Source organism: Chitinophagaceae bacterium (genome assembly GCA_016713085.1).
Taxonomy (GTDB): domain Bacteria; phylum Bacteroidota; class Bacteroidia; order Chitinophagales; family Chitinophagaceae; genus Lacibacter.
Genome location: JADJPV010000002.1, coordinates 922743 through 1038085, shown reverse-complemented (window position 1 = coordinate 1038085; position 115343 = coordinate 922743). Strand labels below are relative to the sequence as shown.

The window sequence follows — 115343 nt, the reverse complement described above, 5'->3', positions numbered from 1 at the left end:
CACCCAGTTGCGTTTCTGCAGTTGTCTTTTCAAGTATATTACTTTCTCCTTTTTGCAAACGCAGTTCTGTTAACTTATAAAATGCAGTATAAAGACTGTCAGCATAATTCAGTAACTGCAGCTTTCGCTGCAGGTATAACAGTTGATAAAAAACTGATGCAACCTGTTTTCGCAATTCTGCTTCTTTTACGGCCACCTGCAGCGTGCTGCTTTTCCATTCTTCTGTTAACAATTGTTTTTGTGTGGAATAAACTTTCGGAAAATTGAATGACTGTGATATGCCAAATCTTGTATCATTATAAATACTGTTTATTTGACCAAGATCAGCAACCACATTCGTTTGCGGTACAATGGCTGAACTGCCAATCAGCAATTTCCTGTATTCACCCATCAGTTTTTCGTTCTTTACCAGCAGATTATTTTTCAGGGCAGTATCGATGGATGCCTGTAATGTAATAGAAGTTTGTGCAGTTGCCATGTTACAGGAAAGCAGTATCAGTATAACAGTTGCAATTGTATTTTTCTTTTTCATAGTAATCCCTTTTTCAAATACCATATATAATACGGGTAACACAACCAATGTAAGGAAAGTGGCAATCAATAAACCACCAATTACAACGGTTGCTAATGGACGCTGCACTTCAGCACCTGCTCCATTACTTAAAGCCATAGGCAAAAAGCCAAGCGATGCAACTGCGGCAGTCATCAGCACCGGGCGCAAACGGATTTTTGTTCCCATCAGCACAATTCGTTTTACATCATGCATACCTTCATTTTTCAGGCGGTTAAATTCTGCTATCAGTACAATGCCGTTCAATACAGCTACACCAAACAACGCAATAAAACCAACCCCAGCGCTGATACTGAAAGGCATACCACGCAATGCAAGAAATAAAATTCCTCCAATTGCTGACAGTGGAATAGCAGAATAAATCAGCAGCCCCTGTTTTATTGAATTGAAGGCAAAGTACAGCAGCATAAAAATCAAGAGTAATGAAACCGGTACTGCAATGGTCAATCGTTTCTTTGCTTCATTTAAATTTTCGAAAGCTCCTCCATAGGTAATATAATAACCGGGAGGAAGTTTCAATTGAGCTTCTGTTTTTTTCTGAAGTTCAGTCACTATACTTTGCACATCTCTGCCCCGAACGTTAAACCCAACAACAATTCTGCGTTTGGCATCTTCACGCTGAATCTGGTTAGGGCCTTCTTTAATTTCTACATTCGCTAACTGGTAGAGAGGAACCTGGCTGCCACCAGGAGTTGGAATCAATAAATGCTGAATATCTGTTACGTCTTTTTTCTTTTCTCCTTTCAACTTTACAACTATATCAAACCGTTTTTCTCCTTCAAATAACATTCCGCTGCTTTGCCCTGCAAGTGCTGTATTTACAATACGGTTGATATCTGCAATACTTAAGTTGTATTGAGCGATTGCGCTACGGTTATAATTGATAATGATCTGTGGTAAACCATTCACAGATTCAACATATAAATTTTTTGCACCATCAACTGTTGTAATAATCTTCCCAAGCTTTTGGCTGTAATAAGCCAGTGTATCCAGGTCTTCTCCAAAAATTTTACAAACAACATCCTGTCTTGCACCCGTCATCAATTCATTGAAACGCATTTGAACAGGAAACTGAAAACCTGCTGTAATACCCGGCACATCCTTTAATGCTTCACCCATTTTCTCTGCCAGTTCATTAAAGCTTTTAGCGGATGTCCATTCTTCTTTGTCTTTTAAAATGACCATCATATCACTTGCTTCCATTGGCATCGGATCAGTTGGCACTTCACCACTGCCAATTTTAGTGACTACTTTTTCTACTTCAGGAAATCTTGTTTTAAGAATGTGTGCAGCTTTCTGTGTATTCTCAATAGTTGTTTGCAGATTGCTGCCGGTGAGTACTCTTGTATCTACAGCAAAGTCTCCTTCTTCCAGTGCAGGAATAAATTCGCCACCTAACGAGCGGAGAACAATGATTGCAGCAATAAACAAGGTGAACACTGAAGCAAGAATTGTTTTTGGATAATTCAGCATCGTCGACAAATTCGACTGGTAGAGTTTTTCCATCCATACCATAAACTTATCAGATAAGTTTTGTTTGTGTTTGAGCTTCTTACTTAAAAAGATTGAACTCATCATCGGAATATATGTGAGCGACAAAATGAATGCACCAAGTAATGCAAAGGCAACTGTTTGTGCCATTGGTTTAAACATCTTTCCTTCAATACCCTGTAAAGTAAATATGGGTAAGTACACAACAAGGATAATGATCTGCCCGAATACAGCACTGTTCATCATTCTGCCGGCAGAATAATTTACTTCAGCGTCCATCTGATCCTGTGTAAGGCGATAAAAATTATTAAACTTTTTACTGTGCGACAACTGATGCATTACCGCTTCCACAATGATTACTGCACCATCTACAATCAACCCAAAATCCAATGCACCCAAACTCATGAGGTTACCACTTACACCAAACCAGTTCATCATGGTTATGGCAAAGAGCATGGCCAATGGAATAACGGATGCAACTAAAATTCCTGCTCTGAAATTTCCGAGAAACAATACCAGAACAAACACAACGATCAATGCACCTTCCAATAAATTCTTCTCAACAGTACCAATAGCATTGTTCACCATCTTGGTTCTGTCGAGGAAAGGTTCAATTGTTACACCCTCAGGCAATGTTTTCTGAATTTGTGCAATGCGTTCTTTTACATTTTTTATTACTTCACTGCTGTTGGCTCCTTTCAGCATCATCACAATTGCTCCTGATACTTCGCCCTGGTCATTATAACACATGGCTCCATATCTTGTGGCAAAGCCAACCTTTACTTCTGCTACATCACGAATAAAAAGCGGGGATCCTCCGTTGATCGTTTTGATGGAAATATTCTGAATGTCTTCCATACTGCCAGCTAATCCTTCTGTACGTATATACAGAACTGTGGATGCTTTTTCAATGTATGCCCCCCCCGTATTCTGATTGTTTTTTTCCAACGCCTGGAAAACATCGTTGATGTTAATATTATAGGAGTGGAGTTTAGACGGATCAATTTCAATACTGTATTGTTTCAACTTGCCGCCAAAACTGCTTACTTCTGCAACTCCCTTTACACCTAACAACTGCCGGCGTACAATCCAGTCCTGGATAGTTCTTAACTCTGTTTCATCGAATGTTGTTTCATACCCTTTTTTTGGGCGAACAACATACTGATATATTTCACCAAGCCCTGTGGATACAGGTCCTAATTCAGGAATGCCAATTCCCGGAGGAATAATGGCCTGCACTTTTTGCAGCCGCTCTGTTACCTGTTGCCTGGCCCAGTAGATATCAGTAGCATCATCAAAAACAATGGTTACCAGTGAAAGGCCAAAGCGTGAAAAACTCCTGATCTCTTTCAACCCGGAGATATTATTATTTGCCTGCTCAATTGGAAAAGTTACAAGCCGTTCAATGTCTGTAGCACCAAAAGAAGGAGCAATGGTAATAACCTGCACCTGGTTATCTGTAATATCCGGAACCGCATCAATGGGAAGTTTGGTAACCTGGTAACTTCCATACCCAATCAGGACTACAATAAATAGTCCGATGATCAGCTTATTTTTTACTGAAAACCTAATTATAGCATTTAGCATAATGACGTCTGTTTATCAAATAATAGTACATACTGCTGCAATAGCAGGAATACGCAGATAAGTAAAGAAAAAGATATCCTTTACTGCTCAGAAAAAATTAAAACAAGACTATGCTTTTGGAGGCTGCCAGATAGAGGAGAGGTAAACAGAGGAAATAAGATACTCGTTAGATATAATATATGTTACTGATTCCTCCTTACATGTTTTTTCAACAAGAGAATAGAAAGCAGTTGGCATAAAAGAACCTAAACCCGAGCCTGCACAACCATCATGGGATTTAAAAGGAAGCTGCTGATCTTTGTCGTAGTCGATGTCAATTACAGTTGCTTCTTCGTAATGAATAGAGAGGAATTTCCAGACGGTAATATTCTTATCCTGTTCTTTATGTTCAATGTAATGCTGAATTAGTAACGGGAACTTCAACAACTGACGAAGTTCAGTTGAAGAGAACAGGTAAACCCCAAGGAATAATATGCAGATTGCTTTTTGCAACAGAACAAATATAAATAAAATAAACCAGCATCCTTAGAGGTTATGCTTTTACAAACTTCTCCCTGCAGTAGGCGTTCATCTCATCCATCTGCAGTTCACTTAATACAGCACCTGTTTCGTATTGAATAAAATGATTCTGTACCGTGTTGATAGAAACAAAATCATTTTTAATGAGCATCAGTTCAATGTCCTTCCATTCAATCAGCCGGTCGCCCATATTATGGGGTGTGTAAACTCCTTTTTCCTCAATGCGGATATGACAAACAGAGAATATTTTCCGTTCAGTAAAAAACAAAACAAGGAGACCGATTGCACCAATCATCTGCAGTGTACCCATCAAAGTAAGATTCATTCGCATAAAATACCAAGCGGAATAAAATAAGATAGCAGCTTCAAGCAGCCGGAAAATGCTGTTCATCACGGAAATATTACCGAACAGCCGTTTGCCCGTTAATGCAAATAAAACAGCAAAGATTGCACCGGCAATCTGAACAACAACAAAAAAGAGATCCGGGCTTGGTTGTTTAAAGTCGCCCCATGCATTAGCTACCATCAGGAAACCGGCGAGTAAATGTAAAAGTCGTGCTGCTTTTTTTTGCTTCTCGAAGGGCTCGAAAAAGATGGGGATTTTGTAAGATGCCATAGTGCAATAAAGATACAAACTAAATAAACCTGACAACAAAACTGAAATAAGAAAGTAAACAAAGAAACATCAACCGGAATTCACAAGTTCTTCATGCAATTGCTGATGGGTATCAGTTCTTATTTTGGATTACTTGCAAGCAACAGGTTTGAAAGTTTGTACAATAATCTTGCACCAACATTCTCGTCCCATTCTTTACTGCTGATTCCCACTTCAACCAAATCAAAACCGATAAACCTGCGTCCGGTTTTAAGAATTTTCCGCAGAATATAAAAAGCCTGTTCGCTTTCCAGGCCACCCATTACAGGTGTGCCGGTATTGGGGCAAAGTTTTGGATCCAGTCCATCAACATCAAAACTGATAAATACGAGCTGGGGCAAATGCTCTACTATCTCATCAGCAATTGTCTGCCAGTTTTCTCCTTCGTATTGACGGTTTTTTAAATCCCTGTCAAAAAAAGAAATGATTCTTGATTCACTGTCAGCAACGATTTGCAATTCATTATCACCATAATCCCTGATACCCACCTGCACCAGCTTTTTCAACTGAGGTATTTCAGTCAAGGCATTGTACATGATGGAAGCATGTGAATATTTAAATCCTTCGTAAGACTGCCGAAGATCAAGGTGGGCATCAAACTGAAGAATGCCAAAGTCGCCATATTTTTCTGCAATAGCTTTATAATAACCAAGAGGAGTGCTGTGATCGCCACCAAGAAGCCCAACAAGCTTTCCTTTTCCAAGCAGCTCTTTCGTTTGTTCATACACCCAGTTATTCATGAAAAGACCTCCTTCATTAACTTCTTTCAGCGTTTTGCACATGAACTTATTGTCGTTCACATTTTCATCCTGAGCTATATAATTAATGTAGAGTTCAGCTTCCTTACGGAGATAGTCGCTTTTCAGCAACATTTTCCGATCCGTGTCCCGCATATAAATTCCTCTGCGCCAGGCATTGTTTGTATCATTATCATACAGCTCAACCTGCAAACTTGCTTTAAAAATATGTTCAGGGGCACGGGCAGTACCGGCTTTGTAGCTTACGGTTACTTCCCAGGGAACTGGAAGTATAATTAAGTCAGCATCCTCTTCAGAAAACGGAAGACCGAAAATGTTGTTGTTAGGGTTAGCGGCATCATTATGGTCGAACAGGGATAGATCAATCATGTTTTTTCATTTACAGAAAACTTTGCAAAGGTAATAGACAGTTGAACATGATTAATCGGTTGCATGGGAAGTTTTGCACAGAAATAGCCTGAAAGTGGCTAAATGACTGAAGATTGCCATTTGGGTAACCCGTATAAGAGGTCTGTAACCGGCCTACCTGAAGTCAACAATTTCGTTTTGCCTTCTGTAATTTAGAAGAAGACACAACTTGTTTTTGAGTTAACTTTGCGCAGCATAAAAGAGAAAAAATGAAAACCTCGCATATCCTTATTTTAGTTGTTATTGCAGTGGCTATTGGTATTTTGATCAGTACCATGAGTGATTTATCAACTTATGATACAATTAATTCGGCAAAAGCCAAGCCCGGGAAGTTTTTACACCTCATTGGCAAGCTCGATACTGCAAATGGCAAAAAGATTGAATATGATGCATTGAAAAACCCCAACTATTTGAGTTTTCATATCGTTGACTCATTAGGCGGATCTACAAGAGTGGTTTACATGAAAGGAAAACCGCCAACCGATATGCAAAAAAGCGAGCGTATGGTTTTGAAAGGAAAAATGACCGATAGTGCTTTTCTGTGCGAAGATATCCTGATCAAATGCCCCAGCAAATATGTTGACGATAAAGCAAAGATCAGCGCAGTTTCAAAATAATTACCCGGTTTAATTTCAGTTTAGCCATTTTCAGCAAGGCGAAAAACGACAACTATTAAAAGCTTTATACTAACTTTTTATCTATGCCATTTATAGGAGAACAGCAATTGCCGGGTCAGATAGGAACTTTTCTGGCTATTTTATCATTCGTTTCTTCCTTATTAGCAACCATCGCTTATTTCAGGGCCACGCAATCCAAAAACCCTATTGAACAGCAGAACTGGAAAAGGATTGCACGTTCAGCTTTTCTGGCTGAGATCATTTCTGTAATCGGCATTTTTGTCAGCCTTTATCTGATTATTTCCAATCATCGTTTTGAGTACAAATATGCATGGCAGCACAGTAATTTACAACTGCCCATGCAATATATTCTTGCCTGTTTTTGGGAAGGACAGGAGGGTAGTTTTTTACTCTGGAGCTTTTGGCATTGCGTTTTGGGCGGCATTATCATTCTGCGTGAAAAAGAATGGGAAGCACCTGTAATGACTACCATTAGTTTTGCTCAGGTTGCACTGGCAACCATGGTATTAGGTATTTATTTCTTCGATTTTAAAATGGGCAGCAACCCATTTGTGCTGATGCGGGATGAAGGAATGCTGAGTCCTGAGCAGTTCCCGATTGGCTTTAATCCTGATGGAAGTTTACGGAGTGATTATCTCAGTTTTATCCGTGATGGAAATGGATTAAATCCTTTGTTGCAGAACTACTGGATGACGATTCATCCGCCCGTTTTATTCCTCGGCTTTGCCAGTACCATTGTTCCCTTTGCATTTGCAATTGCCGGGCTTTGGAAAAAAGATTACGGCGGATGGATTCATGCAGCAAGACCATGGGCTTTATTTACATCGGGTATTCTTGGCTTGGGTATTATGATGGGAGCTGCTTGGGCTTATGAAAGCTTAACCTTTGGCGGTTACTGGGCTTGGGATCCTGTTGAGAACGCTTCTCTTGTTCCCTGGCTAATCGGTATTTGCGGGGTTCATACATTGATTGCATTTAAACATACAGGTCATTCACTCAGAGCAACATTCCTGTTTTTATACTTCAGTTTCTGTTTATTAATTATTCCACTTTTTTAACAAGGAGTGGAATATTAGGCGATACCAGTGTGCATGCATTTACTGACCTGGGAATGAATACTCAGTTGCTGGGATTCCTGCTGATCTTTGTTATCCCTGCCTTTGTTTTATTTGGCATCCGCTACAAACAAATTCCTACAGTTGCAAAAGAAGAAAGCATCAGCTCAAGAGAGTTTTGGCTGTTTGTTGGTTCTTTACTGTTCTTTATATCCTCCCTGTTTATCATTGGCAAAACTTCCATGCCAGTTATCAATAAACTCTTCGGTACCAAGTTTGCTCCCGGACAGGATATTGAATATTCTTATAATAAAGTGCTGATTCTTTTTGTATTTGTTATTGGCATATTAACAGCCATCGGTCAGTATCTGAAATATAAGCAAACCAGCAAGGCAGCATTTCTTAAAAGCATCTGGTTGCCTACATTTATTGCAGCCATTGCTTCATTGAGTATCACTGTATTCGGGGCAATCAATTACAATAAATACGGTATCGGTTTTCTTGCCGCTATTCACCTGGCAATTTTTGCAGCAGTGTATTCAGTTGTGGCAAATGCCATGTATATCGTTACCGGCATCAAAGGAAAAATGATTAAAGCAGGAGCATCCATAGCACATGTGGGCTTTGGTTTAAGTCTGCTTGGTATCCTTGTTTCATCTTCCAAAAAAGAAGTGCTGAGCTGGAACACAAGTGGCATCATGGTTAATTTTGGAGAACAAAGCACTGAAAAAACGGCTGAGAACTTAACCTTATTAAAAGGGGTTGCTACCGATATGGGTAAATATATGGTTACTTACCTCGGTGATTCAACAGCAGCTTTAGACCCAAAGACATACTTTAAAATACATTTTCAGTATAAGAATTCAAAAGACGGGTTTACACTTTACCCTGATGCATTTGTGAACTTCAAAGGAAATCAGCAGCTGATGGCAAACCCTGCCAGTAAACATTATATTCATAAAGATGTGTTTACGTACATTACTTCTCTTCCAAATCCTGAAAGTAATAAAGACACTGCATCGTTTAAGGAACATAAAATAAAACCGGGTGATACTGTTTTTTATAGTCAGGGTTTTATGATTCTGGAAGGTTTAGGCAGATCCAATACAAGAAAAAATATTCCTTCAAATTCAACAGACTCTGTATTTGCAGCAAACATTACGGTTTATGCCAAAGACAGCAGTAAGTATAAGGCTGAACCACTGTTGATTTTAAGTGGTGATAAAGTACAGGTAGTTGCTGATACGGTTCTTTCACAAAGCCTGGTGCTGGCCTTTACAGGTGCAGAACAGGATGGAATCAAACTGGGCGTAAAAGAAAGCAATGCTGTTCTTCAATACCTTACATTGAAGGCATATCAATTTCCAGCAATCAATGTATTATGGCTGGGTATTATTGTGATGACGATTGGTTTTCTACTAGCCTCTCTCAATCATATTCTGAAGAACAGGAAAGCAACATTGAAAGTGGTATAACATCATTCAGTTTCCGGGAAGGAGAGTGTGTTTAATATTGTGAAAACCTTCACAAGGCAGCGTTGGTTACCTTTCGTCTGTCTTTTGTATTAATCTGGTGGAATGATTAATTTACACAATCAATGAAATTCCGGAAAAGCACATATATCTTATTCGTACTCATCACAACCATCTTTACGGTGAGCCTGCAAACTGTTTACGCACAGGAACAGCCATTGCCACCACATCCAGATTCAACTTCTCCTAAACAAATCATTAAAACAGAGTACGGACCCAATGACACTGTTTTTGTAAAGGCAATGATCATTAATGGTGAGGTATTGGGTGGGAAAGAATTAGGTGAAGTATTTGTGTGGGGTGGTGATCCGAAACAGGCTGCAAAATACTGGGCAGAATGGACAAGGTTGCGTAATGCTGTTTATCTCACCTACCCCTATGCACGGTCTGCCGGTGTAGTTATGGTTGATGTAAACAAACATCTTGAATCAATCAGTGGCAGGGCAGAGCGAAAGAAATACATTAAGAGCAGGGAAAAGGAATTAAGAGCCGCTTTTACTGATAAAGTAACTGATATGTCTATTTATCAGGGTAAGGTTTTAATGAAACTGATTAACCGTCAAACCGGGAATAACTGTTTTGAAATTATCCGTGAAATGAAAAACGGTTTTACTGCAGGTTTTTATCAAACACTAATGTTTCTTGTGGGGAGCAGTTTAAAACAGGAATGGAACCCGCAGGAAGATAAATTCGACCGCCAGATAGAATCCATTGTACAGGAAATTGACCGCATGTATTCCGGAACTCCTGGCTACAGTTCATCCCCATCTGCAGCACGTTAACAGCTCATCTTTTCTTCTTACTTTCACCGCTCAATTTTAATTTATATATGATACCGATAACAGCTATCGGTACTATGTGGCCAACAATTAAACAAAATGAACACATGAAATTAGATATACTCGCTTTTGGTGTACATCCTGATGATGTTGAATTAAGCTGCAGCGGTACAATAATGGTTGAAATTGCCAATGGCAAACAGGTAGGAGTCATTGATCTTACAAGAGGTGAACTGGGAACAAGAGGTACTGCTGAAACAAGAAAGGAAGAAGCAACTGTTGCTGCAAAAATTATGGGCGTACATGTAAGAGAGAATCTTGGTATGCGTGATGGTTTTTTTACAAATGATGAAGCACATCAGTTAAAGATTATTCAAAAGATCAGACAATACCAGCCCGAGATTGTTTTATGCAATGCAATTGTTGACCGGCATCCGGATCATGGCCGTTCATCAAAACTTACAGCGGATGCCTGCTTTTTATCGGGACTGCGTAAAATTGAAACAGAACTAAATGGACAGAAACAGGAAGCATGGCGGCCAAAGTATGTTTTTCATTATATACAGGACAGGTATGCAGAGCCTGATTTTATCTTTGATATCTCATCTGTCTTCGACAGGAAAGTTGAAAGCATCAAAGCTTATGCAACCCAATTTAACAGCCCCGGTTTAGACGAACCTCAAACATATATTTCCACACCTGCTTATTTTGATACTCTGATCTCACGCCACAAAATGTTTGGAAAACGGATTGGTGTTGAATACGGGGAAGGATATATTACAGAAAAACGTATTGGCATCAGGAGTTTTGATGCAATTATCCAGGTAACAACCTGATAGCCGGTTGATGTTAAAGAAGGGTCATAATTCCTGAGATTGAGCTATTAAGAGCATTTAAGCGTTATATTTGCGGCAATTTTCAAGATCATTATGGCTACTCCAAAATTCGCCGTTAAGGCACAATCATTTCACTCTGAATTAAAAAGAAGAGTGAATGCATACTTCGAAGAAGCAGGTAAAACAACCACCGGTAATTTTTCATTATACTTTAAAGCCATTGCATTTGGTGTGGCATTGGTAGCAGTATATGTTCACCTTGTTTTCTTTACACCAGGTATTTTACTGGGAATTTTTGAAAGCATCCTGTTAGGTGGTTTAATTGCAGCTATCGGATTTAATGTAATGCACGATGGGGCTCATGGCAGTTTCAGCAAATACAAACCTGTAAACATCATGGCTGCTTTTTCATTGAATTTTTTAGGTGGAAGCAGTTTTATGTGGAATGTAAAACATAATATTATTCACCATGCCTATACGAATATTGATGGCATTGATGATGATATTGATATTCAGCCATGGATGCGGATGAGCAGTACACAAAAGAAATATGCTCTGCATAAATATCAGCACCGTTATTTCTGGTTCCTGTATGCTGTACTTTATATTCTCTGGATTTTTGTAATGGATTACCAGAAATATTTTAAACAAAAGATCGGCGATATGCCGTTAAAGACAATGCGATTGAATGATCATATCGTTTTCTGGGCATTTAAACTGATTCACCTGTTTATTTTTGTCGGCTTACCAATATATGTGGCTGGCTTTCTGCCATGGCTTCTTGGTTTTGGAGTAGCAACTGTTTTTGCAGGATTAGTGATCAGTATTGTATTTCAGCTGGCACATACAGTTGAGCATACATCATTCCCTGTTCCCAATGAAGAAGATGGCCGTTTAAGTGATGAGTGGGCTGTGCATCAGTTAAAAACAACAGCAAACTTTGCAACAAGAAATAAGCTCATCTCAACATTAGTTGGTGGTTTAAATTTCCAGATCGAGCATCACCTGTTCCCGAGAATATCACATGTGCATTATCCTGCCATCAGCAAAATCATTAAAGCAACCTGTGAGGAGTATAACGTTCCTTATATCGAATATCCAAAAATGCGTCTGGCAGTTGCATCGCATGTAGCTTTCCTGAAACAGATGGGAAGAGGTTAATTTACTTTTCAGCAATATCAATAAAAAATAATTCAGTGCCACTGCGTGGTTGAATGGAGTTGTAACACAGCTCCATTTTTTTGTCTGATGAAATGTCCTCTAAAAAAAGCGCCGGTTATGAAACCGGCGCTGATATGAAATGTAAATTACTTACTGTTTACACTGGTAATAGAAATCTTTTGTGATATTACTGTTTGCTTCCGGTACCTGTACTTTATTTGATTTGGCTTTTACTTCCTTGGCGACACGTTTAAAAATATCTTCAATCTTAATATCCTGGCACATGTATTTCAGATATTTCACCAGCTCACCTGTATAAATTCCATTGGTGCCGGGAATACCATCAGAAGCCGGAGTACCGTCGGAGGTTGCAAAGTAAATGCCTGTTTCATCAGGCCTTGATTTACTGTTCAAACTTGGAGCAGGATCAAATTCTTCTGATGAACCTTTTCCTTCCTTAAATGGTGTGCGGCATGCATCTACAATTACCAGGTTAAGCTTTGTTCCTGCTTTCGCCATTCTAGTTAATACATTCGACAACCCAAGACAACTCAATGGAACATCTTCGGGATTCTTCATGTTGGCATCTGTTGGTACCATATAGTTTTCAGAACCATTCTTAACACCATGACCTGAATAGTAAAAAACGCCCACCTCATAATCTTTTAAACGCTCGGCAAATTCACGGAGTTTATCAACCATCTTCACCCTGTCTCCATCATACAGTACAATCACATCAAACCCGCTTGATCGCAAAGCATTGGAAACTGATACCACATCATTAGAAGGATTACTAAGCTTTCCGAAATAACTGTATTTAGAATTCCCAATAATCAATGCCAGACCCTTCTTCAAACTTACCTTATCAAGAAAATCAGTGCCAAAACCAGTATTCGTGTTATTTGGTTTGGTAGTATTAGTTGGTGTTGTGGGATTGGTATTATTGGGTTTAGTAGTATTGTTTGGCTTCGTATTATTTGTTACAGGGTTATTATTCGGTTTCGTATTATTCGTAACCGGTTGAGTTTTGGGCTTTGTATTTGTATTATTTGCAGGAGGATTGTTATTTGGCCACTGTATTTGTATTACCCGCATTGTAATTACTTTTTACCCATGCATCATAACCGGGAGGAGGAGTGGTTTTATCTTCATACTTGCCCTCGTTCCAGTAACCGAGTTTTAACTCACCATCAAACTGCACCAATTCACCTTTACCATGCAGGCGCTGGTCTTTCCATTCTCCGTTATACCGTTCACCATTGGTATAATAGTAAATTCCTTTTCCATTGAATTTATTGTCTTTGAAATTACCAATGTAAAAATCGCCGATATCAAAGTAATACGACCCCTCTCCATTACGGTAACCATTTTTAAAATTTCCTACATAATAGCCGTTATTGTAAACATATTTACCGAAACCGTTTTTACAATCACCACTAAGGCAACCGGCAGAGTTGCCGTCTTTCAAAAGTGAATTTTTGGGCGTAACCAGGTTATTGTTTTCCCAGAAACCAATTTTTTTAATTCCTGTCTGCGGATCATAGTTAATACCCCAGCCATTGCGCTTACTATCTATAAATTCCCCAACATATTTTTCACCGGTAATAAAGAAGTAAGTACCATAACCGGTTAACAGATTTTGTTGAAACTGTCCAACCCAACGGGTACCATCATCCCAGTAATAAGCACCATAACCATCCCTTTTAGTGTTTTTAAAATACCCAAAATAACGGTCGTTTCCAGTGTAGTATTTCATTCCGTAACCGTTATCACAATCACCGTTCAGGCAACCCGTGGTACCTACCGGCTTACTGTAATAAGAAATCTTACCGAGGTATTTACCTTTCCCGAAAAGCCCGGTTTTCTTAGTACCGTCGGGATAGGTCTTTTCTCCTTCGCCTTCAAATTCACCTGCTTTAAATTCACCGATATACTTGGTGCCATCCTTAAATTCCATCACACCAAAACCATAAAAGACATCGGCAATACTTTCACCAAAGAATTTTTCACCCGTACTCCATTTGTAAACGCCATAGCCTTCCCGTTTGTCATCAGAGAATTCGCCTTCATAAATATCGCCGTTCGCATATTTGAATTTGCCAAAGCCCGAGCTGCAGTTTCCGGATAAACAGCTTTGTGCAGTAGAAGCGGTTGAAACAGAAAGAAATAGAATGAGGAAAAAGCCAATTGCTTTCATCTTGGGTTAATTTTGGCTAAGTTAACAAGGTTTCAACACTTATTCAATACCGTCTAAGAGGTATTAACAATTGTAAGTTTATTTCAAAACTACAGGAATCGTCCCCTTATCTTTGTCCATAAAAGTTTTTGCCCATGGAGTTTCAATTTTCTGAAGAGCAACTGATGATTCAGCAGGCTGCACGAGATTTTGCAAAAAACGAGTGCCTGCCAGGAGTTATTGAAAGAGATGAACTGCAGAAGTTTCCAAAAGAACAGATCAGCAAACTGGCCGATCTTGGTTTTATGGGAATGATGGTTGATCCAAAATATGGCGGTTCAGGGATGGATACTGTCAGTTATGTACTTGCAATGGAAGAAATCAGTAAGATTGATGCAAGTGTAAGCGTTTGCATGAGTGTAAACAATAGTTTGGTTTGTTATGGTTTGCAAGAGTACGGAACCGAGGAACAGAAAGTAAAGTATTTAACTCCACTGGCACAGGGAAAGAAAGACGGCGAATTATACATCGGTGCGTTTTTGCTGAGCGAACCTGAAGCGGGGAGTGATGCAACCTCACAGCGAACCACAGCCGAAGACAAAGGCGATCATTATCTCATCAATGGTATCAAGAACTGGATCACCAACGGATCATCTGCTTCTGTATACCTGGTGATTGCACAAACTGATGCATCAAAAGGAAGCAAAGGAATCAATGCATTTATCGTAGAAAAGAAATGGCCCGGTGTAACTGTTGGAGCCAAAGAAAATAAACTCGGCATTCGTGGAAGCGATACCCACAGCATTTCTTTCCAGGATGTAAAAGTGCCCAAAGAAAACAGGATAGGAACTGATGGTTTTGGTTTTTCCTTTGCAATGAAAACATTGGCAGGCGGTCGTATTGGTATTGCAGCCCAGGCTTTGGGTATTGCCAGCGGTGCGTATGAACTGGCATTGAACTATTCCAAACAACGCAAGGCATTTGGTAAGGAAATTATGCATCATCAGGCAATTCAGTTTAAACTGGCTGATATGGCTACCAGAATTGAAGCCTCCCGTTTACTCTGTCTGAAAGCAGCCTGCGATAAGGATGAAAAGAAAGATTATACAGTTAGCTCTTCCATGGCCAAAGTATTTTCAAGCGAAACTGCTATGTGGACAGCAACAGAAGCAGTTCAGATTCATGGCGGTTATGGTTTTGTGAAAGAATTTCATGTAGAGCGTTTAATGCGTGATGCCAAGATTACGCAGATTTATGAAGGCACCAGTGAAGTACAGCGCATTGTGATCAGCAGAAGTATATTCAAATAGAATCCGGAATAAATAACCTTTTTCTAAATGTGCAAACGATCAAATGTTTGCACATTTTTATTTAAACTCTTTAAGTATTTTGTGCGCTCTTAACCTCAACTAAAAAATTAACCGTGAGCATCATTGAAATTTCGTCGCTAAAGAAGCAGTACAACAGTAACTATGTTTTAAAAGGGATCAATCTTTCCATTGATGCCGGTCAAATTGTAGGTTATATTGGTCCTAACGGAGCCGGGAAGAGTACCACGATTAAAATCCTCACCGGTATTATTGGCGATTTTGAAGGTGATGCAACTTTAATGGGGCTTGATGTAAGAAAGAATCCCATTGAAATAAAACAGAAAATTGGTTACATACCCGAACAGGCAGCCTTGTATGACGTACTTACTCCTATCGAATACCTTCGTTTTGTTGGAAAGCTATACCAGATGGAAGACACGGTGATTGAAAAAAAATCAATGGATTTACTGCACCTGTTTGAGTTAAGCGACAAAGCAAAATCAAGAATGAATGGTTACAGTAAGGGGATGAAACAAAAAGTATTACTCATCAGCGGCTTAATACATAATCCTGAAATCATATTCTTAGATGAACCATTAAGCGGGCTAGATGCCAATGCTGTGATTTTAGTAAAAGAGATATTGGCTCAGTTGAAACAAAGCGGTAAAACCATTTTCTATTCTTCCCATATTATGGATGTGGTGGAGAAAATCAGCGACCGCATCATTATCATTGATAAAGGTGAAGTGATTGCCGATGGCAGTTTTGAAACACTGAAAGATAATGCGCATGCAGGATCACTTGAAAAAATATTCACTTCTCTTACGGGCGGATCAGAGTTACATCAGAATACAGCTGGCCAATTCATCGATATTTTAAAAAGCTAAGCATGGACAAACTGATTCTGAAATTCGTTTTATTCTGTTCCAAAATTTTAATCAGGCAGGGCGTTGATTTTGAACGGCTGAAAATAATTGCTGAAACAAAAGTGCTGATGGATCGCCGCAGGGTTTACATGAACTGGAAACAAAATCAGCAAAAGGAAAACAGCAATCCATTATTGATGACGCTGATCATCTATGCATTTTTTGGTTTGTTCATCGGCATCATGGTCTTTACATTAGATTCATTGGTACTCAACATGGTGTTTGTTCATGGCTATGTGTTGTTCATGATGGCCATGACGATGATCACTGATTTCAGCTCCGTATTACTTGACACTACCGATAACCAGATAATACTGCCTAAGCCGGTTAACAGCAAAACCTTATTTGTCGCAAGACTGGTTCACATTTTAGTATACCTGCTTCAGTTTACCATTGCCTTAGCTATTTTCCCCATCATTTTTATTTTCATCAAGTTTGGAATACTGACTGGCATTGCCTGTATTGGAACTATTTTGCTCACAGTTGCTTTCGCAGTGTTTATTACTTTTCTTTTATACGCTTTGATCTTACGGTTCAGCAATGAACAGAAAATAAAAGATATCGTTGGTTACTTTCAAATTTTCATGACGATCTTCTTTGCTGTAGGTTTCCAGGTAATTCCACGACTCATTAATTTAGATCAGCTTACTGCCAACTTTCAACTGCATTGGTATTCTTACTTTTTTACCACCTGTATGGATGGCTCTTACATTGGAAGCAGTCAATCAATTTAATTTTGATTCTATTCATTTAATAATGATTTTCTGTGCAGTGGTTCTGCCTGTCTTTACATTTTGGCTGATGATTAAATACCTTGCACCCTCATTTGCGGGTAAGCTGGCATCCATGAATTCAGATAGTGGCGACAAAAAAAATGTATCAGATACAACTCCTCAGTCAGCAAGTATTTCTGAAAAGCTTTCACCTGTATTCTGCAGTTCAAAAACAGAGCGGGGAAGTTTTGAAACCGTATGGAAAATAACCGGGAGAGACAAAGGTTTTAAAATGCAGTTTTATCCCAGCCTTGCTTATATCTTTATTTTCATTTTCATTTTTGTATTCAAGAGTGGAAAGAATGCTATGACTTTGTGGAATAATCTGTCCACTACAAAGATGTTCCTGTTTTTTATCTATATGCCGATGTTCAGTATTGCAGGCAGCATGGCCTTTATTACAACGAATGAAAATTTCCAGGCTTCATGGATTTACCAGTCAACACCGGTAGCAAAGCCGGGCCATTTAATCAGCGGGGGATTAAAAACAATCGTCGTAAAGTTTTTTATGATCATCTATCTCATCATGTTTGCTTTTGCACTCTTTGTATGGGGTATTTCAATCGTAGATGATTTTATACTCGGCTTTTTCAACAATATGCTGCTTTTCTTATTAATGACAAACCTCTCTGATCATTACCTGCCTTTTTCAAGGCAACTGAATACAAAGCAGCAAACCGGGAAGTTTGTACAGACATTATTGCAAATGTTGTTGATTGGAGCTCTTGTTGGCTTACATTATTTAGTAACCGGGAACAACTGGCTTCCATTAGTGATCCTTCCATTTTCTGCTGCTGGCTGTTACCTCTTGCTGAAACGAATTCAAAACTTAGACTGGCTGAAAATTTCTTTCTGATATGTCTGTAAATATTACCACATACAACGAAATAAAAACTGAACTCGATCAACATGCTGTGAGCTTAGTTGCTGTAAGTAAAACAAAACCTGTTGAAGATATTCTTGAACTGTATAACCTTGGTCAAAGGGATTTTGGCGAAAACTATGTACAGGAGTTGGTGGATAAGCAGGCATTACTTCCGAAGGATATCCGCTGGCATTTCATAGGTCACCTGCAAAGCAACAAAGTGAAATACATTGCTCCATTTGTTCATTTGATTCACGGAGTGGATAGTTTGAAACTGCTGAAAGAGATCAACAAAGAAGCAGGAAAAAACAACCGTGTAATAGATGTATTGCTGCAAGTTTATATTGCACAGGAAGAGACCAAATTTGGATTGGATGAAGAGGAATTGAAAATTTATAATAAGCAATTTGACGGATTGCAGAATTGAGAAACGTTCGAATTTATGGTTTTATGGGAATGGCATCATTCAGCGATGATTTAAAAAAGGTAAGAGGAGAGTTTCGTTATTTGAAATCATTGTTTGACTGGTATGCTGATTTGCCAATTGCCAATTGCCAATTGTCTATTCTCTCCATGGGCATGAGCAGTGATTATAAAATAGCTGTTGAAGAAGGAAGTACAATGGTACGGATCGGCAGTTTGCTGTTTGGTGCAAGAAGCTGATTACTTCTTTTTTCTGAAAACAAAGTAGAGCAGTACTAAAATTCCCACTACAAGCAGCAGCGGAATCATGTATAACTGAAACGCATTTTCTTTTACAATCCCTTTCCGCTCTGCTGCACTGATCTTATTCACCCTCACTTCATTTTTATCGTTGTATTCCATCACCCAGAAATCGCCGTTAGGTGCTACCAATCCGCTGACCGGCTTCCAGTTACCAACTGATTTATAAACGGTGATGATGAACTTACTCTTTTCAATCTTTTTAATCACACTGCCTGTTGCGACATATAGATTCTTTTTGTTATCGCTCCAGATGTTCATGATCGAATGTGCATCTGCTTTGCCGCTTGTATCTGCAATGTCTTTTATATAAAGTTCTATTGAATCTGTTTCCGGAAACCAGTAGAGATCAGCACCGTTATTAAAATACAGATCGCCTTTCTCTGTTAAATGCAACCGGCCGATAGATTGAAAAAATCTGGAGCCCATTAATGTTTTCTTACCGGTTGTATCAATCTTCCAGAAATAGGAGGGAATACTTTTTTCAATATAATACATGTTACCCGCTGCATCTCTTGTAAAACTGTTCCATTCAGGAAAACCGGAAGTGCTGTCTTTTACTTTTACGATTTCTCCATTTGCTGAGCGGCGCCAGAGATAATGCCCCCATGTATTTGTCTGTTCACCATTGAACCATAAATGTTCGCCCCACAGCTGATCATTTTTATCCATGTACAGTTCATGCGAATGCACATTAGGCACAGCAATGGATTTACTGCCATCAGGTTTGATCATCCATATTTGTGAAAGATCCGTATAAAAAGATTGCCTTTGCTGTCCATCACAATGCCAACACCGGGATCAGCCATCAGGTTGAGTGAAACCAGTGCAAAGAATACAAGAAGTATTGATGTACGCATAAGGATCTTTTTTTTGCAAAAGTAAAAGAGCTGTCCGTATAAGGAACAGCTCTTCAAAAAATATTCGCTTTTTACTTATTTCTTTGCCTTTCCGTAATCGAATATAAGATTACAGAATGCTTTTACACCAACATCCAGCATGCTGTCATCAATAACAAAATCGGGGGTATGATGTCCTGTTGGCTTTGCGCCTTTTGGCATCCCGCCTAAATTGAAAAAGAAAGCAGGAGCTTTCTCTCCAAAGAAAGAAAAATCTTCAGCACCAGTTGTCCATGTGCCTTCACTTACGTTCTCTGCACCGGCAGCTGTTTGCAGGGATGGAATCATGGAGCTGACAAGTGAAGGAGTATTATAGGTAACTAATGTTTTATTTTCAATGATCACTTCAGCAGTTGCACCATAAGCTTCGGCAATATTCATTGCAGTGCGGCGGATTTTATCATGTACATCTTTCTGCATATTTCCATCGAGTGTACGGATAGTGCCGCTGAAACTTACTTCTTCAGGAATAATATTTTCTCTTACGCCACCAATGAACTTACCAACAGTAATTACAACTGGTGCCTTGGTTAAATCTTCTGAACGGCTTACAATCGTCTGCAATCCACTGATGATTTGTGACGAAACCATGATGGGATCAATGCCGTTCCATGGTGCAGAACCATGAGCACCTTTTCCTTTTACCTTAATCGTAAACCAGTCGCTGCTGGCCATGAATGAACCGCTTTTGTATTTGATCTTTCCTATTTCTAACCCAGAAGAAATATGCAAACCAAAGATTGCATCCACTTTCGGGTTATCCATTACACCTTCTTTCACCATTAAAGGAGCACCACCTTCTTCCGTTCCGGGAGGTCCTTCTTCAGCAGGTTGAAAAATAAATTTCACTGTACCGGGAATATCTTTTTTCATGGAGGCAAGTACTTCAGCTGTTCCCATTAAAATAGCAGTATGCGTATCATGTCCGCAGGCATGCATTACCGGAACCTGCTGTCCCAGATAATCTGCAATTACATTTGATTTGTAAGGAATGTCCACCCGTTCTTTAATCGGTAATCCATCAATGTCGGCACGCAAAGCAACAACAGGGCCGGGTTTGCCGCCTTTTAATAAAGCAACAACACCGGTTTTTGCAACACCTGTCTGTACTTCAAAACCAAGACTTTTCAAATGATTGGCGATGTATTCCATCGTCTTAAATTCCCGGTTACCCAGCTCAGGGTTTTGATGCAGGTGTCTCCGCCATTCAATCACTTTTGGAAGAATGGCTTTTGCTTTCTGGTCGATGAGCTGCTGGATAGTTTGTGCAGACGCAGCATAACCCGACATCATTACTAAAAAAAGAGTGATCAGTTTTCTCATGTTATCAGTTGATAGTTATAAAAGTTCAATTTAATTCTTTTTTACAAAGAAGGGAGCTGGCAGAAAAGAAAAACCGGAACATGTCCGGCATTTCTTTTATTCTAATCTTTATCAGGTGAAACGTAAGTGTGATTTATCTTTCCCACAGAATCTTTTTACCGAATACAAGTGTATTGTCGGTAAACTTAACCCTGCTTAATTCTATTACCCAAATGGTACCACGGAAAAGTCCGGCAACAGGGAATTTAGACAGGTAAGCTTTCTTTGCTTTATCAGCATATTCACCATCAGCTGGTTTAAACGTACCGGAAAACTGGATGCCTTTGATCTTTGCTGTAATGATCTTATCAGGAAGAACAGTACCGGCAACATTATTATTTTTTAATGCATCTTCAATATGCTTTGTATCAGTATCAGATTTAAACACCAGCAGTTCTTCACCGGGAACATAAGCATAGTAGCAGGATGCACAGTAGGGAATATCTTTAACAGATGTTGCAAAATTAACCACGCTCTGTTCTTTCAGAAAAGTTGCAATGCGTTCATCCATTTTTAAAGTAAGATCATTGTTGTCCTGTGCCATCGTTGAAAGTATTAATATGTAAATATTGTTTTGTATCTCTTACAGATGAATGATTCTCATCAGTAGGTAGAATGATTCTTATAGAAGTATAAAATTAAGGCATCTGTACTTTCATCAACCATTAATTTATGGTCTCCTTACCTGTATTCACCATACACAGCTCTCAATTCATCAGCCACTTCACCAAGTGTACATTTATTCTCCACTGCTTCAATAACAGCAGGCATCAGGTTTTCGCCACTGGAAGCTCTGTCGTTCACCGCCTGCAGGCACTGATCCACTTTTGCATGATTGCGGTTTGACTTTAACCGGTTCAGCTTTTCCGTTTGTATCGTCCTGATGCTGTCATCAATCCTGAAGCCTGGGATCTTATTTTCTTCTTTTACCTGGAATTTGTTTACACCCACAATTATTTTGGAACCGTTTTCAATATTCCGCTGGTATTCGTATGCACTTCGTGCAATTTCATCCTGTATAAAACCCTGTTCAATAGCACTTACACTTCCGCCCATTACATCAATCTTTGCAATCAGTTCCCATGCTTTCTGTTCTATTTCATTGGTCAACGCCTCAACATAGTAACTACCTGCCAGTGGATCAACCGTATCTGTTGCACCACTTTCAAAGGCAACAATCTGTTGTGTACGCAAGGCAATTCTTGCTGCTTCTTCAGTTGGTAAACTCAATGCTTCATCATAACCATTTGTATGCAAAGATTGTGTTCCGCCAAGCACCGCTGCCAGTGATTGAATGGTTACCCTTGAAATATTATTGAGCGGTTGCTGAGCTGTTAATGTACTTCCTCCTGTTTGTGTATGAAAGCGGAGCATCATGGCTTTGGGATCTTTTGCCCCAAGTTCTTTCATCATTTGTGCCCACATTTTTCTTGCTGCCCTGAACTTGGCTGCTTCTTCAAATAAATTATTATGTGCGTTAAAGAAGAAGGAGAGACGTTTACCAAACACATCAATATTCAATCCTTTTTCCAAGGCTGCCTTTACATAGGCTTTACCATTCGCTAATGTAAACGCAATTTCCTGTACAGCTGTACTTCCTGCTTCACGGATATGATAACCGCTGATGGAAATTGTATTCCACTTTGGTAAGTCGGAAGCGCACCATTCAAAAATATCAGTGATGATCCGCATGCTTGGTTTGGGCGGATAGATATAAGTTCCTCTTGCTGCGTATTCTTTTAAAATATCATTCTGAATGGTTCCGGTAATTTTTTTGAGATCAGCTCCCTGCTGTTTGGCCAATGCCACATAGAAAGCGAGCAGAATAAAACCGGTTGCATTAATGGTCATGGAAGTAGACACATCTTCCAGTTTAATTCCTTTGAACAGAGTTTGAATATCTTCAATACTGTCGATGGCAACACCTACTTTTCCAACCTCACCTTCGCTTAATGCATGATCACTGTCGTAACCAATCTGTGTGGGAAGATCAAAGGCAACACTTAAACCCATTACTCCCTGACTCAGTAAATAATGATAACGTTTATTGCTTTCTTCGGCAGTAGAGAAACCGGCATACTGTCGCATCGTCCACATTTTACCACGATACATATCAGGCTGCACACCACGGGTAAAGGGAAACTCACCCGGTTGCTCCAGCGGTGGCAGAGAAGAGAGATCATCAGCAGTGTAAAGCGTTTTTACTTCAATACCTGAATCGGTGTACAGTTTCTTTTCTTCCATAAACGAAAGTTCGGTTTTACAATCTTAACTCATGAGTTGCCTGGCTTCTTTGTTGATCAGGGTTGCAACAATATTCTGAAGGGAAACATTTTCTTCCTGCGATAACAGTTCAACAACTTTTTTACTCAGATCCATTCCATTTGCATTGGGAGGCAGCATGGCATGTAACTGGTTAATGATATAAATATTCTGATCTTTTAAATTCTTAATGCCATCCCAGGCAGCGGGTGAAACATATAACTGCTGGCTCACATTGTATTCAAATTCTGTTTTGATGGTTTGCACCATGGCCGATTGCAGTTGCATAGCCGACATTTCATTTACAGGAAACTTGCCGATCAAATTGGTTAAGCCGATCCGTTCGCATAAAATCGTAAGACGTTCATAAGCCTGCAACTGTAAACGAACCATATCAGGATTCGCTGTTGCAGCAGGACGTACAGGCTGACGAAGCACCTGCTGCTGTAATTCCACCTGTTCTTCTGCCAGTTCTTTTTTGCCTTTGATGCGCAGGTAAATGGCCAGACCAATAAACAATACGGCAGCGCCGCCAAACAAATAATAATAGATTGGATCCATGGTTGTTGTGTTAGGGCAAAAATAGGTGATTGTGCCTGAAAAGGTACGGATGAAACGAAGAGGCTGAAAGAACCCTGATTGTTTGTAAATTTGCAGTATAAAGATTTGAAGCATGGAAACAATCAACGCAACCCCTGTAAGTTTTACAGAATCGGCCATCACTGAAATTAAACGGTTATATACCCAGCAGCCTCAAGGTAAATACCTGCGGGTGGGAGCAAAGGGTGGTGGCTGTTCAGGACTTACGTATGTACTCGACTTTGATACGAAAGATGTGAATGATGAGCTGTTTGAAACAGGAGGTGTTCAATGCATCATGGATAAAGGACAGGGCATGTATTTACTGGGAATGGAAATTAACTGGGACAATGGTTTAAATAACAGAGGCTTTACGTTCAGCAATCCCAACGCAAGCAAGACCTGCGGATGCGGAACAAGTTTTGCAGTGTAAATTTATGTTGAAATAATTTGAAAGCCTCTGCATGTGCGGGGGCTTTTTTGTTTTTTGCCATTAGCAATCGGCCAGTGTAGATAAACTTAATTCTTAGCTTCGTAGTACACAGCGTCCCTAGGCAGAGACTTTGCTTGGAAAAAGATGCGTACGAAGAAAGTAAAAGGCAAATCAAAAAAATTATTAGCGATATTACAAACCTAGAGTCGAGTTTAAGAAACGGCTCTTTTTTTCGCTGGCATCAATAATTGAAAACAAACAAAATGTTACGATTTTTTGATTTTTTATTTTTAAGAATTTATAAGTTTTACGACAGTTTTAATGAAAAAGGTGCTCAATCATCTGCTGCTGGCGCTGTTGGATTTTCATGGCTGCAAATATCCTAACTGCTTTAATGCTTCTCTCGTCAATTTTTAATGTTAATGTTTTTATTTCAAATAAACTATATATACTAGTCATAGCAATTTTCTTTCAGGTCATCTTTCACATAAGGTATGTTTCACAAGACACTAAAAATCTTCCCTTAATCAAGGAAAAATGGGGGAAATTAACTGAAAATCAAAAAAATTACCAAAGGTATTATGCACTTGCTTATATGATAGCAAGTGCAATGGGGTTAATAATTCTTACAATTTTATAGACGGCTATTAGTGCTGTTGTTGGCGTCCCGCCAACATGCAGTTAGTGACATACAAAAAGTTATTTGGCGGGGACCTTTAGATTTGCTTCTTTGAAATAAAAGAGAAGAAAAATACAAATAAATTTGAGAAGAAGAGAGGTGCACTAAGAGCGGGGACTGAAGTCACGTTCCATTTGGCGTAATAGACCTCCCTTCTTTTCTGTTACCTGTACCAATTAGAATTTTAGTCATGAAGGACTATTAAAGGTCTTAGTACAAGGGTAACACTTTTTATTTTCTAAAATTAAAGTTATGAAAATTACAAACATCATGGGTAGATGTATCCAAGCATACCTTGGATTGTCACCTGTTTGTTCAGCAACAGAGCCTGTCATCTGTAAGTAATGACAGTAAAGGGTTTAAGTCAATTAGCCGATGGCTGCACAAAGAACTGAAGAATACGGAAGGCTTACTGGTAGTAATGGAATACACAGGTATTTACACCTATGGTATTGAACCTATTTAGAACAGCAGCAGATAAAGTTTGAAAACGACCTGCATTGGATATAAAACGTTCTTTAGGAATGGTGAGGGCAAAAGTGATAAAGTTGATGCCCGATTTATCAGTAAGTATGGCTTGATGAGGAGAGAAGAATTGCAACCAATGACTCCATTAAGTGATGCTCAGCTTGAGTTACAGCAGATCATGAATCACCGTGACAAACTCGTAACAGACAAGGCATCTATCAATGTAAGCTACATGAGCTTGTGTCACAAATGGGGAAAAAGTAAATGAAAAAAGGTTGCCTCTATGAAGTATGTAATAGAAGTTTTGACACAAGAGGTTAAAGAAGCAGAAACTGCTATTAAAGAGGCGATGGTTTGGATCAATCATTACAAACCAACTATGAGTTAGCCAGCAGCGTAACAGGTATTGGTTTGCTAAGCGTTCACCTGCTGAAGCAACAGAAAATTTTTACACGGTTCAGTGATGTAAGGAAACTCATTTGCTATTGTAGTGTTGCACCTTTTGAACATAGTTCAGGAATAAGTATCAGAGGTAAAACAAAGAGTTAGTCACCTGGCAAAAAAAAATTAAAATCATTATTAACCATGGCGCGCTAAGTGCTAACAGCACGACCCAACTAAAAGGGACCAAAGGCAGGGAAAGCCTAAAATGAGTGTACTCAATATCATCAGGGCCAAATGATTGAAAGAGTCTACGCTGTTATTAAAAAAAAAAGTGTATGAAGTAAAATTAGCTGCATATATTATTTGGTAATATCTTAGAATACGCCAACAACAGCTAAAAAATTAGAAACATTAGTTCGGCTGTTTATTTACCAATTTTTTCAGGTTTATTTTAAAAGTCCGAAAAGATGGAGCTTCCTTTCTTACATGAGTTTTGTTTGATATAAGCCCACTTGTGATCTTATTGTTTTTGTGACGATGTTTTTGGAGCTAAGAGTAAAAAAGCAGGAATTGCTTTATTATTGTCTGCTTGTATGGTATCCCATTTATCTAACATTCGCAAGATTTTAAATTCTTGCTCATGATGGTGTCCCGCCAACATGCAGAAAATATTAAAATGTTGCGACTCAGCATCCTTGGCAAACAAGTAAGCTGGTTTTGGTAAACGATAGTATTGAATAAAAGATGAGTGCTGTCTTAGTTATTGTTCATGTTGCTCCCTCTGCTATCCTTAGTATTCCAAGCATGCAAAGCTGGGATTGGTAAACGATGAGTAATGAACAAAAAGATGAAATCTGTCTGTAGTTTGCAACACAGACAAGATCAAATTCAGCCAGTAATTCTAAAGTTTCACCAAAGCATACAAAAAGAAATAAGCTGCAATCATATTGCTTTTCAGGCCCTTCGCCCCTCTCTTTTAAAAAAATCACTTTTTGCACACTTTTGAATTTACCCACCAGTTGGTATTGGCACTTATTGGAATATGTTGTAACTCGCAGTAAAATAGTTTCACATGAACAAGATTATCCTCCCTTTGCTTTTCCTTACACTTGGCATCAGCACAACCAATTTTGCACAAAAGAAAAAACCTGCAGCCGTATCTGCAATTATGGGAGATGCAGGTGATAAAGAATCTAAAAACAACAGTGGTGGGGGGCAATAAAGAACTCCGCATCATTTCAGCTGAGAAAGTAATGGAAATGAAAATTCCTGAAGGCGGGGCGAATGGTGCAGCCATTGTATATCACCCAAAGGAAAAATTATATTATGCAGCACAGGCAGGTAATAAAATATTCCCACTGGTGATATTTGATAAGGATGGTGATGTACTATCAGCAGAAGACCAGGCAACCTTGATTGATGTAAGAGGGTTATGGTACAACCCCAAAACAAAAAAGATTGGCGGTAACGGCTACGATGCATTTGGATGGTTTACCTATGATCTCAACAAAAAAGGATTACCCGAAACGATTGAGGTTTTTAAAGAAGGATCTTATCAGCCCGATAAAAACAGTGCAGGTGTGCTCAATACAGAAGATAATGAAGTGCTGTTCCTTGATGGACTGAATATCACCTGCTACAATACGGATGGCACAGATAAACGGAAAACAATTCAGCTCCATATCGGCTCAATGAATTCAAAAGATGGAGTACAGACAACCACTACAGATTTTGAAAGCAATTATAATACACGTTCCATTATTTACACCGGAACAAAAGGGGCAGAAATCGGTTTGCTGAATATTACCAAAAAGCAGGTTGAACTCTACGATATTAAAACCGGTTATATGAGCCAGATCGTTAAACTGCCGGTTGATTTTGAACTGGAAACCTATTTCAACTTCACTTTCTGTAATGATATTTACTGGGTGTTTAATAAGCAGAGCAGGAAATGGATGGGCTATAAATAAGAGGTGGGTTAAGAGTTCAAAAGAGGTGAAGGAGAAAGCCGATAGCCGATAGTTGTGAGTAGATAGTAGTGGTTGGCAAGATGGGAGAAGTAATTAGCAACAGACAATCTTTATTCAATAATAAGTTATAAAGAATCAGGGCTGGGCCAGGATTTAAATTTTTTTATAACCCCTTGCTTAAGCAGGGGTTATCAGTTATAAAGCAGGTGGGCTTTAGCCCTGAAAAATATTCAGGTTAAAGTAAAAACCCTGACAGAAATGTCAGGGTTCCTTTTATTATGAATCAGTTATTAGCTGATAGTATGTCTTGCTCTTGCCAGCGTTTTATCTTTTTCAGGCTGACCTAATGGTTTGTTTTTTGCAAAATCCATCAGGATTGGTGCTGCCACGAATACTGATGAGTAAGTACCTGTGATAACACCGATTAACATTGCAAAGGCAAAGCCTCTTGTTACCTCACCACCAAAGATGAAGAGGATGAGCAACGTTAAGAACACAGTGAGTGATGTCATGATGGTACGAGCCAGTGTATCATTGATGGCTTTGTTAAGGATTACACCCTTATCCTGACCAAACATTTTTGCACTGTATTCACGCACACGGTCAAATACAATTACCGTATCGTTCATTGAGAAACCAATTACTGTTAAGATGGCCGCAATAAAATGCTGATCAATTTCAAGCGGGAAGGGAACGATGTTTCTCAGGAAAGAGAACACAATCAATGTTACCAGTACGTCATGCAGCAAGGCTACAATTGTACCCACTGAATATCTCCAGTCACGGAAACGGATGAAGATGTATAATGTAATTGCCAGCAAGCCGAGAATGGTAGCCCACAATGCACCTTTTTTCAAATCATCAGAAATAGTAGGCTGTACTGTTTGTGAACTCTGTTTGAATTTTTTATCGAACTGCTGATAGGTTGTTCCTGCAGGAAGGAAGGTTTTCAATCCTTCAAATATTTTACTTTCTACAATTGAATCAACCTGCTGACCGGGTTGCTCAATCATATAATCAGTCGTAATATTCAACTGCTTATTATTACCAACTGTTTTAATGATCGGGAACTTATTCAGCACTTTATTCAACTCGTTTGCAACTTCTTCGTTCTTCATTTCACGGTCAAACTTAATGGTATAACTGCGTCCTCCTCTGAATTCAACACCATAATCAAAACCATTAAAGATTGATGCAACACCCAGCAGTAATACCACCAGTGAAATACCATAAGCTACCTTGCGGTACTCAATGAATTTGTAAGCAGCATGTTTAAAGATGCGGCGTGAAATAGCGGTAAAATATTCAAAGTGACGGTTCTTCTTCATCCAGAAATCAGTAATGAGCCTGGAAACAAGAATACCGCAGAATAAACTGAGGAGGATACCAATGATCTGTGTGGTTGCAAAACCCTTTAACCGGACCTAACCCGAAATACAACAGGATGATGGCGGTTAATAAGGTTGTTACGTGTGCATCCAGTACAGGAGCAAGGGCATGTTTATAACCATCGTTCACTGCTAATTGATAGCTCTTGCCTTTGGTTAATTCTTCTTTAATACGTTCAAAGATGATTACGTTCGTATCCACCGCCATACCGATTGTTAATACCAAACCGGCAATACCTGCGGCAGTTAATGTGGCGCCCCATGCGCTGAGTACACCAACTGTAAATAATAAGTTTAAGATCAGGGCAATATTTGCAACCCATCCGCCTGTGTTATAATACACGAGCATCAGTACAAAAATCACAATAAATGAAATGAGGAAAGACAGTGAACCGCCTTTGATTGCTTCAGCACCAAGTGTTGGACCAACCACCTGTTCCTGTACAATTTTAGCAGGAGCGGGGAGTTTACCTGTACGTAAGATGCTTGCCAAATCCTGTGCTTCCTGTGTAGTAAATGATCCGCTGATCTGTGAGTTACCACCAGAAATAGCGCCATTGTTTACACCGGGTGCAGAGTATACATAGTTATCAAGAGCAATGGCAATAGCATATTTACCACTGAAGGCTTCACCGGTCATTTTTTCCCAGATATCAGCACCTTTTTTGCTCATGGCCATGTTCACCAGTACTTCATTATTCCGCTGATTGAAATCCTGGTTGGCATCAGTAATAAATTCACCGGTTAATTTTGGAAGATCAGAACCGGGAACAGTTTTAATGACAAATATTTCAAGCAAGCTTTCACCCCGTTTGTTTTTTCCCTACAGGTTTAGCCCCATAGAGAAAACGCATGGTTGAAGGAATAGAAGCTTTTACAATATCAAGTTTTGTATATTTTGAAAATAATGCTGTATCAGAAATACGGATGAGGCCAATTGTTGCACTGCTGTAACCTACAGCCTTGCCATCTACCTGCTGAGCCATCAATGATGTTACAGGCTGGTCGCTTACTCCTGCTACTTTGTTGGTTGTATCAACTTTAGATGTATCTGTTCCACCACTTAAATACGCTTTTACTTTCTGATCGATCTGCTGCAGACTTTGCTGCACCAACTGATCTTCATTACGGTAGGTTTCCCAGAATTCAAGGTTGGCAGTTGCCTGTAAGAACTTACGTACACGTTCAGGATCATCCACACCTGCAAGCTCTACAGTAATAATTCCTTTATTCTGATCGAAGCTGATATTGGGTTGAGCAACACCAAACTGATCGATCCTTGCTGTCAAGCGGTCGTAGGTTCTTTTAATGGCATCTCTTGCTTCTACACGGATAGCATCAATAACAGCACCATTGCCTGCATCAATTTTAATGTTCTTATTTTTTCCACCTGCAAATAGAGCAGCTAAATTTCCGCCACCGGAAACTTCACTGTAAGCCTGCTGGAAAAGCGTAACAAAATCAGCATCGCTGTTTGCTTTCTTTTATTGGCGCTTTCCAATGCTTTATTAAGAGTAGAATCTTTTGGATTATTACTCATGGAGCGGATCAATCCATCTAAACCAACTTCCAGTGTAACGTTCATACCACCCTGCAGATCCAAACCAAGGTTCAGTTCCTGCTCAATTGCTTTTTGGTACGTTAACTTAGGATACAGTACAGCAACGTTCATCAGTTCTTTTTCTTTCAAACTGTCAACATAGCGACGGTAAGTTGAATTAAAAGCAGAGTCTCTCGTTTCTTTTGAAGCGCTTCCGAAATTGCTTTTCACATATTTCTCAGCTCTGGCTTTTGCTTGCTTTCAAAATTGTTGACAATCCACGTAAAACTTAATTGCCATACAGAAATGAAGATCAGCATGATTGCAAAAAACCTAACCAAACCTTTCAGTGCCATAATAGAATATTAATTGGGGTTCTTTTTTAAGGACGGCAAAGATAGGGGATTGTTTTGAAAGCGAACAGCTGTCAACATCCTGTTTTCCATCACTTAATGCTTTCTGTGGTTGAGGAGAAGTGCTGAAAAACAGGGATTCCATGCGGGTGCAGATCGTTTATACCCGAATCGACAGGGACAAAAAGAACCGTCCTCATTTCACCGATTATTACTTCAATGTAAAGAATGATCTCTATTTCTATCCGGCTTCCATGGTAAAAATGCCGGTTGCGTTTCTTGCTCTGGAGAAACTTAACCATCTGGGCATTCCCGAAACACAACTATGATCACTGAAAAGGATCTGCCGGGCAAACCGTTGTTTATAACGATCCCACAACTCCTGATGGCCGACCAACTCCTGAACATTATATCAAAAGATCTTCCTTGTAAGTGATAACGATGCCAATAACCGGCTGTACGAGTTTTGGGACAGCAGTACCTGCAGGATCATTTGAGTAAGAAAGGATACAAAGATGCCCAGATCATCCGCCGCCTGGCAATTACAATGAGCGAAGATCAGCACCGTACCACCAATCCTCTCAGCTTTCGTGACAGCAGCGGGAAGATCATTTACGAACAGCCACAGTTCATCAGTACTTATAACTATCTGGTTCGTGATCAAAAACTGGGCAAAGGATTTATCAATGATCAAAACGCACTGGTGAATGAAGCATTTGATTTCAGCAGGAAGAACAGGATTTACCTGAATGATCTTCATCAACTGTTACGAAGTATACTGTTTCCTGAATCAGTTCCCAAAAAACAACGCTTCGATCTTACGGCAGATGATTACAGGTTTCTTATACAGGTACATGAGTCAGCTGCCTTCAGAAACGAAGTTTCCGGAATATGATACAACTGAATTTTATGATGCCTATTGCAAGTTCCTCATGTTCGGAACGCAAAAGCATAAACCTTTACCAAAGCAGATCCGCATCTTTAACAAAGTTGGCTGGTCGTATGGTTTCTTAACTGATGTTGCTTATATCGTGGATTTTGAAAAGAATGTTGAGTTTATGCTGAGCGCCACCATTTACTGCAATGCAGATGGAATACTGAATGATGATAAGTATGATTATGATTCTGTTGGTTTGCCTTTTCTTGAACAACTGGGACAAACAATTTATAACTACGAATTGAAACGGGAACGACCGCATCAACCCGATCTATCAAAATTTAAAGTGCAGTACGACAAATGAGAGTGAATACGTTTATGTGGCAGTTGATTTTTATTCTTTCTGTTGCTGTTTACAGCTGTAACAAAAAAGACATTGTAAAGGGAACAACAACCCAACTGAAGCTGATCAATGCATCGCCCAATTCAGGCAGTATTGAATTGCTGCAAAATCTGAAGCCTGTGGGGCAATTAACCTATTTAACAGGAATGAATCCTACTGTAACAAATCTGACTGTTGACAGTGGTTTCAATAACTACCGGTTGAAAAAAGGGGCTGATGAAATAGCCAGCTGGCTGTTTGCCAATGAAGGATTGAATCTTTCTTTTTGTGTGCGATTCAATGATTCCATCAAAAGCAAAATACTTTTTCCTCAAAGATAATCTTGACACAACCGGTCTTGGTAAAAAATCAAAGATCAGGATGGTGCATATGAGTCCGGATATTTCTACTGTTGATTTGGTTACCACACACCCGGTAAATCCCGGTGAGGATTCAGCTATTGTAAGCGGCATGAATTATTTCGGGGACTTTAGTCAGGCGGTTATACTTACAGCCAGTGGGTTCCAGAGTTTTTATGCTGACTCTGTTGTAACCATCAAAATCAGGAAGAAATCAAACAACAGTATTGTAAAACAATACCAGTTCAATTTTAAAAAGGGCACTGTTTATTCACTGCTTTTAAAAGGATATGTGGCAAGGGCAGGGAATGATTCGTTGTCCTTATCAATCATTCAGCACAACTAACAAATAATAGTCTTGCATGTACTAACTTGCGCAGCGGTAAAACAAAATTTGTAAATCTTTCAGATTTTAAAGCACGCAAACAATTTAATTAAAATGAAACTTTCTTCCCTGTTAGACCGGTTCAGTGAACCTGAAACATTAAAAATGGCAAAGCTCGGCCGTGAATTAAGAGCAAAAGGTGGATGTGATTGATCTCAGTTTAGGTGAGCCGATTTTGATACACCTGATCATATTAAACAATCAGCTAAAAAGCAGTGGATGACAACTACAGTCATTATACTCCCGTATCAGGCTATCTTGATTTAAGGGAAGCAGTTTGTGCAAAGTTGAAACGTGATAATAACCTTGATTATAAACCTGAGAATATTATTGTATCAACAGGAGCCAAGCAAAGTTTAGCAAATATTATTCTTGCAACTGTTGACCAGGGTGATGAAGTAATTATTCCTGCTCCGTTCTGGGTTACGTATTCTGAGCTGGTGAAAATTGCAGGAGGTGTTCCTGTTATTCTTCCAACTACAATGGAGAACAAATACAAGATCACCGGTGCTGAACTGGAAAAAGCCATCACTCCCAAAACAAGAGTGTTTATGTTTTCTTCACCCTGTAACCCATCAGGATCGGTTTACAGCAAAGAAGAATTAAAAGATCTGGCAGCAGTGTTTGCAAAGCACAAACACATCTTTATTATCTCCGATGAAATTTATGAGTATATCAATTTTATTGGTAAACACGAAAGCATTGCTCAGTTTGATGAAATAAAAGAACAGGTAATTATTGTGAACGGTTTAAGCAAAGGTTATGCAATGACCGGTTACCGTTTGGGATATATTGCGGCCAATGTAAATGTTGCAAAGGCTGTGAAAAACTGCAGGGCCAGTTTACCAGCGGTACCAATGCTGTTACACAAAGAGCAGCAATTGATGCATTGACTGGTGACCAGGCTCCAACACTTGCCATGACTAAAGAGTTTGAACGCAGAAAGAAAAGAGTGATGCAACTGGTAAGCGAAGTTCCAGGATGGAAATTAGCTGAACCTGATGGAGCTTTCTATGTTTTTCCAAGAGTTGATTACTACTTTGGAAAAGCAAACGGCGATGAGAAAATTGAAAATGCAGATGATCTTTGCATGTATTTATTAAATACTGCACATGTATCAACCGTTACCGGCCGTGCATTTGGATCACCAGAATGTATCCGCTTATCATTTGCCAACAGTTTGGAAAAAATTGAAGAGGCGTACAAGCGTATTAAAGAAGCATTGGCAAAATTGAAATAATGATTTGTTCAATAATTGCAAACCCGGTATTAAAACATGCCGGGTTTTTTATTTCATTACCTTTTGAAAATAACTTAACAGGAACCATCGCTCTTTTTCAATCCTGCGGCTGCTCTTAAAAGTTTAAATATATCCCTGCTGGTTTTTCTACAACCTTTTTAACGGATTTAATAGAAACGTCATTGATAAAAAATATCAGGAGCAAAAAAACGAAAGTTTACGATTGCATTCTGCAAAAAAAGTTTCTAACTTGTATCTGATGGTTAGTAAGACTGGTTAGTAAGAGAACAAGAACAGGCAGTCCGTTTTATTGAATGGCATTTCAACCTTCCGCTCAGTTAAGAACATATTTCACACCATTGGTTGCCGAGGATATCATTCACCCATCTTCCTGCCTGCCAGAATTTCCCGGTAACAAACTTTAACTGAGTAACATCTTCAGCTACGGATCTGTTTGTTAAAGCATTTCATAATTGATTTAATCATAAACACTACACCTGTTGTTTTGCAGAGTGAACGGTAATTTCATTCGTTTACTGAGCAACACAGGTTACCGGCAGTGCTGTACACTTTCAATTATGATACTGTAGTTTTCTTATGCTTCCTGTTTTAGTAACAGTTCATTTTTCATTTTTAAATATTGATAGTATGAAACCTAAGACCTTATCTGAAAGAAATGGTAACGGACACCATTCCGAAATGGGAACAATGACAGAGAATCCTCCAATGGGGGCTGAAAATTTAATTAAATCTGCATTTACACCTGAGGGTGCAAATACAGAACTGGAAGAAGTTGAAGGATTTAAATTATTGAATCAACAGGAAGCAGACAGGGAAGTTACCAACGTGGCTGCTGTTGAAGCGGCTGAAGTATCAGATACATTTGAAGAATCAGGTGTTGAGATTCCAACTTTAGAAAGTCAGCCAAAAGAAGCATTTTTTGCCAGTTACTCAGAGTTGATGCCCCGGAATGAAAACCTCAGAGAAGTAATTATTGGGACAGATGACAGAGTAAGAATCAATACAACTACTGTATTTCCCTGGCGGGCTGTATGCGCTTTACGCATTACTGCAAAGGACGGAACCAGGTGGATTGGCACAGGCTGGCTTGTTTCGCCACGTACTGTAATAACTGCAGGGCATTGTGTTTATATGCATGATCATGGTGGATGGGCAAGGAATATTGAAGTAATTCCGGGGATGAATGATGCATCCAGGCCATATGGTTCTGGTACCAGCAGTAATTTAAGAAGTGTACAGGGATGGACACAAAGCAAAAACAGGGACTTTGATTATGGCGCTATCATCTTACCTGCCAACAGCAGGCTTGGTGACAGGACAGGTTATTTTGGATATGCAGTACGCAATGATGCATTTTTATTATCATCAACCTTAAACCTTAGCGGATATCCCGGCGATAAAGGTGGTAACCAGCAATGGTATATGGCAAGAAGACCAAGATCAGTATCATCAAGAGTTATTTATTATGATATTGATACAATGGGCGGACAAAGCGGTGCTCCTGTCTGGATTAAGATCGGAACAACCCGTTACTGTGTTGGCATCCATACCAATGGAGCATCAAGCGGTAACTCTGCTACACGTATTGCCACACCTGTATTCAACAATATCATGGCATGGAAAGCACTTGGTATGTAAAGCGGGTTCTTTCATCACAAACTGCAACGGGATATTTTTTCCCGTTGCTTCTTGTTGCAGGAATATTTATCCATGTTCACTGTAAATCTAAATCCAGGACAATGAATACAACATACTCAGTAAAAGGAATTTTACAAACAGCCGGTCACCGTCCTGTAGAAAATGCAATTGTGATGATCACTGAAGGCGATTATGAGTTTCCTGATATTGCTTCTGTTTCAAATGAGAAAGGGGAGTTCTATTTATCAAACATTCATCTGCCGGGGAATTATACATTGCAGATAAACAGTGAGGACACAAGTTTTAAACGAAAATTTTTTATAACAGCAAAGGATACAGTGTTGCAGGTAACAATGTAAAGGCGAACGATTTTTATTCGTAAGAATTCTTCTCCGGGTTTTGACGGGTATCAAAATGTTCAGGATTTCAATTGTATCATTTGATATACTATAGTAAAGCTTATTATGTTTCGTAAGAACAATACTTCTTGCACCATTTATTTTTCTGGATAGCTTACCCATTTCCGGAAATGCAGCTAAATTAAATATTCTGGATTCTGTAATCTGAATAAAATTCTCAGCAACGAAAAGAGGAAAACTTTCCAGTAAATAACTAATGACTTTACTATAATCTTCGATTGCTGATTCAGACCAAATTATTTTGAAAGCCATTCTCTTGACATTCTTTTTACAGTCTCATGGTCAACTACTTTTCCCTCTTTAACCTGCTGAATAGATTCCTTCAAACGTGCTAATTGCTGGGGGGTTAATTCATCAACAATGTCTTGCTGTGAATTTGCAAAGCTTCCGCTGCTTCCTGCAACATTTGAAGAGCAGTTTCATCCTGTATTAATTCTACCTGGCGGTAGATTTCTGATTTTAGTTGATTGATGTCTTTCTTTTCCATCACTAAATTTACAAAAAAAAAGCAGAGAATTACTCTGCTTTTTTCTATTTCTTCTTTGCTGCTTTTTTCGGAGCAGCTTTCTTTTTTGTTGCTGTTTTCTTCGCTGCAGATTTTTTTGCAGCTCCTTTTTTTGCAAATGCATTGGGTACCTGCACTTCAATCATCTTCTTGATTTCTTCCACCGGCATCATGGCTACTTCTTCGGTTGAGTATTTGGTGCCATCTGCTTTCTTATCAATCTTCAGCATTTTTTTGCCAAAGCGGATGAAGGGTCCCCATCGTCCATTCTCCACGGCAATATTTTCATCGGGCCAGCGCACAATGAAACGGTTGGCTTCTTTGGCAACCTTCGCCTCAATGAGTTCGTTGATATCGAATTGAGTTAAGTTATCAAAATCATAACGCTTCGGCACATTGATATACAGACCATCCCATTTAATAAACGGTCCGAAACGTCCTTTACCTTTTGTAACCGGTTTGGTTTCAAAATGTGCAACAGGAGCATCAGCCGTTTGTTTTTTCTTTGATCAGTTCCAGTGCACGCTCCATGGTTATATCCAGCGGCTCTTCGCCTTTTGGAATAGAAATGAACTGTTCACCCAGCTTTACATAAGGCCCGAGCGGCCAATATTTACACTCACTTCCTGTCCTTCAAATTCACCAAGACTTAATGGAAGCTTAAACAGATCCATTGCCTCTTCATAAGTAATTGTTTCAATACTCTGATTCTTGCGCAATGCAGCAAAACGTGGTTTGTCTTCATCACTCACATCACCAATCTGCACCATTGGTCCAAAGCGGCCCATGCGTGCAACAATCTTTTACCGCTTGCTTCATCAACACCTAATTCACGTTCACCTTTAATGCGCTCTGCTGTTTCAATGGTTCTGTCTGCATCTTTTTAAACGGACTGTAAAACTCTTCGAGCATTACATTCCATTTAATTTGCCTTCGGCCACATCATCAAACTCACCTTCAATGTATGCAGTGAAACCATAATCCATGATATTTTCGAAATGCTGTTTCAGAAAATCTGTAACAACAAGTCCGAGATCAGTTGGAAATAATTTTTGATTTTTCAGCACCGGTATTTTCCTGATCCATTCCTTTGGTCAGCACATCATCCTTTAATTGTAATACACGGAAATCCCTGCATACACCTTCTTTATCTCTTTTTTCAACGTAGGTTCTTTTTGAATGGTTGAAATAGTGGGAGCGTAGGTTGACGGACGGCCGATACCAGCTCTTCTAATTTTTTACCAGCGATGCTTCTGTATATCTTGGTGCGGCACGGGTAAATCGTTCAACCGCATTCAATTCTTTCAGTGGCAATTGCTGACCAACTGTTAATGGCGGCAGCATTCCTTCCTCTCCTGAGCGTGTCGAAGGATCATCTTCCGTTATATCATCATCATCTTTGTCTTCACGGTATACTTTTAAAAAGCCATCAAACTTCAGCACTTCACCTTCAGCTTTTAATTCTTCATTATTGGTGGAGATGGAAATATTAGCCGTTGTACGTTCCAGTTCAGCATCCGCCATCTGCGAAGCCATTGTACGTTTCCAGATGAGTTCGTACAAACGTTTACCATCGGCTTCATCAATGGTTGAGTTCTCCCTATAAGTAGGACGGATGGCTTCATGTGCTTCCTGCGCTCTCGTTCTTATTCTTGAATTTGCGGAACTGGTGGTAGCGGTCGCCATACATTCCTTTGATAGTTCTTGTTAAATCACCCAAAGCTGTATCCTAAACTTTCACTGTCGGTACGCATATAAGTGATTAAACCACTTTCATATAAACGTTGTGCCAGCTGCATGGTTCGGCTAACTGAATACCCCAGTTTGCGGCTTGCTTCCTGTTGTAATGTTGAGGTAGTAAAAGGAGGAGCCGGTGATTTTTCCGGGACGAACCTGGATATCTTTACTTTATAGCTGGCACCTTTGCAACTGTTGAGAAATTTCTCTGCATCTTCGGCGGCATTCTGTTTCTTTCCTTCTGCTTTAAATATAACGTTGCGGTCGCTGAGATCTTTTGCTGTAAATAATCCTTCCAGTTTAAAAGAGATGAAACAGGAGTGAAGGCGTTGATTTCCCTTCACGTTCGGCAATTAACCGAACAGCCACACTTTGCACACGGCCTGCAACTAAGTTGTTTCGCGATGCTCATTTTGCGCCAGAGAACAGGGCTCAGTTCAAAACCTACAATCCGGTCAAGAATTCTTCTGGCCTGCTGGGCATTCACCAGGTTCATGTTCCGCGTTCTTGGATTGTCAACCGCTTTCAGAATGGCCGGTTTGGTGATTTCGTCAAACACGATACGCTTGGTGGTGGCAGGATCAAGACTCAGCACTTCCACAAATGCCAACTGATCGCTTCCCCTTCACGGTCCTCATCAGTTGCCAGCCATACGGTATCGCTCTTTTTGCCAGTGATTTCGGGTCTCTTACAACCTTCTCTTTATCGTCTGGAACAATGTACCGGGGCTGGAAATGATTGGATTGACATCAAATGCCCATTTCATCTTTCAAGATCACGGATGCTTGCCATAGCAACTCTTTACTTCAGTCTTTTCCGAGAGAAGAGGCAAGATTATGACTTTCGATTGATTTTGTAGATTAGATAAAGTGGTGTTTGAGCATGGAATGAAATTGTGAGTCGACTTGATTAAGGAGCAAGTAAACGGCAAGAGAATAGAAAAGCATTGATGACGAAAAGAAGGAAGAATGAATTTGAAAATTAAGTATTGGATTCTTGGTGATAGCAAAAGGACTTTAAATACCTTATCAAATTATACATTATCAACTTACAAAAACTCCATCACCGCCTTTTTCACTTTATTATCCTTATAAATTTTTCGGTGACCCAATCCTTTGGTAACCATAAACTCAAGAGGTTGGGATGGGCATCCTGCTGAATTTTTTCAGCATCGGCCCAGGATTACATCATCTTCTTCATCATGCACCCACAATACTTCTGCCTGGATATGATGAGCTAATTCACGAATTGAAATTTTGTCAATTGTGCGGCCACTCTTTTCCCTGGATGATTGCCTTCAGCTCATCCATCACATCCTCATCAATGTTGAGAAAGGCGCAAAACTTTTCAATGCACTTTCTGTTTCAGTTGCCGGAGCAATCAATACCAGTTTTTTATGATCCTGGTATTTCTGTTCTTCCATAAAAAGGCTTAATGCTAATCCGCCAAACGAATGTGCAATGAACGATTGAACAGGTCCGTATTTATCATACACCGCCTGTATCATATCACGGTAAATAAAAGCGTTGACGGTTTTGCCGCTGCTTTCTCCATGAGCAGGCGCATCAAAAGCAATTACTTCATATCCTTTCTTTAAAAGAGGTGAAACAAAATGATCGAACTTTTTTATGGTAGATGAAAAGCCATGAATGATCAATGCTTTTTTGGGTTGCGGATGATTCCAGCGGTAACCCACCAGTTGGTATCCGTCCATATTTAAATGAAGCTTCTCTGCTTTTTCAAAAATGGCCGGCATCTAGTTGTTTTTGTACCAGGATAAGGTGTACAGAATAATTCAAATGCTTTTTCTGCTGCTTTTCGTTTGGAGAGCTTGAAAAAATGTTCAGCTTGGCTCTGTAATATCCGATCACTAATTTCTGAGCGAGTTTCATACCATTACAATTATATCAGGTAAGATGTTTTACTTTGAGATGCAAATTAGTTCATCCATCTCATTAACAGTTGTACAATCAATGAATATTGTCATCCTCGGTTCGGGCAATACAGCAACAGTGCTTGCCAAGATGATGCATGCAGCAGGTCATTCCATTGTGCAGGTATGGAGCCGCAATCAGCAACATGCAGCAGAACTTGCAAAACAGGTACAATCAAAAGCCATTCACTCATTACAGGAAATAACAACTGATGCAGATCTCTGCATGATTGCAGTTTCAGATAAAGCCATCAGTGAAGTGGCAGCAGAACTGAAATTAAAAGAAAGTATTGGTTCATACAGCAGGGTCAGTGAGTATTGAAGTTTTGAAGAATGCTTCGCCGAATTATGGAGCTTTGTATCCTTTGCAAAGTCTGAGGAAAGAAATGACTGTGTTGCCAGCCGTTCCATTCCTGATTGATGGTAACAGCGATGATATAAAAGCATTGCTGAAAGATTTTGCCCTTTCTCTTTCAGATAAAGTAGAAGTTGCCAATGATGATGCAAGATTGAAGATGCATCTGGCAGCAGTAATAGCCAGCAATTTCACCAACCACCTGTATGCAGTAACAGAAGAGTTTTGTAAGAACCGTCAGCTTAATTTTGAATTATTACATCCATTAATACAGGAAGTAGCCGTCAGGTTAAACCAGGGACGAGCCATCGACATGCAAACAGGCCCGGCAAGAAGGGGCGATGATGAAACCATTCAAAAACATCTGCATGTACTTAAAGCTGATCAGCATTTGCATGATCTCTATCAGTTACTTTCAGAAAGCATCCATCATTTATACCATAAAAAATAAGAACTTCGGCACATGAACCTGATTGAACAGTTTAAGCAAATTAAGACATTTGTTTTTGACATGGATGGAGTGTTAACCGATGGATCAGTTATCCTTCTGCCCGGTATTGAGTTTGTCCGCACTATGAATGTGAAAGATGGGTATGCCATTCAGTTAGCAGTAAAGAAGGGTTACCAGGTTGTCATTATTTCGGGAGCGGTATCCAAACCTGCTGCCGAACGGTTAAGAATATCTTGGTGTAAGGAACATCTTTATGAAAGTGAAGGACAAAGAAGAAATATTGGCCCAGTTTATATTGGCCAATAATCTGAAATGGGAAGAAACCCTGTTTATGGGCGATGATATTCCCGACCTCGATGTAATGAAATTGGTTGGATTGGCTGCCTGTCCGCTGGATGCTGTGCCGGAAATAAAGGTTGTTTCCAAATTCATTTCCACTTTCAATGGTGGTAAAGGCTGTGCAAGGGAGGTTATTGAAAAAGTGCTGAAGCTGAATGATCACTGGCTTACATCTTCAGATACAGTTGCAACTATATAAATCACATTTATTTGAAGGAACTTGCTTCCTATCTTCACAGCTGAAACAGAAAGATGAAGAAACTCTCCGATTTTTTTAAACTGATTCGCTGGCCCAATCTTCTTTTTTATAGCGCTTACACAAATCCTTTTTCTATTGTGTTGTTCAGCCGGTTTTGTATGGTGGCGGGTTGCATATGCCGAGGGAGTATTATATTTTGTTTTTTATTCTCACCTTATCATCCATTTTTATTGCAGCTGCCGGTTATGTCATCAATGATTATTTTGATTTGAATATTGACCTGGTGAATAAACCGGGCAGGATGGTGGTTGATAAAAGCATCAGCCGCAGATGGGCCATTTTTTTTCACATGTTATTTTCTTTTGCCGGTGTGCTGATGGGATTTTACATCGGACTGCAAAATGGTAACTGGATCATTGGTTTTGCAAATACAGGCTGTGTATTCCTTCTCTGGTTTTACAGTACTACGTTTAAAAAGAAATTACTCAGTGGAAATATCATCATCTCACTTTTAACTGCATGGGTGGTATTTGTAGTGTACCTGCTTACCATTCACCAGGAAGTGAACCTGCTGCATATGATTAATACTGATGCACAGCAAAAGTTATTCAGGCTGGCTATTCTTTATTCCTCCTTTGCATTTATTATTACATTAATTCGTGAAGTGGTGAAAGATATTGAAGACATGGAAGGTGATGCAAAGTACGGATGCAAAACCATGCCAATTGTTTGGGGAGTAGATTTTTCAAAAGTATTTGCGGGCATCTGGTTGGTGATCCTGCTCGTGTTGCTTATCATTGTGTTATTTTATGTTCTACAGTTTAAGATGTGGATTGCAGCAGCCTATTGTTTACTGTTGATTGTTATACCAACTGCTTACTGTTTAAAGTTGCTGTTGAAAGCAAACACAACTGCAGATTTTGCTGGATTAAGCAAATGGATCAAAGCAGTGATTTTTACCGGCATCCTTTCAATGATCCTGTTTAAATTTTTCGCCTGATGGAACGGATTATCCTTGCCTCCAAATCGCTAAGACGAAGACAGCTCTTAGAGTGGGCAGAAATTCCTTTTTGATGTAATGGTAAAGATACCGATGAAATGTATCCTGCGTTTTACCCATTGAAGATGTGCCTGTTTATATTGCGAAGAATAAAGCATTAGCTGTAAAAGCAGAATTAAGTCATGACCGTCTGATACTGGCGGCTGATACCATTGTTGTACTGAAAGATAAGGTGATTGGCAAACCGGCCAGCATGGAAGATGCGGTAAATACATTGAAAGAACTTTCAGGACAAACGCACCAGGTAATTACAGGCGTTGTTATTGTAAAAGAAGAAACAGAAATTGCATTTGCTGATATTACTGAAGTTGAGTTTCATACGCTAACTGATCAGCAGATAGAATATTATGTAGAACATTACCAGCCTTTTGATAAAGCCGGTGCCTATGCCATCCAGGAATGGATTGGTGTTGTAGGCATTAAACGGGTAGAAGGCGATTTTTACAATGTGATGGGCTTACCTGTAAGCAGGGTAGTGAAAGCACTGAAGCAATTTGGAACGGTAATTAATTTGCAACTGATTGCTTTTAAATACAAAAGGCATTTATTAATTTGTAAATGATTGATTGGAATTCATTTTCAAATCAGCACATCTCCACATTAACCAATTGCTTTTGCTATGAACGAACGCCTGCTCCAGTTTATCTGGCAACACCTGTATTTCAACAAAGAACAACTCAAAACTGCTGGCGATGACTCAATCAGTATTCTTTCCCAGGGATTGCTGAACAGTAACCAGGGGCCCGACTTTCTGCATGCACGGATTCACATTAACAACATCAGCTGGTTTGGCAATATTGAACTGCATATCAAAACAAGCGACTGGGATAAACATGGTCATACAAATGATGAACATTACAGCAATATCATTCTGCATGTAGTTTGGGAGCATGATCAAACAATTGAACAAACTATTCCTGTACTGGAGTTAAAGAACCGCATTTCCGCATCATTGCTTCAACGTTATTATCTGTTAATGCAGCAAAACGAATTCATTCCCTGCCAAAACCAGCTTTCGGTTGTTTCGGAATTGGTATGGGTAAACTGGAAAGAAAGGATGATTGCTGAACGGTTGTTTCAAAAAAATGAAAAGATCAATCAACTTTTACAGGAAACCAATCATCACTGGGAAGAAACCTTCTGGCAATTGCTGGCAAGAAATTTCGGGATGACTGTTAATACAGATGCATTTGAATCGATTGCCAAAACAATCCCAGTTACAGTTCTGGCAAAACATAAAAATCAGATTCATCAGTTAGAAGCTTTGTTGCTGGGACAGGCAGGTTTACTGAATGGTGAGTTTACTGAAGATTACCCCATCATGCTGCAGAAAGAATATAAATTCCTGCACAAGAAACATCAATTGAAGCCGGTTAACCACTTGCTTCATTTTTTAAGGATGAGACCATCTAATTTCCCTTCAGTTCGTTTAGCACAACTGGCAATGCTCATTCATCAGTCGAGTCATTTATTCTCAAAAGTTATTGAAGCCGATGATCAGCATTCAATTAAACAGTTACTTGCTGTAACTGCCAATGATTACTGGCATTATCATTATCTGCTGAATGAACCTGCTGAATTCAAAAAGAAACGGTTGGGTAAAATGATGATTGAAAATATACTCATTAACACAATCATACCCATGCTTTATGCTTATGCTGAACAGCATGCAAATGATAAGCTGAAACAAAAAGCCGTGCAATGGCTGCAGGAATTGCCAAAGGAAAACAACCGCATTACCCGTCAATGGGAAAATACAGGTGTAACACATTCCACTGCATTTGATTCGCAGGCATTGCTTTATCTGAAAAAGAATTACTGTAATGTAAAGCGTTGTTTAAGCTGTGCAATTGGTAACAGCATCCTTAAAAAAACAGCTTACCAGTTAAACACTACATTCTGTTCAATATCTGCATGAAGACTTTTGGCAACAGGGCATGTAAGTGCTGCATTCTGTAAAATCGTCCGTTGTTTTTCATCTAACTGCAAATGGGCAGGGAAATGAAAACTCACATCAACTCCTCCAATTCTTCTCGGGTCGCTTTTCATGTGTTTCTGAATATCAATTTTAACATTGGTGAGATCAATACCCATATCTCTTGCTTTGATGCCCATAATGGTAAGCATACAGCTGCCCAATGCCGTTGCAACAAGATCAGTAGGAGAAAAACGTTCGGCTTTTCCCTGGTTATCGAGAGGTGCATCGGTTTCGATGGTTGTATTACTTTGTAAATGGGTGGCTGAAGTTCTTAACTCACCCTTGTACAGAATAGAAGATGTCATAAACTTGTGAATTATTCTTGAAAGTTTGAGGCAGCAAGATACCACAATGCTGCATCTATCGTTTTAATCTGTAAATTTACTTTGTAACATCAATACCAAACTTGTGAAAAGATTAATCATCGGTTTTTGTTTAACGATCTCAGCCTTCAGTTTATTTGCACAGGATCAGCCAAAAAAGAAAAGTGAACGTGACGAAAAGAAAGAAGCACGGCGTGAAAAAATAAACAACCTGATCCGTCAACAGGAAGAAGGTGCATTGGTATTTAATAAACAGAGTGTATTCGGCTTCCGGTTAAATACCGATGGCTGGAGTATCCTGTATGAAAAGGGTTATCTGAAGAGTGTGAGTACTACTAACCTGTTTTCTTTAGAGTTTGGTGAAAAGAAACATCCCAAAGAAAAAAAGCTGAATAATATTTTAAGTAACAGCGGCTTTCTGCAAATTGGCAGTCCTTATGTATATGGAAAACAAAACAGCTTTTACCAGTTAAAACCAACATTTGGTCAGCAGCGTTTACTGGGTGGTAAAACAAATAAAAACGGGGTTGCCGTTTCTGCTATCTATGCAGGTGGAATTTCAATTGGCCTTGAGCGCCCATATTATGTAAGAGTACAGGATTCAGGTCCTGATGGTACCAGGGATATTAAATATTCTGTTGAAGACAGTGTGGCCTTTCTTGCTCCCGGAAATATTATCCAGGGCACTGGTTTGCGTTATGGCTGGAACCAGTTAAAAGTTGTACCCGGTGCGCATGTAAAAGCAGCATTGCGGTTTGATTATGGCCGTTTTAATGAAATGGTATCGGCCATTGAAGTTGGAATGAACCTTGAAGCCTACAGCCGTGAAATTAATATCATGCTCAAAAACAAGAACAGCCAGGTATTTTTTAATGGATATGTAGCCATCCTCTTTGGTAAACGAAAGTAATTTGTATTGGTAACATGGAAATTGAGCGAAAAACCAAGGTTTAAATCTTTCGCCCGTATCAACTAACTTTGCCCCTCACTTGTTGATCTAATTATGCAGGAAATTGTAGCGACAGAAGCTGCCGCAGAGCAGAAATTAAAAAAACCGGATTGGTTAAGAGTACGTTTACCTATTGGTGATTCTTACCGCCATGTACGTAACCTCGTAGATAAAAATAAACTTCATACCATTTGTGAAAGCGGCAATTGCCCCAATATGGGCGAATGCTGGGGTGAAGGAACAGCCACATTCATGATTCTTGGCAATACCTGTACCAGGAGCTGCGGTTTTTGTGCAGTTGCTACCGGCCGGCCCGATCCTGTTGATTGGGATGAACCCCAACGTGTTGCTGAAGCAATCCATCTCATGAAAGTGAAGCATGCTGTTGTTACTTCTGTTGACAGGGATGAAATACAGGATGGCGGAAGTATCATCTGGTTCAATACCATCAGGGCCATTAAAACCCTGAACCCCGAAACAACACTGGAAACGCTGATCCCTGATTTTAAAGGACAGATGGAAAATGTACAGCGCATTGTTGAGGCACATCCCGAAATTGTATCGCATAATATTGAAACTGTTGAGCGTTTAACAAGACAGGTGAGGATCCAGGCCAAGTACTGGAGAAGTATGGAAGTACTCCGTTATCTGAAAGAAAAAGGTATGCGTGTAAAAAGCGGTATCATGCTTGGTTTGGGTGAAACAAAAGAAGAAGTGATTCAGACGCTGACAGATATGAAGAATAATGGGGTAGATGTCGTAACGATTGGTCAGTACCTGCAACCATCAAAAAAACATTTAGCTGTACAGCGTTTTGTACATCCTGATGAATTTGCTGAATACAGGGAGATTGGTTACAGCATTGGATTGGATTATGTAGAAAGCGGCCCTCTTGTACGTTCAAGCTATCACAGCGAAAAGCATGTGGTTCCGGGATACGGAAGAGAAAAATGGCTGGAAGAAAAAACTCAACTTATTTCCTAACAGAATGATGAAGAAAATAATTGCAGGAGCAGTGTTGTATTTTACAGCTGCTCCTTTTTGTTTCGGTCAACTCAACTGGCAAAATGCGGATGCACAGTATGGTGAACTTCCTTCTTCCATGCATGTGTACAAAACAAATGATTCAATTGATGGCAAACCCAATGGCCATATTATGTAATTGCTGATTTGAAAGACAGGAAACTGAATTTTACAACCGATACTACCTTCAAAAGAAGATTTACACCTAAGCAGTTTTACGAAAAGAATGAGCAGCCGCCTCTTGTTGTAAATGGAACTTTTTTTGATTTTGCTACAAACCGTAATCTGAATACGGTTATAAAAAACGGCAAACTGGTTTCGTACAATGTTCACTCAACAGCTTTGAAAGGAAAAGACACACTGACTTATATTCATACATTCCGTTCAGCGATCGGCATCAGTAAAAAAAGAGAAGCAGATGTAGCATGGTTGCACACTGATTCTTCATCTCGTTATGCTAAAGCATTTGAAAATGCTCCTGTTGTTTTTAAAGATTCCAGTTCTTCTAAAATTGATCGGTCAAAAGTGGCTGGTGCAAAAAAATGGAAAATGCAAACAGCAATTGGCGGAGGTCCTGCATTGATTCAAAATTCAAAGATCAGCATCAGCAATAACGAAGAACGCATGTTCACTGGTAAAGCCATTGATGACAAACATCCACGTACAGCCATGGGTTATACAGCCGATGGCAAACTGATCATTCTTGTAGTGCAGGGAAGGTTTCCGGGCCTGGCAGAAGGAGCTTCCTTAACTCAACTGGCAAAGATGCTGCTTGATCTTGGTTGTGTGGAAGCATTAAACCTCGATGGTGGCGGTAGCAGTTGTATGCTGGTGAATGGAAAGGAAACGATCAAGCCGAGTGATAAAGAAGGTGAAAGGCCCGTGCCGGGAGTATTCATCATTAAAAAGAAGAAATAGTTTCTTTGCTGCATACAATTTGAAATACAGGTAAATTTACAGGACAGTTCGAATGCGAAATTGATGTTATCGAATAAAAAAATTTATGAAATACCCATAAACAATTGTTTGCCAACTGAAGATGATTATGGGCATACTATGTGGCAAAAAAAAATAATAAACACATGAAACGATTGTTTTTTTTCTGTTGCTTTACAGCAATGATCAGTGAGAGTTTTAGCCAGCAAACCCATTTATCAATCACCTGCTTTCAGCATTTATCCTGATAAAGTTATACAGGGAAAGAATGAAGCCGTTGCTCTTTCATCCACCCATATTAAAAGCAATTACAAAAGTCCGGCAAACGAATTTCAATCAGCCGATATCATTTTCAAATTCGCTATCAATGGAAGAGATAATGAAATGCTGTCGGGAAAAGATCACCGCTTTACGGTTGATGCAAAGAATGGAATGGCGGAGACACCCATTATTAAATTCGGTACACAATTCAATCAAACTTCAGCAGGAACAAAGTTTCTTACTCCCAATACTTCATTAAAAATCCGATTGGATTTGAGAGATGTACTTCAGCAGTTCAGAGAAAGAGGTTTTTACACAACGTTCAGCGGTGACAAAATTTATAAAGAAGATTTTAAAGGAGTTTATGTAGCCGGCAGTGCAGCGCCATTGATGTGGGACTTTGACAATCTCTATCATCATGATGAATTAAAGTTACAGGACAATGATGCTGATGGTATTTATGAAACAACGCTGGTACTGAATAAACAGTCGGATGAAAAACACACCGATGCTGAATGGAAATTATCAAAAGATATTTCAGCTTATCCTCAGTATCAGTCAAGCTTTCTTTTATCGAATGCCATTTATAATCTCTCGCTTGAAGAAATGCTGAAAGCTATTGAGGCCGACAGTACATTCAGAACAGGAAAGGAGTGGAGCGGTGTGTGGACAAGAGATGTGAGTTACAGTATTATTCTTTCAATGGCTTATTTGCATCCAAGAGTTGCCATGAACAGTTTGCTTCGGAAAGTAAATAAGAAAAAGAAAGTGATCCAGGATACAGGTACCGGTGGTGCATGGCCAAACTCTACTGATCGTATGGTTTGGGCCGTAGCTGCCTGGGAAGTATATAAAGCCACCGGCAATAAAGACTGGCTGGAACAAGCATACATCATCATTAAAAATTCCATTGAAGATGATTTGCAGAATGCATATGATCCTGTAACAGGAATGGTAAAAGGTGAATCATCTTTTCTTGACTGGCGTGAACAAACCTATCCTAAATGGATGCAGCCGGCTGATATTTTTGAAAGTGAATGCCTCGGAACAAACGCAGTGCATTACCAGGCCAATATCATTCTTTCAAAAATGGCAACAGTATTAAAACAGAAACAGGTTAGCGACAAACACAAACTCGTTGCAGAAAAAATAAAAACAGGCATTAATAAATATTTGTGGATACCGGAGAAAGGTTATTATGCCCAGTTTTTATACGGTCGTAATTTCAAAATTGTTTCACCAAGAGCTGAAGCTTTAGGTGAAGCTTTGTGTGTGTTATTTGGAATTGCAGATGCAGCAAGAGCCAAACAAATCATTGCAAGTACACCTGTTACATCATTTGGTATTCCCTGTATTTATCCAGAGATTCCAAATATTCCTCCTTATCATAACAATGCCGTATGGCCATTTGTACAAACCTATTGGTTATGGGCTGCAGCAGGAGTGGGGAATGAAAAATCAGTAATGGAAAGTATCAATGCTATTTATCGTCCCGCTGCATTGTTCCTTACCAACAAGGAAAATTTTGTTGCTGAAAACGGCGACTTTAACGGAACCCAGATTAACTCAAGTATTATGCTGTGGAGTTTATCAGGAAACATCAGCATTATTCATAAAGTATTATTCGGAATCAGGTTTGAAGATGGTAAACTGGCGTTTCAACCATTTGTTCCAAAAGCAATGCAGGGCAAACGAACTCTGAATAATTTTCATTACCGCAATGCAATACTTGATATTGAACTCAATGGATATGGAAATAAAATTGTTTCATTTGAGTTAGATGGAAAGAAAACTTCGCTGTTTGAAATTCCTGAAACATTTGCAGGAAAGCACAGCATTAAAATTGTATTAAACAACCAGGCGGATGTAAATGCAGCAACCAATCAGCAGCCGGTTGTATTTACATTACCTGCACCGGTATTGAAATACGACAATCAGAAATTATCTTGGGAGCCAATTGAAAAAGCAACTGTTTATATGGTTCTGATGAATGGAAAAAAACTAATTAAAACATCTCAGCCGTCGGTAACAGTTAAGCCCGGTGTATATGCCGAATACCAGGTAATTGCTTTAGATAAAAATAATAACGGGTCCTTTGCATCAGAGCCGGTTGTTGTAGTTGCTGATCAATATGTACAGGTGCTGCCTGCTGAAAATGTTGCGGAAAAATCAACAAAAGGTTATAAGGGCTTTACGGGTGATGGCTTTATTGAAATCAGCACCACAGTAAATAAAGTTGTTCAGTTTAAAGTAAAGGCAGCCGCTGATGGCTACTATGCCATTGACTTCCGCTACGCCAATGGTAACGGGCCAACCAATACGGAAAACAAATGTGCTATTCGGACACTTTCAGTTGACGGTAAGAGAATCAATGCAATTGTTTTTCCACAAAGGGGAAAGGAAGAATGGAGCAACTGGGGCTTCAGCAATGCCATGAAAGTGAACTTAGCAAAGGGTGAACATGTTATAACAGTGTCGCTGGAGGATTTTAATGAAAACATGAATGGAGAAATCAACCAGGCAATGATTGACTGTCTGAGAATTATTCACCTGAAATAACATTCTAAGAGCCGAGCTTGTGAATATCCCTGATTTTCCCGGATCAATACGTGAACGGGGGAAAATCTGGCTCAATTTTTTCAATATATACCTAGCTAAGGGCTTGTTAAAAGCAAATAAAAGTACAAACGGCCAATAAGCCCTCATCTTTTCTCGTTATTTTTACGGAATTGTATTATGTCAACCCTAATAAAATATATGTTTAGTAAAAAAAGCCTGATGCTCATTTTAGTACTGCTTCTCGGAAGCAGTGTTTTTTTTGCATGTTATTCATTCTCTACCCGTAAAGAACCCGGCAGCCGTTTTGAACGTATCCTGCAATTGGTGGGAGAATTCCTTGAAGAAGGTCATTTCAATCCCAAAAAGATTGATGATACCTTTTCAAAAGAAGTGTTTGCAAAATACCTGAAAAGTTTAGACCCCGATAAAACTTATTTCCTGGAAGCGGACGTCAGTCAACTCAAAAAATTTGATACAAAGATTGATGACGAGATACATGGTTCAAAATTAGAATCATTCTATCTCTTCAATAAGCTTTATATACAAAGAGTACAGGAAGCATCGATGCTGTACAAAGAAATTCTGCAGAAACCTTTCGATTTTAACACAGAGGAGTCTTATTCTGATGATGAAGAAAAAACGGTGTTTGCAAAAACCGAAGCAGCCCGCAAAGAAGTGTGGCGCAAAAAGCTGAAGTATATGACACTCAGCACCTATGTTGACTTGATTGAACAACAGGAAAAGAACAAAGGAAAAGAAGGGTTTACAGCTAAGACAAATGTGGAACTGGAAAAAGAAGCAAGAGAGAAAGTAAGTAAGTCACTGGATAAAATGTTTGACCGTTTCCGCAACAGGTTTAAAGATGAAGACCGTTTCAACCTGTTTGTAAATGATATTACTGAATCAATGGATCCGCATACAACTTATTTCCCACCCATTGAAAAGCGTTCGTTTGATGAACAGATGAGCGGAGAATTTTTTGGTATTGGAGCTTCTTTAACAGAAGAGGAAGGGAATATTAAAGTGGCGACGATTGTTACAGGAAGTCCCGCAGCTAAATCAGGCCAGATTCAAATTGGTGATATTATTCAAAAAGTTGCCCAGGGTAAAGATGACCCCCAGGATCTTACAGGATTTGAAGTTCCTGATGCTGTTCGTTTGATCAGGGGTAAAAAGGATACGGAAGTAAGATTGACGATTAAAAAAGCAAGTGGTGAAATAAAAGTCGTGTCAATTATCCGTGAAAAAATTAACCTCGATGAAACTTTTGCGAAGAGCACGATCATTAAAGGACCAGATAATTATAAGATTGGATACATCTTCCTGCCTGAATTCTATGCAAACTTCCAGGATCCAAATGGAGCCCGTTGTGCAGCAGATGTAGCAAAAGAAATTGTTAAGCTGAAACAGGAAGGAATCAATGGCATCATCCTCGATTTGCGCTTAAATGGTGGCGGATCATTAATGGATGTGGTACAAATGGTTGGCTTGTTCATTGAAGATGGACCTGTTGTGCAGGTAAAAAGCAGGGATGAAGCTCCATCTATTCTGCGTGACAGAGATAACAATGTATTATGGAACGGGCCTTTAACTGTAATGGTAAATGAGTTCAGTGCTTCGGCTTCTGAAATCTTTGCAGCAGCGATCCAGGATTACAAACGTGGACTGGTAATTGGCAGCACAACTACTTACGGTAAAGGAACAGTACAACGCAGTATTCAGCTGGAACGTACCAGCTGGACAAGTGGTAATGCTTCTGAATTGGGTGATATCAAACTAACCTTGCAGAAATTCTATCGTATCAGTGGTGCAAGCACACAATTGAAAGGAGTTAGTTCTGATATTGTTTTACCTGACCAGTATGAATACCTGAAGCTGCGTGAAAAAGATGACCCTGATGCATTGGCATGGGATGAAATCAACAGCACACAGTACAAGGTTTGGAAAAGTGATTTTGATTTGAACAATGTCATCAACCGCAGCAATGAGAGAGTGAAGCAGAATAAATCCTTTCAGCTGATTAAAGAAAATACTGACTGGCTTTCAAAATATAATGACAAGGCATATTCTTTGAATATCACAAAATACCGTCAGGATAAGAAAACATTAAGTAACACAATCAAAACGATTGATTCTTTAACCAGGATGCAAACCCCACTTGAAGTTACAAGCCTGGCTGTTGATCTGCAGCGGATCAGTGGAGATAAAGGCAAAGAAGAAAGAAACACTGCTTTCATCAACCGTTTGAAAACTGATCTTCATTTAGGTGAAACAGTCAATGTGATGAATGATATGATTCAGCAGTATTATATTGCACAGAATAAACTTTCTGACAGAAAGAATTAAAATATGATTCAGCAAACAATAAAGCCCCGAATCGGGGCTTTATTGTTTTTGGAGAATATCGATAGTTCGCTGAATCATCCCTTCAGTTATATCCAAATGTGTAACAAATCGTATTTGATTTTTGCCCATGGTAAAACACAAAATTCCTTTCTCCTTTAATTGCTCAACAAACTGAGCTGCTGAAATTCCTTCTTTCATGGTAAAGATGATGATATTAGTTTCCACAGGTAATACTGTTTCAACTTTTGGATGGGAGAGAAGAGCCTGCTCAATTTGTTTAGCATGAAGATGATCAGTAGCAAGCCGTTCAACATGATTCTCTAAAGCGTATAAACCACCTGCAGCAATAAAACCTGCCTGCCTCATACCTCCGCCAAATACCTTTCTAACTCTTCTTGCTTTTTTGATCACCTCTTTGGTTCCCAGTAAAACACTGCCAACCGGCGCACCTAAACCTTTGCTGAGGCAAATGGAAATTGAATGGAATATCTGACCATATTCTTTCGCTGTTTGTTGTTTGGCAACAAGCGCATTAAAGAGCCTGGCTCCATCTAAATGAAGTATCAGTTCATTTTTTAGACAAATTTGTTTGATTGATTGAATATCAGACAATTCATAGCAGCTTCCGCCACCTCGGTTACTTGTATTTTCCAAAACAACAAGACTTGAAATGGCTTTATGTATATCGTCAGGATTATTAATTCCTTCAGCTACCTGTAATGCAGTAACACGACCCCTGTTTCCATGCAATAGCTGAACAGAAGATCCTGAATTAAACGCAATTCCTCCGCCTTCATACTGGTACACATGCGAAAGTTCATCACAAATAACCTCATCACCTGGGTTTGTGTGAACCTTAATTGCAATCTGGTTCGTCATCGTTCCACTTGCACAAAATAACCCAGCTTCCATTCCAAACATGGCAGCAGCGGTTTCTTCGAGTTTATTAACAGTTTCATCTTCACTGAAGACATCATCGCCAACCTTTGCCTGCATCATGGCTTCCAGCATTTGTTTTGTAGGTTTAGTCACAGTGTCACTTCTAAAGTCAATCCATTCCATATCAATTATTTAAAAAGAAAATATTAACAAAAATAACTGTTCTATTGACAACAATTAGATTGATTATTGTGTTAGATGTAAGGATAAATTTTACACTGCAAACGTTACAATCTCACCCAATTTAGTCTCAATTATACACATGGGCTATGAAAAGCGGTCATTGATGCGTAACTTTGCTGACGGTAACAGAGGATTCTTAACCAGTCTTTCACACTACAAGGTCGAATTTCCCTGTCTTAGCAACGTTACAAACAATTAAGAAGAATACATTATGCGGCAGCTCAAAATTGCAACTCAAATTACAAACCGTGATTCACAGGCGGTTGAAAAGTATCTCCAGGAAATTTCTAAGATTCCAATGATTAATCCCGAAGAGGAAACAACTCTTGCTCAGCGGATTAAAATGGGTGATCAAAGGGCTTTGGACAAATTGGTACAGTCGAATCTTCGTTTCGTGGTATCAGTAGCCAAACAATATCAGCATCAAGGTTTATCATTAAGCGATCTGATCAATGAGGGAAACCTCGGTTTGATCAAGGCCGCCCAGCGTTTTGATGAAACCAAAGGTTTTAAATTCATTTCTTACGCTGTTTGGTGGATTCGCCAATCAATACTGCAGGCATTGGCCGAACAGGGTCGTTTGGTTCGTTTACCACAGAACAAGATCGGAACTTATAACAAAGCCAATAAGGCTTATATGGCGTTTGAACAGGAGCACGAAAGGGAGCCTTCAACAGAAGAACCCGCTGATATCCTGGAGATGAGCGAAACAGAAATCAACAATATCTTCCAGAGTAATACCCGTCATACTTCACTGGATGCACCAGTGCACGAAGCTGAAGATGTGGCGATGGGCGATTTGCTGGAAGGAAGCGATGATACAGATGAAGATGTAATGAAAGATTCATTACGTAATGAAATCCGTCGTGTATTGAAATCACTCAGCCCACGTGAAGCAGAAATCGTAAATGCTTATTTTGGTCTGGATGGCGAAAATGGTGTTACCATTGAACAGATTGGTCAGAAATACGATTTAACCAAAGAACGTATCCGCCAGATCAAGGAAAGAGCCATCAAGCGTTTGCAGAAAGCACGCTACAGCAATGCACTGAAAAGTTATCTTGGCAATTAATTTATATGGGTATTAAGTATCAATCCCTCCGGTAAATCGGGGGGATTATTTTTTATTGAAATGTGAAATTCTCATGAATTGATTTCAGGAAATAATCCTGTTGTAAATTTGAACTATGTACAGATTTGTTTTGCTGACTTTAATTACACTTGGTTTTATTGGCTGTGAAAAGAAAGTGAAGTTTGACCTGAAAGACGCTACTGAACTTTTAACAGTGGATGCCAGCATTGAAACAGGGCAGGATCCTGTTGTTATTCTCACTAAAAGCCTCAACTACTTTTCAAAAAATTACCTTGGATGTGCTCAGTCAATCTTTAATCAAAGATGCTGAAGTATATATCAGTGATGGCACAAAGACTCATAAGCTGAAACGATACGATGTAACGTTGCAGGGAAATGTTCCATTCAGCTTATACACAAGCGATCCGCTTGACCCAACAACTGTCATCAAAGGTGATTTTGGAAAAAGCTATCAGCTGAAGATTGTATGGAAGGGAACAGAATATACATCCAGCACAACAATACCTTTACTCAGAAAAACAATTGATTCGCTCTGGTGGGTGAAAGCACCTAATACTCCCGATACAAGTAAAAAAGTTGTTGCAAGGGCAAGGGTGACTGACCCCCCGGGATTTGGTGATTATGCACGTTATTTTACAAAAGTGAACAGCGAAAGTTTTTTACCGGGACTTAATTCCGTATTCGATGATCAGCTTGTAAACGGCTCAACCTATACAGTTGATGTTGACCGTGGTGTTGACCGCAATGCAGATCTCGATTTTGAGGAATATGGCTTTTTTCATAAAGGCGACACAGTTACAGTTAAGTTCTGCAATATCAATAAAGCCACTTTTGACTTTTGGAGAACAGTTGAATACAGTTATTCAAGCATTGGTAATCCTTTTTCATCTCAAACAAAGATCATTGGCAACATCAGCAATGGGGCGTTGGGATATTTTGGAGGTTACGCCAACCAGTTTAAAACAATCATCATACCCCGTTAATTATCCACAACAGCACCCACTGTACTTCAGGTTACATAGAGTATGCATGGATAAGATTATTTTTGCCGACTTATTAAAATTTTCAAGATGAATATGGAAGCAGCAGAAAAAGTACATTGTTTAATTATTGGATCGGGCCCTGCAGGATATACAGCCGCTATTTATGCATCAAGAGCCAACCTGAAGCCTGTATTGTACCAGGGAATTCAGCCAGGCGGACAATTGACTATTACAACAGAAGTTGAAAACTATCCCGGCTATGCTGATGGTGTTCAGGGGCCGGAGATGATGGTTGATTTTGAAAAACAGGCCAAAAGAATGGGGACTGATATCCGTTATGGCTTGGCAACAAAAGTTGACTTCAGTTCAACTCCGCATAAAGTTTGGATTGATGATGAAAAACTCATTGAAGCTGACAGTGTGATCATTTGCACCGGTGCCAGTGCCAAATGGCTGGGATTGGAAAGTGAACAGCGTCTCAATGGCTATGGTGTTAGTGCCTGTGCCGTATGTGATGGTTTCTTTTTCCGGGGAAAAGAGGTGGCAATTGTTGGAGCTGGTGATACCGCAGCAGAAGAAGCATTGTACCTCAGCAAACTTTGCACAACCGTACATATGCTCATTCGTAAAGATGCCATGCGTGCAAGTAAAGTAATGCAGGATCGTGTGCTCAACTCTCCCAACATCAAAGTCTATTTCAACACTGAAACTGTTGAAATACTAGGTGAGAACAAAGTGGATGGCATGAAAGTGAAGAATAACAAAACAGGTGAAGAATCTGTGATCACTGTTCAGGGTTTCTTTGTGGCCATTGGTCACGAGCCCAACTCAGCCATTTTTAAAGAATTTATTGATATGGATGAAGCAGGTTATATCAAAACCATCCCCGGAACATCCAAAACGAATGTGGAAGGTGTTTTTGCAGGAGGTGATGTGCAGGATAAAATTTACAGGCAGGCAGTAACAGCAGCAGGCAGCGGTTGTATGGCAGCATTGGATGCAGAACGCTATTTATCAGCAAAAGGAGTTGTTTAAACCAATATTTAAAAGATAGTCCCGCTAATACAGCGGGACTTTTTTATTTTCGGCCAATGATAGCAGTACATTTAAAAGATTTGAAATTTCATGCACATCACGGATTGTATGCAGGCGAAGAAAAAGTGGGAGGCCCATTTGAAGTGAATCTGTCAGTGTGGTATAACCCCGGCGGCCCTGTTGTATCCATTGATCAAACAATCAACTATGTTATACTGTTTAACATCGTAAAGCAGCAAATGCAGGAAAGAACAGGTCTTTTAGAAATGGTTGCAGAAAAAATCTGTTATACCATTAAGGATCGTTTTCCCGTTATTACTGAAATAAAAATCGATATTTACAAATGCTCGCCACCCATTGAGAATTTCCAGGGTAAAACTGGCATAACCATGCAGAAAACATATTAATCAACCCACATGCAGAAATTCGCATTTGTTCTCATCATTTTCTTTGTTTCATCAGGTTTTGTTCAATCGCAATCATCAGTTGATGAACTCGTAAAACAGGGTGATCTGCTGGAAAAGCAATTTAAAGAAGAAGAGGCTTATCAGAAATTTAAAGAAACGATTAAACTGCAGCCCCATCATTTGTATGCACTTACCCGTTGCAGTGAACTGGCCAGCAGGATTGGAAGAAGACAGGCAACCAAAGAAAAACAAATGGATTTTTATACGGCAGCAAAGATCTATGCAGAAAGAGCTTTGAAAATAAATCCAAAAGACAGCGAAGCAAATGTGGTAATGTCTTTAGCTTATGCACGAATGTCCTTACTGAAAAGTGGTAAAGAAAAAGTTGCGTATGTACGTGAAATCAAAACCTATTCAGACCGGGCAATTGCATCTAATCCTGAGAATTTTAAAGCATTGTTTGTAATTGCAAGATGGCATTATGAAGTAAGCAATCTTTCCGGTATAGAAAAAGCAGCAGTGAAAGTGTTCTTTGGCGGGTTACAAAAAAATTCACTGGATTCAGCATTGATTTATTATGAACGTGTAAGAACACTCAGGCCCGACTTTGTTTTAAACTATCTTGAACTGGCAAAGGCTTACAATAAAAATAACAAAAGGCAGAAAGCCATTGAAATTTTGAAATACATGCTGAAGCTACCCAATACAGCTGCCGATGATCCAACAGTAAAAGCAGAAGCAAAGCAATTGCTGGAAGCATGGAAATAAGACTCATTCAGGAATAATAAATAGTTTTGCCACTCAAGCAACTCATTTGAACGCAACCGTTTTTTTATTTACGCCGCCGTTTACACAGTTAAATACTCCGTATCCGGCAACCGGATACCTAAAAGGTTTTCTCAATACAAAAAATATTTCTTGTTTTCATGCAGATCTTGGAATTGAAGTAACCATTCAGTTATTTTCAAAAAAAGGACTGGAAGAATTATTTAGCCGCATTTCAAGAGACAAAGTTTATTCGGATAACGCACAACGCATCCTTGCACTGAAAGAGGAATACATTAACTGCATTGACGATGCTGTTTTGTTTTTGCAGGGAAAGAACCCAACCATTGCGCATTTAATTGCATCAAGGAATTTTTTACCGGAAGCTGGGCGTTTCGCTGAGTTAAGCGATTTGCATTGGGCTTTTGGTACAATGGGTTTGCAGGATAAAGCCAAACATATTGCAACATTATATCTCGAAGACCTATCTGATCTCATTAAAGAATGTGTGGATGAACATTTCGGTTTCAGCCGATATGCCGAACGTTTGGGACGCAGCGCCAACAGCTTTGATGAACTGTATGAAGAATTACAAAAGCCATTAACATTTGTTGATGAGTTATTACTTGACCGTTTACAGAAACATATTGAACAGGTGAACCCAAAACTTGTTGGCATCTCTGTTCCTTTTCCCGGCAATTTGTATGCAGCTTTCAGAAGTGCACAATGGCTGAAGCAACATTACCCTCAGATAAAAGTAACCATGGGTGGAGGATTTCCCAATACGGAACTGCGTTCACTGAAAGATCGGCGTGTATTTGAATTCTTTGATTTTATTACGCTTGATGATGGGGAAGCACCCATTGAACAGTTGTTGAAATATATTTCCGGGGAAGTAAATGAACCAGAATTAAACCGAACATTCTTATTACAAAATAATCAAGTCACTTATTTCAACAGCCCTCGTTGTAAAGATTATAAACAGTCTGAAGTTGGCACACCTGATTACAGCGACTTATTATTGGATCAATACATCTCTGCCATTGAAGTAGTGAATCCCATGCACAGCTTGTGGAGCGATGGGCGGTGGAACAAACTTACCATGGCACACGGCTGTTACTGGGGCAAATGTACCTTCTGTGATATTTCACTCGACTATATCAAATTATATGAACCCATTGCAGCCAAACTGCTATGCGACCGGATGGAAACCATCATTGCACAAACAGGTAACAATGGTTTTCATTTTGTTGATGAAGCTGCACCACCGGCATTGATGCGTTCATTGGCACTGGAGATCATCAAACGGAAATTAGTTGTGAGCTGGTGGACGAATGTGCGTTTTGAAAAAAGTTTTACCCGTGATCTTTGTTTGTTATTAAAAGCAAGCGGATGTATTGCTGTAAGCGGTGGATTGGAAGTTGCAAGTGATCGTTTGCTTGAACTCATTCAAAAAGGTGTAACCGTTGAACAGGTGGCAAGAGTGAATAAACATTTTACCGAAGCTGGCATCATGGTGCATGCCTATTTGATGTATGGTTTTCCAACACAAACTGCACAGGAAACAATTGACTCACTGGAGATGGTTCGGCAAATGTTTAAGACAGGAATCATGCAATCTGCTTTCTGGCACCAGTTCGCCATGACAGCCCATAGTCCGGTTGGAATGAATCCTGAAAAATATAAAGTGAAACGTGCAAAAGAAGCGGTGATTATGTTTGCTGATAATGATGTGGAGCATATTGATGAAACAGGAGCCGATCATGAAAGCTTCAGCTTTGGATTAAAGAAAATCACTGTTCAACTATATGCAGGGTCTGTGTCTGGATGATCCATTGAATAAATGGTTTGAGATGAAAGTCCCTAAGACAACTGTTGCGCCAGATCATATTCTGCAGATCGTAGCTGAAGATGAATTGCCGGTTTCAAAACCTACTGCAAAAATTATTTTCCTCGGAACTGTGTTGAAAACAGAAGTGATTTCAAAATCAAAAAAAAGGAAACCGCTGGGAAGAACTGCAGATCAGCTTTGCAACAAAAAAAGAAAATTTATCCATACAGGTTGATAAAGCAAAAGGAGAGTGGCTGGCTGGCTTATTACCAAAACTTTCTGTTCATAATGAAAAGCAAATGACTTTACAGGAAGTAAAAGAGGATTACGAACAAAACGATTGGGATGATTTTGAGTTATTCTGGGATAATAAGCCTGTAAGTACTTTGTATAAAGCAGGATTGTTGAGATTGTAAATTAGATATAGTATGATAGGCATCTATAATTATAAACTATGCTTATTTAAAACCGTTCCGTCCTTTACTGTTTTGAGACAGGTAACAACAGATTTTCCATCTTCAGCAATTTCACACACTCGGTAGCAAGGGAAGGGGTTGCCCCAGTTGCCTCCAAAATGTCCTGACCATAAGAATGGTTTTTTCTTATAAAGCATGATACCATCTACATCATGATCATGTCCATGGAAAGTTGCTTTTACATTGGGATAAGCAGCGATCGTATCCAATAATTCAGAACAGGATACACCATATTGTGTCCATGTGTTTTGAGAGATGTGAACAAAGACGAACACCTGCGGCAGATTCTTATATTCTTCCAGTTTTGATTTGGCATACTCAATATTTGCACACAGGTATTTGCCGGTTTCGTTGGAACAATTGAGCAGAATGATGCCGTGTTTTTCTTTTGAAACAAAGGCGAAATCCTCTGGCTGTTTCCAGAGCTGGAGCCAGGATTCCTGTGTTACCCTGTCATGGTTACCTCTTGTCACATAATAAGGCACTTTCAATGTATCATACACTTTTTTTACATCCGGCATCAGCTCAGGCTTATCATGAATCAAATCTCCATTGAATACCACAAAATCAACATGTTCTTCTTTACCGATTGCTTCGATTAGGTTACGGTGTGAAGTTTCAAAATCGGTATTGGGTTGTCCCCAATGTCCATCAGATGCAGTGATAAACTTAAGCCTTGGAGTTGCTGATTTTTTTGTTTCTCCAAAGCTGAGATAGGACGCTGCAAAGAGCGATGAGCTCAGTAAACTAACCTTCTGTAAAAAGAGTCTTCGTTGCATACGATGAAATTAAGAATTCGAAATGAAAAAAACTCCTGGTAACAATTTATTCTTATTCTGCATTTGCCGCTGCTAAGAGATCGAAAGAGAGAAAGAGTGAAAAGAGTTAGGCGAAAGCTTTACCTTCAACCGAATGGCCGATCTAATACTTCCTACATTATTTGAATATGTTTTATCGGATGCAACCGCAGCCGATCAGACCGTTACAAAGACTGATGCTGAGAAGTTATTTGTTTTCTTCAAAAACTGTTCCTTGTTTAAGTGGGGCGATTCACATAACAACTGTGAAGCAAGAGCAGAAGCTGTTTGTGTGTTATTAGATGAATGGCATGTACCCAACTACAAAGGCTGGGTATTCAGTGGTGCATTTTTAAAAAATCATGTTGGCGGATTGAAGCAACTGTGGAATTATCATGTAGCCACCATGCTGCAGGTAATGGAAGATGGTGAAATGAAATACTATATCATTGACCCTGCAACCGGTAATAATCTGCAAACCATCAATGACTGGGCCGCCAATGTAACTGATTACCCTCACAGCTATCATTTAGTAAAGACTGCTGATAATTATATTTTTCCTGCCGGCCGCATTTTTAAAGACAACTGGCATAAACGGAACAAACAAAACCGCAAATGGCTTATTCAGGGGCTTGCAGGCATCAATGGTGTTTCTTCTACAGGTAAGGCACAGTTATGTTTCAGGAAGAACAAGGTGAAACAAACCGCTGCAAAATTCTCCGGGCTTCGAAATGAAAACCCATTAGAGGTTGTTCAAATCCAGAATCCTCAATAAATATTTATCTTCTTTTTGAGGGCGGTGAGGACAGCACCCACGGCGAACGCCCCGGTTGGTGTCCCACCAACCGGAAACAATTTGAAATACACCCTTCAAAGATTTATTTGGAAGATCTGAAAAAGTTTTTTTAGCTTTGATATCAAATTAATATCATTTTAAATTAAAGCATATGGAAAAAGATCTTAAACCCATGTCAGGATACCTGGCATTGATTCTTGCAATTATTAGTGTAATCGCTGCTATTTTTTGTTTTGTATTGGCTGCAGGCAAAAGCGACGACAGCGGCACTTCGCTAATCTTTCTTGCCGTATTCCTCATTGTGCTGGCCGTATTCCTGATCAAAGGAATTATGGTGGTAAATCCCAATCACTCAAGGGTATGTACCTTCTTTGGTAAATATGTTGGCTCAGTAAAAGACAATGGATTGCTTTGGGTGAATCCCTTTTATGTGAGTTATAAAATCACACTCCGTTCGCAAAACTTAAACGGACAGCAATTAAAAGTGAATGATAAAATGGGAAACCCTATTGAAATTGCCGCTGTAATTGTATGGCAGGTAAGTGATACCTATAAAGCTGCCTTTGAAGTAATGGACTTTCAGCAGTATGTGGGTATCCAGAGTGAAGCAGCAGTGCGTCACCTGGCAAGTTCTTATCCATACGATCAGATGGAAGACCAGCATGCTGATATTACGTTGCGTGATGGTGGTGAAAAAGTAAATGATATGCTGGAAAAAGAATTGCTGGAACGTTTAGCTCCTGCCGGTATCATTATTAAAGAAGCAAGAATCAGTCACTTGGCTTATGCTCCTGAAATTGCAGGTGCCATGTTACAGCGTCAGCAGGCAACAGCAATTGTTGCTGCACGTTTTAAAATTGTGGAAGGTGCTGTTGGCATGGTTGAACTGGCACTGGAAATGTTGAGCAAGAAAGATATTGTACACCTCGATGAAGAACGTAAAGCAGCCATGGTAAGCAACCTCATGGTTGTACTCTGTGGTGAAAAAGCAGCAACACCGGTTTTGAACACAGGTACGCTGTATAACTAATTCATTCATCATTTAAAACTGAGTGAATGGCAGATAAAAAAAGTTTTGTGTTACGGATTGATGAAGACATTTACAAAATGCTGGAGAAATGGGCGGCAGATGATTTCCGCAGTGTGAACGGGCAGATTGAATGGATCATCAGTCAGAAGCTGAAAGAAGTGGGCCGGTTTAAAACAGGCACTGCTGACGGCATCACTAAATCTGCGGGGAAAGGAAAGAAGTAAAATGATGATTGATTGAGTTGAATCATATTGTGTTGACGGGTCTTTTAACAGAGACCCTTTTTTTATGGCCCCGCCAACCCCAACAACCGACGGCCAACCTGCTGTTTTCTTCCCTGCCGACACCCAACAACCAACGATCATCTTCTTCTTTCTTCCTTGGGGCTAACAACTAACGGCTAACGGCTTGCCTCCTCCCTATACCCGCTTTGTAGTATTTTTTGAATTAACTGACTGGTTTATATTTAGGCAAACCAATAACCAACTAACTTTATCATCTTTCACTATAAGCAACCAGCACAGGAGATGTGCCATTGAAACCGAGACTCCCGATTTCTCCAACACACGAAAACTAATAACCAGATTGCAAAACATTTGTAGAATTGGTGAACAAAAAAACTAGTTGCATTTATTTGCCTGAGAGGTTAGAGTTATGTGAAAGCAAATTACAGAAATAGGAACAGCATAAGAACTATTAACGATTAAAGTGCCAGTATGCAATTAACAGACAAACAAATTGATTTTGTATCTAAAGAAATTGAGGTTGTCTATTCTCAAATCGACAAACAAAGAGAATCTACAACCAATTTTTTAAAAATTTATTTATCAATAATAGTCGGGCTCCTTACATATATTTATTTTTTGGAAAACCGATTAGTAACAAATGGGCAAAGACTACAGCTTCCAAATAATGAGTTTATGATATTTGGAGAATTTGGGGTTTTGGTTTGTTTGATATCTTTTTTAATTGGATGGGCTTTGTTGGACAATGTAACAAAAACAGTATATAAGTCCATAAAGTACTATAAACACATTAGTTATCTGAGGTATATCGTTTCTTGTACATTTCCCGATGAAATATTTAAAAAAAATAGCATTATACCAATTAGGCAAAATAAGATTCCAATGCGAATTTCAAAGCAAGTTCCAATTATTGGAGGGCTAATAAACTTTGCTTTGCTGGTTTTGAATTTTTATTTCCTTAGGCTTTTTCTGCCAAGTGAAATTGCGAACGTTGTTTGTTGCATAATACTTGGGTGTGTCTCTGTATTTTATGCAAATCAATTGGAGAAGCATTTTGAAGAAATTCTCATCGCTGACACTTTGCTACCTGAAACTGATGAAAATGAAATTAAAAAAACTATTAAAAGACTTGTTCGAATTCAAAAAGGGAAAATAAATTATAAAGTAACAAAAGTAATCTATATAATTACTTTATCATTTTTCTTAGGTGCAGCTTTTTTGTTAGTTATAAATTATTATTATGACTATTTTATAACGTATAAAACTATTCTATTTATACTGCCTGGTATATTGTTTTTAATATCAATTATCCCAAGAATTTATATGGGCATACATAGGTTGAAGAATATTCAATGTATTTAAAAACAACTGACATGCTATTTTAAATTACGTTAAGTATAAGGCAGAATTATAATATTTAAAAACTGAAAGATTAGAAAGAAATATTTATGGAACATATTCTAGACATTGAGAGGCAAAAAGGGGAATTATTTGAAATCTTTGCTAATATAAAAGACTCTAATACAATTTTGTTTTTAGGTGCCGGTGCATCTGTAGGAGAAAGAAAATATTTAAGCAAAGAGTTAATTGAGCTATATGAGTTGCATTTGCAACGAAGTTTAAATGAAAGTAACATCACAAATTTCATCGATATATTGTCGGCAGATACTAGTTTTAGCAGGCAGCATTTTGATGATTTCGTAGTTACATTATTAAAAAAACTAAAAGTAACAGCAGCTCATAAAACACTGGCCACCATTCCCTGGAGAGAGATTATTACAACAAACTATGATTTACTTGTAGAAATGGCATTTGATGAAGTCGCAGGCGGGTCAGATAATGTCTATGAATTGTAAACTATTAGAAGCCTGAAAGAATTGAATTACAAAGAATCAAATACAGAAGTTAAATATATAAAATTGAATGGATGTTTGAAAGATAAAGGAAGGTATCCATTCGCATTTTCAACAGACGATTTTACAAAGTTAAAACCCTTTTATCGTAACGTTCTAAATGAATTAAGAAATCTTAGCCCTAATATTTCTTTTTTGTCCATTGGGTATTCATACAGTGATTCATTTGGTAAAGAGTTATTAGACAAATTTGACTCCTACAATTATAGAGAAAAAAATGGATGATAAATGTGGATCCTTTTCCAAATGAGAACGCCTTAGCATATTATAAATCTAAACGCATATGTATTGTAAAGTGTTCATTTGAAGAATTCTTTAAACTATATAAAGATTGGGAATTGACTCACAATGAATCAATAGTGAAGAAAAAAAGGATTAACAGTATTAGATAGTAAAAATCACTATATCTCGTTCCCTCCTAAACTGCTCCTTAATTTAGATGGAATAGTAAAACAATTAAGCTCTGAGCAAAACAGGGACAGATTTATAAAGGATTCAGAGTTTTATAAAGGGGAAGAACCCAATTTTAATTTAATTACAAGAAATGTAGATGTTATTAAGTCTTCTTACTTAAAGGATTTTAAACAGAAAATTATTGATGTATTGCAACAAAATCATTCCACAATAATACCAATGTTTTTTATAACTGGTGATTTTGGTATTGGAAAATCGACTTTTGCATTACGATTAATAAATGAACTTGAGAAAGAAGAAGAGCTTGATTTAGTTGCGTTTGAAATAATTGACTTTAATAGAAGTAAAAAGGAATATTTGATAGATTTAGTAAGCAACTGCAAAGCAAAGAATCTGTTGTTATTTTGTGACGAAATTGAGGTGGAAAGTTATTTTAAAACACTTCTTGATTTACAAAGAGATTTAAGTATTGAACAGTTTCAAGGGTGTAATGTGTTTTTTTTAGCCCCAATAAGAGAAAATATCTTTGAGAAATTCAAGTTAAGTAGAACATTTTCAAAAGCTCATATTTTAAAAATAGATGGCAAGTTTGAGAAGCCTGAACTAGAAGAATTATTAGAAAAGTTAAAAAACTCTGAGTTAATCACTTTTCGTGATGCAAGCGAAAAAGCACGATTTGTTGAACAAATTCAAAAAAACTATAATTCCGATTCCTTTATTTCTTTAATGGCTACTGTAACTTCAGGTAGGCACGAGAATGATTTAATAGATAGCTATAATCAATTATCAAATGATGCTCAAAAAGCATTTCTATATACAGCTCTACTACACAAGCATAAACTTTTAATGCCTGCAAGTTGGTTGAAACAGAATATTTCTATGACCTGGGAAGAGTTTGCGGAAAAAGTAATTAAAGCAGAGGGAAAAGGAATATTAATTCAGGAAGTAAAACAAACCCATGGAACCCAGCCTGATTTATATTTTAGAACAAAGCATCCGTTAATAGCTGAGAAACTTGTTGCAAGATTTTTAGAAAACAAGGATAAACAATTTGCCTTTTATGAACGAATGCTAAAAACTATTGAACCGGGACAAACTAATTCCTATTTGGCAAATAATCTTTTGAAGGCTTTTGTTAAGAATAATGAATATAGTGATTCTCAAATAAATAAGTTGTTTGATGCAGGGTATACAAAACTATCAGATGATCCTTATTTTTTATTAAACTATGCTATAAATCTTCAAGGTAGAAGAATTAAGCATGAACTTATTAAGGCACTCGAACTACTAATTTATGCTGAATCTTTACTTGAATATCGTAATCATAGAATTATTCATAGACGAGGCTCAATAAGCTATGACCTAGCCCGGCTTTATTTTGAAGAAGGCGATGAACATAATTACGTGAAATTTTACGTGAAAGAGGCAAAGGATTTGTTTTATACAAAACAACTTCTGGATCCTTTTTCTGCTTATAGCTATGTTGACTATGTAAAGCTTTTAATTTGGGAATTAAAAAAACTTGATCATGATGATACTGATAAAGTTCAAAAGCAAATTAATATTGAAGAGCTTTTGGATTTAGCATATAGAACAGTGACCGATGGTATTGAAAGAATTGAAATAGTTAATACTAGTTATGTAAGTAATCTTAAAGAAATTATTAATAATGTTGATTATAAGGAATATTTGGACAATTTGTATGATGATTTTCGTCTTAAACCTTATGCTTGCATTTTGCTTTTTGGATATTATGAGAAAGAAGAGAATTATTCAGAATGTAATAGGTTAGTGGATGAAATGGAGTATTATCAAGAAAATTTTGAAGTCGTAAAATTTTTATTTAAGTACTATGGTAGAAACTTGTATGACCCTAATATTCGGATTAAACTGCTAAGAATTTCGAGAGATAACCCAAATATTGAAAAAGATAACTCTTTAAGGTTTAATTATTTTAATTTTATTGCTGAAACATACAATCATAATTTTTATGAAGGCAAGACTTATTTGCAAAATATTCAAAATAAATTTCACAATCTAAACCCAGAATTTCATTATGTGTGGTGTGATTCAACAGGGGAAGAAATATATTTTGAAGCAAAAGTGATAAAAAAAACTGGCGAAAAAATAAAGTCAATTAAGATCCCGTCTTTTCAGCAAAACATTAGGCTTATCAAAGGTAACTATGACAAATTAATACTTGGAGCAACAGTGCAAGTTAGACTTCATTTCTATTTGTATGGTTTATTAGCTGAGGTTATTGAAACGTTTTAGGAGAATACTTCTACTGCACCGGTTCGTGACCCTCACTGGCGAAGGTCTCTGACCTGTTGCCAACGAGTCCTCTAGTTGGAGCATGCTTTGGGTAGGAACTTTCGTATATTTAAGTATTGGCTATAACATACAAATATTCAACTGTTATAATATCTTATATTAGCTTATTAACCACTAACTGCTTATATTATTTTAATTATGGAAGTTTTAAAAGTCTCAGAAGTCTTCACGCCGACATCTCCAGCTAAGCATACCTTTATCGAACGAGAAAGCTCTGTAAATGACCTTTTAGTTGATTCGTTAAATACTCAAGGAAAACAAATAATTATATATGGCCATACTGGTTGTGGAAAAACTACTTTCCTATTAAACAAATTGAATCAACTTTATGAAGGATATATTATAACTCGCTGCATGAAATCAATGACTTTTGAGAATATTCTACTTGACGGATTTGATCAATTAGGAAGTTTTTTTGTTGAAGAAAACGAAAGTGAAAGTTCCGGCAAGAATTCTTCAGCATTGGGAATTGAGTACAATTCTATTAAGTTACAGCTATCCTCAGAATTTTCTACTTCACATAAAATAAAACAAAAAAGAGTACTACCTCCTCAGTTAACTCCTCAACGGCTAGCAAGATTCTTTGGTCAAAAAAATGCTGTTGGGTGTTAGAAGATTTCCATAAAATTAGTGAAGAAGAGAAAATCATGGCTTCCCAAATGATGAAAATTTTTATGGATAGTTCTTTTGAATTTCCAGAGTTAAAAATTGTAGCACTAGGTGCAGTCGGGACTGGCAGAGAAGTTGTCGAATATGATGAAGAAATGAATGACAGAGTGACAGAAATATTTGTACGTCTGATGAAAAATGCAGAAATAACTTCTATAATTAATAAAGGGGAAGAGTTATTAAATATTCAATTTGCAAAAGAAGTAAAATCAAAAATTGTAAGATTTTCTAGCGGGCTTGCGTCAGTATGCCATCAACTTTGCTTAAATATGTGTTTCGCTAAAGAAATTAATTATACCCAAACCCGTTGCATCACATTAACAATGGAAAACTTGGACAAAGCAATTCAAAAATATTTAATTCAGAAAGCTGATTCATTTAAGGCTCAATTTGATAAATCCATTAGAATACAACATTCCTCTAGTTTTAATTTACCAAAAGAAATTCTCAAAGTGGCAATTGAAATCAAACAAGACGAATTTACTTTTTCTCAGATTTATCAACCTCTGAAAACTTCTTTTAAAGCTATTCCAGAAGATTTAGTGAAAAAACTTTTAGAGGAATTTCAAACTGTTAAAAGAAGTGAAATTCTTTTTATGGATTCAAACTCAAATAAGTATTATTTCAGCAGTCATTTTACAAAAGCATATATAAAACTTAGGATTGCTGAAGAAAGAAGAAGAGTTGCTGAAACAATTTCATATAGACAGCTTGAAGAAAAAAGATTAGATCAACTTTTGTATCTTGTTGAAAAAGAAATCCAAGAAGAAATTCGAAACGCTGAAGAAAAATACAGCTCATTTCCAGAAACACTTGACCCACTAGACGAACTTGAAATACCAAAACCAATAGAAGAAGAGTTAAAGAAAGATGAAAGTAAAAAAGGCAATAACTAAATCTATCGCCCCTGTTCGTGACTCACGAACAGGAAAGGATATTTAGGTTTTGTTTCGTGTGCTACGAACCAAGGAGAGGAACGCAACAATTCTTCAGCTTTTAATAAATGTTGCCATTGTAACAAGCACATGAAGTGCTTGCGACGCAACGAAGCCGCCCACAGACGCTTTGGTCTGGGTTATAAACATGAAACTCTTCAGCAGGTATCATCAATGTATTTCTCTCCCGATAGCTATCGGGATCACTCTTAGCCTAAATCACTTTCCCTTCCCATTTTCTGCTGCGGATATAGAAGAAGGCCATCAGGAAAATGGTTGTCCAGTAAATGAGTTCGGAGCCCCATGCCCAAACCAAACTGAGCTGGTACACTTCCAGCACTAAATAAATATAAATGAGATAGAGCGTGATGGTTACTGCTTCAATGATGAGATTCATTCTTGTATTACCTGTGCCGGTTACTGCATTGAGCCATACTACAGAAATGGACATGAGCAGCATGCCTGTTGTTACAATGCGTAATACGGGAATGGCTTCTGTAATAAAACTATCCGACAAACGAAATACAGAAAGCAGTTCTCTTGCAAATACATTGAACAGAATAAACATGATGACTGCTGAACTTAAACTCAGCTTCATGATTTTATAAATGAGCCTCTGTACTTCGCTTGTTCGTCCCTGACCAATGATATTACTCACCATGGCATTAGTAGTGGAAGCAAAGGCCCAGATGAATACACCAACGAGTGAAAAGATATTCCGCATCACATTGCTGATGGCTAAAGCCCGTTCGCCGTGATGTTCAATGAATATATAAAACACCAGCCAGCTGATGAGACTGATGGAAAACTGCCCGATAAGCGGTGCTGAAATGCGCAGAATGAGATTGCTGAGTTCCTTGTTGTATTTCAGATAACTGAACAGATGAAACCTGATGTTGAACTTTTTTAAAAAGATAAACAGGAACACCACCAGCATTCCAATAAACTCCGCCAGTACCGATGCATAAGCGGCACCATTGAAACCAAGCTCAGGCAAACCGAAATGACCATAAATAAAACCATAATCGAAAAAAATATTGGCACCGGCTTCAAACAACGTACCGATCATTAAGTAACGGCTGTTGTTGGTACCAACTAAAAATGCATTACCCATCTGGAACAGATAGAGAAATGGCAAACCCCAAACCCGGATGAGCAAAAAAAGAAACTGCTTTTGTTTCAACTCCCCGTGTACGTAACGCAAAGTTGAAAATAGAAGGAGCCAGTAAATAGGTGAGGAGGATGCCTAGCGCTGCAAAAACCAATGCAATACGGATGCCCTGTGAAAAGATCTTCCCGATTTCTTCCAGGCGGTTTTCACCTGCACGGCGTGCAATGAGCGATTGAATGGCATTGTTGAGTCCGTTACCGATTACTGCAACAATGAGAAAATAAACGCCTGTAATGCCGGCAGTACCCAGCGCCGCTTCGCCCAAACCGCTGAGGAAATAATTATTGGCCGTAAAATTAAGAAAGGGCACCAGCAGCGATAAGCTGATGGGCAGTGAAATGGAAAGGATTTGACGGTTGGTTATATCCAGTCGCAGGTCGTTCTTCGGTAAGGCAGTCTCCAAGCTTCGTTCTTTTTTTGCGAATTTAACTAAAGGATGGATAGAAACGCTGATGACACTGATTTTAGCAGATGTGACGGATTAAGAATCAGTGAGAATCCGTCGCATCCGTGTCATCTGCGTTTCTATCAGCATAAAAACTGGCAGGATTCTTCAAGAGTAAGCCGTATTATTGGTATTATTGCAGCGTTCATACACAGAAAATTTGCTACATCCTTCTATACATATTGTTGACGAAAACATTGATTCACGGGAATCGACCAATGCCTTTCTGCTGGTGCAATCGGGAGAAGGGTTCATTGGCTTTGCTGCTTTTCAGCCAAAGGAGAAGATTGTGTATGGCTGGCTTGTGTTTAAAATGGATGAGCAGCGTTCTACTTTTTTAATTGAAGAAAAGCTGAAAGAAATAACGGAAGCATATCCCTGGGTGGGCAAACATTATGAAAAGGTGATTTTAGTACAGCTTACTTCAAAGAATATTCTTATTCCTGCGATCCTCAATAAAGAAGAAAACAAAGAGAATTTATTTGAACTGGTTTACGGCAAACGGAAGGATGATATTTATGTAAAGGATTTTGTACTGCAGCAAAACTTAGTGAATCATTATACGGTTGAAGGAACATTGGGTGTGGTGCTGAACCAGCGGTTCCCGAAAGGACAGTGGTGGCATGTGCAATCGCTGTTGCTGAAAAAACAGGCAGCAGGAGAAATTATTATTACAGCAACCATCTGGTTCAATGAACTGCAGTTAACAGTTGAAAAGAACGGACGCTGGTTACTGCTGCAATCGTACAAGTATCATACACCTGAAGATGTGCTGTATTATATTTTGAATGCAATGGAGCAGTTGGGTCTTTCACAGGAAGAAACAACGGTATATGTGCAGGGCATGATTGATCAGCGGTCGGCTTTGTATGATGTGCTCTACAATTATATTTTAAATTTACAGTTGAAGAATGAACTGGAGTTTCAGTTTCCTGAAACAACGGAAGAACAACCGATCCATTTATCAGCTTCACTCGATCAGATTCTTACATGCGTATTATAAGCGGAAAATTTGGTGGCCGCACGTTTCAGCCACCGGCCAATATGCCTCATACAAGACCTACTACCGATCTTGCAAAAGGTGGTCTCTTCAATGTACTTCAAAATAATTTAGATATCGCCGGTTTAAAAACACTGGATCTGTTTGGCGGTACAGGCAGCATCAGTTATGAACTGGCGAGCCGTGGTGCAACCGATCAAACCATTGTGGAAAAAGATCCTGCTATGGCCAACTTCATTCAGCAAACAGGAGAGAAGCTGGGTGTGAAGTTGAGGGTGGTGAAGATGGAAGTGTTTAAATACATAGATCAATGCGGCGAACAGTTTGATTTTATTTTTGCAGGTCCGCCTTATGCATTGGATCCGATTGATGACATCCCCAAAAAAGTGTTTGAAAAAAACTTACTCACTGAAGGCGGATGGTTTGTACTGGAACATACACCCCGGAATAATTACCAGAAGTTTCCTTTTTTCCGTGCTGAACGGAAGTATGGCACCACCATCTTTTCTATCTTCGTGAACAAACCCAAAGAAGAATGACGAAGAAGGAGGCAAGAAAGTATTTTAAAGAAAAGCGTTCAGGCCTTACTGTGGGAGATAAAAACCGTTTTGATGATCTGATTCTCATTCACTTTCAGCAACTGCCGTTGCCCGACCTGTTTTATGTGCATACCTACTTAGCCATTAAAGAAAATAACGAAATAGAAACCGATCATTTACTGCATTATCTCGAATTCAGAAATCCTGAACTGAAAATTGTGATTCCGAAAATGGATCATGAAAAAAATGAACTGCTGCATATTGAATACAATGAGCTGGTGGATGTGATGAAGAACGAGTGGGGCATTCATGAACCGGTAAATGGAAACCTTGTAAGTGAATCAGAAATTGATCTGATCTTTGTTCCCTTACTTGCGTTTGATGAAACAGGTAACAGGGTTGGTTATGGCAAAGGATTTTATGATAAGTTCTTAACGAAATGCCGCCCCGATGCCATTAAAGTAGGACTGAGCTATTTTGATGCCATCGACCGCATCAGCGACAGTGAACAATTTGACATACCTTTAAACTATTGCATTACGCCGCAGCGCATTTATGAATTTGGCTAATCTCACATTTCAATCCATTCGTTTTTTACTCTTGCCGTTTGCTTTGCTGTATGGGGCCGCTATATGGCTGCGGAATAAATTGTACGATAAGGATATTCTCAAATCAACTTCCGTTAACCTGCCCATTATTTGTGTGGGCAATTTAAGTGTGGGTGGCACAGGTAAATCGCCCATGGTTGAATACCTGCTGCGTTTATTGAAAGATTATTGTGAAACTGCCACATTAAGCAGGGGATATAAACGTAAAACAAAGGGATATGCACTGGCTGATGAAAGTTCATCAGCACTGGAAATAGGTGATGAACCCATGCAGTTTCATTTGAAGTTTCCGGATGTGGCTGTGGCAGTTGGTGAAGAAAGGCTGGAAGCAATACCACAGTTGTTACATGATCGTCCGAAAACACAGGTGATCATTCTCGATGATGGATTTCAGCACAGGGCAGTCAAGGCAGGATTGAATATTATACTAACGGACTACAGCAACCTGTTTACAAGAGATTTCTTTTTGCCTACCGGTGATCTGCGTGATGAGCGACGCAGTTACAAACGGGCAGAGATCATCATTGTAACCAAATGTATTCCCAACCTTGGTGAAGAAGAAAAGAAAGAAATCATTGCTGAAATAAAACCATTGGAGCATCAGCAGGTTTTCTTTTCCACTATTGAATATGGAATTCCGTATCACATACTTCATCCCGGCCAGGAATACTACCTGCATAAAAAATTAGAAGTACTGCTGGTAACAGGTATTGCCAATATTGAACCCCTGAAGAATTATGTGCTGGATAATTCGTACACATATGAAAAGCTTTCCTACAGCGATCATTATGTGTTCAGCATTGATGATCTGAAAGAGATCAGGAAACGTTTCAGCAAAATGGATAATGAGTATAAAGTTATCATCACAACAGAAAAGGATGCAGTAAGACTGGTAAAATTCAGGGAAGAACTGGAAGATCTTCCACTCTATGTTTTACCCATACAGCATCGTATTTTGTTTAACGAAGAAGAACAGTTGAAAAAAACCATCACCGGTTTTATCAGCAACTTCTCAAACAAAAAAGAAATATGAAAAAGAAAAAAATTAATAAAGAAGAACATAAATCCTCTCATGCAAAAAATGCAGAGGGCAAACAAAAAAGAAAACAGGCTTCAGGCACTTACAGCGGAACAATTGAAATTACCCGCAGCGGAATGGGTTATGTAACGGTAACCGACATGGAGAAAGATATCATTGTACGTCCGCAGCATTTCAGTACTGCATTGCATGGCGATAAAGTGGAAGTGGAAGTAAGCAAGCAAAGTAATGCAGGCAGAACAGAAGGAAGAATCACAAAGATCATTGAACGGAAGCAGACAGAATTTATCGGGCATATCAGTATACAGAAGAATCATGTATTTTTTATTCCTTCAACCGACCGGCCGATGCCTGATTTATATATCCAGGCAGATAAACTGAACGGTGCAAGGCATGGCGATAAAGCGGTGGTTCGTTTACTGGCATGGGATAAAAACAAACGTGTACCAGAAGGTGAAGTAATAGAACTGGTGAAGCAGGAAGATTCAAACGATGCAGCCATGAAACAGATTTTACTGCAGGCTGGTTTTACATTGAGTTTTGATGATGAAGTGCTTGAACAGTCAGAACGTTTTCCCGAAGGAGTAAGTGAAGCAGAAGCAAAGAAGCGCAGGGATTTTCGTAATATATTAACCTTTACGATTGACCCTGTTGATGCAAAAGATTTTGATGATGCCTTATCAATCAAAAAAATTAAAGATGATTTATACGAGATAGGTGTACACATTGCAGATGTGAGTTATTATGTAGAGCCTGCAACAGCGTTGGATGATGAAGCATACAGCAGGGCAACATCAGTTTATCTGCCCGACAGGGTTTTACCAATGTTACCGGAACGGATCTCCAATGAATTGTGCTCCTTACGTCCGAAAGAAGATAAGTATACATTCTCAGCTGTATTTCAAATCAATTCAAAAGCAGAAGTAAAAGATGTGTGGCTGGGAAGAACAATGATTCATTCTGATCACCGCTTCAGTTATGAAGAAGTACAGGAAATCATTGAAGCTGGTAAAGGAATTTATGGGGAAGAAATTCTGCTGCTGAATACACTGGCGCAGAAGATGAGGAAGGATCGGTTTAAACGTGGTGCCATCAACTTCTCTTCACAGGAAGTTCGGTTTGTGTTAGATGAAAATAAAAAACCCATTGGCATTACCATTAAAGAAAGTAAGGAAGCTCACCAGTTGATTGAAGAGTTTATGCTGCTGGCCAATAAACATGTGGCTGAATATATCGGTAAAATAAAAGTGAAGGATAAACCGGTGCCATTCCCGTACCGTATTCATGATACACCAGATGAAGCAAAGCTTGCTCCGTTTATGGCTTTCGCCAGGAAGTACGGACATACTTTCGATATCACTTCACCGGAAAAAATTGCTGTATCATTTAACCAGATGCTGAAAGATGTGAATGGTAAACCTGAACAGCATGTATTGGAAACTTTAGGTATCCGTACAATGGCCAAGGCAATTTATACAGCTGAAAATATCGGTCACTATGGATTAGGCTTTGAACATTACTGTCATTTCACTTCACCTATCCGCCGTTATCCTGATGTAATCGTTCACCGTGTATTGCAGCAATGCTTAGACAAAGAACCGCAGATCGATAAGAAGATGGAGGCCAAATGCAAGCATTGCAGTGAACGGGAACGGGCAGCCATGGAAAGCGAACGTGCAGCCAATAAATACAAACAGGTGGAATATATGAGTCAGTTTCTTGGTGAAGAGTTCCCCGGTGTTGTTAGTGGCGTAGCTTCTTTTGGATTTTGGGTAGAAACTGTTGAACATAAATGCGAGGGACTTGTTAGTTTATTTTCCATGAGTGATTTTGATGATTTCAGGCATATAGAAGAGGATTACTGCCTGGTTGGAAAACGAAGCGGTAAAGCATTCAGAATGGGAGATAAGGTGACGATAAAAGTGGTGGCTGCAAATCTGGACAAACGTCAGCTGGATTATGAACTGGTGCTGGGGCATCTTGAATCAACTGAACGGAAAGTGCTGAAGGAAAGACCGCAGCATTCAAAGGATAAGAAGAGGAGCAGCAGTCCGAGAAATTTTGGTGAAAAGAGAAGAAAAGCTAAATAAGGAGCTAAGAGTTTGAAAGAGGAAAAAGAGTTAGAAGGAGGTTTGCATTTCTCCTTTACTCTTTACACTCCTTTGATCTCTTAGCCTAAAAAATAAAATATGTCAAGCTGAAAGCTCAAAAGAGAAAAAGAGATAGAATGGAGTTTGTATTTCTCCTTTACTCTTTACACTCCTTTGAACTCTTAGCCAAAAAATAAAATATGTCAAGCTTGAAATTCAAAAGAGAAAAAGCGATAGAAATGAGTTTGTATTTCTCCTTCACTCTTTTCACTCTTTTCACTCCTTTGACCTCTTAGCCAAAAAATCTAACCATGCATTCATTTCAAGAGCTATTAAAACAATTTGAAGAGCAATTCAATGTCAGGCATTTTCCAAAAGAGCCATCAACCCTCTATGATTCTGCCCAGTATATTTTACAATTAGGCGGTAAACGGATCAGGCCTGTTTGTGTTTTGATGGGCAATGAATTGTTTGATGTAATTAAACCCGACAGCTTTCATGCAGCCACAGCGATTGAATTATTTCACAATTTCAGTTTGATTCATGATGATATTATGGACAAAGCTCCGCTGCGCAGGGGAATGCCAACAGTTCATGCAAAATTTGGCGATTCAACAGCCTTGCTTGCAGGAGATGTAATGCTCGTACATGGATATGAGTACTTAAGCAACATGAAAATGGAGTACCTGCAAAAGGTACTTACTCTTTATAATAAAACAGCCAATGAAGTTTGTGAAGGTCAGCAACTCGATATGGATTTTGAACAAAGACAATCGGTGAGTATGGATGAATACCTGCATATGATTACACTGAAGACTTCTGTTTTATTAGCAGGCAGTTTAAAAATCGGTTCCATCATGGGTGGTGCAACAGCAGGCAACCAGGATCATTTGTATGAATTTGGTAAAAACCTCGGCATTGCATTTCAGATCCAGGATGATTACTTAGATGCATTTGGTGACCCTGCTAAATTTGGTAAACAGGTGGGAGGTGATATCATCGCTAATAAAAAAACATTCCTGATGATCCATGCAATGCAGTCAGCATCTGCAGCACAAAAAGAGCAGCTGCAAGAGTTGATGCAAACGAATCCTGCTGATAAAGTAGAAAATGTATTATCCATTTTCAAATCTGCCGGAGTAGACGAATGGGCCTTACAGTTAAAAAATGAATACCTCGAAAAAGCCATGACACACCTGGAAGAAATTGCGGTGATGAGTAAACGTAAGGAGCCGCTGAAAGAGCTTGCCCGTTTTTTGGTACAGAGGGAATATTGATGCAGGACAACAATCATAATTGCAGCTGACTGTATCTGTTTCTATTTCATTATTTTTCGCTATTTTGACGTTTCCAAAACCAACCGTTATGAGTAATAGTTTGTTTCGCACAAAAAAGATTTCATCCATTTTAGCTGAAGGGAGCGATGATGCTCATGGTGGAGGAGGTGGATTACACCGGGTTCTTACCGTTCGTGATTTAACTTTCTTTGGTATTGCAGCCATCTTAGGTGCAGGAAGTTTCAGCAGTTTGGGTGGTGCCGTGTTTAACGGTGGTCCGGGAGTTGTGCTGCTGTTTATCATTACTGCCATTGCCTGTGGCTTTACTGCTTTTTGTTATTCTGAATTTGCAAGCCGCATCCCCGTTGCAGGCAGCGCTTATACTTATGCCTATGCCAGCTTTGGTGAATTGTTTGCATGGATCATCGGCTGGGCATTGATCATGGAATATTCAATCGGCAATATTTATGTAGCATTCAGCTGGAGCGATTACTTTACTTCCTTCCTTACAAAATTGGGTGTTGATATTCCTGCCTGGCTCAGCACCAGTTATATGGAAGCGAAAGATGGTATTACCAGCGGCAGTACAAATGCTGAAGTAATAAGCGCATGGAACAATGCCCCGGTTATTGCTGGTCTTCGTTTTATAGTGGATGTACCGGCATTAGTTATCAATTTATTAATCTCTTATCTTGTTTATCGTGGTATAAAAGAAAGCCGCAATTTCAGCAACGTAATGGTGATTTTAAAAATGGCTGTTGTTGCACTGGTGATTCTTGTTGGTGGTTATCTTGTTTTTGCAAATGGATTAACTCCTAACTGGATGCCGGCTGATGATGCAGGTGTAAACAACTTTATGCCGAATGGCTTCAGTGGTGTAATGGCAGCAGTAAGTGGAGTGTTCTTTGCCTATATCGGTTTTGATGCAGTAAGTGTTTTGGCTGAAGAAAGCAAAAACCCACAACGTGATTTACCAAGAGGAATGATGTATTCGCTGGTGATCTGTACCGTTGTTTATATTTTGCTGACGCTTGTTTTATCAGGCGCTGTGAATTACAGAAATTTCCAGGGAGTGGGCGATCCGCTTGCATTCATCTTTGAAAAACAAAACCTTAATGTAGGATGGATGCAGATCCTTGTTGCCATCAGTGCAGTAATTGCCATGACAAGTGTGTTGCTTGTATTTCAAATGGGGCAGCCCCGCATCTGGATGAGTATGAGCCGTGATGGTTTACTTCCTCCTGTGTTTCAGAAAATACATCCCAAATTCAAAACGCCATCTTTTGCAACCATCATCACAGGTTTTGTTGTTGGTATTCCCATATTATTTACTGATAAAACATTTGTACTCGACTTTACCAGTATTGCAACGCTGTTTGCATTCGTACTTGTTTGCGGTGGTGTATTACTCATTCCAAGAAAGGAAAAGATGGAAGGGAAATTTCATCTGCCTTACATCAATGGGCAGTTTATATTCCCGGTAATTATTCTTATAGCTATCGCACTACTGGGTATTTATGTAAAAGGTTACTGGCAGAACCTGCTGAATTTTGATTTCAGTTCAAATGCAGATTATACTTCAGGTAAAATATCCTTCATGGATGCAGCAACACCTCAAATTACTTTGATCATCTTCTGGGGCCTCTGTGTTATTCTTGCTGTTATATCGTTCATAAAAAAATATTCGTTGATTCCGCTGATGGGCTTAAGCACCTGTTTATACCTGTTAACCGGTATGACAAAAAACAACTGGGCCTGGTTTCTTGGATGGTTAGCATTAGGTTTGATTGTTTATTTTTTATACGGCTATAAAAAGAGTAAGCTGGCAACTCCACAGTAATTACTTTTGCGGAAATTATCTGCCTAAAATACAATGCCGTTTAGTTAAGAGATTTCAAGTGGCGGGTGAGGACACCCGCCACGGCTGACCGCCGGGGTTGGTGTCCTCACCAACCCCTTAACTAAACGGCATTGGCATTAAAAATATACTTCTTATGACAACAAGGAAAATGTCAGCCAGAAAGAGAATTGCATTAGTAGCACATGACAACAGGAAAACTGATTTAATTGACTGGGCATATTACAACCGTACAGCATTAGCCAAACATCAGCTTTTTGCAACCGGCACTACTGGTAAAATGCTCGAAGATAAATTGGACCAGCATGTAACAAAATTTTTAAGCGGACCGCTTGGTGGCGATCAGCAGGTAGGGGCATTGATAGCAGAAGGAAAGATTGATGTATTGATTTTTTTCTGGGATCCCATGGAAGCACAACCACATGATCCCGATGTAAAAGCATTGCTCCGATTAGCAGTAACCTGGAATATTCCCACTGCCTGCGACAGGGCAACAGCCGATTTTATTTTTACTTCACCACTCATTGTTCAGGAATATACTGCTGCACAGGAAGATTATGCTGCCTACCTGAAACGGAAGATTAAGTAAACATTTACGGGCATCCGGTGCAAAAATTTACTTGGAAAAGCTGTAAAAGGGTTGTAACTTTTACATAGCTTCTTTCACATAAAAATTTGCCATTATGAATCTCGTACAACGCATTGAAAAATGGGGAGATGCCCATCACCCCAAATGGATTGACTTTATTCGTATTACGCTGGGTCTTGTACTCGTCATGAAAGGATTTCAATACATCAACAACATGACGGAGCTGACCAACACAATCGGTAAAGCAGCTATCATTAACACTTTCTCCGTCAGCTTTGCTTCACACTACGTGGTTTTTGCACACCTTATTGGCGGCGCTTTGATCATTTGCGGTTTACTCACCCGGTTTGCCTGTATCATACAAATTCCCATTCTGCTGGGTGCAATCATTTTTGTAAACATTGCCGGGGGACTGTTCCAGGCCCAATCTGAATTATGGTTCTCTGTTTTGATATTAATCCTCCTTGTATTCTTTACTGTTGAAGGCAGCGGCCCCATCAGCGTGGACGAATGGATGAAAACCCACAATGATGAGAAGCCTCATAAACATAAGTGGGGATAGAGTACAGTGTGTGGTGTTTGACAACCCCGGGAGCAAATTCTGAGTGATGACAGAGATTGATTGATCAGATCTTGTTTGCCGGGGTTATTTTTGCAGTATAAATAACGAATATGAAGTTCCAGGTAGGTGATAAGGTTTTATTGATCCATTCCAATGAAGAAGGTGAAGTGGTTGATATTATAGATAAGAAAATGGTGAGTGTTGAAGTAGACGGTGTTCAGTTCCCCGTTTATATTGATCAGATTGAGTTTCCCTATTTCAAACAGTTTACAGAAAAGAGGAAAGAGCTTCCCAAGCCGCAGAAAAAGTATATCGACAATGTAAAGAAAGAAAAAGGTTCTGCCATTAAGGACTATAAAGTGGGAGAGGGGATCTGGATTTCATTTTTACCGGTATTCGATAAAGATATTTTTGATGATGATGTGGTGGAATACTTCCGCATTTATTTAGTGAACAACACTGATACAGCTTTTCAATTCGATTACCATCTGCGTTATACAGGCGACAGTGAATTCAATCTGAAGAATGAAATTCTTCCTTACAATGACTTTTATATTCATGATGTGGATTTTGAAAAGATGAATGATTCGCCACGTTTTGATTTTGAATTCAGTTTAGCCCAGCCCGAAAAAAAGAAAGCCGAACATTTTGAAGCATCTTTAAAACTGAAAGCAAAACAATTGTTTCAACGCATTGAAGAAATGCTGAAGAAAAATGAAGCCAGTTTTACCTACCAGCTGATGGAAACCTATCCTGACAGGGTGATTGTTGACAAAGTTGATATAGATAAATTAACTGCTGCAGGTTATAAAATCTATGATGCGGGAAAAGCAAGACAGCATATACCACCAGCCAGAACTGTAGTTGATCTGCATATTGAAAAGATCATTCACGACTGGAAACATCTCAGCAATTTTGAAATACTCACTGCCCAGTTAAAAGAATTTGAAAAATATTATGAACTGGCCATCCTTCATTTTCAACCTTCTTTAACCATTATTCATGGTGTGGGTGAAGGAAGATTAAGAGATGAGATACACGACGCACTGCGGTTAAAAGCGGAAGTAAAATCTTTTGTGAACCAGTATCATCCGCAATATGGATATGGGGCAACAGAGATTTTCTTTCAATATAAGTAAAGCCCCCTCCAACTCCCCCCGAAGGGGAGAGCCTACAACACAGCCCTTGCTTTTCCAATTTGTAAGACAGGTTTACGCAAGGCCTTTTGATAATACCATTATTGTTGCTGAATTGAAAGATCTGTCAGCCCGGGGTCTGGCCTCCGACCCTTGGGGCGACGGAAGGAATACCAGCTCCTGTCAATTAGCTATTCATAGTATTGGAACAGGCATTGCAGCTTGCGGAAGCTGCAATGCTTCCTGCGCATTTGATCATGTCGATTACGGAGAATGCACTATGACATGACGTCAATGAATTTGGCTTTGACGCACCAACATTAATGAATGACGCACATACTTTTGTCAATGACGTTGTTATATTAGTGAATGACGCATCAACTTTTACGTATGACGCAGTTGAATTGGTGAATGACGCATCTAGATTTTCTCTTGACGCAGTTGAATTGGTTAATGACGCATCTACATTTGTCTTTGACGCTGTTGAATTGGCAAATGACGCATCTTCATTTGCCTTTGACGCTGTTGAATTGGCAAATGACGCATCTTCATTTGCCTTTGACGCTCTTTAATTGGTAAATGACGCATCTACATTTGCATATGACGCTGTTATATTTTGCTTTGTCACTGCAATATTTGCTTATGACAGGGCTAAAATGAACTATTATGGGCTGAAAATGGTTGTTTTGAGTTTGCGGGTGGGTGATTCTGTTATTGTGGCAGGAAATTGTCTGAACCATGATTTTTAGGATTTTAAGGATTCATAAGATGGGATGAGTTACCCGGTCTGGCCGCTGGGAGCGGCCTGACCTCAGTTGACTATGAACATTCAAGTGCAGGATTATATGAAGATGGTAAAAGCGGATACATTAAATTGCCAAGGATTGAAGAAGAGATGTGACTGGTGAAATCCCGGGGTAAGAAGGGGCAGCTTACCGGGAAATGAGATTTGACAAGCCAGACCCACGGGCGATGGAATCTTCATTGGGTGAGCCAATTTCATAAAATAATCTTATGAATGATAAAGTTTTGAATAAAATTGATATCCTTTTAACTGAAGATGGTTTTAAAAGAAAAAGAGGAAAGGTTTGGTTTATTGACGAAAAGTGGTTCTCTTTTATTTTTGAAATCCAACCCTCAAGATTTTCTGATATTTTTTTTATAAATTATGGAGTATATTTTTTTGAGTTAAACAATACTAAATTCGATTACAAATCGGATTCTATTCATTTGTGTGGAAGGCTTGATCCTTATAATAACAATTTACTACCCGAAAATGCAGATGATTTACAGGTTGTTACTTATATCAAAGAAATTTTAAGTTCAAAAATTAACACGCTGCTTATTAGAATTAAAAATCCTGATAAAGGACTTATCACTTCAATTCTATCTTTTCAAGAAGTTAGCCCACAAAACACAATGCCTGAAAATATTATTGCCGTGATAAAAGCACATAGTGTGAAAGAAATATAATTTTCTTTAACAGCAACGTCTCCCAATAGGCAAAGTTGAAAGTTAGCAAATAGCTGATGGGGACGTTGCGCCAGCAGCAGTACCATTGTAATACGCAACGTCCCGAGGCGGAGACATTGCTGAGAAAAAGGGTCTGGCCTCCGACCCCGGGAATTGCAATAATCCAGCAAGTGGTAAATAGATGCTGGCAGCAGATTTCTTACACTACGAACATTCAAGTGCGGCATTTTATGAAGATGGTAAAAGTGGATAGAGTAAATTGCTTAGGATTGAAAAAGAGATGTGACTGGTGAAATCCAGGGGTCGGCAGGGGCGGCTTACCAGGAAATGAGATTTGACAAGCCAGACCCCAGGGCGAGAGAATTGAAAAACATTTGAACTATGCTAAGACAGAATATGATTTTTAAAAAAGAATTGGGATACAAATTGTTATTTTTCTTGCTGACGTTTGCTGTAAACTTTTTCTTAGTCTATACTTACAAAGGGCTTCACAACAATTTTCTATTAATCATCACAACCTTATTATTATGTTTTTTGACAGGGTTGTTTTTAAAATTAGTGCGACCAAACTCTAAAGTTATTGTTCAAAATTTGGCGTGGGGGCTTATTTATGGTTCAGTGGCAGTTTTTGTTTTGACACTTGCATTAATTATTTCGGTAGCTTATTCATATAATAGTTAAATTCATTGACAAAAGTTAGCAAATAGCTGATAGGAACGTTGTGCCAGCAGCAGTACCATTATAATACGCAACGTCCCGAAGCGGAGACGTTGCTGAGAAAAAAATTTTGTCAACCTTTATATGAGACACTTCATAATATTCTTTTTTTTATTTTTTTCAGTTGCACTATTTGGACAGAAAAAAGGAACTTATTCGCTACTTGTTCAGACTCAACCAGAGTTGACGTTTCACGAAAATGACTATGCTCACAGGTATAACGAAAATATACGATGACAACTCTAAACTTTAGTAACTCAGCAAGTATTCAATATTTTTTTACTGATAAACTATTTTTTTCAGCAGGGTTAGGCTATATACCAAGACAATTAAAAACGAAGGTGTTTCTTAATCAAGGAGCTATTCCACCACCTCGCCAAAGTGGGACATTTGAATTAGTTACAACAGAATCATTAGTATACAGGACTTTGTTTTTCCCAGTAAACATTGGATATGTTTTTTTTTAAATAAAAGAAAGCTTTCTTTTATTTCTCTTTGTGAATTCTCGGGAAACTATATTTTAAGTGCCAAGTACGATGTTAATTTTGATAAATACGATGGCACATATAAGAAAAATTATTGGCAAGGCTACTCATTAAACATTGGCTTTGGAAGCGACTACAAAATATCTGAAAAATTAGGTTTGTGTAGTTCTTTAGCATATTCTGTTGTGAATACAGTTCAAGCTGATATTTACCTATTCAGCCAAGACGAATATCAAATTCCATTACCACATAAATATTTAAAACTATCTATTGGAATCAAAATTCCATTATAACTAAAGAGCCCTCTTTCCCGGCAACGTCTCCCAATAGACAAAGATGAAAGTTAGCAAATAGCTGATAGGGACGTTGCGCCAGCAGCAGTACCATCATAATACGCAACGTCCAGAGGCGGAGACGTTGCTGAGAAAAAGGATTGAAGAAGCGATGTGACTGGTGAAATCCCGGAGTCGGCAGGAGCGGCTTACCGGGAAATTAGATTTGACAAGCCAGACCTCGGGGCGACGGAACGCTATAACAATTGAAAATGTATAATACTAAAGCATTGATTTTCACAAGTGATTAATTTTACCATATAGCGTATAATAACATAAATTTACGTGTTAGCGGTAATTTTATGAGAACCTTCATTTCAATAATATCACTTCTTTTTTCGACCCTTTGTTTTTCACAGGCGACAACAACTGTTGAGACTGTAATAGTTGACAGTGGAAAATATGAATTTAAGCTGCAAGCAAAAAAAGACACAGCAGACTATTCCAAAGCATTTAGGATTTTGACTAATCAGGTTAAGCTAAATCCTAAAAATGCAGAGTATAGGTATTTCTTAGGCTACACAATTGACAGACTTAACGCAGATGATGGAAAGGGAATGTTTCAACTTAAAAAAGGTGGATTTATAGAACCCATTTTAGAATTCAACCGACAGCTCTTAAAAAGTTGCGACAAAAACGCAATTCTTGTTACTTACGGAGACAATATTACAATTCCAATTTGGTACTTACAGACTATTGAAAATTATCGAACTGACATTACTGTAGTTGATGCTAACTTGATAAATACAATATGGTATTCAAAATATTTAAAATCTGAAAGAAATTTAAAAATTAGTTTTTCAGATGCCGTTATTGACACCATAGAATATAAAGAATGGCAATCCCAACAAATTACAGTTATAAATTCAATTGACACTACACAAAAATTTAGTTGGGAGTTACGACCAACTTATTTGGACAATTACATTCTTAAAGGTGACAGAATCTTATTGGACATTTTTCAACAAAATTTTTATAGCAGACCAATTTATTTTAACAATAATTCTGATTCATCATATAATCTGTTTCTTACGCCTTATTTAGTTGACGAAGGATTGGTAAATCGGGTAACGACAAAAAGAAGATATAACTAAATCGAGAGACGCAGCTATTGTTTTAAATGGTTTTCGTTGGGCTTACTTCAACAACGTATATCATTTAGTAACACAAGCAAATTATGACAAGGCAAAGGAATTGATTAAACTAATGGGCGATAAGTTTAAAACAGACAAGCTGCCTTTTACATCTATTGAAGTTGAAAAATATTTTGCAGACATTTTTCAACAGGTGGACAAAAACCTTCTTTGTATTTTTGCTGTTGCTGCAAGCTAAGCTATCGTGTCGCCAAAAGCGCCAAGGAAAGTCCGGACAGCATAGAGCAACGTACCGGTGAAGAGCCGGGTGGTGTTAAAAGCGCCAACAGAAAGTGCCACAGAAAATAACCGCCACGCCGAATTTATAGTTAGGGCAATCCTGCCTTCGCTAAAGCTTCGGCAGGTAAGGGTGAAAACGTAGGGTAAGAGCCTACGGGTTGGTACAGTAATGTATGAGCAGGGTAAACCTTACGTGCTGAAATGCCATGTATATCCCGCTTTGCAATCAGTTGAATTTGTTTCAACTGATCAGCATTGTAAACGGCTCGTTTATCTTCATCAACTGATGATAGCGGGAAGGGTAGGCAGATTGATCCCGCAATGTAAATTGCGGGACAGATAAATGATAGCTGTTATCCGCCTTTGCTTCGGCTATGGCGGATGAAACAAAATCCGGCTTATCGGTTTGCAGTAATTTTTATATCAGGCCACGCTTAAGCGTGGCCTGACCTTTTGAGGTATGCCATACTTTCAAAGTATGGCATACCTATCTTCCAGTATATTTTTATGATGCAGAAAATGACCCAGCGTAACATAACCCAATGCTTTTACAGTAATGGGATTGTTATTGGCTGTACCAACTGTATTCAGTTCGTTTTCAGAAAAGCTGCTGAAAAGAAATTCTGTACTTTTTCTTACGGCTTTCATTTCATCAATCAATGATTGCAGGCTTCGTTTGCTTACATCTGCAATGTCTGCATAAGCATTTTCATCAAAGCCGCTGAGAGGAGCAGGGCTCTTTCTTGCAAACCATAATGCACGGTGTGCAAAAATCCGCTCTGCATCAATCATGTGCTGCAGTAATTGTTTAACTGTCCATTTACCTTCTGCATAAGCATAGTCTGCTTTTGCTGCAGGGATAGAATTCAGAAATGCATCCACAACGGGTGAGTTGTTTTGAAAAGCAGTTTGCAGATCATCTTCCTGCACCTGCATTACATAGTTGTGATAAAATGAAGCGTAGTCATCGGTGGTTAGTCTTGACATACAATTAATTTATGGTATAAATAAAGAAGTCCTGCTTTTCAGCAGGACTTCAAAAATACGTTTTATCCTTTTCTTGATTTCTTCACTTTTGGTTTTGGTAACGGCTTTGGAGCAGTTTGCGTTTTCTTTTCGCCTTTCAATGTTGCCGCAATCTTTACTGATTCGTATGCATTGATGATACCACCTGTGCGGCTGAAGTCGCCGAAATTTTCTTTCTCTTCTGTACCCGGCTTCTTTACTTCCACATTGGGGTTCTGTGCACCTTTTTCAATGCAGTACTTTACCTGTTCAGGAGTAAGATCGGGGAAGTAGGAGAGAATAAGTGCAGCTAACCCGGCAACAACCGGACTTGCCATACTTGTTCCATCTTCAAAACGGTAAGCATTGCCGGCGGGTACTGATGAATAAATTTCAACACCCGGTGCAAATACATCTACTTCCTTTTTACCATAGTTACTGAAGGTTGCAATCAATCCACCGGCTTTTGGATCGCCGCTTGCACCAACTGTTATATAATTCGTTGCCTTTGTTTTTGTATCAGCAAAAACGGCATTGGGATAATTTTCTGTGCTATCCACATTCGCATGATCGTTGCCTGCTGCATGCACCAGCAATACACCTTTACTCATTGCATAACGCACTGCATCATCCACCCATCTTTTTTCAGGTGAGTATCCTTTGCCGAAACTCATGTTGATGATTCTTGCTCCATTGTCAACAGCATAACGGATGGCGAGTGCAACGTCTTTATCATATTCATCCCCATCAGGTACTGCACGCAGCGACATAATGCGTACATCATTGGCAACACCGTCTACACCAATTCCATTATTTCTTGCAGCTGCAATAATTCCGCTTACATGTGTACCATGTAAGGGAGTACCAGCCATTACATCAGGATTGCCATAATAGCGGTCATTAAAATCGTTGTAATTATCTTTTACAATTTCACCACGAAAATCTACCGGTACTGTATTAGGAGCTTCTGCTTTCTTTTCCTGCATTTTGTAATAAGTGGTAAAGTCTTCCATGATGCTGCTGTTCATTACTTCCATTGCATCAAATCCCCTGAAAAGTGCAAGCATGGTTGACTTGGCATCAGACTCTTTTGAGTTAGCCGGTTTAAAAGTAACCAGATCATTACCATTATATTCTTTTTTGAAACGGACCTGGATCAAACTGTCTGCCTGTCCGGATTTTCTGTACAAACCACGCAGAAATAAAATCTGCTGCTGTGCATCTGTTGCACCGGTTTCTATTTCATCTTTCAGTTTTTTAAAGACCCTGTATTCCTCTTTTTCTTTGGGTGATAACTTAGTTTCATCAACTGTGCCTGCATATTTACTTTTCAACGCATGATACATACGGGCTGCTTCAGCTGAACCATCTTTTACATTACGGCCATCTTTTCCACCAAGAAAATTCCAGCCATAAATATCATCCACATAACCGTTCTTATCATCATCAATACCATTACCCGGAATTTCTTTTGGATTGTGCCAGAGTATAGATTTCAGATCTTCATGCAGTGTATCAATCCCATTGTCGATTACAGCAACGATGATTGTTGTGCTTTTGCGGTCTTTTAAAAAACCAAATGCCTGTTCCAGGCTGATGCCATAATACCCATCTGATGTTTTGTCTTTCAGATGCCAGCCTTTCAGTTCATCTTTTGCAGATGTTTGGGCGAGGGTAGTGGTTACGGACAGGATAAAGATGGTTAAGCCAATGAGAAATCTTTGAGGATACATTCGTTATTGTTTTGTTCTATAATGGTAAAATTGCAATAATCCTCAAAATTAAACATACCGTCTAACCACAATTATGAGGATTTTGAGTGTTTTTTTTAGAGATCAAACTTAATTCCCTGTGCCAACGGCAGATTATTGGAATAATTGATGGTATTTGTTTGCCGGCGCATGTAATTTCTCCAGGCATCGCTTCCGCTTTCACGGCCACCACCTGTTTCTTTTTCACCACCAAAAGCTCCGCCAATTTCAGCGCCGCTGGTGCCGATGTTTACATTGGCAATGCCGCAATCGCTGCCGCCAGTTGATAAGAATTGTTCTGCTTCACGAAGATTCAAGGTCATGATGGAAGATGATAATCCCTGCGGAACTCCGTTCTGAATTGCAATGGCTTCATCAATGGTTTTATACTTCAGTAAATATAAAATGGGAGCAAAGGTTTCATGCTGTACAATTTTATAATGAGGTTCTGCTTCAGCAATACATGGTTTTACATAGCAGCCGCTTTCATAACCAATGCCTGATAATACAGCGCCTTCAACCACAAATTTTCCACCTTCTGCTTTGCACTGTTCAATCGATTTTGAATATGCAGCCACAGCATCCTGATCAATTAATGGCCCCACGTGATTGCTTTCATTCAACGGATCGCCAATACTCAACTGCTTATAAGCTGCTACTAATTTTTCTTTTACTGTATCGTAAATACTTTCATGAATGATCAAACGTCTTGTTGTTGTACAACGTTGTCCGGCAGTACCAACTGCACCAAACACTGCACCACGAATTGCAATATTCAGATCAGCATGTTCACTGATGATGATGGCATTGTTTCCACCAAGTTCTAATAAACTTCTTCCCAAACGCTGACCAACAGCAGCACCCACCGCTTTACCCATTCTTGTACTTCCGGTTGCAGAAACTAATGGAACTCTTGTATCATTACTCATCCATTCACCAACTTCTCTGCCACCCTGAATTAAACAGCTTACACCTTCCGGAACATTATTTTTTGCAAATACCTCCGCAACAATATTCTGACAGGCACTGCCGCATAAAGGAACTTTTTCAGATGGTTTCCAGATACAAACATCACCACAGATCCATGCAAGCATCGTATTCCAGCTCCAAACAGCAACAGGGAAATTAAATGCTGATATGATTCCAACAATTCCAAGGGGATGCCATTGCTCATACATGCGATGCAGGGGGCGTTCGCTGTGCATCGTTAATCCATGTAACTGGCGGCTGAGGCCAACAGCAAAATCACAGATATCAATCATTTCCTGCACTTCGCCGTAACCTTCCTGTAAACTTTTTCCCATTTCATAGGAAACCAATTTACCCAGCGGTTCTTTTTTTGCACGTAATGCTTCAGCAATTTGCCGTACGATTTCTCCACGCTTTGGAGCGGGCCATGTGCGCCATTCTTTAAAAGCTTCTTCTGCTTTTTTGATTACCGTTTCGTACGATTCTTTATCTGCTCCTGTAACGGAAGCAATATTTTTTGCATCAACGGGAGAGGAGGACACAATTGTTTCGCCTCCGGATTTCATCCAGTTTACACCGGTTGAAACACCAGAGTTATTGTCTTTAATTCCTAACTGCTTTAAGATATCCTGCATACAATCGTTTTATTGAGGCTGCAAATATCCTGAAAAAGCGTTGATTATAATGTGACTTTTATTCCACCCATTACCGATGGAGCAGGTATGCCATACTTTTAGCAGACAGTTTTATATCATCAGTAAGTTTAAGTATGGCATACCTGATTTTATAATGAAACCTTAATACCACCCATTACCCAGCGGTTGGGCATAACAGTTCCCAGTATATCGCTGTACCTGCGGTTGAATACATTATCGGCCTGTACAAATACACCTAGTTTATTCCCAAGAAAAATTCCTTCCAGTCTTGCATTCATCAGGAAATAATCTTTACTCACCGGAACGAAAGCTGCGTTTCCTGTTTGAGGAGTACGTTGTTTATACAAACCATTCAACGCAATGCTGATGAATTTATACCTGTACTGCACAGAAAAATTGTAAAAGAATTTTGCATGATTGGAAACATAGAGCGAAGGAACAGTATCACTGCTGGTACTCTTCATCCAGATGGCTCCCATTGCAACTGAAACTCGATGATTAGGTGCAAATTCTTTGCTGTACTGCAAGTCTGTTTCAACACCTCTTGTGTTTACTTTATCAATATTTTTTGCCAGACTGTAAGTACCACCGGGAACAAGATTCACCTGTCTTGGCATATCTGCATAAGCAGTAGCAGCATAATCAATCAAACCATTATGAAAACGTTGAAACCATCCTGCAGATACTTTAAAATCTTTTACAATAAAATAATCAGCGCCTGCTTCATAACTGAATGACGTTTCAGCTTCAAGATCAGGATTACCAATGCGGTTACCGCTTGCAACTGACGCAGGCTGATAATTATTAAAGCGTTCGGTGAAGTCTGCATCTCTTGTGCTTCTTCCTGCACTTGCTCTGAGCTGTAATTTTTCTGTGCGGTAAGAAAGATTTAATTGTGGAATTAATTCCCAGCCGGCTCTTTCATTCCAATCTGCACGCAAAGCAGGATTGATGGTTATATGTTCCCCGATCTGCTGATTAAGAATAACAAATACTCCTGTTGAAGTGATGCTGTGATTGCCACGGTTGTTCGATTTTACACTCCGTTCAATCAACTGAACACCCGATGTAATAGTTGACTGTTGATTGATGGTATAATTATGTATTGCCAGTGCCTGGTAAATTTTTGAACGGTTGGTGTTAGCAGCAGATGCTTTGCGGAACTGGTATTTATCAGATGCATCTTTTGCACCGGCATCAATACTGAATTTATGTTTGTTTTTTTGATACGTGAAATTTAATTGATGCCATCTTGTGATGACACGTTCGGTTGCAGAATCAGTTAAAAAATTTGTATAGAAATTCTGTGCATTGAAATTTCTGTCATCATATGCACCACGATAAGCGATACTACTATTCTCAGATATGTACTGTTTTGCAGAAACTGAAATGGTGGTGAGATTAAAGAAACCATTTGTTCCCCGCAGTGGTTGACCATCAGCAACATTCTGTAACACACCACCTGATAAAGCGGTTTTATTTTTCTGCCAGCTGAAACCTGCCTGTGCATTACGCAAACCATAATCACCTGCAGTTACCTGTCCGTTTAACCTTTGTTGCTGTTTTCCTTTTTGTGCAGCAAATGTTTTGCTGATGATATTTACTACACCACCAACTGCTTCGGTTCCATAAACAGCAGATGATGCACCTTTCAAAATTTCAATACGATCAATTTCAGCAGGGGAGATGGGGATATATGAATTGAAATGTCCTGTTAACGGATCATTTAAACGAACACCATCTAAAATAATTAATACCTGTTGAAAGGTTCCGCCACGAATGGTGATATTGCTTTGTGTACCCATTGGGCCACGGCTCTGCACTTCCACACCGGGTAAATAACGAATTAATTCATCAATAGAATTAACCGGCAGTTTATTGATCTGTTCACCTTTAATGATGATAATATTTCTTCCTGTTTTTGAAGAGCTCTGTGGTATCAATGAAGCAGTAACAGTAATGGGATCTAATTCAATTTCTTTTTGCTGTGCAGTTGAATTTACGGCAGCAATTGCAGCTATTACTATGAAAAAATACTTTTTCATTCGTTGGTCAGTTTTGTTGGCCGCAAAGATAGGGTGCAAGGCAGCGAAATGGTGCAGAAAGATGTCTATTAATCGTCATAGTTTTATTCACAAACTTTCGTTTGTCTATTACTTACATAGAGTTGTTCAGCACCCCGCTATAATTTTTGATTAAAACAATATCTATGATTAAACTGCTACTCCTGACTTATTTATGGGTCATCACAAACAGTGCTTATACGCAGGTATTTTCTGCAGGATATGTAAACACAGTTACTGCAGACTCTATTGCTACTTTTTCTTTACCAAAAGAAAAATTATTAGTCTGCCAGGTATTGCGCCTCACCAATACCAATAAAGAAAAATCTTTAATGGTTGTATTCTGCGAAACACCGGTTAAAGATTCAAAGCAACGTGCAAGAATGCGGAATGATTATATGCTGAAACGTGAACGGATTTATCTCAGCCGTGTGTTCTTTGCTGATGTGGAAGTGCTGGAAGAACGCAAAGTGCTGATGGATGTAAAACCATTCTTAAAAACGCTGGAAGAAAAATATGACGGACTGAAGTTATGGGCAGTGCTGAATGCGGATACGATTTTTAAATAGAGCATTGCAAAACGAATTAATTGTTTTGAGAGCTGCTTGTAATAGCATAAATTAGCTTGTATACTGTAACTAAATGAAATCGATCTCAACCATCTTTATTCTTTCTCTTTTACTTATTTTTTGTTCATGTAAGCAAAGGTCAGGTAATAACAAAATTATATCCGTTCCAAAAGATAATATTGAGAAAAACACATTGCCGAAAGAAGAAAGAAAAGAACAAGTTACGAGAGATGAAATAGCTGACAGCTTAAGTCTTGACAAGGTTTTAAACGAAGCAATAAGAATTGCAAAACAAAACATTCAAACTGACAATTATTACAAGGAGTATGAAATAACGTTAGAGGGCAGCTCTTATAATGTTGCTGTTAATATTAGAATCGGGCGCTTATTCTCAAAAAAACAAAGGCATATTTTAATCCGAAGACGGGCTCCCTGGGGAGTATATATAGATATTTACCACATAAAGGGCAATAAATTGGCTTCTGTACTAAATAGGTTACAACATGGTATGTCCTATGTAAACGATACAATTAGAGATGTAGATGGCGATGGTATGAGAGACTTCTTAGTTCATTTGTATCCTGAATCAGGTTGTTGCAGGCGTGACATTTTCAATGTTTATCTAAATCTGACAGATAAAGGAGCTTTTTCAAGAGAGTATCAATTCATCAATCCAACTTTTTCACCGAAAGAGAAAATAATTCGTGGCGTACAATATGGACACCCCGGTGAAGTTGGGCTTTATAAGTATAAATGGAATAATTTTAATGTTGATACAATTGAATTTATTTATCCTGACAAAGCTGACACAATTAATCACTCTTATTTTCTAACCAATAAAGAATTGTACTCTTCTGAAAACGTAAAAAGAATTAAGCTAAAATCTATCCCAAAAGAATATCGTACTATAGAAAGTTTTGAATGGTTTAATGAATATTGAATTACTTTGTAATGATGATCAACTACACAAACACCAACTTCTGTTAGTTACAATCATAATTAATATGATTCCCCCGCATTCGGAAAATCGCTACTCTTCACATCTTTTATATATTGCTGCACAGCACCGGTGATCTGTTCGTACAGATTTAAGTACTGCCGCAGAAATCTTGGTTTAAATTCTGTATTAATGCCCAGCATATCATGCATTACCAATACCTGTCCATCGCAGAAACCGCCTGCGCCAATTCCGATAGTGGGGATGTGCAAACTTTCTGAAACTTCTTTTGCCAGTGCAGCAGGAATTTTTTCTAAAACAGTTGCAAAGCATCCTGCATCTTCTAACAACTTTGCATCCTTTCTTAATTTATTTGCTTCTTCTTCTTCCTTTGCCCTTACTGTGTATGTACCAAATTTATAAATGGATTGAGGTGTTAAACCCAAATGTCCCATCACCGGTATTCCGGCAGCAACTATGCGTTTGATTGATTCAATTGCTTCTTCACCACCTTCAAGCTTGATTGCATGTGCGCCGGTTTCTTTCATGATGCGAATAGCAGATGCCAAAGCAATATCTGAGTTGGATTGATAAGTACCAAAAGGAAGATCAACAACAACGAGGCAATGTTTAATCGCACGGATCACCGATTGCGCATGATAGATCATCTGCTCCAGTGTAATTGGCAAAGTTGTTTCATGTCCTGCCATTACATTGCTGGCACTGTCGCCCACAAGAATCACATCAATACCTGCAGTATCAAAAATTCCTGCAAATGAAAAATCATAGGCGGTGATCATGGAGATCTTTTCACCCGATGATTTCATTTTCTGCAGAGTATTGGTTGTAACCCGTTTTACATCCTTATTTGTTGACATGCTAAATTTTGGAATTTTTGAATTTCGAAATTTTGAAATTGAATACAACAAGCTTTACTGCTTTGCCGGTCTGTTTGCTTTAGCTGTTTTGCTTGAGGATGTAAAGATAGCTGTGAGTTCCCTTGCTTCCTTCAACAAAGGTTCAACAGTTTCTATACTTGCATTTTTTGTATCGGGAATAATATCCAGCCAAAAAACAGATTCATCTGCTTCTTCTTCAACAATACCGATTTTTGAAATAAATTCAGCCTGTGATCTTGCTCTGCAGGCAGCCCTGTAATTGGCAGCTACTGAAGATGCGCTTCTGCCTAATTGATTGCCGATAATATTTCCACTTCTCCTGTTTGGCAATGAGTCAACAAAATTCAGGACATCAACAGCAAATTTTCGGGATCGTATTTTTAAATCTTTTTCAGTCATAGCAACATGTATTTATTAGATAAAATATATGAATACTTTGAGTAGAAAACAATAGGGCACTTGCCTTTCAATTTCAAAATTTCCCAATTATACTTTCCGAAATTACAACACCACCGTTGAAGCATCCAGCTTCTTAGCTTTTACTTCATCATAAAGCATATGCACAAGTCCATCAGCCAAACCTATCTTGGGAACAAAAATTTCTTCTGTGTCAGTCCAGCGCATTACGTTGATATAAATCTGCAGGGCTGGAACAATTACATCCGCACGGTCTTCACGGAGTTTATAATTTTTCATCCGGTCCTCCAATGAAAAACTGCTGAACTCTTTATGATAATCACGCAGTAATTCAAGTGAAAGCGGCTTCCCGTCTTTCCGTTTCGATAAAGAAAAGACTTTGTTGATGTTTCCACCAGAACCAATAGCGATAATATCATTCAGTCCTTTTGTATTCAGCTTCAGAAAGTCTTTTAACTCATTCCATTGTTTTTTTTCCACCAATCCTTTTAACAAACGGATAGTACCGATATTGAAGGATTCTTTAAAGACTAATTTACCGGCATTAAAAAAAGTAAGTTCGGTGCTGCCACCTCCCACATCAATGTATAAATAGGCGTGGGCCTTATCTAAGTTTTCAGCAATATGATTTTCATAAATAAACGAAGCCTCTTCATCACCACTGATTACTTTTATTTCAATGCCTGTTTCCATTTTCACTTTGCGGATAATGTCCTGCGCATTCTTTGCATCACGCATGGCAGAAGTTGCACAGGCTTTGAGGTACTGCACATCATAAATGCTTACGAGGTGCTTGTAAGCCTTAATGGTTTCTATTACTTTGTTGATTTTAGCTTTGGGAATGTCGCCGCTTTCAAATACATCAAATCCCAAACGGAGAGGTACACGTACAAGGTTGAGTTTATTAAATTGAGGCTGGGCTTTCCCGTTTTCCACTACTTCGGTAATCAATAATCTTGCTGCGTTACTTCCAATATCAATTGCTGCCAGTTTCAATTTGCTTCAGTATTTTTTGATGCAGGAAATTATAAATTTCAACCTGTGAACGCACTGTTTTTCCTTTCTTCCGTACATACACATTGTCCAGGTCGTTATCCAGTATCCTTGCTTTTACATTATCCTTTAACTGAATGTCAACATAATCTTTCAACTCCTGTTTGATTTCTGCATTGGTTATTTCAAGTGCAGCTTCAATCCGGTGGTCAAGGTTACGCACCATCCAGTCAGCCGAAGATATATAAACTTTCTCTTTACCGTTGTTGTGAAATATCAACACACGGCTATGCTCCAGGTACTGGTCAACAATACTCACCGCATAAGGTTTTATTTTGAACTTACTGCTCTCCGTCATCATACAGAAAATACCACGAACAATGAGTTTTATTTCAACACCGGCTCTTGCAGCTTCATAGAGTTTTGTAATCAGTTCTTCATCGCTGATGCTGTTCATTTTCAGCGTCATTGAAGCAGGCAGTTTTTTCTTTGCATTGGCAATTTCAGTGTCAATTAACCTGATCAGATGACGACGCATTCCCGTAGGACAAACAATCAGTGTTTTACACTGACGCAGAAACTTCATGTGACTCACCAATGGTTTTTCAAGGAAATGAAAAATCCTGTTGATATCAGCCATTACTTTTCTGTTAGCGGTCAGCAGGCAATGATCTCCGTAAATTCTCGATGTTGATTCATTCAAATTTCCTGTGCTTACAAATCCATACTGAATGGTTTTGTTCTTTATTCTCTTTTTAATGATGCAGACTTTTGCATGCACTTTCATATTGGGCACACCAATCAACACTCTTACACCTTCTTCTTCCAGCCGTTCTTTCCAGTAAAGATTGGCTTCTTCATCAAACCTTGCCCTGAGTTCTAACATCACTGTTACAATCTTTCCATTTCTTGCAGCGTTTGCCAGTGCATTAATCACTTTTGAATTATCTGCCAAACGGTAAGCTGTGATCTTGATCTCTTTTACATCAGGATCCATTGCTGCTTCACGTAACAGATCAATCACAGTGTCAAAAGAATGATATGGAAAATGTAATAACAAATCCTGTTTCAAAATTTCATCTGTAACACGGATGGTACGTTTTAACGCAGGGTGGGGGAATGGTTTTTTCGTTCCGGTTTTTGAGAAAACACATCACCCGGAAAATCCATGAAATGCCGGAAGTTGTGAATCCGTCCGCCGGGAATGATATTACCTCTTCTTGATAAATTTAATCTTCTGATGAGATATTCCAAAAGTCCAGCATCAATTTCTTTATCATAAATAAACCGAACAGGTTTTCCTTTACGGCGGTTTTTAACTCCTTTGCAATTTTTTGAATCAGTGTAGTACTCACATCACTTTCCAGATCAAGTTCTGCATCCTTGGTAACCTTAATTACATGTGCTGAATAATGATCGAACCCTAAAAAAGAAAATATTTTTGGGAGACAATGACGGATCACATCTTCCATTAAAATGATATAGTGTTCACCTGCTGCTGATGGCAGCTTCACAAAACGGCGTTTGAATTTTGCAGGCACTTCAATCAATGCATATTTCTTTTTATACGCTGTTGTTTTATTACTCATTACCACAGCAAGATAAAGTGAACGCTCCCGCAGGTAGGGCGGGTAAGGGTTGCTTTCAATCATTTGCGGAATTACTTCCTGACGCACATCCTCATCAAAATAGGTTTCAACAAATCGTTTCTGTTCTTTGTTGAGTTGTTTCTCTGTTACAAGAAAGATCTTTTCCTTTTTTAATTCCTGCTGTACCTGATTCCAGATGCGGTTGAATTCATTCTGCTGTTCAAGCACAATGTCCTGTATCTGTTCAAGGATCTGGTGAGGATTTTTTTCCAGGTGCATTCTTACTTTGGCTTTATCGCCAAACTCAGACATGCGTTTCAGCGTTGCAACACGAACACGGAAAAACTCATCAAGATTGTTGGAGAAAATTCCGAGAAAACGAACTCGCTCACGGAGCGGAACAGAGGGATCATTTGCTTCCTGCAAAACCCTTGCATTAAAGGAAAGCCAGCTGATATCCCTGATAATTATTTTACGTTTTTCAATAGCCATATCAATCGGTTATACTTAACCGTAAATGTAAGAAGTGAATGACTGACGGCAGGTTAAGTTTTTGAAAAGAACCTCAGAGTGTTTCAATTTTTTTCAGAATTGAAGTGGTTGACAACCCCTCAACCAAAGGGATAATTTCAACCCTTCCACCATTGGCCATAACTTCTTTTGCCCCAACAATTGTATCAATTGTATAATCGCCACCTTTTACCAAAACATCTGGAAGAATTGACTTGATCAGTTCATGCGGTGTGTCTTCATCAAACAATACACCTGCATCCACTATTACTAATGAAGCAAGGCTCAAGGCCCGGTTCTGTTCATTATTGATGGGCCGGTTTTCGCCTTTTAATTTTTTGGTGGAGGCATCGCTGTTTAAGCCGACAATCAGCACATCTGCAAAAGAAGCAGCCTGCGATAAAGAATGAATATGACCTGCATGCAGAATATCAAAGCAACCGTTTGTAAAGGCTATTTTAATTTTACCAAACTTACGCCAACGGTATAAAGTCTGTTGTAACTGCTGCTGGTTAAGAACTTTCTGCTGAATATGTTGTATTGCTTTCATTCCGTTTTCTGTTAACGATGGGTAAAAGTATTGAGCAAACAAGTCCGCCAACTAAAATCACAACTGTTTGTGCAATCCATAGAATCCATCCAAATGTAAAACCTACCAATTGTGTTTGTCCGTAGAGCATCAGTATTTCCTGAACAATGTATTGGTAGGCACCTAAACCACCCTGTGTGGCAATCATTCCCAAACTGCCGAATGATAAAATAGAAAAGGCTTCCCGTATGCCGAGATGTGAAACTTCTGTCATGGCATAAAAACCAATACGGCTGCTCATTAAATATAATAGCCAGATGAGTGCAGTTTGAAAAATAAACTTCCAGCGATTTTTGATATGACGAACGCTGTTGATTCCGCTCCAGATTCCCTTTACAACATTTTTTAATTTTTTCAATCAGTGGAAAATGGCTGAACTTTTTCAGCAGCATGTAGAACAGCCATAGAAAAACTGAAACGCCGCCAAGAACCAGTATTAACTTTAACCATGAAAACTTCTGGTCATCGCCCATGAAAATATTCTGCAACAGTGTCATTGCATAGGCTCCAACCGTATCTATCTGCAATAGAATCGTAATTACAAATGCTCCTATCAGGCAAACAAGATCAATGGCTCTTTCTGCAACAATAGTCCCTATCAGTTTATCAGGGCCCATTTTTTCATACCGGGCAAGGATGGTACATTTCAGTACTTCGCCCAAACGGGGAAAGGCAAGATTGGCTAAGTAACCAATCATTACAGCATTAAATACATTAAAGGTTGAAGGTTTATAACCCAGCGGCTCCATCAATATCTTCCAGCGTAAAGCCCGGATATAGTGACTGAGCAGCATCATTAATAATACAGGGATAAAAAGCCAGTAGTTCGCCTGTTTTAATGACGTCCTGATCTGTTCCCAGCCCTTATCGTCAATACCTCTTGCCATCCACCATACAAGAAAGACACCCAATCCAAGGAAAAGAGAAACTGAAGAGCAAGGATAATTCTTTTTTAAGCATAAGAGGTAAGACTCAGTCTCAGAGTTTATTTGTGCCTTTCGGAAATACGAGCCATGGTTTAAAGGTTTTCGCTTCTTCAAACTTCATTGTAGCATACGAAATAATAATCACCACATCACCCACACTTCCCTGGCGTGCAGCGGGCCCGTTTAAGCAGCAAACACCACTTCCACGCTTGCCCTTGATCAAATAAGTTTCCAGCCTGTTACCATTATTTACATTTACCACCTGTATCTTTTCATATTCAATCATGTTGGCAGCATCCATCAGATCTTCGTCTAAAGTAAGACTTCCTACGTAATGAAGATTCGCTTCTGTAATTGTGATGCGGTGTATTTTCGATTTCAGTACTTCTATTTCCATGACGGCAAATTTAGAGGGATTCTTTTGAAAACATTTTTGCTTATGTCAGAATCATGTTATCAATCAGGCGCACTTCATTCAGATAAGCTGCTATCAAAGCTACAAGTTTGTCCTGTCCGTTCCATTCATCAATTAAATCCAACGTATCTGCTTTGGCAAGTTCGGCATAATCAACCCTGAATCCCTTATTCTTTAAAAAGTCAGTCGTTTTTTGTTTCAATTTTAAAACAGAACCCTGTTGCAATTGTCCTTTCATTTGTAAAAGAGCCTGATGTATGGATGTTGCATTTGCCCGTTCAGTTTCGCTCAGTCTCATATTACGGCTGCTCATGGCAAGTCCGTCATTTTCCCGGAGGGTGGGAATAATTTGCACTTGTGTTGACAAGCCCGTTTGTTCAATCAGCTTTTTTATAACCATGCATTGCTGAAAGTCCTTTTGTCCCAGGAACAGTAGGTTTGGCTGAACAATTTCCAGCAGCCGGTGCACTACCTGGCAAACTCCCTGGAAATGCCCCGGACGGTATTTGCCTTCCAGTACCGTTTCTAAATACCCAAGTTCATAGTGGGGAGATGTGCCGTTCCATTTGGGTAAATTTCGCTGGCTGAAGGAAGAAACAAAATATCACAACCTGTTTTGATCAGCAGTTGAATATCCTGCTGAATTGTCACAGGGTATTTTTCAAAATCCTTTGGGTCATTAAATTGAGTTGGATTTACAAAGATGCTGCTGACGGTTACCTCTGTCCGTTCCCGGCTTTGATCAATGAGAGACAGATGGCCCTGATGCAATGCTCCCATGGTTGGTACAAAGCCAACACTTTGCCCGGCCAAAACCTGTTGATCAAGCCACTTTCTGATATCTGAAACCTTATGAAAAATGAGCATAATTCGTTGTTTTAAATGGCAATACGACTGTAGTCACCTGTCTTTTCGCTAAAATCCACTACCTTTGCACACTTCTTTAAAGAAGTAAAGATTCCTTAATAAACAGTAATGGTAGCAGCAAAGAAAAGAATTTTATTTATTGCCAGTGAAATGTCTCCTTATCTGGAGGAAACAGATTTCTCATCCATTGTTAATCAACTGGCAATTAAAGCAAACGAAGGTGGTTTTGAGATCCGTTGCATTATGCCCCGCTTTGGAGTTATTAATGAACGCCGGCACAGATTACACGAAGTAGTTCGCCTCAGTGGTATCAACGTTTCTGTTGATAATGACGACTACCCGCTGCAGATCAAAGTTGCCTCCTTACCCAATGCCCGTTTACAGGTTTATTTTTTAGAGAATGAAGATTTCTTTAAACGTAAGTTCATTTATCATGATGAGAATGAAAAGTGGTTTGATGACAATGATTTACGTTCCATTTTCTTCTGTAAGGGTGCATTAGAGACCGTTAAGAAATTTGGATGGCCCCCGGATATTATTCATTGCAGTGGCTGGATGACAGGTTTAATTCCCATGTACCTTCAAACTGCGTATAAGAAAGAACCCGTTTTTGGAAACAGTAAACTCGTTTACACCATTGGTCAGAATACCTTCAAAGAAAAACTGGGTGCTAAGTTTTTAAAGCTGGCAAGCATTCACGCCAATATTAAAGACAAAGATCTGGAACCTTATAAGGATGTCAACAATACAGCCATGTTCCGTGGTGGTGCAACATATGCAGATGCTATAACATTTGGTGCTGAAAAAGTTGACAAAAAATTGCTGGAAGAATTTGGAAAAGTGCGTGGCAAAAAAGTGTTACCATTTAAACCAGACGGTGATTTAACAGACTATTTACAACTATATACCGACCTTTCGGCGAAATAACACTGTCATCATTACTATGAATTTTTTTAGCACGGACATGCGCAGAAGAAACCTGTTTTTATCAGTTCTTTTATTGGCATTTATAAGTGGATGTACAAAACTTGAACGTACTAATTTAGGTGGTGACCTTATCCCCGGATCAGATCGTCTCATCACAGACACAATGGAACTGCCTGTTGAAACGACTTCTTTTATTGAAGCAGATACCAGTTCAATCGGTAAAGGTGATCAGCATATTTTAGGCTATATTAACGACCCGATGTTTGGCACAACAACTGCAGCTATGTATTTTCAAATGCTGCCCATCAGTTATCCATTTTCATACCCGGTATCAAAAGACAGTTTGTTTCTCGACTCCTGTGTTCTGTCGCTGACTTTTGCAGGAAATTATGGTGATACAAATGCGCTGTCAAGAGTTAATGTTTATAAAATAACTGACCCGACTTTTAAAGCAAGTAAATTATACAGGTTTACGGAAGCACCTGCATTTTCAACTGCAGACTTTTTGGGTACGGAACAGTATACCGCCATTAAATTAAGGAACGGCTATAAAGCTGCTTATAAGACCGATACCATATACAACCAGTTGCGAATAAAACTCGATAATGCTTTTGGCAGGTTATTACTGGATCAGGATAATGTAGCAAATGCGTTTCGCAATGACTCTATTTTCAAAGCATTCCTGAACGGGTTTGCCCTGATCCCCGATTCTACAACAAGTGGAAATTCGATTAATTATTTTTCAATGACCGGTGCTGAAACACGTTTGAATCTTTACTACCGCTACAAGAAAAGAGATGGCACCGGAAATGATACCACCGTTACCCGTTTTAACTTTGTTGCAGATACCATCAGAAGTGCAAATGCCAACAAAATATACCGCAACTATACAGGCAGTACTGCTGAACCAACAATCACATCAGGCTTACCTTCAAGCCTTGCTTATATTCAGGCAGGCCCCGGTACTGCAGTGAAAATTAAAGTGCCTGCAATGGATACAATCAGAAACAAGCCCTATCTAATTCATCGTGCAGAAATTGTTGCCCGACAGATTTACCAGGGACCGTTAACAATAGAAAATATTCTGTTACAGCCGGCTCTTCATTTGTTTACTTATACAGCAGACGGAAAGATTGCAAGTATCCCCTATGATAGTGCGAATTATTATGCTAACACACTAACATTTGATCCACTAAAGAATGTAACACTATATACTATTTCTGCAGATTATACCGGTGGAATTCCTTCGTATTTCAAGGATGCATCAAGTAACCTGGTTGCAGAATACAAAATGAATATTACCAGTTATGTTCAAAACCTGGTAAACGGGAAAGCCTCACTTCGTGATTTCAAACTCTCGGCTCCTTATTTTGCTGAGTTTTCCGGAGCAATTTCCAGTTCTACAACCATCAACCCCCTTGCATTTGGCAGGGTAAAATTGGGTGGCGGATCTCATCCACAATACAAAATGTTTGTTCGTATTTATTACTCCAAGCAGTAATATTTGAATTGTTTCAACTCTTATCTTTGCGCCTGACTTAAAAACCCAGCAAATATGCCTTATTTATTTACATCAGAATCTGTTTCCGAAGGTCATCCGGATAAAGTAGCTGACCAGATCAGTGACGCATTAATTGATAACTTTCTTGCGTTTGACCCTCAGTCAAAAGTTGCCTGCGAAACATTGGTTACAACCGGACAGGTTGTATTAGCCGGTGAAGTAAAATCAAAAGCATACCTGGATGTACAGGAAATTGCACGTGGCGTAATTAAGAAAATCGGATATACCAAGAGCGAATATATGTTCGAGGCAAACTCCTGCGGTGTTTTATAAGCCATTCACGAACAGAGTGCTGATATCAACCAGGGTGTTGACCGTAAGAAAAAAGAAGAACAGGGTGCCGGCGATCAGGGAATGATGTTTGGTTATGCAACCAACGAAACAGAGCATTATATGCCGATGGCACTGGATCTTGCACATAATCTCCTGATTGAATTGGCAGCTATCCGCCGTGAAAAGAATTCTAAAATGCCTTACCTGCGTCCCGATGCAAAAAGCCAGGTAACATTGGAATATGATGACAATAACCGTCCCGTTCGTATTGATGCTATTGTGATTTCTACCCAGCATGACGATTTTGATACAGAAGCTAAAATGTTGGCGAAGATCAAATCTGATGTGATCAATGTTCTCATTCCCCGTGTCAAATCAAAATACAAGAAATACAGCAAGTTGTTTAACGACAACATTACTTACCATGTAAACCCAACCGGAAAGTTTGTAATCGGCGGACCTCATGGTGATACAGGTTTAACAGGTCGCAAGATCATTGTTGATACCTATGGTGGTAAAGGAGCACATGGTGGCGGTGCTTTCAGTGGTAAAGATCCTTCCAAAGTTGATCGCTCTGCTGCATATGCTACACGTCATATTGCAAAAAATATGGTTGCTGCCGGTTTATGCGATGAAGTACTGGTACAGGTTTCTTACGCCATTGGTGTAGCCAAGCCAACTTCTATCAACGTAAATACGTATGGCACTGCAAAAGTTGAATTGACTGATGGTCAGATATCAAAAATCATTGAAGGTGTTTTTGATATGCGTCCTTACTTCATTGAGCAGCGTTTGAAATTGCGTAATCCTATTTACAGCGAAACTGCAGCATACGGTCATATGGGTCGTGTATCGCAGTTCGTTGAAAAAACATTTACAAGTCCGGATGGTAAAGTAAAAAAGGTAAAAGTGGAATTATTTACCTGGGAAAAACTGGATTATGTAAGCAAAGTGAAAAAAAGCATTCGGGCTGAAATAAGCCCCCAATATATCCCCCTGAAGGGGGACTTTGAAACCCTGCAGGTTTAAAACTCTTGCAGGGTTTTTTATTTGATAAATCATTTCTTTGCAAAGTGAAACATTTCAGACAACAACAGCAGCGGCCAAAAAAATCAACCCTTGTAGCAGGAAGGATTCCAGTATTGGAAGCATTGCAGGAAGGGAAGCAATTAGATAAAATCTATTTACAGAACAACCTGTATGGTGATGTGATAGAAGAAATCAAGATTCTCGCTTTGAAGCAGAATATTCCAATTAGTAAAGTCCCGGTTGAAAAACTGAATGGTTATAATATCCAGGGACACGAAGGAATCATTGCACAATTGTCAAAGATCCGCTACCAGGATCTGCAGGAAGTGATTTCATGGGTGGTTGATAAAGGTGAAACACCCTTGTTTCTTATTCTTGATGGAATTACTGATATCCGCAATATTGGCGGTATTGCACGCACAGCTTTTTGCTGTGGTGTACAGGCCATCATTATTCCTGATAAAGGAGTTGGTGCATTGAATGAAGATGCAATATTGACCAGTGCCGGTGCATTGGAACAGATTGCCATTTGCCGTGTGAACAGTTTAATGAAAGCTGTTGATGATCTTCATCTCAACGGCATCAAAGTACTGGCGAGTGAAATGACAGCAACGAAAGTTGTTTATGACTGCGACTTCAAAGAACCCTGTGCCATTATAATGGGAGGGGAGGAGAAAGGTGTTTTCCCGGACTGATGAAGATCTGTGATGAAACTTTCAAAATCCCCATGAAAGGAGATTTTGAAAGTTTGAATGTTTCGATAGCAACGGGTATGATCCTTTATGAAGTGATGAAGCAGAGAATATAACAGATTACGTTATTATCATCTTTCGAAATAGTTTCTTTCAACTTGTTTTTGAATAGCAGATTCTTTAACCGTTTAAAGAACCCGCTGAAACTTGATTTCTTCTTTGGAATAAAATCTTCCTGCCCTGTTCCATTTCCTTCTTTTCTTCTTTGTTCTTCAAGTATATATTTAAGATCACCTTTTGTTTCGTCAAAGTAATGTTCCATAAAGATTGCTTTGATTGGAAAAATTAATTTCTTTTTCTTAACAGATAACCAATCTTAATTCCAAAGTAACTGTTTCGTAAAGATGAAGACCCGGTATCACCAGTTAACAGGTTATTCAAACTTCTATTATAGTTTACGGCAATCTGAAAACCTGAATTAAATTCATAGCCTCCCAAAACATTCATTGATAGTTCAAAAGGCTTCAGGTCATCATCGTCCTTATTTCCGATATAGATTTTATTTTCCTCAGTTTCTGTTGTTTGACCATCTGAAAATTTTGTTTTCACATTACCTTTTAAAGCATACCCGGCTGATGGGCCTGCTCCAATAAACAAATGGCCTTTTTTAACCGGAGCTTTGTAAACAAAGTTCACCGGTACTTCGAGATAATTAATCCTCGTCGATGCTTCCATTGAATAAGTTCCTTCAGTTTCCTTTTCTTTTGCACCTTTTTGAATAAAATTTATTCCCGGCTGAATACTGAGATTATGACCAATAGGAATATCGACCATGATTCCCGCATTAAGACCAATCCTGCTATCTGATTTTTCTTTACCATCTTCATCTTTATAACTCATATTGGCCAACGCAATACCTGAATTAAAACCAAACCTGGGAGATTGTGCTTTTACTGCAAGAGCAATAATGATAAGTGTCACAGTCAATGTTAAAATCTTTTTCATGTTTTTTAAATTTTTAATGTAAGTAAATTGTCAATTGACAACTCAAACCTACTTCTGCCACACCCCCTTTCCCAATTGCTTTATACGGTTCATTATTTTAGTTTGGCGGTTACTACTACAAATCGTGAACTTCTGCGTGTTGAAGGGTATTGCGATTTGCGAAAAACCTCGTTATCTTACCTGTAATTATCTATTTCTGCAAATAATGACAGGCTGATTTGCAGAAACTCCCAAAATCAATCAATCATGGATACAGCAAACCCCCAGCTGCTTTTTTTTCAGCATATCAAAGCCTCGCTTCCTTCACATATATCAATGGTTGATAAAGTTGCTGAACTACTGCACATCAGTAACGATAGTGCTTACAGGCGAATCAGAGCTGAGAAAGAGATTTCCTTAACCGAATTGAAAACATTAAGTGAGCATTATAAAATTTCCATTGATCAGGTATTACAGCTGCAGAATGAAATGGTGGTTTTCAGGGCGCCTGAAATAAATGAAGAACGGTTTGAATTTTCTGACTATCTGAAAGCAATGCTCGAATACATGAAGTATTTCAATACTTTTCCCAATAAAAAGATGCACTATTTCTGTAAGGATATTACATTTTTTCACTTTTATCTGTTCCCTGAAATTGCAGCTTTTAAAACTTTTTTCTGGAGCAAAACAATCAAGGATCATCCTGATTACCGCAGCAAACTATTTTCCCTGGAAGAATATCCTATGCTCGACTGTTTTCAATTGGGACAGGAAATTATAAAAGAGTATAACAAAATCCCTTCACTTGAATTGTGGAATGCAGAAAGTATTATCAGCACCATCAGCCAGATTCAATATTACAAGGATGGTGGATATTTTAAACATAAAGAAGATGTAAATATCATAATCGAATCATTTCAGAAATGCCTGGATCATATTCAGCTGGAAGTTGAAAAAGGCATCAAGTTTATGCCCGGCGATAATGAAATTGTTTACAGGGCTCCGCTTCAGTTTTATGTAAATGAGGTGATCATTGGCAGTAACACCATTTTGATGGAACTGAATGAAATGAAGCTGTCATTTGTTACGTATAATGTTTTAAGCTATTTAATCACCAAAGACGAACGCTTTACACAAAAAGCATTTGAAAATTTCTTCACCCTTGTAAGCCGCTCTCACCAGATCAGCGGAACGGGTGAGAAGGAAAGGAATAAGTTCTTTAATAAAATGCGTGAAAAGATGGACTCCCTGAAGGTTTAAGACTGACGCTTCGCTTACTTTTGCAGGATCATTATGATGAAAGAACAAAGACTTAAACTGATCGAATGCCCCCGTGATGCCATGCAGGGATGGAAAACAATTATCCCAACTGAAAAAAAGATTCAGTACATCAATACCTTACTGCAGGTGGGTTTTGATACCATTGATTTCGGCAGTTTTGTTTCAGCCAAAGCAATTCCGCAAATGGCCGACACAAAAGAGGTTGTAAGGAATTTGGATTTGGGAACCGGTAAAACAAAACTACTTGCCATTGTTGCAAACGAACGTGGTGCGGAAGATGCAGTTGTGTTTGACGAAATTACTTATCTCGGGTTCCCCTTTTCTGTTTCAGAAACTTTTCAGCAGCGTAATACAAACAGTTCAATTAACGAATCATTAAAAAGGGTAGAGGCCATCCAGGAACTCTGTATAAAAAACAAGAAACAGTTAGTCGTGTATTTGTCTATGGGTTTTGGGAACCCTTACGGCGATCAATGGAGTGAAGAAATTGTTTTTGAATGGGCTGAAAAACTGGTGGGTTTAGATATTGAAATACTTTCCTTAGCCGATACTGTTGGATTGGCAACTGCAGAACAGGTAAAACGGATGACTGCTTATTTAATTGAGCAGTTACCTCAAACAGAGATCGGTGTTCACCTGCATTCCACTTCATTGAACTGGAAAGAGAAATTAGAAGCCGCATATTCTGCAGGCTGTAAACGTTTTGATGGTGCATTAAAAGGAATTGGCGGATGCCCGATGGCCAATGATGAACTGGTGGGAAATATGGATACCGAAAAGATGATCCATTTTTTTGAAACTGGGTCTGATTTGCATGTAAACAAAGAAGCCTTACAAAAAAGTCTGCAACTGGCCGACGAACTATTTAACTGATGAATTTTCTTACAACTATTGATATCAAACCTTTACCGGCACCAATTACTTATCATCATAAGATCATGCTGGTTGGGAGTTGCTTTACCGAACATATCGGCAATAACCTGCAGGAGCTGAAATTTCAAACCCTGCAAAACCCAAATGGGATTTTGTTTGAACCGATGAGTGTGTGCAGCAGTTTGGTTTCTTATATACAGTGTAAACAATACAGTGAGCAGGATCTGTTTCAATATAATGAACTGTGGCAAAGCTGGAATCATCACAGCCGTTTTTCAAACCCGGAAAAGGAAGCCTGTCTTACACAGATTAATCAATCGCAGCAGAAAGCTCATGAGTTTTTAAAGGATGCAGAATGGATCATTATTACGCTTGGTTCTTCCTTTGTATATAAATTGAAGGAAACCGGACAGTTTGTTGCCAATTGCCATAAAGCACCGGCGCAGTGGTTTGATAAATATCTGATCCCAATTGACGAACAGATTGCCACATTAGATAACACACTGCACCAGCTGTTTCATTTTAATCCAAAGCTGAAGATCATTTTCACCATCAGCCCGGTTCGTCATCTCAGGGATGGAGTGGTTGAAAATAACCGGAGCAAGGCCCGCCTGCTTGAAACGGTTCATCATCTGGTAAACAAGTTCGACCGGCTGTTTTATTTCCCGGCTTATGAACTGGTGATTGATGTGTTGCGTGATTACCGTTTTTATGATATCGACCTGTCGCATCCCAATTATGCCGCCACTCAGTTTGTGATGGAAAAATTTTCTGATTATGCGTTCCAGGAATCGACTGTACAACTAAGTAAAGAAATCAAACAGATTGTTACAGCAAAAAATCACAAGGCTTTTCACCCCGGCTCCAATCAGCACCAGCAGTTTTTGAAACAGCAACTTGAAAAGGTATTAGTACTTGCGAATGCTAATCCTGAGCTTGATTTCAATCCTGAGCTTGACTATTTTAAGGCTCAAATAAAATAGGTAATTCTTGGTCATAAGGTCAATTTTAAAAGATTATCTTTTATTCGTATAATGTTTTGTCTAACCTTATGTTAAGTACTCCTTCGCAAAAGACATACTCACTCGTGGGAACTACAACTATCTTGAGTATATTGAAGTATTCTAAAATTAAATACACCCTGCTATGAAGATTGATGATTTAGATAACATGCTTAATTATCTAAAAGAAAAGCATGATTACACAAAGTTTATTCAGATTGTAAAAGATAAGCCCGAATTAGATTGCGATGCAATCATAATTAAATTAGAAAAAGACGGTTATATAAATTCTGGCAAAAGCATAGATAAAAAAATCACAGGTACTTTTGACGTATTTACTAAAGAAGTGCTTTCTTCAAAAGAAAAAATTGTTAGTGAGGATAACATTTACAGACTCTCCTTTGAAGGTTTCACTTTTCTTGAATCTCCTTACTTTATACTCAAAAAAAGACCGTATAGATACAAACAAACTACTGAAACCATTAAGGCTATTTACAATCTTGCTAAGACTATAGTTTTGGTTTTAAATGCTGTGGCAATACTCGTGTTGATGTACCTAGCAATAGAATGGAAGTCATTCTTTTAACAAAATAGAAATAAGACTAAGAAACACACGGCTCAGTTGTAAAATTAAATAACCATGATTAAAGTGAATGTCATACATGAAAGATGGAAATACCAGCCAACGCCTGAAGAACAAAAAACACTTGATGAGTTTGTCAACGGATTATTAGAACCAGTAATGATAGATTGCATACTTTTCAAAGCAAGTGTTGATGCAGTTAAAACTATTGATGGGAATTATAGATTAGAGCCAAAGTGTGACCAGTATTTAACTCTTATGGCTATGCAGAATCTCCTTCCAAAATTGATACCTGACTTTAAATAAATGAGCGCTGTTTCTCAATAGTAAATTCAATAATCACATCTAATTCCACCCCAGCCCTGTTCATTGCATCAGCAATTTCTTCCCTGCTGACATTTGCTGCAAAACTTTTTTCCTTTAAACGTTTCTTCACGCCTTTCAGTTCCATACCTGCATAACCTTCCGGCCGCATTAACGAATATGCATGAATCAATCCACTGAGTTCATCAAAAGCATATAACATTTTATCCATCCTGGTAACAGGCTCTACACCAAAATGATTTGGGCCATGACTTGCAATTGCCCGGATAATTTCCGGATCAATATTTCTTGCTTCCAGTTCTTCAATGATTTTTTTGCAATGCTGTTCGGGCCATTGATCCCAATCAGCGTCGTGGAGTAAGCCGGCCATTTCCCAGCGCCACTGATCAGCTTCATCTAAATGTTCCTGCTCAGCAGCCCAGTAACGCATTAAACGGGCAACCTGTTTCATGTGGAGCTGCAGCCGTTCATTCTTAACCCAGTCATTTAATAATTGAGTGGTTTCCTCTTTGCTTAAAACATTACCGGCATTTTTCGGGTCACCAAATTCAGACCGGTTTAATAATAAAGACATGATTCGCTTGTTTACTTAAATGTATTAAAAAAGACCGTCCGTTTGGACAGCCTTTTTTTATGATAAGATGAACTGAATTACTGATTCAATACATCATACTTTTTCTGATACATTTTTCTTTCTCTGTATTTCCCAGGAACCTGTTTGCATCAGTTAAAAGGTATAAAGTAGTTTTATACTCGTTCTTATTTCTTTTGTCTTTTAACTGATCTGCAGTCATGGCTTCATAAATGGCCAACCCATTTTCAAGATGCGGAATCGCTTCTTTCATTTTGTCTTCCATTTTCTTTTTAAACTCGCTCTTCTTCTGTGTATCTGCCGGTGTACTTCCTTTTACCAGTTTCAGTTCATCCTGGATAGCTGCAGCTTCATTAAAATAAGCTTTACCCATTAACAGATGACCATCTGGCTCTTTCGGATTCAATTCTATGCAGGCTTTTAATTGTGTTACGATCTTTTCAAAATATGTTGGCTTCTCAGCTGCCGGTGTTTTTTGATCCATATACAGCCAGTTGAACATTTCAGCTGCATAGTCGTAACGCATTTCATAATCCTTGGGCTCTTTTGCTATTACCTCATCGTACTTTTTAAACAGTTCGGGTCCGATGCCTTTCTTTTTTGCTTTGTCCAGATCAAGTTTGTCGTAATAAGTGTCGCCTGGATACATCTTACGGCCTAATGCAGCATACTTCTGTGCATTTACTTCATCCTTTTTCTGATCGTAATAATAAGTTACATAACGGTAACAAACATCAAATCCGTCTCCTGCAATACTTGAATCGCAGATCTTCTGGAAATAGGAAATGGCTTCATCCATTTTTTCAATCTGCATCGCAGCTGCTCCTGCATAGTAGTAAAGAATTGTATCTACTGCTGTGAGTGCCCACTTATTATTGTAAATGAACCGGCCAACCTGGTCGGCCTGCTTGTAACGAACCAGCGCATTTTCATAATCTTTATTGTTGTAAAAAGCATTTCCCTCACGCTGTAATTCCAGGTAGTTATCAAATACCGGATAGCTGCGGGTCATCATGTATAACTCTGCCGCCTTTTTATCTAGTTCGGTTGCTTTTTGATAAGCCTGGAACGACTGCATCCATGCATCAGGAACAGTAGCTTTTAAGTTGGCGTCTTTGCAACCTGGCCATAAATCAATCCTTTGTAATACCAGGCTTCCCAGTTTTTCTGTTCTTTTTCATTGGCCATTGCCAGGTCAACAGATTCCTTGGCTTTAACCCAATCCTTCTTGTCAAAAGCTGCCTTTACTTTCTTAATATCCTGAGCTGAAAGACCGAGGCTAAACATAACAGCAATCGCTGCGAAAAGAAATTTTTTCATTTTCTTTTATTTGAGATTTATTATTCTGATTTATTGATTTCCAGATTATTCTGGAGAATCAGTTACTTCCGGTTCATCAGGTGTTTCATTTGTTTCGGGTGCTTCCGGTGTTTCTGTAATGTCTGTTGGTAAAATCAATTCTTCTTCAATAACATTACTTTCATCCAAACGTGTGATGGCTGCAATTTCATCTCCATCATCCACCCTGATCAATTTTACACCCTGTGTTGCTCTTCCCTGTTCACTGATCTGGTTCATCTTCATACGGATGGTTATACCGCTCTTACAACTGATCATCAGATCTTCTCTCTCCGTTACTTCCAGCATACCAACTAATGGGCCAGTCTTATCGGTTACATTAATCGTCTTCACACCTTTACCTCCCCTGTTCGTCATTCTGTATTCTTCAAAAGCTGTGCGCTTGCCATATCCTTTTTCGCTAACCACCAGCACCGTTCTTGAAGTATCATCCTTATTGACACAAATCATACCAACCACTTCATCTTTCTCATCATCCACTTCAATACCACCTACTCCAATTGCACCACGACCGGTTGGTCTTACTTTGGCTTCTGGGAAACGAATTGCCCTTCCGCTTTTCACTGCCATCATGATCTCGCTGTTGCCATCTGTCATCTTCGCTTCAAGCAACTGATCGCCTTCTATGATGGTAATTGCATTCACTCCGGTTGCACGGCGTCTGCTAAAGTCTTCTAAAAGTGTTTTTTTGATGATGCCTCTCCTTGTACACAATACAATGTAATGATTCTTCACAAATTCCTCATCGTCGAGGTTTTTCACATCAATGATTGCTCTCACTTTATCATCAGGCGGTAACTGCATCAGGTTTTGAATAGCACGACCCTTGCTTGTTTTATCGCCTTCAGGAATTTCGTATGATTTCAACCAGTAACATCTTCCCTTTTCAGTAAAGAACAACAGTGTGTGGTGAGTAGATGCAACAAAGAGATGTTCTACATAATCTTCTTCTCTTGTTTTGCTGCCGATTGCTCCTCTGCCACCTCTGCGTTGCTGACGGTATTCAGAAGCTGATGTACGTTTGATATAGCCATGATGTGAAATTGTAATCACCACATCTTCTTCTTTGATGAGATCTTCAATACGAACTTCATCATCGAGATAAGTAATTTCTGTTCTGCGTTCGTCGCCAAACTTCGCTTTGATTTCAAGCAATTCAGTTTTGATCAGTTCAAAACGCAAGGTTTCACTGCCAAGCAACTCTGTTAAATGATTAATGAGTTTCATTAATTCATCATATTCGTTCTTGATCTTATCTCTTTCCATACCTGTTAAGCGCTGTAAGCGCAGTTCCAGGATGGCTTTTGCCTGAATTTCATCCAGTCCCCAACCGGCATTAATCAGGTTTTCTTTTGCTACATCAGGTGTTGGTGAGCTGCGGATCAATGCAATCACTTCATCTAAATGATCCAATGCAATTAAATAACCCAATAAAATATGCGCCCGTTCCTGTGCTTTACGGAGTTCATATTTTGCACGGCGCACAACCACTTCATGACGGAACTCAATAAACTCTGAAATAAGATCTTTCAGGTTCAATGTTTTTGGCCTTCCTTTTACAAGGGCCACATTATTGATACCGTATGATGTTTGTAATTCAGTGAATTTGTAAAGCTGGTTAACAATTACATTGGCAACTGCATCACGTTTAAGGTCAATAACAATCCTCGTTCCCTCTTTCTGGTTACTCTCGTTGTTAACATGAACAATCCCTTCAATTACTTTATTATTAACAAGCTGACCGATTTTATCTGTCAATGCATCACGGTTCACCTGGTAAGGAACTTCGGTAATAATGATCTGCTCTCTTCCGCT

Annotated in this window: 99 protein-coding genes, 1 other RNA gene and 16 pseudogenes (2 of these 116 cut by a window edge); 75 read left to right on the top strand and 41 right to left on the bottom strand. The window is 38.9% G+C overall.

Annotation, left to right across the window (positions count from 1 at the left end; all coding sequences use genetic code 11):
- The 4 genes and pseudogenes from IPK31_17480 to IPK31_17465 all read right to left on the bottom strand — a co-directional run.
- Window positions 1–3649 (bottom strand): annotated as a pseudogene (locus IPK31_17480) (CusA/CzcA family heavy metal efflux RND transporter); it reaches 689 nt to the left of the window's first position.
- 108 nt (window positions 3650–3757) lie between these two features.
- A complete protein-coding gene (locus IPK31_17475; GenBank protein ID MBK8089566.1) occupies window positions 3758–4141 on the bottom strand; it encodes a hypothetical protein in 384 nt (127 codons plus the stop codon).
- Window positions 4142–4181: 40 nt separating this feature from the next.
- Window positions 4182–4784, bottom strand: coding sequence for a hypothetical protein (locus IPK31_17470; protein MBK8089565.1), 603 nt, complete (start codon window positions 4782–4784; stop codon window positions 4182–4184).
- Window positions 4785–4903: 119 nt separating this feature from the next.
- On the bottom strand, window positions 4904–5950 hold the full coding sequence (locus IPK31_17465) for an agmatinase family protein (GenBank protein ID MBK8089564.1): 1047 nt from the start codon (window positions 5948–5950) through the stop codon (window positions 4904–4906).
- Between the two features lie 248 nt (window positions 5951–6198).
- Between IPK31_17465 and IPK31_17460 the strand changes: the two genes are divergently transcribed.
- The 5 genes and pseudogenes from IPK31_17460 (at window position 6199) to IPK31_17440 (ending at window position 11990) form a co-directional block, all read left to right on the top strand.
- Window positions 6199–6606, top strand: a complete 408-nt coding sequence (locus tag IPK31_17460; protein ID MBK8089563.1) for a cytochrome c maturation protein CcmE — start codon at window positions 6199–6201, stop codon at window positions 6604–6606.
- A gap of 83 nt (window positions 6607–6689) precedes the next feature.
- Window positions 6690–9157, top strand: a pseudogene (ccsA, locus tag IPK31_17455) (cytochrome c biogenesis protein CcsA).
- 122 nt (window positions 9158–9279) lie between these two features.
- Window positions 9280–9996, top strand: a complete 717-nt coding sequence (locus IPK31_17450; GenBank protein MBK8089562.1) for a DUF4294 domain-containing protein — start codon at window positions 9280–9282, stop codon at window positions 9994–9996.
- Window positions 9997–10100: 104 nt separating this feature from the next.
- Window positions 10101–10829: a bacillithiol biosynthesis deacetylase BshB1 gene (gene bshB1 / locus IPK31_17445; protein MBK8089561.1), complete on the top strand. Its 729-nt coding sequence runs from the start codon at window positions 10101–10103 to the stop codon at window positions 10827–10829.
- Window positions 10830–10922: 93 nt separating this feature from the next.
- Complete coding sequence (locus IPK31_17440; GenBank protein ID MBK8089560.1) at window positions 10923–11990, top strand: acyl-CoA desaturase; 1068 nt, start codon at window positions 10923–10925, stop codon at window positions 11988–11990.
- Between the two features lie 150 nt (window positions 11991–12140).
- Here IPK31_17440 and IPK31_17435 read toward each other — a convergent pair whose 3' ends face one another.
- The gene (locus IPK31_17435) at window positions 12141–13085 is read right to left on the bottom strand and encodes a caspase family protein (GenBank protein MBK8089559.1); all 945 of its coding nucleotides are present in this window, start codon (window positions 13083–13085) and stop codon (window positions 12141–12143) included.
- On the bottom strand, window positions 13054–14187 hold the full coding sequence (locus tag IPK31_17430) for a hypothetical protein (protein MBK8089558.1): 1134 nt from the start codon (window positions 14185–14187) through the stop codon (window positions 13054–13056). The genes IPK31_17435 and IPK31_17430 overlap by 32 nt, the downstream gene beginning before the upstream one ends.
- Window positions 14188–14321: 134 nt before the next feature.
- Between IPK31_17430 and IPK31_17425 the strand changes: the two genes are divergently transcribed.
- The 5 genes and pseudogenes from IPK31_17425 (at window position 14322) to IPK31_17405 (ending at window position 18703) form a co-directional block, all read left to right on the top strand.
- Window positions 14322–15476 (top strand): acyl-CoA dehydrogenase family protein, encoded by a 1155-nt coding sequence (locus IPK31_17425; GenBank protein ID MBK8089557.1) that lies wholly within the window; start codon window positions 14322–14324, stop codon window positions 15474–15476.
- Window positions 15477–15589: 113 nt separating this feature from the next.
- Entirely contained in the window at window positions 15590–16363 is a 774-nt protein-coding gene (locus IPK31_17420; protein ID MBK8089556.1) for an ABC transporter ATP-binding protein, read from the top strand.
- Between the two features lie 2 nt (window positions 16364–16365).
- Window positions 16366–17136, top strand: a complete 771-nt coding sequence (locus IPK31_17415) for a hypothetical protein (GenBank protein MBK8089555.1) — start codon at window positions 16366–16368, stop codon at window positions 17134–17136.
- Window positions 17137–17203: 67 nt separating this feature from the next.
- Window positions 17204–18031, top strand: a complete 828-nt coding sequence (locus IPK31_17410; protein ID MBK8089554.1) for a hypothetical protein — start codon at window positions 17204–17206, stop codon at window positions 18029–18031.
- A gap of 1 nt (window position 18032) precedes the next feature.
- Window positions 18033–18703, top strand: a pseudogene (locus IPK31_17405) (YggS family pyridoxal phosphate-dependent enzyme).
- Here IPK31_17405 and IPK31_17400 read toward each other — a convergent pair.
- The 5 genes from IPK31_17400 to IPK31_17380 all read right to left on the bottom strand — a co-directional run bounded on the left by IPK31_17400 (window position 18704) and on the right by IPK31_17380 (window position 23847).
- A complete protein-coding gene (locus tag IPK31_17400) occupies window positions 18704–19498 on the bottom strand; it encodes a hypothetical protein (protein ID MBK8089553.1) in 795 nt (264 codons plus the stop codon). It lies immediately after the preceding pseudogene.
- A 200-nt stretch (window positions 19499–19698) separates the two neighbouring features.
- Window positions 19699–20985 carry an amidohydrolase gene (locus IPK31_17395; protein MBK8089552.1) on the bottom strand — a complete coding sequence of 429 codons (1287 nt, stop codon included), beginning with the start codon at window positions 20983–20985 and terminating at the stop codon, window positions 19699–19701.
- A 133-nt stretch (window positions 20986–21118) separates the two neighbouring features.
- Entirely contained in the window at window positions 21119–21568 is a 450-nt protein-coding gene (locus IPK31_17390; protein MBK8089551.1) for a pyridoxamine 5'-phosphate oxidase family protein, read from the bottom strand.
- A 137-nt stretch (window positions 21569–21705) separates the two neighbouring features.
- Entirely contained in the window at window positions 21706–23268 is a 1563-nt protein-coding gene (locus IPK31_17385; GenBank protein MBK8089550.1) for a methylmalonyl-CoA mutase, read from the bottom strand.
- Between the two features lie 24 nt (window positions 23269–23292).
- Window positions 23293–23847, bottom strand: a complete 555-nt coding sequence (locus IPK31_17380) for a hypothetical protein (protein ID MBK8089549.1) — start codon at window positions 23845–23847, stop codon at window positions 23293–23295.
- Between the two features lie 112 nt (window positions 23848–23959).
- Here IPK31_17380 and IPK31_17375 point away from each other — a divergent pair, with 112 nt between their 5' ends.
- The 4 genes from IPK31_17375 to IPK31_17360 all read left to right on the top strand — a co-directional run bounded on the left by IPK31_17375 (window position 23960) and on the right by IPK31_17360 (window position 25994).
- On the top strand, window positions 23960–24298 hold the full coding sequence (locus IPK31_17375; GenBank protein ID MBK8089548.1) for an iron-sulfur cluster assembly accessory protein: 339 nt from the start codon (window positions 23960–23962) through the stop codon (window positions 24296–24298).
- 974 nt (window positions 24299–25272) lie between these two features.
- Window positions 25273–25443 carry a hypothetical protein gene (locus IPK31_17370; GenBank protein MBK8089547.1) on the top strand — a complete coding sequence of 57 codons (171 nt, stop codon included), beginning with the start codon at window positions 25273–25275 and terminating at the stop codon, window positions 25441–25443.
- Between the two features lie 18 nt (window positions 25444–25461).
- Complete coding sequence (locus tag IPK31_17365; protein MBK8089546.1) at window positions 25462–25713, top strand: transposase; 252 nt, start codon at window positions 25462–25464, stop codon at window positions 25711–25713.
- A gap of 86 nt (window positions 25714–25799) precedes the next feature.
- A complete protein-coding gene (locus IPK31_17360) occupies window positions 25800–25994 on the top strand; it encodes a transposase (protein ID MBK8089545.1) in 195 nt (64 codons plus the stop codon).
- A 355-nt stretch (window positions 25995–26349) separates the two neighbouring features.
- Here the strand turns inward: IPK31_17360 and IPK31_17355 are convergent, their stop codons facing one another.
- Complete coding sequence (locus IPK31_17355) at window positions 26350–26535, bottom strand: hypothetical protein (protein ID MBK8089544.1); 186 nt, start codon at window positions 26533–26535, stop codon at window positions 26350–26352.
- 61 nt (window positions 26536–26596) lie between these two features.
- On the bottom strand, window positions 26597–26827 hold the full coding sequence (locus IPK31_17350) for a hypothetical protein (protein ID MBK8089543.1): 231 nt from the start codon (window positions 26825–26827) through the stop codon (window positions 26597–26599).
- Window positions 26828–26901: 74 nt separating this feature from the next.
- On the opposite strand from IPK31_17350, the gene IPK31_17345 reads away from it, so the two are divergent.
- Window positions 26902–27051, top strand: a complete 150-nt coding sequence (locus tag IPK31_17345) for a hypothetical protein (GenBank protein MBK8089542.1) — start codon at window positions 26902–26904, stop codon at window positions 27049–27051.
- Window positions 27038–27799, top strand: a complete 762-nt coding sequence (locus tag IPK31_17340; GenBank protein MBK8089541.1) for a hypothetical protein — start codon at window positions 27038–27040, stop codon at window positions 27797–27799. The genes IPK31_17345 and IPK31_17340 overlap by 14 nt, the downstream gene beginning before the upstream one ends.
- 290 nt (window positions 27800–28089) lie before the next feature.
- On the opposite strand, the pseudogene secDF reads toward IPK31_17340, so the two are convergent.
- Window positions 28090–31083: pseudogene (secDF, locus tag IPK31_17335) on the bottom strand (protein translocase subunit SecDF).
- A 119-nt stretch (window positions 31084–31202) separates the two neighbouring features.
- Between secDF and IPK31_17330 the strand changes: the two are divergent.
- The 6 genes and pseudogenes from IPK31_17330 to IPK31_17305 all read left to right on the top strand — a co-directional run bounded on the left by IPK31_17330 (window position 31203) and on the right by IPK31_17305 (window position 36341).
- A pseudogene (locus IPK31_17330) lies at window positions 31203–32321 on the top strand (serine hydrolase).
- Window positions 32318–32680: a hypothetical protein gene (locus IPK31_17325; protein ID MBK8089540.1), complete on the top strand. Its 363-nt coding sequence runs from the start codon at window positions 32318–32320 to the stop codon at window positions 32678–32680. Before IPK31_17330 ends, IPK31_17325 begins: the two are co-directional and overlap by 4 nt.
- Window positions 32628–33044, top strand: coding sequence for a DUF4397 domain-containing protein (locus tag IPK31_17320; GenBank protein ID MBK8089539.1), 417 nt, complete (start codon window positions 32628–32630; stop codon window positions 33042–33044). Before IPK31_17325 ends, IPK31_17320 begins: the two co-directional genes overlap by 53 nt.
- Before the next feature lie 93 nt (window positions 33045–33137).
- A pseudogene (locus IPK31_17315) lies at window positions 33138–34323 on the top strand (pyridoxal phosphate-dependent aminotransferase).
- Between the two features lie 960 nt (window positions 34324–35283).
- Complete coding sequence (locus IPK31_17310; GenBank protein ID MBK8089538.1) at window positions 35284–35982, top strand: serine protease; 699 nt, start codon at window positions 35284–35286, stop codon at window positions 35980–35982.
- A 101-nt stretch (window positions 35983–36083) separates the two neighbouring features.
- The gene (locus IPK31_17305; GenBank protein ID MBK8089537.1) at window positions 36084–36341 is read left to right on the top strand and encodes a carboxypeptidase regulatory-like domain-containing protein; all 258 of its coding nucleotides are present in this window, start codon (window positions 36084–36086) and stop codon (window positions 36339–36341) included.
- On the opposite strand, the gene IPK31_17300 is transcribed toward IPK31_17305, so the two are convergent.
- From IPK31_17300 to IPK31_17285, 4 genes and pseudogenes are all read right to left on the bottom strand, one after another.
- Window positions 36228–36653: a type II toxin-antitoxin system RelE/ParE family toxin gene (locus tag IPK31_17300; protein MBK8089536.1), complete on the bottom strand. Its 426-nt coding sequence runs from the start codon at window positions 36651–36653 to the stop codon at window positions 36228–36230. The genes IPK31_17305 and IPK31_17300 overlap by 114 nt on opposite strands.
- A gap of 94 nt (window positions 36654–36747) precedes the next feature.
- A complete protein-coding gene (locus tag IPK31_17295) occupies window positions 36748–36888 on the bottom strand; it encodes a hypothetical protein (protein MBK8089535.1) in 141 nt (46 codons plus the stop codon).
- A 44-nt stretch (window positions 36889–36932) separates the two neighbouring features.
- Window positions 36933–39362 (bottom strand): annotated as a pseudogene (gene topA, locus IPK31_17290) (type I DNA topoisomerase).
- 590 nt (window positions 39363–39952) lie between these two features.
- A complete protein-coding gene (locus IPK31_17285; GenBank protein ID MBK8089534.1) occupies window positions 39953–40399 on the bottom strand; it encodes an alpha/beta fold hydrolase in 447 nt (148 codons plus the stop codon).
- Between the two features lie 175 nt (window positions 40400–40574).
- On the opposite strand from IPK31_17285, the gene IPK31_17280 reads away from it, so the two are divergent.
- The 6 genes and pseudogenes from IPK31_17280 to IPK31_17255 all read left to right on the top strand — a co-directional run bounded on the left by IPK31_17280 (window position 40575) and on the right by IPK31_17255 (window position 44898).
- Window positions 40575–40898: an NAD(P)-binding domain-containing protein gene (locus tag IPK31_17280; protein MBK8089533.1), complete on the top strand. Its 324-nt coding sequence runs from the start codon at window positions 40575–40577 to the stop codon at window positions 40896–40898.
- Entirely contained in the window at window positions 40888–41382 is a 495-nt protein-coding gene (locus tag IPK31_17275; GenBank protein ID MBK8089532.1) for a DUF2520 domain-containing protein, read from the top strand. The genes IPK31_17280 and IPK31_17275 overlap by 11 nt, the downstream gene beginning before the upstream one ends.
- A 12-nt stretch (window positions 41383–41394) precedes the next feature.
- Window positions 41395–41920 (top strand): annotated as a pseudogene (locus IPK31_17270) (3-deoxy-D-manno-octulosonate 8-phosphate phosphatase).
- Window positions 41921–41973: 53 nt separating this feature from the next.
- Window positions 41974–42920, top strand: a pseudogene (locus IPK31_17265) (geranylgeranylglycerol-phosphate geranylgeranyltransferase).
- Window positions 42920–43542 (top strand): annotated as a pseudogene (gene maf / locus IPK31_17260) (septum formation protein Maf). The pseudogenes IPK31_17265 and maf overlap by 1 nt, the downstream one beginning before the upstream one ends.
- A gap of 57 nt (window positions 43543–43599) precedes the next feature.
- Window positions 43600–44898: a DUF2851 family protein gene (locus IPK31_17255; GenBank protein ID MBK8089531.1), complete on the top strand. Its 1299-nt coding sequence runs from the start codon at window positions 43600–43602 to the stop codon at window positions 44896–44898.
- On the opposite strand, the gene IPK31_17250 is transcribed toward IPK31_17255, so the two are convergent.
- Window positions 44859–45263: an OsmC family protein gene (locus IPK31_17250; GenBank protein ID MBK8089530.1), complete on the bottom strand. Its 405-nt coding sequence runs from the start codon at window positions 45261–45263 to the stop codon at window positions 44859–44861. The genes IPK31_17255 and IPK31_17250 overlap by 40 nt on opposite strands.
- 103 nt (window positions 45264–45366) lie before the next feature.
- Here IPK31_17250 and IPK31_17245 point away from each other — a divergent pair, with 103 nt between their 5' ends.
- The 6 genes from IPK31_17245 (at window position 45367) to IPK31_17220 (ending at window position 53355) form a co-directional block, all read left to right on the top strand.
- Entirely contained in the window at window positions 45367–46191 is an 825-nt protein-coding gene (locus tag IPK31_17245; protein ID MBK8089529.1) for a hypothetical protein, read from the top strand.
- Between the two features lie 93 nt (window positions 46192–46284).
- Window positions 46285–47214, top strand: a complete 930-nt coding sequence (lipA, locus tag IPK31_17240) for a lipoyl synthase (protein MBK8089528.1) — start codon at window positions 46285–46287, stop codon at window positions 47212–47214.
- A gap of 4 nt (window positions 47215–47218) precedes the next feature.
- Window positions 47219–47392 (top strand): hypothetical protein, encoded by a 174-nt coding sequence (locus IPK31_17235; protein ID MBK8089527.1) that lies wholly within the window; start codon window positions 47219–47221, stop codon window positions 47390–47392.
- 8 nt (window positions 47393–47400) lie between these two features.
- The gene (locus IPK31_17230; GenBank protein MBK8089526.1) at window positions 47401–48171 is read left to right on the top strand and encodes a phosphodiester glycosidase family protein; all 771 of its coding nucleotides are present in this window, start codon (window positions 47401–47403) and stop codon (window positions 48169–48171) included.
- Between the two features lie 207 nt (window positions 48172–48378).
- Window positions 48379–51009, top strand: a complete 2631-nt coding sequence (locus IPK31_17225; protein ID MBK8089525.1) for a glycogen debranching protein — start codon at window positions 48379–48381, stop codon at window positions 51007–51009.
- A 198-nt stretch (window positions 51010–51207) separates the two neighbouring features.
- Window positions 51208–53355, top strand: a complete 2148-nt coding sequence (locus tag IPK31_17220) for a carboxy terminal-processing peptidase (GenBank protein ID MBK8089524.1) — start codon at window positions 51208–51210, stop codon at window positions 53353–53355.
- A gap of 39 nt (window positions 53356–53394) precedes the next feature.
- Here the strand turns inward: IPK31_17220 and IPK31_17215 are convergent, their stop codons facing one another.
- Window positions 53395–54417 (bottom strand): DegT/DnrJ/EryC1/StrS family aminotransferase, encoded by a 1023-nt coding sequence (locus IPK31_17215; GenBank protein MBK8089523.1) that lies wholly within the window; start codon window positions 54415–54417, stop codon window positions 53395–53397.
- 271 nt (window positions 54418–54688) lie between these two features.
- On the opposite strand from IPK31_17215, the gene IPK31_17210 reads away from it, so the two are divergent.
- The 7 genes and pseudogenes from IPK31_17210 (at window position 54689) to IPK31_17180 (ending at window position 61007) form a co-directional block, all read left to right on the top strand.
- Window positions 54689–55549, top strand: coding sequence for an RNA polymerase sigma factor RpoD/SigA (locus IPK31_17210; protein MBK8089522.1), 861 nt, complete (start codon window positions 54689–54691; stop codon window positions 55547–55549).
- A gap of 115 nt (window positions 55550–55664) precedes the next feature.
- Window positions 55665–55880: a DUF4249 family protein gene (locus tag IPK31_17205; GenBank protein ID MBK8089521.1), complete on the top strand. Its 216-nt coding sequence runs from the start codon at window positions 55665–55667 to the stop codon at window positions 55878–55880.
- Window positions 55849–56553: a DUF4249 family protein gene (locus IPK31_17200; GenBank protein MBK8089520.1), complete on the top strand. Its 705-nt coding sequence runs from the start codon at window positions 55849–55851 to the stop codon at window positions 56551–56553. The genes IPK31_17205 and IPK31_17200 overlap by 32 nt, the downstream gene beginning before the upstream one ends.
- 93 nt (window positions 56554–56646) lie before the next feature.
- Window positions 56647–57588: a thioredoxin-disulfide reductase gene (gene trxB, locus IPK31_17195; GenBank protein MBK8089519.1), complete on the top strand. Its 942-nt coding sequence runs from the start codon at window positions 56647–56649 to the stop codon at window positions 57586–57588.
- 56 nt (window positions 57589–57644) lie between these two features.
- Complete coding sequence (gene folB / locus IPK31_17190; GenBank protein MBK8089518.1) at window positions 57645–57995, top strand: dihydroneopterin aldolase; 351 nt, start codon at window positions 57645–57647, stop codon at window positions 57993–57995.
- Window positions 57996–58004: 9 nt separating this feature from the next.
- Window positions 58005–58763, top strand: a complete 759-nt coding sequence (locus tag IPK31_17185; GenBank protein ID MBK8089517.1) for a hypothetical protein — start codon at window positions 58005–58007, stop codon at window positions 58761–58763.
- Between the two features lie 46 nt (window positions 58764–58809).
- Window positions 58810–61007, top strand: a pseudogene (locus IPK31_17180) (radical SAM protein).
- A 29-nt stretch (window positions 61008–61036) separates the two neighbouring features.
- On the opposite strand, the gene IPK31_17175 reads toward IPK31_17180, so the two are convergent.
- Complete coding sequence (locus IPK31_17175) at window positions 61037–61846, bottom strand: metallophosphoesterase (GenBank protein ID MBK8089516.1); 810 nt, start codon at window positions 61844–61846, stop codon at window positions 61037–61039.
- Between the two features lie 133 nt (window positions 61847–61979).
- Between IPK31_17175 and IPK31_17170 the strand changes: the two genes are divergently transcribed.
- From IPK31_17170 to IPK31_17135, 8 genes are all read left to right on the top strand, one after another.
- The gene (locus tag IPK31_17170) at window positions 61980–62639 is read left to right on the top strand and encodes a hypothetical protein (GenBank protein ID MBK8089515.1); all 660 of its coding nucleotides are present in this window, start codon (window positions 61980–61982) and stop codon (window positions 62637–62639) included.
- 172 nt (window positions 62640–62811) lie between these two features.
- Window positions 62812–63690, top strand: a complete 879-nt coding sequence (locus IPK31_17165; protein ID MBK8089514.1) for an SPFH domain-containing protein — start codon at window positions 62812–62814, stop codon at window positions 63688–63690.
- A gap of 26 nt (window positions 63691–63716) precedes the next feature.
- The gene (locus IPK31_17160) at window positions 63717–63914 is read left to right on the top strand and encodes a hypothetical protein (GenBank protein MBK8089513.1); all 198 of its coding nucleotides are present in this window, start codon (window positions 63717–63719) and stop codon (window positions 63912–63914) included.
- Between the two features lie 492 nt (window positions 63915–64406).
- Window positions 64407–65297: a hypothetical protein gene (locus IPK31_17155; protein ID MBK8089512.1), complete on the top strand. Its 891-nt coding sequence runs from the start codon at window positions 64407–64409 to the stop codon at window positions 65295–65297.
- 86 nt (window positions 65298–65383) lie between these two features.
- Window positions 65384–65791 (top strand): hypothetical protein, encoded by a 408-nt coding sequence (locus tag IPK31_17150; GenBank protein MBK8089511.1) that lies wholly within the window; start codon window positions 65384–65386, stop codon window positions 65789–65791.
- A gap of 690 nt (window positions 65792–66481) precedes the next feature.
- Entirely contained in the window at window positions 66482–68536 is a 2055-nt protein-coding gene (locus IPK31_17145) for a hypothetical protein (protein MBK8089510.1), read from the top strand.
- Window positions 68537–68734: 198 nt separating this feature from the next.
- Window positions 68735–69208: a hypothetical protein gene (locus tag IPK31_17140; GenBank protein ID MBK8089509.1), complete on the top strand. Its 474-nt coding sequence runs from the start codon at window positions 68735–68737 to the stop codon at window positions 69206–69208.
- Complete coding sequence (locus IPK31_17135) at window positions 69202–70161, top strand: hypothetical protein (protein ID MBK8089508.1); 960 nt, start codon at window positions 69202–69204, stop codon at window positions 70159–70161. The genes IPK31_17140 and IPK31_17135 overlap by 7 nt, the downstream gene beginning before the upstream one ends.
- Window positions 70162–70414: 253 nt before the next feature.
- Here the strand turns inward: IPK31_17135 and IPK31_17130 are convergent, their stop codons facing one another.
- Together IPK31_17130 and IPK31_17125 are read right to left on the bottom strand one after the other, a co-directional pair.
- Window positions 70415–71359: an MATE family efflux transporter gene (locus IPK31_17130; GenBank protein ID MBK8089507.1), complete on the bottom strand. Its 945-nt coding sequence runs from the start codon at window positions 71357–71359 to the stop codon at window positions 70415–70417.
- The gene (locus tag IPK31_17125) at window positions 71307–71774 is read right to left on the bottom strand and encodes a hypothetical protein (GenBank protein MBK8089506.1); all 468 of its coding nucleotides are present in this window, start codon (window positions 71772–71774) and stop codon (window positions 71307–71309) included. The genes IPK31_17130 and IPK31_17125 overlap by 53 nt, the downstream gene beginning before the upstream one ends.
- A 202-nt stretch (window positions 71775–71976) precedes the next feature.
- Here IPK31_17125 and IPK31_17120 point away from each other — a divergent pair, with 202 nt between their 5' ends.
- From IPK31_17120 to rnpB, 15 genes are all read left to right on the top strand, one after another.
- Window positions 71977–72819 carry a DUF3822 family protein gene (locus IPK31_17120; GenBank protein ID MBK8089505.1) on the top strand — a complete coding sequence of 281 codons (843 nt, stop codon included), beginning with the start codon at window positions 71977–71979 and terminating at the stop codon, window positions 72817–72819.
- A complete protein-coding gene (locus IPK31_17115; protein ID MBK8089504.1) occupies window positions 72807–73355 on the top strand; it encodes an RsmD family RNA methyltransferase in 549 nt (182 codons plus the stop codon). Before IPK31_17120 ends, IPK31_17115 begins: the two co-directional genes overlap by 13 nt.
- On the top strand, window positions 73352–73924 hold the full coding sequence (locus tag IPK31_17110) for a 5-formyltetrahydrofolate cyclo-ligase (GenBank protein MBK8089503.1): 573 nt from the start codon (window positions 73352–73354) through the stop codon (window positions 73922–73924). The genes IPK31_17115 and IPK31_17110 overlap by 4 nt, the downstream gene beginning before the upstream one ends.
- Window positions 73911–74996 carry a tetraacyldisaccharide 4'-kinase gene (gene lpxK / locus IPK31_17105; GenBank protein MBK8089502.1) on the top strand — a complete coding sequence of 362 codons (1086 nt, stop codon included), beginning with the start codon at window positions 73911–73913 and terminating at the stop codon, window positions 74994–74996. The genes IPK31_17110 and lpxK overlap by 14 nt, the downstream gene beginning before the upstream one ends.
- A complete protein-coding gene (gene rnr / locus IPK31_17100; GenBank protein MBK8089501.1) occupies window positions 74993–77092 on the top strand; it encodes a ribonuclease R in 2100 nt (699 codons plus the stop codon). The genes lpxK and rnr overlap by 4 nt, the downstream gene beginning before the upstream one ends.
- A 311-nt stretch (window positions 77093–77403) precedes the next feature.
- Window positions 77404–78369 (top strand): polyprenyl synthetase family protein, encoded by a 966-nt coding sequence (locus tag IPK31_17095; GenBank protein MBK8089500.1) that lies wholly within the window; start codon window positions 77404–77406, stop codon window positions 78367–78369.
- Window positions 78370–78457: 88 nt separating this feature from the next.
- The gene (locus tag IPK31_17090; GenBank protein MBK8089499.1) at window positions 78458–80209 is read left to right on the top strand and encodes an amino acid permease; all 1752 of its coding nucleotides are present in this window, start codon (window positions 78458–78460) and stop codon (window positions 80207–80209) included.
- 154 nt (window positions 80210–80363) lie between these two features.
- The gene (locus IPK31_17085; protein ID MBK8089498.1) at window positions 80364–80816 is read left to right on the top strand and encodes a methylglyoxal synthase; all 453 of its coding nucleotides are present in this window, start codon (window positions 80364–80366) and stop codon (window positions 80814–80816) included.
- A gap of 94 nt (window positions 80817–80910) precedes the next feature.
- Window positions 80911–81378, top strand: a complete 468-nt coding sequence (locus IPK31_17080; GenBank protein ID MBK8089497.1) for a DoxX family protein — start codon at window positions 80911–80913, stop codon at window positions 81376–81378.
- 110 nt (window positions 81379–81488) lie between these two features.
- A complete protein-coding gene (locus IPK31_17075) occupies window positions 81489–82517 on the top strand; it encodes a Smr/MutS family protein (GenBank protein MBK8089496.1) in 1029 nt (342 codons plus the stop codon).
- Between the two features lie 46 nt (window positions 82518–82563).
- Window positions 82564–82803: a hypothetical protein gene (locus tag IPK31_17070; protein MBK8089495.1), complete on the top strand. Its 240-nt coding sequence runs from the start codon at window positions 82564–82566 to the stop codon at window positions 82801–82803.
- A gap of 34 nt (window positions 82804–82837) precedes the next feature.
- The gene (locus tag IPK31_17065; protein ID MBK8089494.1) at window positions 82838–83086 is read left to right on the top strand and encodes a hypothetical protein; all 249 of its coding nucleotides are present in this window, start codon (window positions 82838–82840) and stop codon (window positions 83084–83086) included.
- Window positions 83087–83528: 442 nt separating this feature from the next.
- Entirely contained in the window at window positions 83529–83987 is a 459-nt protein-coding gene (locus IPK31_17060) for a DUF4304 domain-containing protein (protein MBK8089493.1), read from the top strand.
- 1836 nt (window positions 83988–85823) lie between these two features.
- Window positions 85824–86615, top strand: a complete 792-nt coding sequence (locus IPK31_17055) for a hypothetical protein (GenBank protein ID MBK8089492.1) — start codon at window positions 85824–85826, stop codon at window positions 86613–86615.
- Between the two features lie 226 nt (window positions 86616–86841).
- An RNA gene (rnpB, locus tag IPK31_17050) (RNase P RNA component class A) lies at window positions 86842–87311 on the top strand.
- A gap of 54 nt (window positions 87312–87365) precedes the next feature.
- Here the strand turns inward: rnpB and IPK31_17045 are convergent.
- The 4 genes from IPK31_17045 to IPK31_17030 form a co-directional block, all read right to left on the bottom strand.
- Window positions 87366–87881: a DinB family protein gene (locus IPK31_17045; GenBank protein MBK8089491.1), complete on the bottom strand. Its 516-nt coding sequence runs from the start codon at window positions 87879–87881 to the stop codon at window positions 87366–87368.
- 62 nt (window positions 87882–87943) lie between these two features.
- The gene (locus tag IPK31_17040; protein ID MBK8089490.1) at window positions 87944–89632 is read right to left on the bottom strand and encodes a S8 family peptidase; all 1689 of its coding nucleotides are present in this window, start codon (window positions 89630–89632) and stop codon (window positions 87944–87946) included.
- A 95-nt stretch (window positions 89633–89727) separates the two neighbouring features.
- Window positions 89728–91254, bottom strand: a complete 1527-nt coding sequence (locus IPK31_17035) for an aldehyde dehydrogenase family protein (protein ID MBK8089489.1) — start codon at window positions 91252–91254, stop codon at window positions 89728–89730.
- Between the two features lie 149 nt (window positions 91255–91403).
- Window positions 91404–93320, bottom strand: coding sequence for a TonB-dependent receptor (locus IPK31_17030; protein MBK8089488.1), 1917 nt, complete (start codon window positions 93318–93320; stop codon window positions 91404–91406).
- Between the two features lie 164 nt (window positions 93321–93484).
- Here IPK31_17030 and IPK31_17025 point away from each other — a divergent pair, with 164 nt between their 5' ends.
- Together IPK31_17025 and IPK31_17020 are read left to right on the top strand one after the other, a co-directional pair.
- Window positions 93485–93907 carry a hypothetical protein gene (locus IPK31_17025; GenBank protein MBK8089487.1) on the top strand — a complete coding sequence of 141 codons (423 nt, stop codon included), beginning with the start codon at window positions 93485–93487 and terminating at the stop codon, window positions 93905–93907.
- A 73-nt stretch (window positions 93908–93980) separates the two neighbouring features.
- A complete protein-coding gene (locus IPK31_17020) occupies window positions 93981–94847 on the top strand; it encodes a hypothetical protein (protein ID MBK8089486.1) in 867 nt (288 codons plus the stop codon).
- A 59-nt stretch (window positions 94848–94906) separates the two neighbouring features.
- On the opposite strand, the gene panB is transcribed toward IPK31_17020, so the two are convergent.
- The 8 genes and pseudogenes from panB to IPK31_16980 all read right to left on the bottom strand — a co-directional run bounded on the left by panB (window position 94907) and on the right by IPK31_16980 (window position 102049).
- A complete protein-coding gene (panB, locus tag IPK31_17015) occupies window positions 94907–95722 on the bottom strand; it encodes a 3-methyl-2-oxobutanoate hydroxymethyltransferase (protein MBK8089485.1) in 816 nt (271 codons plus the stop codon).
- 54 nt (window positions 95723–95776) lie between these two features.
- Window positions 95777–96142: a four helix bundle protein gene (locus IPK31_17010; protein MBK8089484.1), complete on the bottom strand. Its 366-nt coding sequence runs from the start codon at window positions 96140–96142 to the stop codon at window positions 95777–95779.
- Between the two features lie 102 nt (window positions 96143–96244).
- Window positions 96245–97156: an exopolyphosphatase gene (locus IPK31_17005; protein ID MBK8089483.1), complete on the bottom strand. Its 912-nt coding sequence runs from the start codon at window positions 97154–97156 to the stop codon at window positions 96245–96247.
- Window positions 97137–99234, bottom strand: a pseudogene (ppk1, locus tag IPK31_17000) (polyphosphate kinase 1). Before ppk1 ends, IPK31_17005 begins: the two are co-directional and overlap by 20 nt.
- 73 nt (window positions 99235–99307) lie before the next feature.
- Window positions 99308–99802, bottom strand: coding sequence for a D-glycero-beta-D-manno-heptose 1-phosphate adenylyltransferase (rfaE2, locus tag IPK31_16995; GenBank protein MBK8089482.1), 495 nt, complete (start codon window positions 99800–99802; stop codon window positions 99308–99310).
- 11 nt (window positions 99803–99813) lie between these two features.
- Window positions 99814–100728, bottom strand: coding sequence for a flippase-like domain-containing protein (locus IPK31_16990; GenBank protein ID MBK8089481.1), 915 nt, complete (start codon window positions 100726–100728; stop codon window positions 99814–99816).
- 91 nt (window positions 100729–100819) lie between these two features.
- Window positions 100820–101164, bottom strand: a complete 345-nt coding sequence (locus tag IPK31_16985; GenBank protein MBK8089480.1) for an aspartate 1-decarboxylase — start codon at window positions 101162–101164, stop codon at window positions 100820–100822.
- Between the two features lie 40 nt (window positions 101165–101204).
- Window positions 101205–102049: pseudogene (locus IPK31_16980) on the bottom strand (pantoate--beta-alanine ligase).
- 108 nt (window positions 102050–102157) lie between these two features.
- Between IPK31_16980 and IPK31_16975 the strand changes: the two are divergent.
- The 4 genes and pseudogenes from IPK31_16975 (at window position 102158) to rlmB (ending at window position 106647) form a co-directional block, all read left to right on the top strand.
- The gene (locus IPK31_16975; protein MBK8089479.1) at window positions 102158–102976 is read left to right on the top strand and encodes a glycogen/starch synthase; all 819 of its coding nucleotides are present in this window, start codon (window positions 102158–102160) and stop codon (window positions 102974–102976) included.
- A gap of 37 nt (window positions 102977–103013) precedes the next feature.
- Window positions 103014–104477: a DUF4270 family protein gene (locus IPK31_16970; GenBank protein MBK8089478.1), complete on the top strand. Its 1464-nt coding sequence runs from the start codon at window positions 103014–103016 to the stop codon at window positions 104475–104477.
- A gap of 54 nt (window positions 104478–104531) precedes the next feature.
- Window positions 104532–105839: pseudogene (locus IPK31_16965) on the top strand (methionine adenosyltransferase).
- Between the two features lie 44 nt (window positions 105840–105883).
- Window positions 105884–106647: pseudogene (gene rlmB / locus IPK31_16960) on the top strand (23S rRNA (guanosine(2251)-2'-O)-methyltransferase RlmB).
- Here the strand turns inward: rlmB and IPK31_16955 are convergent.
- Both IPK31_16955 and IPK31_16950 read right to left on the bottom strand, forming a co-directional pair.
- Window positions 106620–106853: a hypothetical protein gene (locus IPK31_16955; protein MBK8089477.1), complete on the bottom strand. Its 234-nt coding sequence runs from the start codon at window positions 106851–106853 to the stop codon at window positions 106620–106622. The pseudogene rlmB and the gene IPK31_16955 overlap by 28 nt on opposite strands.
- A gap of 23 nt (window positions 106854–106876) precedes the next feature.
- Complete coding sequence (locus tag IPK31_16950; GenBank protein MBK8089476.1) at window positions 106877–107536, bottom strand: PorT family protein; 660 nt, start codon at window positions 107534–107536, stop codon at window positions 106877–106879.
- 246 nt (window positions 107537–107782) lie between these two features.
- Between IPK31_16950 and IPK31_16945 the strand changes: the two genes are divergently transcribed.
- The 5 genes from IPK31_16945 to IPK31_16925 all read left to right on the top strand — a co-directional run bounded on the left by IPK31_16945 (window position 107783) and on the right by IPK31_16925 (window position 111559).
- On the top strand, window positions 107783–108775 hold the full coding sequence (locus IPK31_16945) for a hypothetical protein (protein MBK8089475.1): 993 nt from the start codon (window positions 107783–107785) through the stop codon (window positions 108773–108775).
- Window positions 108776–108811: 36 nt separating this feature from the next.
- Window positions 108812–109669, top strand: coding sequence for a hydroxymethylglutaryl-CoA lyase (locus IPK31_16940; GenBank protein ID MBK8089474.1), 858 nt, complete (start codon window positions 108812–108814; stop codon window positions 109667–109669).
- The gene (locus IPK31_16935) at window positions 109669–110652 is read left to right on the top strand and encodes a GSCFA domain-containing protein (GenBank protein MBK8089473.1); all 984 of its coding nucleotides are present in this window, start codon (window positions 109669–109671) and stop codon (window positions 110650–110652) included. The genes IPK31_16940 and IPK31_16935 overlap by 1 nt, the downstream gene beginning before the upstream one ends.
- A 163-nt stretch (window positions 110653–110815) precedes the next feature.
- On the top strand, window positions 110816–111256 hold the full coding sequence (locus IPK31_16930; protein MBK8089472.1) for a hypothetical protein: 441 nt from the start codon (window positions 110816–110818) through the stop codon (window positions 111254–111256).
- Window positions 111257–111310: 54 nt separating this feature from the next.
- Complete coding sequence (locus IPK31_16925; protein MBK8089471.1) at window positions 111311–111559, top strand: hypothetical protein; 249 nt, start codon at window positions 111311–111313, stop codon at window positions 111557–111559.
- Here the strand turns inward: IPK31_16925 and IPK31_16920 are convergent.
- From IPK31_16920 to gyrA, 4 genes and pseudogenes are all read right to left on the bottom strand, one after another.
- A complete protein-coding gene (locus tag IPK31_16920; GenBank protein ID MBK8089470.1) occupies window positions 111552–112151 on the bottom strand; it encodes a hydrolase in 600 nt (199 codons plus the stop codon). The two genes, IPK31_16925 and IPK31_16920, sit on opposite strands and share 8 nt — an antisense overlap.
- Before the next feature lie 85 nt (window positions 112152–112236).
- Window positions 112237–113247, bottom strand: coding sequence for a hypothetical protein (locus IPK31_16915; GenBank protein ID MBK8089469.1), 1011 nt, complete (start codon window positions 113245–113247; stop codon window positions 112237–112239).
- A gap of 23 nt (window positions 113248–113270) precedes the next feature.
- Window positions 113271–113489, bottom strand: coding sequence for a hypothetical protein (locus tag IPK31_16910; protein MBK8089468.1), 219 nt, complete (start codon window positions 113487–113489; stop codon window positions 113271–113273).
- A gap of 45 nt (window positions 113490–113534) precedes the next feature.
- Window positions 113535–115343, bottom strand: a pseudogene (gene gyrA, locus IPK31_16905) (DNA gyrase subunit A) (it continues 766 nt past the right edge of the window).

Excerpts from the sequence above, each read along its gene's own strand:
- IPK31_17470 (MBK8089565.1), bottom strand. The coding sequence starts at position 4,784 with ATGGCATCTTACAAAATCCCCATCTTTTTCGAGCCCTTCGAGAAGCAA.
- IPK31_17465 (MBK8089564.1), bottom strand. The coding sequence starts at position 5,950 with ATGATTGATCTATCCCTGTTCGACCATAATGATGCCGCTAACCCTAAC.
- IPK31_17460 (MBK8089563.1), top strand. The coding sequence starts at position 6,199 with ATGAAAACCTCGCATATCCTTATTTTAGTTGTTATTGCAGTGGCTATT.
- IPK31_17450 (MBK8089562.1), top strand. The coding sequence starts at position 9,280 with ATGAAATTCCGGAAAAGCACATATATCTTATTCGTACTCATCACAACC.
- bshB1 (MBK8089561.1), top strand. The coding sequence starts at position 10,101 with ATGAAATTAGATATACTCGCTTTTGGTGTACATCCTGATGATGTTGAA.
- IPK31_17440 (MBK8089560.1), top strand. The coding sequence starts at position 10,923 with ATGGCTACTCCAAAATTCGCCGTTAAGGCACAATCATTTCACTCTGAA.
- IPK31_17435 (MBK8089559.1), bottom strand. The coding sequence starts at position 13,085 with ATGCGGGTAATACAAATACAGTGGCCAAATAACAATCCTCCTGCAAAT.
- IPK31_17430 (MBK8089558.1), bottom strand. The coding sequence starts at position 14,187 with ATGAAAGCAATTGGCTTTTTCCTCATTCTATTTCTTTCTGTTTCAACC.
- IPK31_17425 (MBK8089557.1), top strand. The coding sequence starts at position 14,322 with ATGGAGTTTCAATTTTCTGAAGAGCAACTGATGATTCAGCAGGCTGCA.
- IPK31_17415 (MBK8089555.1), top strand. The coding sequence starts at position 16,366 with ATGGACAAACTGATTCTGAAATTCGTTTTATTCTGTTCCAAAATTTTA.
- IPK31_17410 (MBK8089554.1), top strand. The coding sequence starts at position 17,204 with ATGATTAAATACCTTGCACCCTCATTTGCGGGTAAGCTGGCATCCATG.
- IPK31_17400 (MBK8089553.1), bottom strand. The coding sequence starts at position 19,498 with ATGATCAAACCTGATGGCAGTAAATCCATTGCTGTGCCTAATGTGCAT.
- IPK31_17395 (MBK8089552.1), bottom strand. The coding sequence starts at position 20,985 with ATGAGAAAACTGATCACTCTTTTTTTAGTAATGATGTCGGGTTATGCT.
- IPK31_17390 (MBK8089551.1), bottom strand. The coding sequence starts at position 21,568 with ATGGCACAGGACAACAATGATCTTACTTTAAAAATGGATGAACGCATT.
- IPK31_17385 (MBK8089550.1), bottom strand. The coding sequence starts at position 23,268 with ATGGAAGAAAAGAAACTGTACACCGATTCAGGTATTGAAGTAAAAACG.
- IPK31_17380 (MBK8089549.1), bottom strand. The coding sequence starts at position 23,847 with ATGGATCCAATCTATTATTATTTGTTTGGCGGCGCTGCCGTATTGTTT.
- IPK31_17375 (MBK8089548.1), top strand. The coding sequence starts at position 23,960 with ATGGAAACAATCAACGCAACCCCTGTAAGTTTTACAGAATCGGCCATC.
- IPK31_17345 (MBK8089542.1), top strand. The coding sequence starts at position 26,902 with ATGAACAAGATTATCCTCCCTTTGCTTTTCCTTACACTTGGCATCAGC.
- IPK31_17325 (MBK8089540.1), top strand. The coding sequence starts at position 32,318 with ATGAGAGTGAATACGTTTATGTGGCAGTTGATTTTTATTCTTTCTGTT.
- IPK31_17310 (MBK8089538.1), top strand. The coding sequence starts at position 35,284 with ATGCCCCGGAATGAAAACCTCAGAGAAGTAATTATTGGGACAGATGAC.
- IPK31_17305 (MBK8089537.1), top strand. The coding sequence starts at position 36,084 with ATGAATACAACATACTCAGTAAAAGGAATTTTACAAACAGCCGGTCAC.
- IPK31_17300 (MBK8089536.1), bottom strand. The coding sequence starts at position 36,653 with ATGGCTTTCAAAATAATTTGGTCTGAATCAGCAATCGAAGATTATAGT.
- IPK31_17295 (MBK8089535.1), bottom strand. The coding sequence starts at position 36,888 with ATGGAAAAGAAAGACATCAATCAACTAAAATCAGAAATCTACCGCCAG.
- IPK31_17285 (MBK8089534.1), bottom strand. The coding sequence starts at position 40,399 with ATGCCGGCCATTTTTGAAAAAGCAGAGAAGCTTCATTTAAATATGGAC.
- IPK31_17280 (MBK8089533.1), top strand. The coding sequence starts at position 40,575 with ATGCAAATTAGTTCATCCATCTCATTAACAGTTGTACAATCAATGAAT.
- IPK31_17255 (MBK8089531.1), top strand. The coding sequence starts at position 43,600 with ATGAACGAACGCCTGCTCCAGTTTATCTGGCAACACCTGTATTTCAAC.
- IPK31_17250 (MBK8089530.1), bottom strand. The coding sequence starts at position 45,263 with ATGACATCTTCTATTCTGTACAAGGGTGAGTTAAGAACTTCAGCCACC.
- lipA (MBK8089528.1), top strand. The coding sequence starts at position 46,285 with ATGCAGGAAATTGTAGCGACAGAAGCTGCCGCAGAGCAGAAATTAAAA.
- IPK31_17235 (MBK8089527.1), top strand. The coding sequence starts at position 47,219 with ATGATGAAGAAAATAATTGCAGGAGCAGTGTTGTATTTTACAGCTGCT.
- IPK31_17220 (MBK8089524.1), top strand. The coding sequence starts at position 51,208 with ATGTTTAGTAAAAAAAGCCTGATGCTCATTTTAGTACTGCTTCTCGGA.
- IPK31_17215 (MBK8089523.1), bottom strand. The coding sequence starts at position 54,417 with ATGGAATGGATTGACTTTAGAAGTGACACTGTGACTAAACCTACAAAA.
- IPK31_17210 (MBK8089522.1), top strand. The coding sequence starts at position 54,689 with ATGCGGCAGCTCAAAATTGCAACTCAAATTACAAACCGTGATTCACAG.
- IPK31_17205 (MBK8089521.1), top strand. The coding sequence starts at position 55,665 with ATGTACAGATTTGTTTTGCTGACTTTAATTACACTTGGTTTTATTGGC.
- trxB (MBK8089519.1), top strand. The coding sequence starts at position 56,647 with ATGGAAGCAGCAGAAAAAGTACATTGTTTAATTATTGGATCGGGCCCT.
- folB (MBK8089518.1), top strand. The coding sequence starts at position 57,645 with ATGATAGCAGTACATTTAAAAGATTTGAAATTTCATGCACATCACGGA.
- IPK31_17185 (MBK8089517.1), top strand. The coding sequence starts at position 58,005 with ATGCAGAAATTCGCATTTGTTCTCATCATTTTCTTTGTTTCATCAGGT.
- IPK31_17175 (MBK8089516.1), bottom strand. The coding sequence starts at position 61,846 with ATGCAACGAAGACTCTTTTTACAGAAGGTTAGTTTACTGAGCTCATCG.
- IPK31_17170 (MBK8089515.1), top strand. The coding sequence starts at position 61,980 with ATGGCCGATCTAATACTTCCTACATTATTTGAATATGTTTTATCGGAT.
- IPK31_17165 (MBK8089514.1), top strand. The coding sequence starts at position 62,812 with ATGGAAAAAGATCTTAAACCCATGTCAGGATACCTGGCATTGATTCTT.
- IPK31_17160 (MBK8089513.1), top strand. The coding sequence starts at position 63,717 with ATGGCAGATAAAAAAAGTTTTGTGTTACGGATTGATGAAGACATTTAC.
- IPK31_17155 (MBK8089512.1), top strand. The coding sequence starts at position 64,407 with ATGCAATTAACAGACAAACAAATTGATTTTGTATCTAAAGAAATTGAG.
- IPK31_17150 (MBK8089511.1), top strand. The coding sequence starts at position 65,384 with ATGGAACATATTCTAGACATTGAGAGGCAAAAAGGGGAATTATTTGAA.
- IPK31_17145 (MBK8089510.1), top strand. The coding sequence starts at position 66,482 with ATGTTTTTTATAACTGGTGATTTTGGTATTGGAAAATCGACTTTTGCA.
- IPK31_17140 (MBK8089509.1), top strand. The coding sequence starts at position 68,735 with ATGGAAGTTTTAAAAGTCTCAGAAGTCTTCACGCCGACATCTCCAGCT.
- IPK31_17115 (MBK8089504.1), top strand. The coding sequence starts at position 72,807 with ATGCGTATTATAAGCGGAAAATTTGGTGGCCGCACGTTTCAGCCACCG.
- IPK31_17110 (MBK8089503.1), top strand. The coding sequence starts at position 73,352 with ATGACGAAGAAGGAGGCAAGAAAGTATTTTAAAGAAAAGCGTTCAGGC.
- lpxK (MBK8089502.1), top strand. The coding sequence starts at position 73,911 with ATGAATTTGGCTAATCTCACATTTCAATCCATTCGTTTTTTACTCTTG.
- rnr (MBK8089501.1), top strand. The coding sequence starts at position 74,993 with ATGAAAAAGAAAAAAATTAATAAAGAAGAACATAAATCCTCTCATGCA.
- IPK31_17095 (MBK8089500.1), top strand. The coding sequence starts at position 77,404 with ATGCATTCATTTCAAGAGCTATTAAAACAATTTGAAGAGCAATTCAAT.
- IPK31_17090 (MBK8089499.1), top strand. The coding sequence starts at position 78,458 with ATGAGTAATAGTTTGTTTCGCACAAAAAAGATTTCATCCATTTTAGCT.
- IPK31_17085 (MBK8089498.1), top strand. The coding sequence starts at position 80,364 with ATGACAACAAGGAAAATGTCAGCCAGAAAGAGAATTGCATTAGTAGCA.
- IPK31_17080 (MBK8089497.1), top strand. The coding sequence starts at position 80,911 with ATGAATCTCGTACAACGCATTGAAAAATGGGGAGATGCCCATCACCCC.
- IPK31_17075 (MBK8089496.1), top strand. The coding sequence starts at position 81,489 with ATGAAGTTCCAGGTAGGTGATAAGGTTTTATTGATCCATTCCAATGAA.
- IPK31_17065 (MBK8089494.1), top strand. The coding sequence starts at position 82,838 with ATGAATGACGCACATACTTTTGTCAATGACGTTGTTATATTAGTGAAT.
- IPK31_17060 (MBK8089493.1), top strand. The coding sequence starts at position 83,529 with ATGAATGATAAAGTTTTGAATAAAATTGATATCCTTTTAACTGAAGAT.
- IPK31_17055 (MBK8089492.1), top strand. The coding sequence starts at position 85,824 with ATGAGAACCTTCATTTCAATAATATCACTTCTTTTTTCGACCCTTTGT.
- IPK31_17045 (MBK8089491.1), bottom strand. The coding sequence starts at position 87,881 with ATGTCAAGACTAACCACCGATGACTACGCTTCATTTTATCACAACTAT.
- IPK31_17040 (MBK8089490.1), bottom strand. The coding sequence starts at position 89,632 with ATGTATCCTCAAAGATTTCTCATTGGCTTAACCATCTTTATCCTGTCC.
- IPK31_17035 (MBK8089489.1), bottom strand. The coding sequence starts at position 91,254 with ATGCAGGATATCTTAAAGCAGTTAGGAATTAAAGACAATAACTCTGGT.
- IPK31_17030 (MBK8089488.1), bottom strand. The coding sequence starts at position 93,320 with ATGAAAAAGTATTTTTTCATAGTAATAGCTGCAATTGCTGCCGTAAAT.
- IPK31_17025 (MBK8089487.1), top strand. The coding sequence starts at position 93,485 with ATGATTAAACTGCTACTCCTGACTTATTTATGGGTCATCACAAACAGT.
- IPK31_17020 (MBK8089486.1), top strand. The coding sequence starts at position 93,981 with ATGAAATCGATCTCAACCATCTTTATTCTTTCTCTTTTACTTATTTTT.
- panB (MBK8089485.1), bottom strand. The coding sequence starts at position 95,722 with ATGTCAACAAATAAGGATGTAAAACGGGTTACAACCAATACTCTGCAG.
- IPK31_17010 (MBK8089484.1), bottom strand. The coding sequence starts at position 96,142 with ATGACTGAAAAAGATTTAAAAATACGATCCCGAAAATTTGCTGTTGAT.
- rfaE2 (MBK8089482.1), bottom strand. The coding sequence starts at position 99,802 with ATGAAAGCAATACAACATATTCAGCAGAAAGTTCTTAACCAGCAGCAG.
- IPK31_16990 (MBK8089481.1), bottom strand. The coding sequence starts at position 100,728 with ATGGCAAGAGGTATTGACGATAAGGGCTGGGAACAGATCAGGACGTCA.
- IPK31_16985 (MBK8089480.1), bottom strand. The coding sequence starts at position 101,164 with ATGGAAATAGAAGTACTGAAATCGAAAATACACCGCATCACAATTACA.
- IPK31_16975 (MBK8089479.1), top strand. The coding sequence starts at position 102,158 with ATGGTAGCAGCAAAGAAAAGAATTTTATTTATTGCCAGTGAAATGTCT.
- IPK31_16970 (MBK8089478.1), top strand. The coding sequence starts at position 103,014 with ATGCGCAGAAGAAACCTGTTTTTATCAGTTCTTTTATTGGCATTTATA.
- IPK31_16955 (MBK8089477.1), bottom strand. The coding sequence starts at position 106,853 with ATGGAACATTACTTTGACGAAACAAAAGGTGATCTTAAATATATACTT.
- IPK31_16950 (MBK8089476.1), bottom strand. The coding sequence starts at position 107,536 with ATGAAAAAGATTTTAACATTGACTGTGACACTTATCATTATTGCTCTT.
- IPK31_16945 (MBK8089475.1), top strand. The coding sequence starts at position 107,783 with ATGGATACAGCAAACCCCCAGCTGCTTTTTTTTCAGCATATCAAAGCC.
- IPK31_16940 (MBK8089474.1), top strand. The coding sequence starts at position 108,812 with ATGAAAGAACAAAGACTTAAACTGATCGAATGCCCCCGTGATGCCATG.
- IPK31_16935 (MBK8089473.1), top strand. The coding sequence starts at position 109,669 with ATGAATTTTCTTACAACTATTGATATCAAACCTTTACCGGCACCAATT.
- IPK31_16930 (MBK8089472.1), top strand. The coding sequence starts at position 110,816 with ATGAAGATTGATGATTTAGATAACATGCTTAATTATCTAAAAGAAAAG.
- IPK31_16925 (MBK8089471.1), top strand. The coding sequence starts at position 111,311 with ATGATTAAAGTGAATGTCATACATGAAAGATGGAAATACCAGCCAACG.
- IPK31_16920 (MBK8089470.1), bottom strand. The coding sequence starts at position 112,151 with ATGTCTTTATTATTAAACCGGTCTGAATTTGGTGACCCGAAAAATGCC.
- IPK31_16915 (MBK8089469.1), bottom strand. The coding sequence starts at position 113,247 with ATGCAGTCGTTCCAGGCTTATCAAAAAGCAACCGAACTAGATAAAAAG.
- IPK31_16910 (MBK8089468.1), bottom strand. The coding sequence starts at position 113,489 with ATGAAAAAATTTCTTTTCGCAGCGATTGCTGTTATGTTTAGCCTCGGT.